Below are 114905 nucleotides of genomic sequence, written 5' to 3' on the forward strand. Positions count from 1 at the left end.
CCCCACCCCCCTCCCCTCCCCGCCCCGCGCCCCACCCCCCCTCCCACCCCCTCCCCATCCCCGCGATCTTGCACTTCTGGTCGCGGCATAAGGGGTGAAGGGTGCATCTCGGCGACCACAAGTGCAAGATCGCGGAGTTGTGGGTGGGGTGGGGAGGGTGTGGGGGTCAGGGAGGGGTGGGGTTAGAGTCGCGGAATGCCGGAGATGGTGCAGCCCCAGGTCAGGTTGATCGCGTGGACTCATTTTGAGCCGCCGCAGGACGTGCCGTGGTCGACGGACGCCGACGGCGGGCAGGCGCTCGCCGAGTTCGCCGGGCGGGCCTGCTACCAGAGCTGGAAGAAGCCGAACCCGGCCACCGCCACCAACGCCGGTTACCTCGCGCACATCCTGGAGGTCGGGCACCTTTCCGTGCTGGAGCACGGGTCGGTCAGCTTCTACTTCACCGGGGTGTCCCGCTCGTTCACCCACGAGTTGATCCGGCACCGGCACTTCTCGTACTCGCAGCTGTCCCAGCGGTACGTGCCGGAGCGGGACGCGGCGATGGTCGAGCCGCGGGTGATCGCCGAGGACCCGGAGCTGCACAAGCGGTTCGTCGAGGCCGCGGAGGCGAGCGTACGGGCCTACAACGAGCTGTTGGAGGGGCTGGAGCGGCACTTCGTCGACGAGCCCAACCCGACGCTGCGGCGCAAGCAGGCACGTCAGGCGGCCCGGGCCGTGCTGCCGAACGCCACCGAGACCCGGATCGTGGTGTCCGGCAACTACCGTGCCTGGCGGCACTTCATCGCGATGCGGGCCACCGAGCACGCCGACGTGGAGATCCGCGAGCTGGCCGTGGAGTGCCTGCGGCAGTTGCAGCGGGTCGCGCCGAACGTCTTCGCCGACTTCGTCATCTCGACCCTGCCCGACGGCACCGAGGTCGCGGCGAGCCCGCTCGCCGAGCAGTCCTGAGCGGGTTCAGGGCGCTGCCCGCCCGGGGCGCATGCCACCCTTCCCCGGCAGTCCTCCAGCCGCTGTCCGATAGGTTGTCACCATGACGCACGACCACGTTGACGCCCCGGCACGGGCGGTGTCCCGTCCCTTCGGCCGGGTGATCACCGCCATGGTGACCCCGTTCACCGCTGAGGGCACGCTCGACCTGGACGGCGCCGCGCGGCTGGCGAACCATCTCGTCGCGGAGCAGGGCAACGACGCGCTGGTGATCAACGGCACCACCGGCGAGTCGCCGACCACCACGGAGGCTGAGAAGGAACAGCTGATCCGCACCGTGGTGGAGGCCGTGGGGGACCGGGCGCGGGTGCTGGCCGGGGTGGGCACCAACGACACCCGGCACACCATCGAGCTGGCCGCCTCGGCGGAGAAGGCCGGTGCGCACGGGCTGCTGGTGGTCACCCCGTACTACAACAAGCCGCCCCAGGCGGGGCTGCTGCGACACTTCACCGCGGTGGCCGACGCCACCGGGCTGCCGGTGATGCTGTACGACATTCCGCACCGCTCCGGTGTGCCGATCGAGACCGAGACCCTGGTCCGGCTCGCCGAGCACGGCCGCATCGTCGCGGTGAAGGACGCCAAGGGCGACCTGACCGCCACCAGTTGGGTCACCAGCCGTACGGACCTGGCGTACTACAGTGGCGAGGACTCGCTCACGCTGCCTGCGTTGGCTGTCGGTGCCGTCGGCGTGGTCGGCACCTCGACGCACTTCAGCGGCGCGGACACCAAGCGGATGATCGAGGCGTACGACGCAGGGGACATGTCGACCGCGTTGACCCTGCACCGTCGACTGCTGCCGCTGTTCACCGGGATCTTCCGTACCCAGGGCACCATCCTGGTCAAGGCCGGCCTGACCGTGCAGGGCCTGCCGGCCGGCCCGGTCCGTTCGCCGTTGGTGGACGCCACCGAGGACCAGGTGGCTCAGCTGCGCGCCGACTGCGCAGCAGCGGGCCTACCACTTCCCGAATGATCAAACGACCGGACGGACGCCGGGTGACGGCGTCACAGAATGAGGTGAGCGCGTGACCGAGGCGCACAACGAGGAGGCTCAACTTCCCCCGCCGCTGCCGGAGGGCGGATTGCGGATCATCCCGCTCGGTGGGCTCGGCGCCATCGGTCGGAACATGACCGTCTTCGAGTACGACGGGAAGTTGCTGGTCGTCGACTGTGGGGTGCTCTTTCCCGATGTGGAGCAGCCCGGCGTCGACCTGATCCTGCCCGACTTCGGGCCCATCCTCGACCGGCTCGACGACATCCAGGCGATCGTGCTGACCCACGGCCACGAGGACCACATCGGCGCCGTGCCGTACCTGCTCGCGCACAAGGCCGACATTCCGCTGGTCGGCTCGCAGTTCACCCTGGCGCTTGTCGAGGCGAAGCTGGCCGAGCGGCGGATCCAGCCGTACACGTTGACGGTGCGCGAGGGCGGCCGGGAGCGGCTCGGCCCGTTCGAGTGTGAGTTCTTCGCCGTCAACCACTCGATTCCGGACGCGCTGGCGGTGGCCATCCGTACGCCGGCCGGGCTGGTGCTGCACACCGGCGACTTCAAGATGGACCAGCTTCCGCTGGACGGGCGGATCACCGACCTGGCCGGGTTCGCGCGGCTCGGCGCCGAGGGTGTCGACCTGCTGCTGTCGGACTCCACAAACGCGGAGATCCCCGGCTTCGTCACGCCGGAACGGGAGATCGGCCCGGTCCTCGACTCGATCTTCGCCAAGGCGCGGGGCCGGATCATCGTGGCCTCGTTCGCCTCCCACGTGCATCGGGTGCAGCAGGTCTTCGACTCGGCGCTCGAACACGGCCGCAAGGTCGCCCTGATCGGCCGGTCGATGGTGCGCAACATGGGCATCGCCCGTGACCTCGGCCTGCTGAACATCCCAGCCGGCCTGGTCGTCGGCCTGGACGAGGCGACGTCGATGCCGCCGGAGCAGATCGTGCTGATGTCCACCGGCTCGCAGGGGGAGCCGATGAGCGCCCTGGGCCGGATGGCCAGCGGCGACCACCGGCACATCACCATCGCCCCCGGCGACACCGTGGTGCTGGCGTCCTCGCTGGTGCCCGGCAACGAGACCTCGGTCTACCGGGTGATCAACCGCCTGGCCCGTGCCGGTGCCGTGGTGGTGCACAAGGACGTGGCCAAGGTGCACGTCTCCGGCCACGCCCCGGCCGGCGAACTGCTCTACCTGCTCAACGTCGTACGCCCGAGCAACCTGATGCCGGTGCACGGCGAGTGGCGGCACCTGCGGGCGCACGCGCGACTGGGCATCGAGTCCGGCGTCGCGCCGGACCGGGTGGTGCTCTGCGAGGACGGCGACGTGGTCGACCTGGTCGAGGGCCGCGCCAGCCTGGTCGGGCGGGTCAAGAGTCGGTACGTCTACGTCGACGGCCTCGCCGTCGGTGACGTCAGCGAGTCGCTGCTCACCGAGCGGCGCATCCTCGGTGACGGCGGGTTCATCGCCACCACCGTCGTGGTCGACTCGGTCACCGGCAAGGTGGTCGCCGGTCCCACCGTCTCCGCCAAGGGCTTCTCGGAGGACGCTGCGGCGTTCAACGCGGTGATCCCGCTGGTGACCGAGGCGCTGAACCGGGCCGCCGCGGACGGGATCACCGATCCACACCAGCTCCAGCAGATCGTCCGTCGGACCGTGGGCCGCTGGGTCAACGACGCCTACCGGCGTCGGCCGATGATCGTGCCCACCGTCGTCGAGGTCTGAACCGCTCGGACCTTTCGCCCGTACTCCGACCCGGCAGGCGTGCCCGCGCCTGCCGGGAGGAGCGTGGCGGATGGACCGCAGAAGATTGACAGCCATCGGTGTCGTGGTGGCCGCGGTGGGCGCGGCGGCGGCGGTGACCCTGCCGTCGTTCGCCGGTGACAGCGGTGCGCCGCGGGTGCCGGCCGGTCAGGCGGTGGAGGGTGCCGACCCGCAGGTGGTCGAGGCGCTGCGCCGGGATCTGGGCCTCGACGAGACCCAGGTCGCGGCCCGGCTGAAGACCGAACGCTGGGCCACCGGCGTGGTCGACCAGCTCCGGACGGAGCTGGGTGCGGACTACGGCGGCAGTTGGCTCAGCGCCGACGGCAGTCAGTTGAACGTGGCGGTCGCCGACCCGGCCGAGGCGGCGCGGGTCCGTGCCGCCGGGGCGGTGCCGAAGGTGGTCGAGCGCGGGGTCGGGCAGCTCGACGCGCTCAAGACCAGAATGGACCGCAGCGCCGCCCGCGCCCAGCAGGTCTCCGGCTGGTACGTCGACGTCGCCTCGAACAGCCTCGTGGTGCTCGCCCAGCCGGGTGCCGAGGCGGCCGGGTGGCGGTTCGTGGCTCGCGCCGGGGTGCCGCGGCAGGCGGTCCGGATGGCCACCGAGGAACAGCCGCGACTCTTCGCCGACGTACGTGGCGGTGAGCCGTTCTTCGTCGGCGCGGGGCGTTGCTCGGTCGGCTTCGCGGTGGTCGGCGGCTACGTCACCGCCGGGCACTGCGGCCGGGTCGGTGCCCGCACCTCCGGCGCGGACGGGGAGTTGCAGGGCGTCTTCCGGTCCTCCTCGTTCCCCGGCGACGACTGGGCCTTCGTGCAGGTCAACAGCAACACGCGGGTGCTGCCGGAGGTGACCGACTTCCGGGGCGGCATCGCCCGGGTCGCCGGCTCGCGGGAGGTGCCCGCCGGTTCGTCGATCTGCCGGTCCGGCTCCACCACGGGGGTCCGCTGCGGCACCGTGCAGGCACGCAACGCCACAGTGCGCTACCCGGAGGGGCTGGTCAGCGGGCTGGTCCGGACCAACGTGTGCGCCGAACCCGGCGACTCCGGCGGCTCGTGGATCTCGGGCAACCAGGCCCAGGGCGTCACCTCCGGTGGCTCGGGTGACTGCATCCGTGGCGGCACCACGTTCTACCAGCCGATCAACGAGATCCTGCAACGCAACAACCTGACCCTGCTCACCACGCAGAACTTCCGCGCCCTGAGCGGCCAGCGCTGATCTGCCGGGCCCGGCCGGCACACACGCCGGTCGGGCCCGCTCGCGGCTTGGGCCAACGGGCGGGGTCCGCTCGCTGCGGTAGGAGCAGGCACGCGCCGGCGACGACAAGGCCGGGTCCGAGCGTCGGCGGGGGTCAGGGCAGGGCGGCGACCGCCTCGGCGTACGCGACGCCGGTCCGTACCGCCGCGTCGACCAGGACTGTCACCTGGGCCGGGGCCACCCCGTACGCCAGGTCCGTGGCCACCTCACCGGCCAACACCAGCTCACCGTCACCGGGATCGTGCACGTACGCCTTGGGCAGCAGCCGGTCCCGGTTCCAGCCGTTGCAGAAGGCGTACGCCTCGGCGCGGCGGGCCGCCGGCAGCCGACGGTCGGCGACCACCCGCGCGTGCAGCACGTCGCCGCGTTCCCCGGCCCGCCGGAACTGGATCACCGCGTCGCCCCAGCGCCCGAGCACCGTGCCGGCGCTGTCGAGGGCGTAGCGGTCGCCCCGCCGATCCAACACGGTGGTGATCATCGTCACGGAGAGCGCCCCCAACTCCTCCTCGGCCATGCCCCGGCGCTCGCCCGTCGTCCCGTCGCGCACCCCGCCGTCCGACCAGGGCGCGCCCGCCGGCTCGTCGTCACCCGCCGGTTCGCCGTCCACCGACTCGCCGGCATCCACCGGTTCGCCGTCGATCGGCTCATCGTCGACCGGTTCGTCGGCGGGGAGAGGCACCGGCGGGGCCGACGGTCGTTCGGCCAGCCAGGCAGCCATCCGGCCGGACTGGTGTCCGGTGCCGTTGCGGGCGTCGAAGCTGCCGGCCAACTCGGTGGCCACCGCGAGCAGTTCCGCGCCGAGGGCCGCCACCGTGACCGTCGCGGCGGACCGCCCGTGGTAGGCCGGTCGGTGCACCGTTCGATCGGCGCGCTGCTCGGCGGCCAGGGTGCAGATCAGCGCGCCCGCCGTGGCGAACTCCATCACGGCCAGGTCGTCGTGCGGCTGGTCGAGCCGGGGCACCTGCTCGACGAGGATCTCCAGCCCACGGTCGAGGTGGCCGCCGAGCGCGCAGAACCGCAGATGGGTGGCGAGGTGGTCGAACCCGTCCGGGGCGACGCGGTGTCGACGGTACGCCCGCACGTGCGCCTGCGCCGCCCGCTGCGCCGTGCCCGCCCGCAGCCACGGCAGCAACGCAGCCGCCAACGCGGCCTCCGGCTGGGCGGTGCACCCGACCGTACCGTCGAGCAGAGGTTCGACGGCGGCGAGCGCCTCGGCCCAGTCACCCCAGCCGGCGAGCAGTTCGGCCTGGCGTACCGGCAGGCAGTCGGGGCAGCCGGCGGCCGGGTCCGGGCCGGCGGTCCGCCACCGTCGCAGCCAGTGTCGGGCGGCGGGCTCGTCGCCGACGTGATCGGCGATGCGGCAGCGCAGCTGGGCGACGAGGGCTCCGCCGTCGTCGCACGTCGGGTCGTCCAGCCCGTCCAGTACGGTCCGGGCCTGGTCGAGGCCGATGCGGGAGGTGCCGAGCAGGGCCTCGACGGCGTACCGCTGGTAGCGGCGCAGCATCTCGTCGTCCGGTCCGACGGGACGCGTGCCGTCGTCGGGGCGCTGCGGCCGGCGGGCCGTGTCGAGGCAACGCCGGACGGGCTCGAAGAGCCGCCACCGTTGGCCGCCGCGCAGGTGGGCCTCGACCAGTTCGGCCCAGGCGTCCATCGCGGTCCCGGCATCGCCGGTGGCCTCGGCGAGGGCGGCGACCCGTTCCAGTTCGGCGATACGCGCCTCGCCGTCCGGCATGTCACGCGCGTCGGCCAGCAGGTCGGCGGGGCCCCGGTCGGCCCGTCCGTCGCCCGGCGTCGACATCCGTGGTCGGCTGCGGCGGCCGGTGGCCCACCCGCTCACCGGGGTGCCGTCCCCAGGATCCGCCCCACCTCGGTGGCCAGCCCGCAGCCGGTGACGATGCCCCGGTCGAGCAGGCGGTCCAGTTGATGCGGTGTCACCCCCCGTTCCAGGTCGGTGATGACCTCGCCGCAGATCCGGGCCTGCCCGGCGTCGTCGACGTGCACGAACGCCTTCGGCCAGAACCGATCCCGGTTCCAGCCGTTGCAGAACTCGTGCAGCCTCGGTACGAGGTCCACCGGGAAGGTGTGCGTGGCGACCGTACGGACCTGGAGCAGCTCTCCGAGGTCGCCGGCGCGCAGGAACCAGATGTGCGCCTCGGCCCACCGTCCGACCAGGTTGCCGCCGGCGTCGGTGGTGACCGCGTGCCCCCGGTTGGCGAGCACCGCGGCGACCAGGTCGTGGGTCAACGGTCGTAGCGTGTCCGGATGCCCGGCCAGCGGGCCGTCCAGACCGTCGTCGTACTCCGGCGACGCCATCGGGCATCCCTTCGCCAGGCAAATATCACGGCAGGTGGCGGGGACCGCGTTGCGACACGCGGAGCCGACCAGGAAGACCGGCGTATCGCGGGACCCGCCGTTACGGTGATGCTATGGCGGGCCGTACCTCTCAAGCGAGCCGGCGACGCGGCGCGTCGCCGCGTGCTGGCGCGAACAGTCGTGCCCGTCAACCGGCGAAGAAGGCCGCCCCGGCGCGGCGTCGCACCACCTCGCGGGGCCCCGGTCCGGCCGCCTACGTCGGTCGCGCGATCGGGGCACTGTGGATGGGCCTCGCCCACGGCGTCGGCTGGGCGGTACGCACCGTCGGCCGGCAGGCCGCCTCGGCCCGTGACCTGGACCCGGAGCACCGCCGTGACGGCGCCGGGCTGCTGATGATCGGCCTCGCCCTGCTCAGCGCGGCAGCCCTCTGGTTCTCCGCCGCCGGGCCGGTCGGGGCCCGCCTGGCCGACACGGTCCGGCTCTTCCTCGGCGCCATCTCCGTGGTGGTGCCGGTGCTGCTCGGCATCGGTGCCTGGCGGCTGATGCGCCAGCCCGGTGACCCCGAGCACCGCGGCCGGGGCTGGATCGGCTGGGGTTCCATGCTGGTCGCCACCGCCGCGATGCTGCACATCGGTCAACAGCCGGGTGACCCGGGTGAGCGCGACTTCGCCGGTGGCCTGGTCGGCGCGGGTGTGGGCAGCGTGTTGGAACGGGCGGTCACCGCCTGGGTCGCGGTACCGCTGCTGATCCTGCTGCTGGTGTTCGGCCTGCTCGTGGTCACCGCCACGCCGATCAACAAGATCCCTGAGCGGCTCGGCCTGCTCGCCGGCAGCGTGATCGGCCAGACCGGACAGGACACCGACGAGCCGGCCGCCACGCCGGCCCGGCGTCGCCCCGCGAAGCGGACCCCGCCGCCGCTCGACCCGGACGACTTCGACGACCCGGGCGATGTGGATCTCCAGGAGACCATCGTCCTGCCGCGCAAGCCGCCGTCGCGGGTGCCGGCGAGCCGCAAGCCGGCCGAGCCGCCGGAGCATTCGCCGGCACCGACCCGGGCCGAGCAGCTCGCGCTTACCGGCCTGGCCGGCGACTACACCCTGCCACCGGCGAACATGCTGGGCAGCGGGGCCGCGCCGAAGACCCGCAGCAAGGCCAACGACGAGGTGATCGCCGCGCTGACCGGTGTCTTCGAACAGTTCGACGTGGACGCCGCGGTGACCGGCTTCACCCGGGGCCCGACGGTCACCCGCTACGAGGTCGAGCTCGGCCACGGCGTGAAGGTCGAGCGGATCACTCAGCTCTCCCGCAACATCGCGTACGCGGTGAAGTCGCCGGACGTCCGCATCCTCAGTCCGATTCCGGGCAAGAGTGCCGTCGGCGTGGAGATCCCGAACACCGATCCGGAGAACGTGGCCCTCGGCGACGTGCTGCGCTCCCGCGCCGCCACCAGCGACCACCATCCGATGGTGGTCGCTCTCGGCAAGGACATCGAGGGCGGCTACGTGGTGGCCAACCTGGCGAAGATGCCGCACATCCTGATCGCGGGCGCCACCGGCGCGGGCAAGTCGAGCTGCCTCAACTCGCTGCTGGTGTCCATCCTGACCCGGGCCACGCCGGACGAGGTGCGGCTGCTGCTGATCGACCCGAAGCGGGTCGAGATGACCGGCTACGAGGGCATCCCGCACCTGGTCACCCCGATCGTGACAAACGCGAAGAAGGCCGCCGACTCGCTGGAGTGGGTGGTCCGCGAGATGGACATGCGCTACGACGACCTGGCCGCCAACGGCGTCCGGCACATCGACGACTTCAACCGCAAGGTGCGCAACGGTGAGATCAAGGCGCCGCCGGGCAGCGAGCGGGAGATCCGGCCGTACCCGTACCTGCTGGTGATCGTCGACGAGTTGGCCGACCTGATGATGGTCGCCCCCCGTGACGTGGAGGACTCCGTCGTCCGGATCACGCAGTTGGCCCGGGCCGCCGGTATCCACCTGGTGCTGGCCACCCAGCGGCCGAGCGTGGACGTGGTGACGGGCCTGATCAAGGCCAACGTGCCGTCCCGGTTGGCGTTCGCCACCTCCTCGCTGGCCGACTCGCGGGTCATCCTCGACCAGCCGGGTGCGGAGAAGCTGCTGGGCCGCGGCGACGGGCTGTTCCTGCCGATGGGCGCCTCGAAGCCGATCCGCATCCAGGGTGCCTGGGTCACCGAGCGCGAGATCAACGACGTGGTGAAGTTCTGCAAGGACCAGCGCGAACCGGAGTTCCGTCCGGACGTGCTGGCTCCCGCGCAGGACAGCAAGAAGAAGATCGACGAGGACATCGGCGACGACCTGGACCTGCTGGTGCAGGCGGTCGAGTTGGTGGTCACCTCGCAGTTCGGCTCGACCTCGATGCTCCAGCGCAAGCTGCGGGTCGGCTTCGCCAAGGCGGGCCGGCTGATGGACCTGATGGAGACCCGGGGCGTGGTCGGCCCCTCGGAGGGCTCCAAGGCCCGCGACGTGCTTGTCAAGCCGGACGAGTTGGAAGAGGTCCTGGCGGGCCTGCGCGGCGACGAGGACTGACCGCCGACAGCGGCCGACCGGCGGCGAGGACCGCCGACGGTGACCGACCGGCGGCGAGGACCGCCGGCAGCGGCCGATCGGGCGGCAGCGGCCGATCCTGCCGCAGACATGCCACGGGCCCGCCGCGTGTCGCGGCGGGCCCGTCGTGCTGGTGGGTCAGAGCGCGTTGAGGATCAACATGCTGAGCAGCATGGCGACCACGTTGGCGCCGGCGGCGTACCAGCCGAGTGGCTTGTCGCCGAGCACCGCGCCGACGACACCGAGGACCAGACCGATGACTCCGAAGAGAATCGGATTGAGCAGCAACGCGAGAACCGCGCACACGAAGCCCACGATGGTGCAGATGCGGGCGGCGCTGGTCGAACGAACGGTGCTGGTGGCCATGTCTGCCTCCGGATGGTGAGTCTGCGTCTGCCGTCCGGTCTCTACCCACTGGTGCGGTTCGTCACGCCACCGGTGCCGGAGATCAGTGGTAGATCTTCAGGCCGACCACCCCGGCGACCACCAGCAGCAGGCAGAGGATCCGGGGCAGGCTTGTCGACTCGCCCAGCGCGAGCATCCCCACCAGCGCGGTACCGGTCGCGCCGATGCCGACCCAGACCGCGTACCCGGTGCCGACCGGGATCTCCCGCAGCGCGTACGCCAGGCCGCCCATGCTCAGCACCAGCGTGACCGCGAAGATCGCGGAGGGGAGGGGACGGGTGAAGCCGGCACTACGGTCCAGGGCGATCGCCCACGCCGTTTCCAGCAGTCCGGAGAGCACCAGCACGATCCAGGCCATCGGGGTCACCTTTCACGGTCGCCCGAGCCACCTGGCACGGGACGAGTCGGGTCCTTGCACGGGGCGTCTTGGCCTGACCGGGTACGCCCACGACTCGTCCGGGGGACCCTTGCGGGCCACCGGGACCGACCGTAGCACCGGGGGAAAGCCGCAGCTCGGGTGAGGCCGATCACCTCGGGTGGACCTCAACCTTGCTTGACGTTGCACGATGGGGGCATGACCCTGCTCATCTCCGATCCGGAGGTCGCTGGCGCGCTTGACGCACCGGCCACCGTGGACGCCATGCGCCGGGCTCTGCTGGCCGCGTACGACGGACGACTGGTGGCCCCGCCCCGGGCCGCCGCGCCGCTGGGCGGGGGCCGGATGGTGCTCACCGCCGGGCACCTGACCGGGCAGTGGTACGGCTACCGGTCGTACGACACCTTCGGTCACCCGGGGGCCGAGCAGGTGGTGGTGCTGCACGACGGGCAGACCGGCGCGGTGCGGGCGGTGGCGGTGGGGGAGGAGCTGGGGTCCCGGCGTACCGGCGGGTTGGGTGGGGTCGCGGTGGACGCGCTGGCCCGCGCGGACGCCGACACGCTCGGGGTGATCGGCGCCGGCGGTCAGGCGTGGACCCAGGTCTGGGCAGCCGCCGCCGTACGCCCGCTGCGTGAGGTCACCGTGTTCAGCCGTTCGGCGGCACGCCGGACCGCGTTCGCCGACCGGGTCCGCGCCGAGCTGGGTGTACCGGCCCGTGCCGTGGACACCGCCCGCGCGGCGGTGCGCGACCGCGACGTGGTGGTGCTCGCCACCACCAGCCCGACACCGGTGCTGGACGCCGCCGACCTCGCCCCCGGCACCCACGTCAACGCGGTCGGTTTCAAACAGCGCGACCGGGCGGAATTCGGCCCCGATCTCCTCGACGCCGCCGCCGTGCTGGTCACCGACTCACCGGCGCAGGCCGGGGCGTACGTGCCACCGATGCTGGCCGCCGAAGCGCCGTACGCCTCGCGGTTGCGTGATCTGGGAGCGGTGCTGGCCGGCGCCGCGCCCGGCCGCACCGACGCGGACCAGGTCTCGGTCTTCTGCTCGGTCGGCCTGGCCGGCACCGAGGTGTTCCTGCTCGACCAGGTGGTCCGGGCCCTCGCCCCGGCCGTCCCGACCTGATCCGCCCCGTCCAACCCGGTGGACGCCCCGCCCCACCTGGTGGACAGCGTGCCCAACCCGTTGGACGGCGCGCCCGCCCCGCCAGGCCGGGCGCGGCGGCCCGGTACCCTCGGATGGTGTCTGCCACCTCTTCTGACGGTCGCCGTGTCGCCCTGCTGACCCTGGGCTGTGCCCGTAACGAGGTCGACTCGGAGGAGTTGGCCGCCCGCCTGCACGCCGATGGCTGGCAGGTGACCACCGACGGCGAGGGCGCCGACGTGGTGGTGGTCAACACCTGTGGTTTCGTGGAGAAGGCCAAGCAGGATTCCATCCAGACGCTGCTGGCCGCCGCCGACACCGGCGCGAAGGTGGTCGCCGCGGGCTGCATGGCGGAGCGGTACGGCCGGGAGTTGGCCGACAGCCTGCCCGAGGCCCAGGCGGTGCTCAGCTTCGACGACTACCCGCAGATCGCCGCCCGGCTGGACGCGGTGGTCGAGGGCCGCGAGTTCACCGCGCACACCCCCCGGGACCGGCGTGAGCTGCTGCCGTTGACCCCGGTCGCCCGCCGGGACAGCGCGGTGTCGCTGCCCGGGCACGGCCGAGGGGCCGACGTCGACGAGCACACCCCCGCGCATCTGCGTCCGGTGCTGCGTCGCCGGCTCGACAGCGGGCCGGTCGCCTCGCTCAAGCTGGCCAGCGGCTGCGACCGCCGCTGCGCCTTCTGCGCCATCCCCGCCTTCCGCGGTGCCTTCGTCTCCCGTACCCCTGACGAGTTGCTCGCCGAGGCGGAGTGGCTGGCCAAGAGCGGTGTCCGTGAACTGGTGCTGGTCAGCGAGAACTCCACCTCGTACGGCAAGGACCTGGGTGATCCGCGCGCCCTGGAGAAGCTGCTGCCGCAGCTCGCCGCGATCGACGGCATCGTCCGGGTCCGGGCCAGCTACCTTCAGCCGGCCGAGACCAGACCCGGCCTGATCGAGGCGATCGCCACCACGCCGGGCGTCGCGCCCTACTTCGACCTGTCGTTCCAGCACTCCAGCGAGCCCGTGCTGCGCCGGATGCGACGTTTCGGCTCCACCGACCGGTTCCTGGAGCTGCTGGCCTCGGCACGGGAGTTGGACCCGCAGGCCGGGGCGCGGAGCAACTTCATCGTCGGGTTCCCGGGCGAGACCCGGGCCGACGTCGACGAACTGGTTCGTTTCCTGACCGAGGCCCGGCTGGACGCGATCGGCATGTTCGACTACAGCGACGAGGACGGCACCGAGGCCGCCGGGCTGTCCGGCAAGGTCTCCGCCGCCACCATCAAGCGCCGGTACGACAAGCTCAGCGCCCTCGCCGACGAGCTGTGCTCGCAGCGTGCCGAGGACCGGCTCGGCACGACCGTCGAGGTGCTCGTCGACTCGATCGACGGCGACGTCGTCGAGGGACGGGCCGCGCACCAGGCGCCGGAGGTGGACGGTTCGACCACCCTCGTCGCGCCCGCCGACGGTGGTGTCGACCTGGCCGCGCTTCGTCCGGGTGACCTGGTCCGGGCCACCGTGACCGGCACGGAGGGAGTGGACCTGCTGGCGGTGCCGGATGAGATGATCTCGGCGGCGCCCGGCGCGACACGGTGACGGCGGGCCGAGACGAGAGGGAACGACAGCATGGGGTGCCCGAGCGTGGGCCGATGACCGGCGCGACCGAGTCGACACCGGCTCCGGTGGCGGCCCGGGTGCCGGTGGTGAACGCCGCCAACGCGCTGACCGCCCTGCGGCTGCTGCTCGTACCGGTCTTCGCCGCCTCGGTGGTCGTTTCGGGCATGACCCACGCCGGTTGGCAGATCACCGCCTGCCTGATCTTCGCCGTCGCCTCGGCGACGGATCTGGTCGACGGCTGGATCGCCCGCCGGTTCGGTCTGATCACCGCGGTCGGCAAGGTGGCCGATCCGATCGCCGACAAGGCGCTCACCGGTGCGGCCCTGCTGCTGCTGTCCTGGTACGACCGGCTGCCCTGGTGGGTGACCGGGCTCATCCTCGCCCGCGAGGTCGGCATCACGGCCATGCGGTTCTGGGTGATCCGGCGCGGGGTGATCGCCGCCAGTCGTGGCGGCAAGGTCAAGACCGCCCTGCAGATCCTGGCCATCGTCTGGTACCTGTGGCCGATGCCGGACGGACTGGCCGTGATCGGTCCCTGGACCATGGGTGCGGCGGTCGCGGTGACGATCGTCACCGGATTCGACTACATCGCCCAGGCTCTGCGGCTGCGTCGCGCCCGCAGCTGAGCCGGCACCGCTTCTGGCAGCTGAAATCCCGCGTCGTGGCGAGTAGGAACCGGTCCGGTCGGGAAGGATGCCAGTCGTGGGTGTGAGAGAAGCCGAAGGATCGATGGGCCGCGCGGCGGCCGGAGTGGTGCACCGCCTCACCGAGCGGCGGGAGACCCTGGCCACCGTCGAGTCGCTGACCGGAGGACTGCTGGCCGCCACGATCGTGGAGATCGCCGGTGCGAGCGTCGTCTACCGGGGCGGTCTGGTGGTGTACGCGACCGAGCTGAAGGAGTCGCTGGCGGGCGTACCGAAGCACCTGCTGGCGGAGCGCGGCCCGGTCGACGCCGATGTGGCGGCGGCGCTCGCCGAGGGTGGGCGGCAGCGCTGCGGGGCCGACTGGGGGCTGGCCACCACAGGTGTGGCCGGCCCGGAGCCGCAGGACGGCAAGCCGGTCGGGCTGGTCTTCGTCGCGGTCGCCGGCCCCGACGGCACGGAGGTACGCGAGTTGCACCTCGACGGCGGGCGGGATCAGATCCGGGGTGCCTCGGTGACCGAGGCGTTGCGGCTGCTCACCGAGCATGCGCAGCGTTCCGGAGGCGTCACGGCGGCGGCCGGTGGCGGCGGGCGCGGCGGTTACGCAGCGGAGTAGCCGGGCGGGGTGGGATGTCGTGGCGGCCCATAGCGGGTACGGTTGCGGGAAGGCTCCGTCGATCGGAGCCGGTGCCGCCGCCCGGCCGCACGGTCAGGCGTACTCTGTCCCCCAGGGGAGGTGCGATGGTCCTGCTACGCCGGGTGATCGGTGACGCTCTACGGGCGCGCCGGCAGGGGCAGCACCGCACGCTGCGCGAAGTCTCGTCCGCGGCCAACGTCAGCCTGGGCTACCTGTCCGAGATCGAACGCGGCCAGAAGGAACCCTCAAGCGAACTGCTCGCCGCGATCTGCGATGCGCTGGGCGCCCGCCTCTCCGAGTTGCTGCGAGAGGTGAGCGACACCGTCGCGCTCGCCGAGCAGCTGCCCGGTGTGCTCGTGCCCATGCAGGACGAGTCGGCCGAGTCGACCCCGGTCACCGCGACGGTGGGCGCGGCGACCAACCGCTCCGTACGCCAGGTCAGCGCGGACGGTGTCGCGGTCTCGGTGCGTCAGGAGTCCCCACTCAAGGCGACCCTGCGCAGCACCCGGGTCCGACCCGCCGACCGCACCGACCGGGACGTGGTCTGCGCCGCCTGAGCGCGCGAAGGGCTCAGTGGCGGATGGTCGCGGTGGCAGCCGCCGCGTAGGGTTGATCGCATACGTCCCCTCGTCGCCGGTACGGATGTCGTGCTGGTGCTCGGCTGGGACGATGGACCCACCATCGCCGGTGGCCGAGCTGGGCCACCCGACATGGGGGCTGGCGCAGCGACGTTACTGAGGGGATACCGCGGAGATGGCGAACCCGTTCGTCAAGGGTTGGAAGTACCTGATGGCGCTCTTCGGCGCCCGTATCGACGAGCACGCCGATCCCAAGGTGCAGCTCCAACAGGCCATCGACGAGGCGCACCGGCAGCACCAGGCGTTGGTCCAGCAGGCCGCCGCGGTGATCGGCAACCAGCGTCAGCTGGAGATGAAGCTGTCCCGGCAGATGTCCGACGTCGAGCGGTTGCAGAGCAACGCCCGGCAGGCGCTGGTCCTCGCCGACCAGGCCCGGGCCAAGGGTGACGAGGTCGAGGCCGGGCGCTACGAGCAGTCCGCGCAGACGCTGGCCACCCAGCTGGTCTCCGCCGAGCAGGCCGCGGAGGACCTGAAGACGCTTCACGATCAGGCGCTCGCCGCCGCCGGGCAGGCCCGCCGGGCGGTGGAGAACAATTCCATGATCCTCCAGCAGAAGCTGGCCGAGCGCGCCAAGCTGCTCAGCCAGCTCGAGCAGGCCAAGATGCAGGAGAGCGTGGCCGCCTCGTTGGAGTCGATGTCGGCGCTCACCGCGCCCGGCACGACGCCCAGCCTGGACGAGGTCCGCGACCGCATCGAGCGGCGCTACGCCAACGCCATGGGCCGCGCCGAGCTGGCCAGCAATTCGGCCGAGGGCCGGATGCTGGAGATCCAGAAGGCCACCCTCGACACCGCCGGCACCGCCCGGCTGGACCAGATCCGGGCGAGCATGGCCGGTGAGCAGCTCGGTGCGGGCACCGGGCAGGGCGCGGTCGGCGCCCCGCAGCCGGCGACCGCCGACCCGGCCGTCGCCCGACTGGACGAGATCAGGGCGACCATGAATCGGGACCGGGGCACCGGGGACACCAGCGCCGCCGGTTGAGCGGGGGATCGAGGAGGCCACGGTGGCAGCAGACGAACGCACCCGGTACTTCCGGCGGTTGGGCAAGCTGCGCCGCTCCGCCCGGCGGTGGAGCGTCCTGGCCGGTGGGTTCGGTGGCGCGACGGTCATCCTGACTCCGTACGCCGGGATCGGGCTGGCCGACGCGGTCTGGGCCGCCGCTGCGGGTGCCACCACCGCGTTGGCCGCGTGGCGTTGGGTGGACCTGCGGGCGTTGGCCGCCCAGCCGGCTCCGCCCGCCCTCGATCCGGCCCAGGCCGCCGCCCGCAACCGGGCCCGCCTGGTGGCTGCAGTGGAACGACTGCCCGCCGGTGCCGGGGTGGTGGCCGAGGTGCGCCGGGTCCGTACCCGCACCGCGCTGCGCGGCACCAGCGCCGCCGGTCCGTGGGAACGGCTGGACCGGGCCGCCACCACCATGGCCGGGATGACGGGTCGGCTCACCGGCCTCGCCGAGCCGGCCGTCGCGGAGGCGAGCGTCGCCGAGCAGTCCCTGCGGGAGCTGGCCGACCGGGTGGCCAGCGTGGAGCGCACCCTGCGCCTCGCGCCGGCCGACGCCCGGCCGCCGTTGGCCGAGGCGCACCAGGCGCTCACCGGCCAACTGGAGGCCGGCGTGACGGCGTACGAGCGCCTGGTGGTGGCTGCCGCCGGCTACCTCGCCGAGGAGTACCGCCCCCAACTCGAACACCCCGCCGCCACCCGTCTCACCGAGGCCACCGACCTGCTGCACGGCTTCGCCTCCGCCCTTTCCGAACTCCGCCCCCACCCCACCCCCGGCATGCCCCGCTGATCAAGACGTTTCGGTCTCCGGAACGCCGGATCCAGATCAGAACTTCTTGATCAACCCGGGGAGAGCGCGCGGCGGGCGCGTGGCGCGTTATTCGGGGGTGGTGATGGGCAGGGGCGGGGTGTAGGGGGAGGCGCCGACGACGTTGAACGAGCGGATCCGGTAGTGGTAGGTGACGCCTCGGGCCAGGCCGGTGTTGGTGAAGCCTCGGCCGGTGACGGTGAAGGTGGCCAACTCGCGGGTGAAGGCGACGTCGAGAGCGCGTTCCACGGTGAAGCCCGCGCCCTGACTGGCGGGGGTGCTCGCCGCCCAGTTCAACATCACCGTCGCCGTGTCCGGGCCGGGTGTGCTGGTGGTCACGCTCACCGAGGTCGGTACCCCCGGCGCCGGTGGGGTGGTCACCGTTGCCACCGTCGACCAGGGCGAGGCGGCACCCAGGTAGGTGGTGCGTACCCGGTAGTAGTAGGTGGTGTCGGGGGCGACCGCCGGGTCGAGGTGGTGATCGCCGACGCCGATGGCGGTGGTGCCCGGCCCGCTGGTGAAGGTCGGGTTGGTGGCCCGTTGCACGTCGATCCCGGTGGCGAAGGAACGGTTGGCCCAGCGCAGCGCGACACGCAGCGGCGCGGCCGGTGGTATCGCCGCGGACAGCTTCGTCGGCGCGGTGAGCTGCACCGAGGCGGGGATGCTGTTCGACCAGGCCGAGCAGCCGACGGCGTTCTCGGCCCGGATCCGGTAGTGGTAGGTCACGCCGGGGGTGACTGTGGCGTCGGTGTACCGGGTCGCGGTGGCCGCCACGGTCAACTCGGTCAGCCCGCTGGTGAACGTCGGGTCGGTGGCGCGTTGCAGCAGATGGCTGGTGGCCGGTGGACGGCTGCCGTTGCCGGTCCAGGTCAGGTTGATCGCCGGTAGGGCGGTCGCCGAGCCGGGCGCGGCGGTGGCGGCCAGCCCGCTGGGTGCCCGGGGCGACACGCGTACCACGAGAGGGCGGCTCATGCCCTGGTCGCGGTGCCCGCCCGCGCCGCTGCACCAGCGGTACTCCCAGCCCAGGTTGACCAGTTGGTTGACCACCGAGGCCGGACGCCCGTCAAGCGGGCTGACCGGGGTGGATCCGACCGGCACACCGACCGGCCGGGTCGGATCGAGCAGCCGTACGCTGTCGCCGATCTTGAACGGCAGCGGCGGTGCTTCCGGGCGCAGCGCCAGGATCACGTCCTCGCCGGGGTCGACCCGGACGATCTGTTTCCAGCCCAGTTCCCCCGGATACGGGGGACGGATCGCACCGTCGCGCCCGACCCGGCCGACCACCTGCACGTCCAGCCCGTCGAAACGCACCGGGTGGCTCTGGCGGCCGGTGCCGCGTACCCGCCACAGCTGGGTGCCGTCACCCGGCGCACCGACCGGCACGGCCGGGTCGCTGACGTGCAGCACCTCGGTGGCAGGGTCGGTCGGCCCGAGCGGCAGGACAGTCTCGGCGCGTGGCCCGGCGTGCGGATGCGCCACCCCGAGCCGCCCGGTGAGCCGGCCGTGCTCGGGCTCGAAGACCTGTCGCACCGCCTTGACCGTCAGCGGCAGGGCGGCTGGTGCGGCGGCCCCGGTGGGGGTGAACTCGACCCTTGTGGCGTGCACGGGGATGCGGGTCGCACCGGCAGTGACGGTGCTGTAGCAGGGGTCGTACGCCGGGTCGGGCACGATCGGGGGGTGTTGGCTGGCCGCGTACGCGGCCGGAAGCCGCTCGCGCAACCGGTTGAGGTCGTACGGCGTGGCCGGGGTGCCCGCCACCCGGATCTGCAACAGGGTCCGGGTGTTCGGGCCGTAGCCGGCGACGGACGGCGGCGCGCCACCCTCGGTGGTGCGGTCGGGCGCGCCGGTGTGGTGGTCGTAGCGGGGGTCGAAGGCGGGAAACGGCGCGGGGCAGTCGTTGTAGAGGATCAGCGTGCTGCCCGGGGCGACGGTGGCGAAGTCCACAAGCACGTCGGCCCGCTCACCGGGGGCGAGCAGCAGCGCGTGCCCGTCGACGTTGAGCACGGCCGGATCGCGTCGGTCGTAGCGGAACCCGACCGGCCGGTTGGGGATCACCACGGGGGCGGGCAGCAGGCCGCACTCGTTGCCGATCCGGATCATCTCGGGTCCGCAGGCGTCCGGGTCGGGCACCCCACCGGGCCGACCGTCGGTGGGCCAGCCCGCCGGACGCCCCGGTGCCCGTACCGCGTCGACCATCGGCACCTCACCGGCGTCGGCGTCGACGAGTCGGCCCTCGGGCGTCCACATCGGCTCGTCCGAGCCGGCCCGGTACAGCTGGAGGTTGAGCCAGCGGTCCGTGCAGGCGTTGAGGATCCGCCACCGGTACACCCGGGGCTCGAGGTCCAGGTACGGGTAGGCGGCGCCGTTGACCAGCACGGTGTCGCCGTACGCGCCGGGCACCGCGCTGGGATGCGGCACCCCGGGCATCTCCGGCGGCTCGTCCGGCTCGGTGACCGGGTCGTGGCGCGGGTTGGGCACCGCCGCCGCGTCCGGCCCGGCAGCCGGCACCGTGCGGGACCACGGGCCGTAGTCCCAGCGGCCGGTCGGGTTGTGGCCGTCGGGTTGGTACGGGTTCTGCCGGGGTTGGTAGACGTGCGGGTGCCAGAGGCTGCCCCGGGCACCCCAGCGGTGCCGGTCCCAGGTCGGGTCCTGCGCGGCGAGCTGCGCGTCGTCCGGTACGAAGGTCTTGTCCTCGAAGACGAGGGGCAACTGCTCGTCGGGCAGTACCCCGTCGGCGACCAGTCGATCCTCCGCCTCGTCGGTGAGCAGGAAGAGCGCGATCTGTCCGGAGTAGACGGTCAATCGGGACAGTCCGATGGTGTTGTCGTGGAACCACAGCAGCCGGGCGCTCTGCTCGTTCGGGTAGTAGAGCGTGGTGGCGCCCGGCCCCGGCGGCGGCATGTCGGGCACGGGAGTCAGGCCGACGCCGGTCGGGTAGGGGGTGATCTCACCGGCGGGCGTGATCCACTGGTGCGGGTTTCCGGCGCTGATCCAACCGGTGTGCGCCCCGGCCAGGTGCAGTACCGCCCGATTCTGCGGGTACGGTGCCGGGCCGCCGAGCGGACCCTCGCCCGCGGCGGGCACGGTCGGATCCACCGGCAGGAAGAGTTCGCCGGCCGGGCCGGCCGGCAGCTGGTTGATGAACTTGATCCGTACCGGTCGGCCCCGGCGGGCCAGCACCACCGGCCCGAGGTGCCAGGCGCGCGACGGCGGGGCGACGGTGTTGTGCCCGTCGCCGTCGGTGCCCAGGTTCAGCTGTCGGTAGCCGCGCAGCCGGGTCGCCGGCAGATCCTGGTGCAGCCGTTGGGTGTACTCGGTCAGCCCGATCTCGTAGTAGTCGCAGCCGGGGTGACTGATGGTGTCCGGCACCGCGACGGGCAACTCCGCCCCGAGGGGGGTACGCCCCAACGCGCCGAGGCCGGGCAGCGGGTCGACGAACTTGCGGATGCCCGTGCCGGTCACCACCGCGCCGGTGGCATCCAGGGCCGGCAGGGGACTGTAGGCGTGGTTCGGCACCGGGCCGAAGCAGCGTGGTGCGGCCGCCGGGTCCAGGCTCGCCGGTGCGGCGGTGCCGGCCGCTTCGGGTACGGCGGTGACGTCGGTGACCGCCGCCGGGCCGGTGCGAGCACTGGGGACGGTCGGGGACGAGCCCTGCTGTTCACTGCGGGTGGCACGGTCGAGCCAGGTCGACCGGAGTCTACGGAACACGGCCATGGCTCTCCCGGTGATCGGGGCGCGGCGGCCACCACCCCGACGTGGTCGGCCACATCGCGCTGCGTTGACTATCCGTGAGCGCGCAACCGCAGCATGCGACGTGGCCTGCCGGTTAAGGAAGTACCCAATCGTGTCAATTTGCTGCTCATCCGGCGTGTTGTCGCGCGCCACCCCGGGCAGTGGCCAGGCGGTCGGGCCAGGTCAGGTCGGGGCGGGTTGGCAGCGGGGACACCAGTAGGTGACCCGCTCGCCCAGTTCCTCCTTGCGGATCGCGGTGCCGCACCGTCGGCACGGCTGGGCCCGCCGCCCGTACACGTAACTGGTCTGGCCGCGACGCAGCGACCCGGTGGTGCTCTGCGTCCACCGTCCCCGGTTGGCGGCCAGCAGGTCGTGTGCCAGGGTGACCAGGCCGGCGAGGTCGGGCACGTCGGCGACGCGGGTGCGCGGGTTGATTCCGCGCAGGAACAGCAGCTCGCACTTGTAGAGGTTGCCGACCCCGGCCAGGTTGCGCTGGTCCAGCAGCGCCTCGGCGATGTTCTCGGCCGGTCGGTCGGCCAGCCGGCGGACCGCCTCCTGCGGGTCCCAGTCCGTTCCCAGCAGGTCGGGGCCGAGGTGCCCGATGAGCCGGTCCTCCTCGGCGGTCGGCAGCAGCGCCACCTCGTGCAGGTGGAAACCGACGGCGGTCGCGGTCGCGGCGGACAGCACCACCCGGATCAGGTGGGCCGGGCGGGCGTTCCAGCGCTCTCCCGGGGCGTACACCCGCCAGGTGCCGTCCATGCGCAGGTGCGAATGCAGCGTCCAGTGCGCCGCGTCGGTCGGCTCGTCCAGTCGGATCAGCAGGTGCTTGCCTCGGCTGGCGCAGTCGGTCACCCGCCAGCCGGTGAGGTCGGTGGTGGCCAGTTGGGGCACCCGGAAGTCACTGCCGGTCAGCCGGGCCCCGGTGAGCGCGCGAGCCAGGACGCGGGCGGTGTTCCACACGGTGTCACCCTCGGGCATTCCGGCATTATCCCCCGACCGAGCGCAATTCGCGTGTATCGCTATCTGTATCCCACTTCTCGTTGATCTGCCTATCTGGGCAGGATTGGGCAAATACCTGGAGGATTGCCCATGAATTTTCTCCGCATCCCCGTCCTCTCGCTCGCCATGGCCGCCGTACTCACGGTGGCCCTGCACCCCGCATCCGCGTCCGCCGCCCGTACCGACAGGTGGCAGGCCGATCTGTCGGTCGTCGACAGAGACGACGTCAACGTGCGGCACACTCGGGCCGGTCTGCGACTGGCCGACGCCCGCCCACCCGCCGCCCCGGCACGGCGTAGCGCCGTCGCCGAGGGCATGCTGGTGACCTCCGCGCGTACCCTCGCCGCACCGGCGACCCGGGTCCGCGCCGACGTCACCGTCACCACCCGGCCCGGCGCCGCCGCGACGGTCCAGGTCCGGGGCTGGCGTGCCCACGGGTGGACCGAATGGCGCGACGCCGTCCCGGCCGCCGTCTTCGACAGCCCGGTCCGCCAGGTGCAGGCCCGGGTGGTGCTCACCGCGAGCCGGTCCGGCGAGACCGCCGAGGTACGCGCCGTCCGGCTCACCGCCGACCGGGTCGCCGTCACCGCCGCCACCCCGGGCCTCACCTACCGGGTGTACGCGACGCGGGTCGGCCTGGTCGGCAACACGACCGCGAACGGACACGTCGTCGTGGCCCGCGACCACTTCGTGGCCCTGCCGTCCCGGCGCGGTCTGTCACCGCGCAACAGCGGCGACTACACCGTCCGGGTCTGCACCACCACCGGCAGCCGATGCGAGTACGCCCCGGTCTGGGACGTCGGTCCGTGGAACACCCGCGACGACTACTGGAACCCCAGTGCGGTCCGGGAGAACTGGAAGGATCTGCCGCAGGGCCGGCCGGAGGCGCAGGCCGCCTACCAGTCCGGTTACAACGGGGGACGGGACCAGTTCGGTCGGGTGGTGCTCAACCCGGCCGGCATCGACCTGGCCGACGGCACCTTCTGGGACGGGCTGCAACTGACCACGAACGCCTGGGTCGACGTGGCGTACCTGTGGACCGGCACCGGTTCCCGGGGTGTGGTCGGGGACGGACCGCTGAACATCCGCAGCGGCCCCGGCACCTCCTACGCGACGCGCGGCCTGGCCGCCCAGTACGCCAACGTGCCGATCCAGTGCTACGTGACCGGGCAGAGCGTGACCGGCCCGTACCGCACCACCAACCGGTGGAACCGGCTGGCCAGCGGGCAGTTCGTCAGCCACGCGTACATCTCGACGGTCTGGGGCGGCACGGTGCCGCGCTGCTGAACCGGTGCGTCGAGGCGGGTCGGTGTCAGGCGGCACCGGCCCGACTCGGCCGGGCCGGGCGCCGCTACGGCTCACCCTGTGGTCAGGGCAGTTCCTCGGGCCGCGGGGCGCGCACCGCATCCTGGTAGCGGGGGTGGCAGGCACCGTAGACGGCGAAGTTGAGCCGGGCCATGGTCAGGCTCAAGTCGCCGTTCGGCCCGCCGCGCACCACGTCGGCGTCGGCGTCGGCCTGCCCGTCGTCGGTCCAGAAACAGACCGGACAGGTGCCGCCGCCGGTGCGGGAGGCGCAGCAGGGACAGGCGGCAGGCACCCAGCGTTCTTCCACTCCGACAGCCTTCCACAGTGGACGTTTCGTGCGTGTGGCAGCGGGCCGGTCAACAGCCGGCGAGTCCATCGATCCGCAGCAGCGTACCGGCAGTGACGGCGAGCACCTCAGCGGCCCGGCCGCCGTTGACCGACAAGGCCACCCGGCCGGCCGAGTCGGCGTGCGCCACCAGGGCACCGGGCGGGGCGTCGCCGAAGGTACGACCGTGCACCGCCGTACGCTCCCGGTCTTCCTCGCCCACGCGGCGGATCCGGACCCGGCCCGGCAGCGCAAGCAACAGCTCGGCCGCAGCGGCCAGTTGCACGTTGCCGAAGTGGTCCACCGTCAGCACCTCGGCGGTGAAGCCGTCCGGTCGCACCTCGACCACCGGGTCGGGCAGCCGGACCAGCGTCGACGCATCGACGGCCCGGCCTGCGTCGGCCAGCGCGCCGCCCGAGGCCAACCGGGCCGCGACCGGGGCGAAGACGTCCCGACCGTGGAAGGTCGCCGAGACCCGATCCGCCTGCCACCGCGGGTTGGTCAGCTCCACCGCTTCGGTCACCCCGCCGAGCGCGGCGGCGGCGTCGAGCAGCAGACCGTTGTCCGGCCCGACCAGCAGGCCCTCGGGCGTGGCCAGCGCGATGCCCCGGCGGGCCGTGCCCACACCCGGGTCGACCACCGCCACGTGTACCCCGAACGGCAGGTGCGGCACGGTCTGCGCGAGCACCGTCGCACCCCGCCGGATGTCTCCCGGTGGCACCAGATGGGTCACGTCGATCACCCGGACCGTCGGCGCGAGCCGGGCGATCGCCCCGTGGCAGGCCGCCACGAAACCGTCGGCCAGACCGTAGTCGGTGGTCAGCGAGACGACCTCGGCCGACCCGGTGGTGCGCGTACGACTTGTCACGGCATCGGATGGTACGTGCGGCGCCCGGCACCCGTGGGCAGCGCCCGCCATCCGGCCGCCTGCGGCGGCCGGTCGCCATCGCGCTGCCTGCGGGCCGGCGCCCGCCATAGCGGATAGGTGACAGGCGCACTGACCGGCCGGCCACTGCACGAGGACCGCCGGGTTGGGCAGACTGCCAGGGGTGACTTACCGGAAGATTCTGCCCGCCGTCGTCCTGCTCTCGGCCACCGTTGCGCTCACCGCCTGCGGTGGTGACCCGGATCGGCCGTCCACGGCCGCCCCGACGGCAACTTCGGCCGACAGTGCCGCGCCGCCGCCGACCAGCCCGGAAGCCACCGCCGCCGCCACCGCCGGACCCGAGTCCAGTGGCGCGCCGTCGGACGAGGCGAGCACCGAGAGCAGTTCGCCGAAGCTGCCGCTGAGCCCACCGCCGATCGAGTTGCCGCCCCGCCAGGCGGGCGAGCCCAGCGCCCGGGAGGTCATCGCGGCGTTCCGGGCCGCCGGGCTGAAGGTCGCCAACTCGCGGGACCGCTCGGAGGAGTGCGGGCCGGACGGGCTCGGGTTGGGCTGCTCCGAACTGGTCGTCACCGACGGCATCGCGGTGTACGTGTTCCCGGACGAGGGCAGCGCCATCGACATGGCGGAGCGGTGGGACGGCGTCTCGCACCGCAAGGGCACGGTGGTGCTGAACTACCTGAAGGCACCGACGCCGAAGGCCGAGCGGCCGCGCTACGAGAAGGTCCTCGACGACCTGCGCTGAGCGCGGGGCGACCCCGCCGCACGTGGGGTCAGGCGCGTAGGCGCAGACCGCGCGGGGTGGCCCGGAAGCCGGCGGCGGTGAGCGCGTCGTGCAGCGCAGAGGTGCGTACCGCCTCGCCGTCGGCCCGTTCCACCGAGATCGGCCCCAACGCGCCGGAACCGACGGCGTCGGCCAGGGCCTTCCCGGCACCGGCCAGCGCGTCGGCGTCGTCGGTGAAGGAGAGGATGGTCCGCCCACCCCGCTCCACGTAGAGCACCAGGTCACCGGCGACCAGCACCACCAGGGCACCGGCCTTGCGGCCGGCCCGGTGGCCGGTGGCCGGTGCCGCCGCGTCGCCGGAGTCGACCACCCGTTCCGGCCAGGGCAACGCTGCACCGTACGGGTTGGCCGGGTCGGTGGCGGCCAGCAGCACGGCCGGGCCACCACGGGCCGGCGTGGCGTCCAGCGTCTCGGCCAGGGCGCGGATCCGGTCCACCGCGCCGGGCACGGCGAACTGTGCCGCGCCGAGCCCGTCGACGAAGTAGCCACGTCGGGCGGCACCGCGTTCCTCCAGCGCGGCAAGCACCGGGTAGACCGCGGCGAAGCCACCGGACACCTGCTCGGCCACGACCGCTCCCCGGGTGAGCACGCCGTGTCGTTCCAGCAGCACGTCGGCCAGGGCGGCGGCCCGCCGCGTCGGGTCGACGTCGCGTTCCGGCAACCGGGACCACCGACCGGCCACCGTCGGTGGACCGCCCCGGCTGGGCAGCGCCACCCGCCCTGGGCGTCGGTAGCGGCCGCGTGTCGCCGCCGGTCGGGCCCGGTGCGCGCCGCCACCGCCGAGCACCGTCCGCAGCGGCGCCAGGGTGTCGTTGGTGAGGTGCCCGGCCCAGACCAGATCCCAGACGACCGTGGTCAACTCGGCGTCGTCGGTGGCACCGACCCGGTCGGACAGTGCCCGGAAGAACAACGCCTGACCGTCGCCGAGGGCGTCGAGCACCGCGTCGTGCAGGGGAGTACGCGCCAGTGCGTCGTCCGGCGGGGGCAGCAGCAGCGGCGCGACGTCGGCGTAGGCGAGGGTGACCCAACCGTCTCCGCCGGCGATCGCACCGGCACCGGCCCACACGACCTCGCCGCTGGCGCACAGTTCGTCGAGCAACGCGGGAGAGTAGTCGGCCACCCGGACCGGGAGCACCAGCCGCTCCAGCGCCGACGCCGGCATCGACACGCCCTGCAACTGCTCCACGACGGAGGCCACCGCCTCCACGCCCCGGGCCGACGAGCCGACCTGTTGCCACCGGGGCAGGAAGGTGGCGAGGGCGCGGGGCGGCACCGGCTCGATCTCCCGACGCAGCGCCGCGAGGGAGCGGCGGCGTAGCAGCCGCAGCACCTCCGCGTCGCACCACTGGGTGCCGACGCTGTCCGGGGTGAACTCGCCGGAGACCACCCGCCCGGTGGCGGCCAGCCGGCGCAGCGCCTGCTCCACCACGAAGACCCCCAGGCCGAACCGGGCCGCGCAACTGGCCGCCGGGAACGGACCGTGGGTGCGGGCGTACCGGGCGACCAGGTCGCCGAGCGGGTCGGCCACCGGTTCGAGGTACGCCTGCGCCACTCCCACCGGCAGCGCCACCCCGAGCGCGTCCCGCAGCCGACCGGCGTCCTCCACGACCACCCAGCGGTCCTGCCCGGCGATGCGTACCCGCAGCACCCGGCGGCCGGCGGCCAGATCGGTCAGCCAGTCCACCGGCACGCCACGCTCGGCCAACTCCTCGGCGCTCAGGTCGCCGAGCTGGCGCAGCAGCTCGACCACGTCCTCCGCGTCGCGGGGTCGGCGCTGCGGGGTCAGCCAGCGCAGCTGCCGCTCGGATTCGGTGAGCACCGCCGGGTCGAGCAACTCGCGCAGGTCGACCCGGCCGAGCAGCTCACCGAGCAGGGCCGAATCCAGGGCCAGGGCCGCGGCGCGGCGCTCGGCGAGTGGGGCGTCGCCCTCGTAGAGGAAGGCGCCGACGTACCCGAAGAGCAGGGAGCGGGCGAACGGCGACGGTCGGGTCGTCTCCACCTCGACCAGGCGTACCCGGCGGCCGGCGAGGTCGCGCATCACCTGCACCAGGGCGGGCACGTCGAAGACGTCCTGGAGGCATTCCCGGGCCGCCTCCAGGGTGACCGGGAAGTCGGCGTACTCGCGGGCGACGTCGAGCAGTTGCGCGGCGCGTTGCCGCTGCTGCCACAGCGGCTGCCGGCGGCGGGGGTCCCGGCGGGGCAGCAGCAGCGCGCGTGCCGCGCACTCCCGGAACCGGGCGGCGAACAGCGCCGAGGTGCCGACCGACTCCTCCACCAGCTGCGCGATCTCGTCGGGATCGAAGGCCACCACGTCGGCGCCGGGTGGGCTGTCGGCGGTGTCCGGCAGGCGTACGACGATGCCGTCGTCGGAGGGCAGGACCTGGGCGTCCAGGCCGTGGCGTTCGCCGAGTCGACGGGCGACGGCCAGCGCCCACGGTGCGTTCACCCGGGCGCCGAGGACGCTGTGCACGGCCAGCCGCCAGTCGCCCAGCTCGTCGCGGAACCGCTCGACCACCACCGTCCGGTCGTCCGGCAACGCGCGGGTCGCGGCCTGCTGTTCGCGCAGGTACGCCAGCAGGTTGCCGGCGGCCCAATCGTCCAACCCGGTGGCCCGCAGCGCCGCCGTGGCCTGCTCGTCGCCGTGACGCAGCAGGGTCCGGATCCGGGCCCCGATCGCCCGGCCCAGCTCCACCGGGCGGCCCGGCTGGTCGCCCTTCCAGAACGGCATCTTGGCCGCCTGCCCGGGCGCGGGGGAGACCAGCACCCGGTCCGGGGTGATCTCCTCGATCCGCCAGGAGGAGGAGCCGAGCAGGAAGACGTCGCCGACCCGGGACTCGTAGACCATCTCCTCGTCCAGCTCGCCGACCCGGGCGGCGCGTTGCGCGCCGGCCAGGAAGACGCCGAACAGCCCTCGGTCGGGAATGGTGCCGCCGCTGGTCACCGCGAGTCGCTGCGCGCCCGGCCGACCGGTCAGCACGTCGGTGGCGCGATCCCAGACCAGCCGGGGACGCAACTCCGCGAAGGCGGTCGACGGGTAGCGCCCGGAGAGCATGTCGAGCACGGCGTGCAGGGCCGAGTCGGGCAGCTCGGCGAAGGGTGCCGCCCGGCGCACCACCGCGGCCAGGTCCCCGACCCGCCACTGGTCCAGCGCGACCATCGCGACGATCTGCTGGGCGAGCACGTCCAACGGATTGCGGGGATGGTGCAGCTCCTCGATGGTGGCCTCGCTCATCCGCTCGGCGACCACCGCACAGGAGAGCAGGTCGCCCCGGTGCTTGGGCAGCACCACGCCGCGCGACACCGCGCCGACCTGGTGCCCGGCCCGGCCGACCCGCTGCAGACCGGCGGCGACGCTCGGCGGTGCCTCGATCTGCACCACCAGGTCGACCGAGCCCATGTCGATGCCGAGTTCGAGGCTGGAGGTGGCGACCACGGCGGGCAACTGACCCGCCTTGAGCGACTCCTCGATGTGCCGGCGTTCCTCCCGGGAGACGCTGCCGTGATGCGCCCGGGCGATCACCGGCGGGGCGCCGGTCACCGCACCGGCCTGAGCCATCATCAGCGCCGGGGTGCGGTGGGCGCCGGTCGGTGCCGTCGGCGACTCGCCCACCGGCTGCTCGGCGGCGAGTTCGTTGAGCCGGGCACAGAGCCGCTCGGCGCTGCGGCGGGAGTTGGTGAAGACGATTGTCGAACGGTGGGCCTGGATCAGGGCGTAGACGCGCTCCTCCAGAGCGGGCCAGATCGACGCGGTGCGCGGACCGCCCAGCTCGTCCCCGGGGGCTGGTGCCTCGTCGAGGCGGGTCATGTCCTCCACCGGCACCTGGACGCTGACCTCGATCGTCTTGGCGCTGATCGGGGCGACGACCTCGACCGGGCGGGCACCGCCGAGGAACCGGGCACACTCGTCGACCGGTCGGACCGTCGCGGAGAGCCCGATCCGCTGCGCCGCCGCCGGCAACAGCTCGTCGAGCCGCTCCAGGGACAGCGCCAGGTGCGCGCCGCGTTTGGTGCCGGCCACCGCGTGCACCTCGTCCACGATCACCGTCTCGACGCCGCGCAGCGAGTCGCGTGCCGCCGAGGTCAGCAGCAGGAACAGCGACTCCGGGGTGGTGATGAGGATGTCCGGTGGGGTACGGGCGAAGGCCCGGCGTTCGTCGGCCGGGGTGTCGCCGGTACGCATCCCGACGGTGATCTCCGGCGGGGGTAGCCCGAGCCGGCTGGCGGCCTGCCGGATGCCCGCCAGCGGGGTGCGGAGATTGCGTTCGACGTCGACCGCGAGCGCCTTGAGCGGGCTGACGTAGAGCACCCGGCACCGGTGTCGGGGATCGGCCGGGGCGGGCTCGCGGGCCAGCCGGTCGAGCGACCAGAGGAACGCGGCGAGGGTCTTGCCGGACCCGGTCGGTGCCACGACCAGAGCGTTGCGGCCCGCGGCGACCGCCGTCCAGGCACCCGCCTGGGCGGCCGTCGGCGCCTCGAAGGCGGCGCTGAACCACTCCCGGGTCGCCGCACCGAAACGGGGGAGCGTCGAGTCGCCCGTCGGTGCTGCGCTGGAGTCCACCAGCCCATCCTGCACCGAGGCACCGACAGACGCGGACCGGCACCGGGGGCAAACTGAGGAGATTAGGGGGTTATTAAAAGGCTCATCGCTGTTTGAGCGCTTAATCCGTTAAGTCTTACTTAACTGCTTGCTTGTGGCAGGCAACATAAAGTAACTTCACCCGCGGCGTGCTGAGCGGGGAGGAGGTCGGATGGCCGTCGAGCAGCGGGGCCCAGGATCCGGCACCGACGTTCTGATCCGCAAGGTCGACAGTCGGGTCGTCGCTCTGCGTGCCGGGCTGCGTGGCCCCGACCTCGAGTTGGCCGAACGGCTCGCCAGCTGCCTGCGGGAGCTGGTCGTCGTCACCGCACAGGCCAGCGCCGCCGACCGGGCACAGGTGCGGGTCGCCGTGCACTACTTCGTGCTGCGTCGGGAGAGTCGGGGCCGACTGCTCTCCGTCCGCTCCCTGACCGCCACCCAGCGGCTGGTGAACGAGGCGGCGCGGCGCATCGGCCGGCCGGATCTGATGGTGGAGCCCGCGCGCGACCCGGCGCGGCCCTCGCACAGCTGACCGCGCGCCACCGGCCACCACCAGCGCACCGCGTCCGACGCGCAGCACCCGCACCGCGTCCGACGCGCAGCCGGCGTCGTGCCACCGCAGCGGCGGTGGCACGGCTGGCCGAGGACCGTCATGCCATTGCGGCAAGGTGCATCAGATATGGGGCTTTTTCGCCAAAGTCGCCTGGCTTGCGGTGAAACTATCGTCTGATCCCTCTTAGGCGCCAGCACGCGAAAAGGGCGCCGCTGCCCCACCTCGACGGGAGCGCGCGTGCTCGTACTGCTGACCCTGCACCTGACGGCAGCCATCGTGGCGCCGCTACTGGTGCGTCGGTGGGGACCGCGTGCCTGCTACCCGCTGGCCCTGGCACCCGCCGCCGCGTTCGGGTGGGCGTTGGTGCGTACGCCGGACGTGGCGCACGGCGGCGCGGTGGTCGAGACGTACCCGTGGATCTCGCAGTTGGGGTTGGACCTGGCGCTGCGGATGACCACCCTGTCCTGGCTGATGACGCTGCTGGTCGGCGGTGTCGGCGCGGTGGTGCTGGTCTACAGCGCGCGCTACCTGCCGGCGGACGCCGTCGGCACGGCCCAGTACGCCGCCGTCATGGTCGGCTTCGCCGGGGCGATGCTCGGGCTCGTCCTCGCCGACGACCTGCTCCTGCTCTACGTCTGCTGGGAACTGACCACCGTCCTGTCGTACCTGCTGATCGGGCACAGCGCCGAGCGGCGTTCGGCCCGCTGGGCGGCGGGTCAGGCGTTGATCCTGACCACGCTCGGTGGCCTGGCCATGCTTGTCGGGTTCATCATGCTCGGCCACCACGCCGGCACCTACCGTTGGTCGGAGATCGCCGCGCGCCCGTTGCCCGAGGGCACGTACCTGGTGGTTGCGGTGCTGCTGATCCTGCTCGGCGCGTTGTCCAAGTCGGCGCTGCTGCCGTTCACCTCGTGGCTGCCGGTGGCGATGGCGGCGCCGACACCGGTGAGCGCGTACCTGCACGCCGCGGCGATGGTGAAGGCGGGCGTCTATCTGCTCGGCCTGTTCGCCCCGGTGCTGGCCGGGGTCGCGCCGTGGCGACCGGTGGTGCTGGTCGCCGGGCTGGCCACCATGGTGATCGGCGGCTGGGCGGCGCTGCGGCAGCACGATCTGAAGCTGCTGCTCGCCTACGGCACGGTCAGTCAACTCGGCCTGCTGGCGGTGACGATCGGCGTCGGTACCGCGGACGCCGCGCTGGCCGGCGTGGCGATGCTGGCCGCGCACGCGCTGTTCAAGGCGACGCTGTTCCTCGTGGTCGGCGTGATCGACCACGGTGCCGGCACCCGGGACCTGCGCAAACTCTCCGGGCTGGGACGCGCCGCACCGGTGCTGGCCGGCGTCGCCGTGCTCGCCGCCGCCTCCATGGCCGGCGTGCCGCCGTTGCTCGGGTTCGTGGCCAAGGAGGCGGTGTTCGCCGCGTTCACCGACCGACCGGTGGTGTTGGCGGTGCTGGTCGTCGGCACCGTGCTCACCGTCGCCTACAGCCTCCGGTTCCTCTGGGGCGCCTTCGGCAGCCGCCCGGGGATCGCGCCGACCAGGCTGGGGCGGATCCCGCCGACGATGCTGCTGCCGCCGGCCGGACTGGCCCTCGTCGGGCTCGCCGCCGGGTTGGCCGCCGGCCCGGTCGACCACCTGCTGCGGCCGTACGCCGAGAGTTTCGGGCCCGTGCACGCGCACCTGGCGATCTGGTCGGGCCTCAACCTGGCGCTCGGACTGTCGGTGCTGGTCCTGGCCGGCGGCGCGGTGGTGTTCTGGTTGCGCCGTCCGCTGGCCCCCGCGCTGGCGCGGGTACGCGCGCCGGTCACCGGTCAGCAGGGGTACGAGTGGGTCACCCACCGCTTCGACCGGGTCGCGGTGGACGTCACAAGCGTCACCCAGCGGGGTTCGCTGCCGCAGTACCTCGGTCTGATCCTGCTGGTGCTGGCCGCCGTGCCCGGTGGTGTGCTGCTGTACATCCAGCCGTGGCAGTACCCGATCGCGCTGTGGCTGACGCCGGCCCAGCCGGTGGTGCTGGTGGTGATCAGCGTGGCGGCGCTCCTCGCCGTGGGCGCCCGTCGCCGGATGACCGCGATGCTGCTGGTCGGCATGACCGGCTACGGCACCGCGATGTTCTTCGTGCTGTACGGCGCTCCCGATCTCGCGCTGACCCAGTTCCTGGTGGAGACCGTGACGATCGCGGTCTTCGTGCTGGTGCTGCGCCGCCTGCCGAAACGGTTCTCGGTGCGTCCGCTGTGGAGCAGCCGTTGGCTCCGACGGGGGATCGGGGCGATCGTGGGGCTGACCGTGGCCGGCCTCGCCGTCGCCGCCGCAACCGCCCGGCACGCGCGCAGCATCTCGGAGGACTTCCCCCAGCTCGCCGTCGAGCAGGGACACGGCCGCAACGTGGTGAACGTGACGCTCGTCGACATCCGCGCCTGGGACACCCTGGGTGAGTTGTCGGTCCTGGTGGTCGCCGCGACCGGGGTGGCCAGCCTGGTCTTCCAACGGTCCCGCACCGGCCCCCGGCCACGTCGACTGGACGTCGACCGGGGCGAGGTCCTCGCCGGTCGACCGGTCTGGCTGCGTGGCGGTGCCACCCTGCACGAGCGCAACCGTTCCCTGGTGCTGGAAGTGGTCACCCGGTTGATCTTCCACACCGCCGTGTTGTTCTCGTTCTACCTGCTGTTCTCCGGCCACAACGCGCCCGGCGGCGGCTTCTCCGGCGGGCTGGTCGCCAGCCTGGCGCTGACCATGCGGTACCTCGCCGGTGGTCGGTACGAACTGGCCGAGGCCGCGCCGGTCAACGCCGGCACCGTGCTCGGGGCCGGGTTGGCGGTGGCGGTCGGCGGCGCGTTGGCCAGCATGTTCGCCGGTGGCGAGGCGCTGGAGAGCGCCAAGATCGACTTCTGGTTGCCGCTGGTCGGCGACTTCTACCTGGTCACCTCGCTCTTCTTCGACGTCGGTGTCTACCTGGTGGTGATCGGGTTGGCGTTGGACGTGCTGCGCAGTCTCGGTGCCGAGGTCGACCGGAACATCGAATCCTCGGGCGGGCGGCCCGGGGTGCTCGCCGTCGAACGTGGGAGAGGGCGGCGCAGGTGACCGGTACCGGTGCGAACCTGGTGTCCTTCCTCGCGATCGGGATCCTCGTGGGGTGCGGCGTGACCCTGCTGCTGGAACGCAGCCTGAGCCGGGTTCTGCTCGGCGTCATCCTGATCAGCAACGGGATCAACCTGCTGATCATCTTCGGCGGACGGCCCGGCGGGGCGCCGGTGGCCGGGGTCACCGACCCGGCGGCGATGAGCGATGCGCTGCCGCAGGCCATGGTGCTCACCGCCATCGTGATCACCTTCGGCTTCACCGCCTTCCTGCTGGCCATCAGCTACCGCAGTTGGTACCTGGACGGCGACGACGAGGTGCCCGACGACATCGAGGACCAGCGGATCAAGCAACGCGCCGCGCGCAAGGAGGTCTCGACCGTCGACTTCGGTGAGGAGCCACCGGAACTCGACCCCGAACAACTCGACGCGCCCGCACCCGGGCGGCGGCGCGGGGAGGGGCCGGGATGATCCGGTACGCGTCGAAGCCCGGCCGGAGCGGACGATGAGCGCGCTCGTACCGCTGCCGGTGCTGCTGCCGTTGCTGGGCGCGGCACTGACGCTGCTGCTGGCGAATCGGCCCCTGCCGCAGCGGATGGTGAGCGTCGGCAGCCTGAGCGCCACCCTGCTGGTGTCGGTGCTGCTGCTGATGCGGGCCTACCAGCACGGGCCACTTGTCGTCCAGATCGGCGCCTGGCCCGCACCGGTCGGCATCGTGCTGGTCGCCGACCAACTGGCCGCGCTGATGCTGGTGGTCTCCTCGGCGGTGACCCTCTGCGTGCTGCTCTACTCGATCGGCCAGGGTCAGGGGGAGACCGGTGAGAGCGCGCCGCTGGCCATCTTCCACCCCACCTACCTGGTGCTGACCGCCGGCGTGACCAACGCGTTCCTCGCCGGTGACCTGTTCAACCTGTACGTCGGCTTCGAGATGCTGCTCGCCGCGAGCTTCGTCCTGATCACCCTCAACGGCACCCGGCTGCGCATCCGTACCGGCTCCACCTACGTGGTCGTCAACGTGCTGGCCTCGATGATCTTCCTGATCGCGGTGGGCCTGGTGTACGCGGCGACCGGCACCCTCAACCTGGCCCACCTCGCCGCCCGACTGGACGCCCTGCCCGACGGGGTCCGGCTGAGCCTGCAACTGATGCTGCTGCTGGCCTTCGGCATCAAGGCGGCGGTCTTCCCGCTGTCGGCCTGGCTGCCCGACAGCTACCCGACCGCCCCGGCCCCGGTCACCGCCGTCTTCGCCGGCCTGCTCACCAAGGTCGGCGTGTACGCCATCATCCGGACCCAGACGCTGCTCTTCCCCGGTGGGCAGGCCGGCACGCTGCTGCTGGTGGTGGCCGGGTTGACCATGCTGGTCGGCATCCTCGGCGCGGTGGCCCAGTCGGACATGAAGCGGCTGTTCTCGTTCACCCTGGTCAGCCACATCGGCTACATGATCTTCGGAGTCGGGCTCAGCACGGTGGCCGGCCTGGTCGGCGCGATCTTCTACGTGGTCCACCACATCACCATCCAGACCACCCTCTTCCTGGTCGCCGGCCTGGTCGAGCAACGCACCGGCAGCACCGACCTGCGCCGCCTCGGCGGGCTGGCCCGGGTGGCGCCCCTGCTCGGACTGCTCTTCTTCGTCTCGGCCATGAACCTCGCCGGCATCCCACCGTTCTCCGGGTTCCTCGGCAAACTCGGCCTGCTCCAGGCCGGCGCGGCCGTCGGCGGAGCGTTGCCCTGGACGCTCGTGGCGGTCGGCACGATCACCAGCCTGCTCACCCTCTACGTGGCCAGCCGGGCGTGGAGCATGGCGTTCTGGCGGGTGCCCTGCGTGACAGGCAACTCGAACGCACCGCTGCCCATGTTGACGGTCGGCGCCACCACGGCCCTGGTGGTCCTCGGCGTGGCCCTGACCGTGGCGGCCGGACCCCTGTTCGACGTGACCACGGGCGCGGCGGTCGACCTGCGGGAACGAACCCCGTACATCCATGCCGTCCTACCGGGCGGCCCACCGTGACCCGGCCGGAGCCGGACGCGACGCCCACCCAGGGCATGCGTTCCCGGCTGGGACGTCGACGCGACCGGGTGTTGGCGGTGGGCTGGCTGGTGGTGGCCTGGAACCTGTTCTGGGGCGATTTCAGCTGGGCGAACCTGCTGGGTGGGTTGCTGGTGGCCGCGGTGGTGGTGGTGTTCTTCCCGCTGCCACCGGTGACCTTCGACGGTCGACTGCGGCTGCGTGGGCTGCTGGTGTTCACGGTGCGGTTCGTCGGCGAACTGATCCGGGCCAGCCTGCACGTGGCCCGGATCGCGGTGCAGCCCGGCTACGTCCCGCGCTCGGCCATCGTGGCGGTCCGACTGCGGGTGCCCACCGATCTCAACCTGGCGCTCACCGCCGAGGTGCTGTCGCTCGTCCCGGGCACCCTGATCGTGGAGACGGATCGGCAGGCCGCGGTTCTCTACGTGCACGTGCTCGACGTGCACGGCCCCGCGGATCTCGTCGCCGCCCGCCGGCAGGTCCGCATCGTGGAGCGGCGGATCGTCGCCGCGGTCGGCTCGAACGCCGAGTTGCGTCAGGTGCTCTCCGTACCCGTCGACAAGGAGTTGTCGTGACCTTCCTTCTCGGTCTGATGATCGCCGGCCTGCTCTCCGTGGCCGCGCTGCTCGCCCTCGTCCGGCTCTACCGGGGGCCGTCGTTGCTCGACCGGGTGGTCGCCGCCGACATGCTGCTCGCCACGATGGTCGGCGCGGTGGGCGCCGAGGCGGCGCTCAACCGGCACGCCAGCACGCTGCCCGTACTGGTGGTGCTGGCCCTGCTCGGCTTCGTCGGCTCGGTCTCCCTGGTGCGCTTCGCCGTCCGGGAGCAGTCGTGACGCCGCCCGCCGCCGGGCCGGGCGGGACGGTGTCGGGCGGGACGGCGACGGCCGTGGACTGGGCCGCCCTCACCGTGACCGACGTGGCGGACTGGCTCGGTGCCGTCAGCCTGGTCGCCGGTGCGTTGCTGAGCCTGGCCGCCGCCGTCGGGGTGCTGCGGTTCCCCGACACGCTGAGCCGGATGCACGCCGCCACGAAGCCGCAGGTGCTGGGTGTGCTGTTGCTGCTGCTCGGGTTGGTGCTGCGGCTGCGTACCCTCTCCGACCTCGGCATGGTCGCGCTGGTGGGCGTCTTCCAGTTGGCCACCGCCCCGGTCGCCGCCCAGATGATCGGTCGGGCCGCCTACCGCACCGGACGCTTCGATCCGGGCCTGCTCGACGCCGACGAACTGGCCGACCGCTGACGGTGACGGATGGGTCTGCTGGTGACTGCGAGGTGTGGGTGACGCGCGGGCCGGCGGACCTTTCACATGCCGAGGGCGCGGGCTGCCCAGCCCCCACGACGGGGGCGGCCGGGCCGGTAGAATGACCGCATGATCGACTCTTCTGCCCAGGAGGGCAGCAGTAGCCAGCCGGGTAAGCCCCGGCATCCACATGACCCGATGACCCCGGGAGCCCTGAGCCTCCCGTGTTGATCCTCGTCGGTCTTCTCCTGATCATCGTTCTGACCGTCGCGACGGGTTACTTCGTCGCGCAGGAATTCGGCTACGTCGCCGTCGACCGGGGCAAGCTCAAGCAGCGCGCCGCCGAGGGTGACCAGGCATCCGCCCGGGCACTGGAGGTGACCGCGCGGCTGTCGTTCATGCTCTCCGGCGCTCAGCTCGGCATCACCGTCACCGCCCTGCTCGTCGGTTACGTGGCCGAGCCGTACCTGGGCGCCGGACTTGCCGAACTGCTCGGCGTGGCCGGGGTCTCCTCCGGCGTCACGCTGCCGCTGTCCGTCGTGCTGGCTCTGGTCATCGCCACTGTGGTGCAGATGGTGGTGGGCGAGCTGGCCCCGAAGAACCTGGCCATCGCCCGACCCGAGCCGGTCGCCCGGGCCCTGTCCCGGTCCACCCTGTTCTACATGGCGATCGCCGGCCCGCTGATCAAACTGTTCGACCGGGCCGCGGTGCGGCTGCTGCGTCGGGTCGGCATCGAGCCGATCGAGGAACTGCCCAGCGGCGCCACCCCGGAGGACCTGGAACAGATCATCGCCGAGTCCCGCCTGGAAGGGCACCTCGACGCCGAGATGTCCGAGCTGCTCGACCGGGGGCTCGACTTCCGTCAGCTGACCGCCGGCGAGGTCATGGTGCCCCGGGTCGACGTGCACACCGTACGCGCCGACGAGACGATCAGCCGGGTGGTCGAGCTGCTCGACACCGGCCGCTCCCGCTTCCCGGTGCGCGGTGCCGAGGGAGTGGACGACCTGATCGGCGTGGTCGGCATCTCCGACGTGCTCCGGGTGCCCCCGGCGCAGCGCGCCACCACCCCGATCAGCGAGGTCGCCGTACCACCGTTGCTGGTGCCCGAGACGCTGCCGCTGCCGACGGTCCTGGACCGGCTGCGCTCCGGGCACCGTCAGCTGGCCTGCGTGGTCGACGAGTACGGCGGCTTCGCCGGCGTGATCACGCTGGAGGACATCGCCGAGGAGCTGGTCGGCCCGATCCGCGACGAGGACGACCCGCCGGAGCGGGCCCCGGCCCGGCAGGACGACGGCTCCTGGGTGGTGCCGGCGCGCTGGCGCATCGACGAGGTCGCCGACAGCACCGGCATCTCGCTGCCCGAACATCCCGAGTACGACACCCTCTCCGGTCTGGTCATGCGCGAGCTGGGCCGGGTGCCCGAGGTCGGGGACCGATTGGAGATCGACCTGCCTGCCGACGGTGACAACGCCGAGGTCTCCCCGAGAGCCCTGGTCGAGGTGCTCGCGGTCGACCGGCACGTGGCCGACTCGGTCCGCCTGCAGTTGGCCGGCGGCCGTGAGGAGGTGACCGCGTGAGCACCGGATTCGCGCTGATCACCTCGGTGGTCCTGCTCGCCCTCAACGGGTTCTTCGTCGCCGCCGAGTTCGCCCTGGTGGCGAGCAAGCGGTACCGCCTGGAGCAGGCGGCGGTCGGCGGTGGCCGGGCGGCCAGGGCCGCCCTCGACGGCGTACGAGAGCTGTCGCTGATGCTGGCCGGCGCGCAACTGGGCATCACCCTGTGCACGCTGGGCCTCGGTGCGCTGGCCGAGCCGGCGATCGAACGCCTGGTGGGGCCGCTGCTGCACGCCGTCGGCCTGCCCTCCGGCGCCAGCCACGTGATCGCGCTGATCTTCGCGCTGAGCCTGGTCACCTTCCTGCACCTGGTGGTCGGCGAGATGGCGCCGAAGTCCTGGGCGATCACCCACCCGGAGCGCTCCGCGCTGCTGCTGGCCCTGCCGTTCCGGGCCTTCGCCCGGGTGGCCCGGCCGGTGCTGTCGGCCCTCAACGCAGTGGCCAACGCGATGCTGCGGCTGGCGAAGGTCAACCCGCAGGATCAGTTGGCGCAGGTGCACGGCCCGGACGAGCTGCGGATGCTGCTGGAGCAGTCCCGCGAGCACGGCCTGCTCGGTGCCGCCCAGCACGAGTTGCTGACCAGCATGCTGGAGCTGCAGGGGACCACGGTGGCCCAGGTGATGGAGCCGTTCGACCGGATGGTGACGGTCCGCCTCGACGACCCGGTCGAGCGGATCGAACAGGTCAGCCGGGACAGCGGCCGGTCGCGGCTGGCGGTGCTGGACGCCGCCGGTGACGTCTGCGGTCTGGTGCACGTACGGGAGGCGGTACGTGCCGCCGCCGTCCGGCCCGATGCCACCGCAGCGGATCTGATGAACGACGCGATCACCTTGCCCGACACGGCGACGGTGACCGAGGCGGTGGCCGTGATGCGGGCCCGCCAGTCCCAACTGGCCATGGTCCGCAACGGCGCCGGTCCGACCCGACCGGTCGGCTTCGTCGCCCTGGAGGATCTGCTGGAGGAGGTCATCGGTGAGTTCGACGACGAAACCGACACGATCCCGCGCGCGGTACGCCGGCTGAGGTAGGAGCGACGCGGATGCGGCTGACGGGGGTGTCACCGGGCGGTACGGGCCTGACGGTGCAGACCGCGTTGGCCAATCCGAGCACCCGCCCCGGCCTACGGCTGCCGGGGCGGGTGAACCTGATCGCCGGTTCCGTCGACGTGCCGGTCTACCACGTCCGGCTCGGCCTGGTCAGCACGGTCGAGCCGGACGACCCGGAGGCGCCCCGCCGCCTGGTGCAGTTCCACCAGGCGCAGGTGTCCGACGCGCTGGTCCTGCGGGCGGGGCGGGCCCGGTCGATCCCGTTCGAGTTCCCGTTGCCCTGGGAGACCCCGGTGACCACGCTCGGCGGCGTACCGCTGCTCAGCCTGCGGATGGGGCTGCGCACCGAGGTGGCCATCGAACCGGCGCTGGACCAGGGCGCGATGGTGCCGATCTTCGTCCACCCGCTCCCCACCCAGCAGCACATCCTCGGCGCACTGGACACCCTCGGCTTCAGTGCGCGGCAGTCCGGTCTGATCGACGGCCGGCTGCCCGGGGTGGAGCAGACGCTGCCCCTGCACCAGCGGTGGGGGTTCTGGGTCGGCCCGCTCTACGCCGGGCCGATCACCGAACTGGAGGTGATCTTCGTGACCAACTCCGCCGGCCTTGAGGTGATCCTCTGGTGCGACCGTCGGCTGGCGTTGGCGGGCATCACCCACACCAGCATCAGCCGGTTCCGGATCTGGCACGTCGACGCCGACAAGCGGGACTGGACCGCCACGGTCGACGGCTGGCTACGCGAGACGATCAACCGGCACGCCGCCGCCGCGGCGCACGCCGACTGGTCGGCGAGCATCAACGAGTCCGCCCACGTCAGCCGCCCGCCCGACCAGCCGATCCCGCCCGGCTACGGCCTCGGTGGCACGGCCGGTGGTGCCGGCACCGGCGGCGACGGCACCTGACCCTTCCGCCCGCGCGCCGAGCCGCCGAGCCGCCGAGCCGAGGTGTTAACAGGGGGCCCTTTCACTACCTCAGGCGTTAACAAGGTGCCCTTCCTTGCACCTCAGCCCTGGGCGAGCTTGACGCCGAAGCCGAGGAAGAGCGCGCCGACGGCGGTGGTCGCGCCGGCGGAGAGCCGGCGACGCTGGCGGAACTGGGCGGCCAGGAAGGTGCCCGCGAAGATCAACGCGGTCAGGTAGAGCGCGCTGGTCACCTGGGCGATCAGGCCGAGCAGCAGGAACGACAACGCCGGCCACGGGTAGGTCGGGTCGACGAACTGGATGAAGAACGAGACGAAGAACAGGATCGCCTTCGGGTTGAGCAGGCTGATCACCAGCGCCTTGCGGAACGGGCTGCGCATCTCCGCCGGCTGCGCGGCGTCGATCAGGCGCGGGGTGGTGGGATCGTTGCGGTCCCGCCAGCGCCGCCAGGCCGCGCGCAGCATGGTCAACCCGACATAGCCCAGGTACGCCGCACCCGCGTACTTGATCACGAGGAAGACCGGCGGGTACGCCTTGAGCAGCGACGCCACCCCGGCGGCGGAGAGGAACATCAGCACCCCGTCGCCGACGAACACCCCGGCCGCCGCCCGGTAACCGGTGCCCACCCCGCGTCGCGCGGCGGTGGAGAGTACGAACAGCGAGTTGGGCCCGGGCAGCAGCACGATGGCCACGGTGCCCAGCACGTACGTCCAGATGTCGGTGATCCCCAGCACGCTGGACATCATCAGGCCGAAGGCGCCTTCGCGCGAAGCCTTTCCCGCAGCCTGACCTGTGCATTCGGCCACTCTTCGACGGTCATCGAATACTGGACGGTGTCCCGCCACGAGCCGTCCGGGCGCAGGCGGTGCTTGCGCAGCACGCCCTCGCGGATGGCCCCGAGCCGCTCGATGGCGCGCTGGGAACGTTCGTTGCGGATGTCGGTGTGCCAGACCACCCGCACCGCCCCCAGGTCGCCGAAGGCCCGCTCCAACAGCAGCAGCTTGGCCTCGGTGTTGATTCGGGTACGCCACCACGGCCGACCGAGGAAGGTGTGCCCGATCGCCACCGACCGCCGTTCGGGATCGATCTCGTAGTACGAGGTGGTGCCGACCACCGCGCCGGTCACCGCGCAGCGCTGCACCCACGGCACCTGCTCACCCCGCTGCCAGGCACCCAGATAGGCGCGGACAGCGGCCGCCAGTTCGTCGACGGTTGTCGGCTGAGGCGACCCGAGGTGCTGCCACACCTGCGGGTCGGCGGTCGCGGTGAACAACTCGTCGGCGTGGGCCAGGTCCAGCGGTTCCAGCAGCACGTGCTCGCCGCGCAGCACCACCGGCTCGTGCCACGCGGTGTGGGCTGGTTGCAGCTGTGCCGCCGGCTGGGCTGGTTGTGGGTGTGCGCCGGTGAGGGTTGGCCGCAGATAGGGCGGCACCGGCACGGTGACCCCGACGTCCGGCTCGGGCAGGCCCGCCGTCAGCCGCAGCGGGATCACCCCGGCCCAGTGCGGCAGCGCGTGGTCGGCCGGCTCCTCGCTGACGCCACCGGCACGGGAACGTACCGAGACCTCGGTCAACGGCAACGCCAGCACGGCGGTCTCGGCCAGTTCCCGCCGGTTCGGTGGCCGACTGTCCGCCGCGCGCCCGGCACCGACCTTCTCCACCAGGGCGGTCAGCACATCGGCCTTCTCCGTGGCATCGGTGACCAGTCGGGCCGTGCCGTGCGCGATGACCGAGCGGTAGTTGGCGCTGTGGTGGAACTGCGAGCGGGCGTAGACCAGTCCGTCGAGCAGGGTGACCGCCACGCAGACCGGCAACCCGTCACCACGGGCGGCCAGCAACGGCCGGCTGCCGGTGGAGCCGTGCAGGTAGAGCGTGTCGCCGAGGCGTACGTGCAGGGTGGGCAGCACCCGCGGCTCACGGTCCACAGTGAACCCTAGAGCGCAGTGGTATGCCTCGTCGAGCACGGCGTGGGCGGCGGCGCGGTCGTAGCTCATCCGCTCCCGGGAGCGACTGGCGGTCGTGCGGGCGGTCGGCGTGTACATGCTCCCACCTTTGTTCTAGTACAATGCTGAATTTGTGTCAGCACGATATCAGGTGAGCGGTGCGACAGCCGCCGAGATTTCCGCAAGCATCGAGTCCGGCATCCGCGACGCCGCCCTCGCCCCCGGCGACCCGCTACCACCGGTACGCGCCCTCGCCGCCGACCTGGCCGTCAGCCCGGCCACCGTCTCCCGCGCCTACGCCGAACTGCGCCAACGCGGACTCATCGTCACCGCCGGCCGGCACGGCACCCGGGTCCGCCCCCGCCCGCCGGTGGCCGCCCGCCGGGCCGCACTACGCCCCCCACCCGCCGCCGGGCTGCGCGACCTGTCCAAAGGCGAACCCGACGCGCGGTTGCTGCCGCCGCTCGGCCCCCACCTCGCCGCGCTCGCCGACACCATCGGCCCCGCCATCAGCTACTCCGACGCCGGCACGCTGCCCGAGTTCGCCGAGGCGGCCCGCCAGCGACTCGCCGCCGACGGCGTGCCCGCCACCGAACTGACCCTCAGCGGCGGCGCGCTCGACGGCATCGAACGACTCCTCACCGCCCACCTGCGCCCCGGTGACGCCGTCGCGGTGGAGGATCCCGGCTGGGCCAATCAGCTCGACCTCATCGCCGCCCTCGGCATGCGCCCGATCGGCGTACCGCTCGACGACGACGGCCCACTGGTCGCGGGCGTCGCCGCCGCGCTCGCGGCCGGTGCCCGGGCGCTCATCGTGACCAGCCGTGCCCAGAACCCCACCGGCGCCGCCGTCTCCGCCGACCGCGCCGCCGCCCTGCGTGCCCTGCTCGCCGGCCGTGCCGACGTCCTGCTGATCGAGGACGACCACGCCGCCGAACTGGCCCGCGTACCGCTGCACCCGCTTGCCGGGGCGACCGCCCACTGGGCCTTCGTCCGCTCGGTGAGCAAACCCTTCGGCCCCGACCTGCGCCTGGCCGTGCTGGCCGGAGACGAGACGACAGTGGCCCGGGTGGCCGGCCGTACCCGGGTCGGCACCGGCTGGGTCTCCACCGTGGCGCAACGGCTGGTGCTGTCCCTCTGGCGCGACCCGGCGGTGACCGCCCTGATCGAACGGGCCGCCGACAGCTACGAACGTCGCCGCCGCGGACTCGTCGACGCCCTCGTCGAACGCGGCCTGACCGCACACGGCCGCAGCGGCCTCAACGTGTGGGTGCCGGTGACCGACGAAACCGTCGCCTCCACCGTGCTGCGCGACGCCGGCTGGCTCGCCGCCCCCGGCGCCCTCTTCCGCATCGCCAGCCCACCCGCCCTACGCCTCACCGTCAGCCCCCTCACCGAGCCGGACCTCCACCCCCTAGCCCACACCCTCACCCAAGCCGCCCACCCCACCCCACCCCCCACCTTCACCACCTAACCCCCACCCTCGCCGCGTGCCCCACCCCGCACCCCCGCGCGCCCCGGCAGCCCCGCACGCCCTCACGCGCCCACCCCCGCCCCCCGCCCCCGCGATCTTGCACTTTCCGTCGGGGCGTAACGGTCATATCAGCCTAAGAAGGCGACAGGAAGTGCAAGATCGGCGCGGCCTGGTCGACGCGGACGGTGCAGTCGAGCGATCACGACGGCACGGGCGGCACCGTCGGCCCGCGCCCTCGCCCGCGCCCGCGCGATCTTGCACTTCCTGTCGGGGTGTAACGGTCATATCTGCACCAAAGGGGGACCGGAAGTGCATGATCGACGCGGTCTTGTCGGTGTGGACGGTGCGGTCGACGTGATCGACGATGGCGTGGCGCGTGGGGGGTGGGGGGTGGGGGTGGCGGCGTGGCGTGGGGGCGACTGCGTGGGGGGTGTGGGTGGAGTAGGGGTGGGGAGTGGTGTGGAGGGTGGGACGGGTAGAAAGGTCGGCATGGTCGAGATTGCGCCTGGTGCCCAGCAGTTCATTCCGCCGCAGGCGGACACTCTCGACGAACTGCGGGCGGCGGCTGCCGGTTGTCAGGGCTGCGAGCTGTACCGCAACGCTTCACAGACCGTCTTCGGCCGGGGAGACGCCACGGCCCGGGTGGTCTTCGTCGGTGAACAGCCCGGCGACATGGAGGACCAGAAGGGCCTGCCCTTCGTCGGCCCCGCAGGTCGACTGCTGCGCCGCGCCGTCGACGACGCCAAGCTGGACCCCGGCCACATCTACCTGACCAATGCGGTGAAGCATTTCCGGTTCGAGCTGCGCGGCAAGCGGCGGATCCACCAGACCCCGGACCGGGTGCACATCACCGCCTGCCGACCCTGGTTGGTCGCCGAGTTCACCAAGCTGAACCCGCAGGTCATCGTGGTGCTCGGCGCGACCGCCGCGAAGGCGCTGCTGGGCCCGAGCTTCCGGGTCACCCGTCAGCGCGGCGAGCTGCTGCCCTGGCCGGCCGCCGCCGAGCACCCTGAGGATTTCCAGCGGGTGCCGGTGGACAGCGTCGGGGACACCGCGGACGCCCCGCCGACCCAGCTGCTGGCCACCATCCACCCGTCCGCCGTGCTCCGGGCGGACGACCAGGACAAGGCGTACGAAGGACTGGTCGCCGACCTGACCGTCGCCGCACGAGCCCTCACCTGACCGCTGCGGAATCCGGCCCTGCCGCGCCCGGACCGGCACAGCTGCTGCTCGGGAGTGTCCATGGACTGCACCTCGACGTGGCCGCCGACGGCAGGTACGCCGGTTCGTCGCGAGGCAGCGGAATGCTGACACACTTGCCGCGATGCAGCAGCTCGCGACAGCCTGGCCGGCGGGTCGGGTGCGACCGGTCCACGGCGGCGCCATCGGGATCATGAGGAAAGTCTCGGGCGTGGCCTGGAACTGTGACGGAAGCCGAGGAGAACCGTGACCACCGACGTGACCACCACGGCATCCGCACCGCCCGACATCGGGCCGATCCAGCGGCGTACCCTGCGGCTGCTGTTCAGCACCCAGATCATCGGTGGCATCGGGGTGACCATCGGCATCGCCGTCGGCGGGCTGCTCGCTGCCGAGATCGCCGGCACCGCGGTCTCCGGCCTGGTGCTGAGCGCCGCCGTGGTCGGCGGTGCGCTGCTCGCCATCCCGGTCACCCGGATCATCACCCGGCACGGCCGTCGCCCCGGTCTGGCCTTCGCGTACGGTGTCGGGGCCGTGGGCGGTGCCCTGGTGGTGCTCGCCGCGACGAGCGGGTCGATCCCGCTGCTCTTCCTCGGCATGCTCATGTTCGGTGGCGGCTCCGCGGCCAATCTCCAGGCCCGCTACGCCGCGGTCGATCTTGCCGCACCGGACCGTCGGGCTCGGCAACTGTCACTGATCGTCTGGGCCACCACGGTCGGCGCGGTGGCGGCACCGAACTTCGCCGCGCTCGCCGACCGGGCCGGCGGGGGGTTGGGACTGCCACCACTGTCCGGCCCGTTCGCCTTCAGCACTGTGGCGTTCCTGCTGGCTGCCGGCGTACTGCTGCTGTTGTTACGACCTGACCCGCTGCTCACCGCCCGCCGGCTCGCAGCGGCCCGGACCGGCACCGACCCCGCCACCGGGCCGGGCGGCACCGGGCCGGCCGGGGCGGTGGCCGCCGAGGCCGGTGCGGCGACGCCGGTCAAGCTGCCCGCCGCGCCGTCGGCCGGGCGCGGCGCGGGCCTGCGTGCCGGCTGGCTGGTGGTACGCGCCCAGCCCGCCGCCCGGCTCGGTGTCGCCGCCGTGGCGGTCGGCCACCTGGTGATGGTGGCGGTGATGGCGATGGCCCCGGTGCACCTGCGGGACCACTATCCCGTCGAGGATGTGCTTCCGGTGGTCGGACTGGTGCTCAGCCTGCACATCGCCGGCATGTACGCGTTGGCGCCGGTGGTCGGCTGGCTGGCCGACCGGCTCGGCCGGCGCGGGGTCATCCTGGGCGGGGTCGGCATGCTGCTGGCTGCCTGCGCGGTCGCCGGCACCGCCGGGCACAGCACTGTCCGGCTCGCCGTCGGGCTGGTGCTGCTCGGGCTGGGTTGGTCGGCGACCATGGTGGCCGGTTCCACCCTGCTGTCGGAGTCGGTGCCGGACGCGATCCGTCCCCACGCGCAGGGCCTGTCCGACCTGCTGATGGGGCTGGCCGGCGCGCTGGCCGGGGCGGTCAGCGGGTTTGTCATGCAGTGGGCGGGCTATCCGGTGCTGAGCCTGCTCGCCGCGGTCGCGGTGGCGCCGCTGCTGGCGCTAGCGTTGCGTCCGGTGCGGCCGGGCGCACCGGACGAGGAGGGTCGGGCAAAGTGCGGCTGACCGATTTCTGGACGCGACTGGAGGAGGCGTTCGGGCCGGGCTACGCGGCCAGTATCGCCAGCGATCAGGTGCTGTCGCAGCTCGGTGGGCGCACCATCGAGCAGGCCTTCGCCGACGGTGAGCAGACGCACGTGGTGTGGCGTGCGGTGGTCGCCGCCTACCCCGACCGGGTGCCGACCCGGCTACGCTGAGCAGTCGATTCGTTACTTCCGCGTGTCTCTTGCCGACTCGTACACCTGTTCGGCTATTGTCCACAGGCAGGTGCTCGTCCACAGGCCACGGCAGGTCGGCTGGTTTTCTGTCGGACCCAGCGCCTAGCGTGTGTCGCGTGACGCGAAGCTCAGGAAAGACGCCGGCGAAGGCAGGGGTGGCAACGATGGCGGCAGGGCCTGACCGGGAGAAGGCGCTCGACCTTGCTCTCGCTCAGATCGACAAGCAGTTCGGCAAGGGCTCGGTGATGAGGCTGGGGGAGCGGCCGGTCGTGCAGACCGCGATCATCCCCACCGGCTCCATCGCGCTCGACGTCGCGCTCGGCGTGGGCGGTCTGCCCCGCGGGCGGGTCATCGAGATCTACGGCCCGGAGAGCAGCGGTAAGACCACGGTTGCCCTGCACGCGGTGGCCAACGCCCAGCGCAACGGCGGCATCGCCGCCTTCATCGACGCCGAGCACGCGCTCGACCCGGAGTACGCCAAGGCCCTCGGCGTCGACACCGACGCCCTGCTGGTCTCCCAGCCGGACACCGGTGAGCAGGCGCTGGAGATCGCGGACATGCTGGTCCGCTCCGGCGCGCTGGACATCATCGTCATCGACTCGGTCGCCGCGCTGGTGCCGCGCGCCGAGATCGAGGGTGAGATGGGCGACAGCCACGTGGGTCTGCAGGCCCGGCTGATGAGCCAGGCGCTGCGGAAGATCACCGGTGTACTCAACAACACCGGCACCACCGCGATCTTCATCAACCAGCTCCGCGAGAAGATCGGGGTCATGTTCGGCAGTCCCGAGACGACCACGGGTGGTCGGGCGTTGAAGTTCTACGCCTCGGTCCGGCTGGACGTGCGGCGCATCGAGAGCCTGAAGGACGGCACCGACGTGGTCGGTAACCGCACCCGGGTCAAGGTCGTGAAGAACAAGGTCGCTTCCCCGTTCAAGCAGGCCGAGTTCGACATCATGTACGGCAAGGGCATCTCCCGCGAGGGTTCGCTGATCGACGTCGGTGTCGAGCAGGCGATCATCCGGAAGTCCGGTGCCTGGTACACCTACGAGGGCGACCAGCTCGGCCAGGGCAAGGAGAAGGCCCGCGAGTTCCTCCGGGAGAACCCGGACGTGGCCGCCGAGATCGAGAAGAAGATCCTGGAGAAGCTCGGCGTCGGGGTGGGCGCGGGCGATGCCGCCGGTGGCCCGGAGCTGCCGCCGGTCGACTTCTGATCTGATCAGTGGCTGGACGACGTGCCCGCACGGGGCGGGGCTGGGACGCCAGTCCGCCCCGCACGGGCGATCCCACACCGCGTCCGCGCCGGGGCCGCCGCACGTCCGGTGACGAGTCCACACCGGGCCCCGGTGCCGTCGGGCGGGCCGACGCCGACCAGGCGACTGACACCCCTCGGGACGAGGCCGAGGTGGCCCGGGAGATCTGCCTGCGGCAGCTTGCGGTCCGCCCTCGGACCCGTGCCGAGTTGGCCACGGCGATGGCCCGGCGGGGCATCTCCGAGGAGACCGCCGACGCGGTGCTCGACCGTTACGACGAGGTCGGCATCATCGACGACGCCGCGTTCGCCCGAGCCTGGGTGAGCAGCCGGCACGCCGGTCGTGGGCTGGCGCGTCGGGCGTTGGCCAACGAGCTACGGCAACGTGGAGTGGACGGTGACACAGCCAGCGCGGCGCTGGAGGAGTTGGACGAGAGCACCGAGGCGGAGACGGCCCGTGCGCTTGTCGACCGCAAGCTGCGTACCGCCCGTGGTGAGCCGGACGCGGTGTTCCGGCGGCTGGTCGGCATGCTGGCCCGCAAGGGTTACCCGCCGGGGGTGGCGATTCGGGCCGTGAAGGACGCACTCGCGGCGCAGAGCGCCGAGGCGGCCGAGTTCGCCGAGCAGATCGACGCCGACGCCCTCGCCGATACCGAGGGGTGATCGCCGACCGGCTTGGTCGAGAGGAGGTGCGAGGTGTTGCTGGCCTGCCTCAACGGTGACCGTGGTCGTGACTCCCACCCTGACGTGCCGTTGAGCCCGACCGAGTTGGCGGCCGACGCGGCCCGGTGTGCCGGGCTCGGTGTCGGTGCGGTGCACGTCCACCCGCGTACCGCCGACGGGGTTGAGTCGTTGCGTCCGGCGGACATCGCCGACGCGGTCGTGGCGATCCGTGCCGCGGTGCCGGGCCTGCCGGTGGGGGTGAGCACCGGGGCGTGGATCGAACCGGATCCGCTCGCCCGGGCGGCGGCGGTCGGTGCCTGGACGGTGCTGCCCGACTTCGCCTCGGTCAACGCGCACGAGCCGGGGGCGGAGGCGGTCGCGCGGGCGCTGCACGAGCGGGGCGTGATGGTGGAGGCCGGGCTCTGGACGGTGCCGGCGGTCGAGGCGTACCGCGGATGGCGGGTGCCGGTCGGTCGGGTGCTTGTGGAATGCATGGCGCCGTCGTCCGAGTCTGCCCTGGCCGAAGCGGCGGCTATGCTCGACGCGCTCGCGCCGTCGGGGCACGGTGGGCACCTCGATGCCGGTCTCGACACCGGGTCACCGGTGTTGTTGCACGCCGAGGGTGCCGGCGTCTGGGTGGTGTTGGCGGAGGCGGTCCGGCGAGGCCTGGACACCCGCATCGGGCTGGAGGACACGCTCCGGCTGCCCGACGGGTCGCTCGCGCGGGACAATGCCGCTCTGGTGGCCGCTGCCGTGGCGTTGGGTGCCGGCTGACCGTGCGGTAGGCGGCGGCAGCGCGGCCCAACGGGCAGTCGAACGTCGCGATTGTCCGCAGCCGCCCGACTCGTCATCAGCGCAGCGTCACTGTGCAACTTCTCTCCGTCCGGGTGGTTTGATCATGACTTCTTGACCGGACGCCGTCAGAGACCTAGCCTCGCCATAAAGGCTCACATTGCCCGACCAAGCGCAGGCTAAGCGCACAACATAGATCGCGTAACAGAACAGCATCACTTTGGCCAGCAGGAACGGCCACTGACGCCAGCTTCGGACAGGCCGGTCCGGGGCCGAGGCGACAACTGCACCTGGCCTGCCGACGGTTCGAGGGACACCGTCGGCGGGGAGAGCTATCCACGGCCTGCGCTCCGGTCGGGCGTCCAGAGCCGTAGGAACACGCCCACCGGCGGATTCCTACGGCGCGACGTTCAGGGGAGGCGCGCCATGGCGAGGCGACAGAGGTTCACCGGGTGGCCAGCATGAGCGAGCGTTGCGAACCGGCTGGCGCCGACTCCGGCGCTGCCGACGAGGGTGAGCAGAGTTCAGGGCACCCGGAACCGGCGTTTCGAGGGCGTGCCGAGTCGGGCCGTCGGGCGGCTCGGCGGAGCGGAGTGCCGGCATGAGGGCGCTGGACGTCGTACTCCTGATCGTCGTGTTGGTGTTGACCCTGGTGGTGCTCGCCGCGGCGGTCTTCGGTGCGCGGGTGCTGCGTGGGTTGCAGACGCGGCCGGCGCCGGAGGATCCGGCGTACATCGCGGAGAAGGATCGCCAGGAGCAGTCGCTGGCCGCGTTGCGGACGGCTGCCGACGAGGCGAACAGCACGATCGACGTCGCGAAGTCCGCCGCGGCTGCGGCCCGCACCGAGGCGGCGGCGGCCAAGGCGGAGGCGAAGGCGGCCCGGGCGGAGGCCCGTCGGGTCCTTGACGACGCCCGCGCCGAGGCGGACACGGTGCTCGAACGGGCGCACAAGCAGGCCGAGGCCGATGCCGAGCAGTTGCGGACCGCGGCCCGGCGCAGCGGCGAGCGGGAGGTGGCGGTGCTCGCCGCGACCACCCGGGAGCAGGCGGCCGAGGTGGAGCGGCGGGCGGCCCGGATGGACGAGCGGGAGCGGATGCACACCGAGGAGGTGGAGCGGCTGGCCGAGCGGGAACGGCAGCTGACCGCCGCCAGTGCCGCGCTCGCCGCCCGGGAGGCGGCCCTGGATGCCCGGGAGAAGGAGCTGGCCGAGGCGGAGAGCCAGCGGCGTCGGGAGTTGGAGCGGGTCGCGGGGTTGACCGCCGACAGCGCGCGGGCCGAGCTGGTGGAGGCGATCGAGGGCCAGGCCAAGCGGGAGGCCGCGCTGCTGGTACGGGAGATCGAGTCGGATGCCCGGTCCACCGCGGAGCAGCGGGCCCGGCACATCGTGGTCGACGCGATCCAGCGGGTGGCAAGTGAGCAGACCGCGGAGAGCGTGGTCAGCGTGCTGCATCTGCCGGGTGACGAGATGAAGGGTCGGATCATCGGCCGGGAAGGCCGCAACATCCGCGCCTTCGAGTCGGTGACCGGGGTCAACCTGATCATCGACGACACCCCGGAGGCGGTGCTGCTCTCCTGCTTCGACCCGGTGCGCCGCGAGGTGGGTCGGTTGACGTTGGAGAAGCTGGTGCTGGACGGGCGGATCCACCCGCACCGGATCGAGGAGGTGCACGACCTGGCCCGGCAGGAGGTGGACCAGCTGTGCCAGCGGGCCGCTGAGGACGCTCTGGTCGAGGTCGGCATCACCGAGATCCACCCGGAGCTGGTCACCCTCCTGGGCCGGTTGCGCTACCGCACGTCGTACGGGCAGAACGTGCTCAAGCATCTGGTGGAGACCGCGCACATCGCCGGCATCATGGCCGCCGAGTTGCGCCTCGACGTGCCGTTGATCAAGCGGTCGGCGTTCCTGCACGACATCGGCAAGGCGCTCACCCACGAGGTGGAGGGCAGCCACGCCATCATCGGTGCCGACGTGGCCCGCAAGTACGGCGAGAGTGAGGACGTGGTGCACGCCATCGAGGCGCACCACAACGAGGTGCCGCCGCAGACCGTCGAGGCGGTGCTGACCCAGGCGTCGGACGCCTGTTCGGGCGGCCGGCCGGGGGCGCGGCGGGAGAGCCTGGAGGCGTACGTCAAGCGGCTGGAGCGGATCGAGGAGATCGCGGCCGGCAAGCTCGGCGTGGAGAAGGTCTTCGCCATGCAGGCGGGCCGGGAGATCCGGGTGATGGTCAAGCCCGACGACGTCGACGACATCGGCGCGGCGGTGCTGGCCCGGGACGTGGCCAAGCAGATCGAGGAGGAGCTGACCTATCCCGGTCAGATCCGGGTGACCGTGGTCCGCGAGTCCCGGGTCACCGAGATCGCCCGCTGACGGAGGATCCAACCGGGACGGCGGGGATGAACCGTGCCGTCCCGGTTGGGTCCTCCACTCAGCCTCTTAAGAACGGCCGCTGACGCTCCTGCAACGCCTTGGCCGCGCTTCGACGACGGGCGCGTTGTGTCATCGCTGTAGTGCCTGCACCGGAGGGATGCGGGCGGCCCGAGCCGCCGGGACGAGGCCCGCCAGTAGACCGGCGATGGTGCTGGCCGTGCAGGCGAACAAGGCGGACCGGATCTCGACGGCTGGTGTCCAGCCGTTGACGACGGACACGATTGAGATGGTCAGCACGCCGAGCAGGGCACCGACGGCTCCACCCAGCCCGCCCAACACAGTGGTTTCCAGGACCAACTGACCGAAGATGTGGCGTCGCCGCGCTCCGACTGCCCGTCGCAGACCGATCTCTCCCGTGCGCTGTGCTACGCCACTTGTCGCAGCGTTACCGATCGAGATGGTGCCCATCAGCAGGGCAACGCCGCTGATCAACAGCGTCGTCCTGGTGGTGCTGCCCTCGATCTCCTGGCGCAGTGTGCGCGGATCCGGCGGCGCAACGGCTCTCAACTCGGCCGGCGCTTCTGGGCGGAGAGCCAGCGGTGCCTGCCTGCCGATGAGTTGCGCCGCGCCGGGCGACGTCTCCACCAGCACGTCCCTCTTTGCCGGCTGGCTGGCGCCGGATTGATCGAGGCGTTCCGCCGCCGAGTACGGCACGATGGCCGCAGCCATGGCCTCCGGTCTGCGTTCGACGTCGTGAAAGATCCCGACCACGGTATGGGCCTGATCGGCCACGAAAACCGCGACGCCGGTCCGATGGATTCCGAGTTGGCGTGCCACCGTGGTGGAGAGCATGACCACCGGTGTGGCATGGCGTTCGTGGAACTCGCCGAAGCTTCTTCCCACGGTCAGCCGGGGTGCCATTACCTGCAACGCCGACGGGTCCGCGCCGATCACGGGTACGCCCGTCGACGATTGCCGAAGGTCGATCATCCGACGCATCGGACGCTCCCCGAGACTGACCCGCCGTCCGGCGGCCACGACGCCGTTGAGCCGGGTGAGTCGACCAATGGCCGCATCCTGAAGCCACCCGTCCGTCGTCGCCTGGTCTTCCGGTTCGACCAGGACCTCGGTGGCTCGCCGCAGATCAAAGGCGGTGGAAACCTGCTGGTTGAGCGTGGAGCCGAGACCGAGGCTGGCCACGAACGCAGCCGCGCCGAGGATCGTGCCAACGACCGTTACGAGTGATCGGCCGGGGTTGCTGAGTACGGAGACAGATGCCTCCCGGAACAGATCGCGGATGTCCAGCCGGGACCGCTCGATCCCTAGGCGCCCGATCTCGTCGCGTTCCTTGCGCCGTCTCGTCCTCACGTCTCGTCCACGACACCGTCGGTGACACGAAGCCGGCGGCGGGCCTCCGATGCGACCTGCGAGTCGTGGGTCACCACGATCAGGGTCAGCCCGTCCTGATTGAGTTGCCGCAACACGGCGAGAACCGCAGCGGTGTTCGTGGTGTCGAGGTTGCCGGTCGGTTCGTCGCAGAAGAGGACTCGGGGGCGTGCCGCGACCGCGCGGGCGATCGCTACCCGTTGCTTCTCACCACCGGAAAGCTGGCGGGGGTCGGCGTGCATGCGATGGGACAGGCCCATACGCTCCAACGCCTCGGTCGCCATCGACCGCCGTTGCCGCCGCGTGTGCGGTCCGTACAGCATCCCAAGCTCGACGTTTTCCACAGCCGTGCGTCCGGGGAGCAGGTGGAATGCTTGGAAGACGAATCCGAAGAGCTGGCCACGGATGGCGCCGAGGGTGGCGGGCCCGCAGTCCGCCGTCTCCATCCCGCCGATCAGGTAGGAGCCGGCCGTGGGTACGTCGAGCAGGCCGACAAGGTTGAGCAGTGTCGACTTGCCGGACCCGGAGGGGCCGGTGATCGAGATGTAGTCGCCCTGCTCGACACGCAGGTTTGTGGCGCGCAGCGCATGAACGGGCTGGCCGTCCTGATAGGTGCGCGAGACGTCGCGGAGAACCAGCATGGATCAGCCACCCGCCGTCTGCTCGCCGACCAGCACTGCGGCACCGGCGGCGACTGGCGGCGGGATCGGTTCCCGGAGTTCGACCCAGCCGCCCGCGATGTGTCCCGTCACCACCGTGACGTCGGTTGTCGCGTCGCCCCCGTCCACGAGTGTGACGAACATCGAGCCGTCGGGGCGGGAGTAGATGGCCGACACCGGCACGGCCAGCACCTCCTCAGCGGCGGAAGTCCGGACATCCAGCCGTACCGACCGGTTCGCAGATCCGGTCATCGGCACCTCGGTGAACTGCAGCCGTATCTCTATGCCGGTCTGGCCGTCGGGGCTCGACATCGCCTGGTCGCTGACCTCACTGACGCTCGCCTTCGTACGCGTCTCACCAAGCTCGTCGATGACGTCGACCTGTTGGCCGGGCCGAATGAGTGCTGCTTGATCCACAGCCGCGGTGGCGACGATGACAGGCGCTCGGCCGTCAAGTTCGACTATCGGCGTTTTGGGGTCTGCCAAGGTCTGTCCGACCCGCACATGAACCATGCTGACACGACGGCCCGTCCGGTCGATCACGACTACGGCGGACTGCGGCATCTGCACGGCACGTGACTGCCCGGAAGGCCGATCTTCCTGCGCTGAGCCCAGCCGGTAGCCGCGGTCACGGTAGAACTTCGCCAGCTGCCGCAGAGTCGCGCCATCGAGCACCCCGGACGTCGGCGCGGAATAGCCAGTACGGCGCAGCGCCCGCTGGACCTCCACGACGTCCGGTCCCTGGGCGCCGGCGGTGAGGTCGCGGTAGAGCGGGAACCGGAGTGCCAGGGCGAACAGCGGCTCCCCGGAGCGCTCAAGCAGTACCTGCCCCTCCCGTATCCGGTCGCCCTTGCGCACGGGCACCTTCGTCACCACGCTGCTCGGGCCCATCGCGGCGGGCGGAGCGAGCACCCGCACACTCGCCCCCGGCTGGACACGCCCCCGAAGCACGACCGGCTCGACCAGCTTGCGCCGCTCCACCACCGCCGTCACCAGCGAAGGCGAAGGCGGCGCGGCGTCGGCAGCCAGTTGGTTCGGCGACCGCAGGGCCGGACCGACCAGAACCGCGCCGGCGGTGACCAGCAGGACAGCAGCCAGAAAGAGCACGACAAGGCGGACGGCGCGCCGTCGTCGAATGACGAGGGCGTCGACGGGGATCACGGGGCGCCGATCAGTTCGGCGGCCTGCTTCGCGATGCGCGTAACCTGCGGGTTCAGCTCCATGAAAGAGGACTCGTACTTGTCGACGAGTTCCCGTTGGACCTCAACCGCTGTCTGAAGTTGCAGTTTGTCGATGCCGGTCTGCTGCCGGCACTCGAACCAGGCGACCGCGAGGGCGCTTTCCACCGGACCGGCCTGATACTGGGTCGCAGGCACCGCAGGCCCCACCTCGACAGTTCCAGGTACCTGCTTGGGCTGCCAGCGATCCAGGCCTTCAGCGGCATCTACACCGACGGGAACACCGAAGAGTCCCGGGTTCGGCGTCTGGAGGAACTCCTGTTCGCTCCTCGGCCGGTGGCCCTTGTCGTCAAGGCAGGACAGCAGCTTCTGCCATGCCGAGACGCCCATCCGCTCATTGATGGTCCGCGAGAGGGGTTGGCTCAGCTTGTTTCCCAGGTCGAAGTAGCCGTAATACACATTCTTGGCGTCATCCGAAAGGGCTTTCCAGGCGTCATCAGTGCAGCTGTCGTAGGCTCTGTCATAATTCGGATCGAAGCTGACGACCGAAGGTGGTGCCGACAGCGAGTCTCGGCCAAAACCAACTCGTTTCGCTTCTTCGACTGAAGTGGGACCGAAGGTGCGGGCTGTGATGATCAGATGCCGGAACGGATTCCGGGGTTGTCCCAGCATGACGTTCAGGTTCTGTGGATAACCGGCCTTGGCCAGGCATTTGTTCCGAACCTTCAGCTGCGCGTAGTCGATCTGCCCGATCTCTTCGCCCAGGAAGAGTGAGAAAGGATGGTCCGAGCTTGCCGCCGACATATCTGCGGGCGGATCATCCGCGGAACTGGAGCATGCCGTGGCGAACGACGATATGGTGATGAGAGCGACCAGCCACCCGGCACTCGTGCGCCTGCGAACTTTCACTTGATCCCCTCGAAAAATGACCACTTCCTGTGCGTCGGCGGGCACGCCGTTTCGGCGTGCCCGCCGATGGACGATCAGGCGCAGCGCTTGTGCGAGTTGTTACGAGGACTGATGGCGGCCCGGAAGTCGCGCGGGAAGGTGGTGTACGGGGTGGCGTAGTTCGCCAGGTCGTACACGGTGACGGCGCAGGTGGTGTCCCTGTTCCAGAGGCCCTCTGCGTCGTCCTTGATCACGAAAGCGGGGTACAGATCCGGGATGTTCGACCAGTAGTCGTTTCCGTGGTTCGAGTCGTTGTACCAGAAGTGCCGTTGGTACGAGCTGGTGGAGAAATTGTCGTAGATCCACTGGAAACAGATCTCGCCCTTGTTGCAGGCGGCCTTCGAATCGCCTCTGTCGGCTTGCGCCGGTGCGGCGGCAATTGCCACTGCGGCGGCACCTGTCATGGCGGCGGCGATGATCTGGCGTACTCGCATGCACTCTCCTCGAACGTCGAGGGGCCGCGCGGAATTGTGGCAGGAGCGTATGCGTCGCACCTGAACCGTTGAGCCCCCGTTGGTTGCGCTCCGGAAATATGCGGAACGCCCCGAGCGTCGAGGTGACCGAGGCATGCACAATCCGGTGGCGCAAAATTGCCAGCACGGAGCCTCAAGCAGGCTGAAAGCAGCAGCAGTCGCTGCTGGCTGAAACTGTAAGAATCCCCGTGTGGTCCCAGTTCGGGGGAACCTGAACCCCGTTGGGACATATGAATGATGGCCGATTTCCCGTCGCTTGGCAAGGTCGGCGGCAGGCTGCTCTACTTCGATCTGGTCGTTTTTGGTGCTTATCGGCGGAGGGGCGGTGAAGTCGACTGCGACATCGAGCCATGCGAACGTCAGGTCTCGGGGAGAAGCAACCCCCTGTGGGCCGCCGGGGCACCCCCGCCATCAGGGACGCGGCCACAGACGAACAAGCGGGGCCGGCCCATCTGGGCCGGCCCCGCTTCGGGTATGTCGACTTCGGCTCAGCCCTGCGGCTCGACGACTGTGGAGCTGGCAGTGCCGGCGCGCTGCCGTGGCACCCGCACCCGACGGGTGCCGGTGCGCCGCTCCAGCCAACCGGCGAACCAGGTGAGGATGGAGTTGATGATGATGTAGATGACCGCGATCACCATGGCTGCCGGGATGATGTTGCCGTAGTTGGCGGCGAGGTCGTTGACGCCGCGCTGGAGCAACTCGGGGTAGGCCACGATGTAGCCGAGCGCGGTGTCCTTGAGCAGCACCACCAGCTGGCTGACGATGATCGGCAGCATGGCCCGGGCCGCCTGCGGGATCAGGATCAGCTGCATGACCTGGGTCTTGCGCATGCCGATCGCGTACGCCGCCTCGGACTGCCCGCCGGGCAGGGACCGGATGCCGGCCCGGAACGCCTCGGCCAGCACCGACCCGTTGTAGAGGGTCAGACCGATCACCACTGACCAGAACGCGGTCACCGGCTGCTTGATGACGTACGGCAGGCCGTAGAAGACGAAGAAGATCATCAGCAGCAGCGGTACGGCCCGGAAGAACTCCACGACCGCGCCGGCGGGGATGCTGATCCACTTGTGCTCGGAAAGCCGCCCGACGGCGAAGATGATGCCGAAGGCGAGCGAGAGCAGCATGCCGACCCCGGCCGCCTTCAGGGTGGCCCACAAGCCCGGCAGGATGAACTGCGTCCACGTCTTCGGCTCGGCGAAGGGCTTCCAGAGCCACCCTTCCCACTGGTTCGCCTGGTCGAACTTGCTGTAGATCCAGTAGACCAGCCCGACCAGGGCGACACCGAAGATCACGCTCAGGACGGTGTTGCGAACCTTGGCGCGGGGTCCCGGGTGGTCGTAGAGGACGCTGCTGGTGCTCATCAGCGCTTCACCGCCAGACGGTTGGCCAGCCAGCCGAAGAAGTAGCCGGTGGGAATGAGGATCGCGGCGAACGTGCCGGCGAAGACCAGGAAGATCGGGATGACCGCGTCACCGTTGAAGTTGATCAGGTCCTTCATGACACTGGAGGACTCCATCAGCCCGATCGTGCCGACGATTGTGGCGTTCTTGCAGAGCGCGATCAGGATGCTGCCGAACGGCGCGATCACCGAACGCGCGGCCTGCGGCAACACCACGATCCGCAGGGTCTGTGCGAAGGTCAGCCCGATCGCGCGGGCCGCCTCGGCCTGCCCGGTCGGCACCGTGTTGATGCCGGAACGGACCGCCTCGCAGACGAACGCCGCGGTGTAGGTCGACAGGCCGATGACCCCGAGCCAGTAGATGTTCAGGAAGAGATCCTGCGACAGGCTCAGCCCGAGGGTGACGAACAGACCGAAATAGCAGAAGAAGATGACCAGGGTCAGCGGGGTGTTGCGGAAGATGTTGACCCAGGCTGCACCGAAGCCGCGCAGCACGGGTACGGGGGAGACCCGCATCGCGGCCAACAGCACGCCGAGCACCAGCGCGCCGACGGCGGACGCGCCGGTCAGCTTGAGGATCCAGAGGAAGCTCGACAGGAACGCGTCGAAGTTCTTCGGATCAGAGAATACGTGCATGCTTCGGCTCCCGGGGCACGTGTCGGCGGCCGGTGACAGGCCGGAGCCGGCACCCACTCAGGATGCCGGCTCCGGTACCGGTCATGCGCCGCAGTGGGTCAGCTTGGTGGTGTCCAGCTCGGGCGCGGGGGTGCCGCTCTTGCCCAGGGTGGCGTCCCAGGCAGCCTTGTAGCTGCCGTCGGCGGCGGCGGCCTTGAGGATCTCGTTGACCTTCTCGCAGCCGGTGGTGTCGTCCTTCTTCAGGCCGATGCCGTACGGCTCGTCCGAGAAGGTGCTGCCGACGACCTTGAACTTGCCGGCGTACTGGTCCTGCGCGGCGTAGCCGGCGAGGATGATGTCGTCGGTGGTCACGGCGTCAACCTGGCCACCGTCGAGCAGCGGCAGGCACTTGGAGTACGAGTCGAACTGCTGCAGCCGGGCGTCCGGGTAGTTCTCCTGGATCCGCTTGGCCGGGGTCGAGCCGCTGACCGAGCAGACCGTCTTGCCGGCCAGCTGGTCCGGGCCGGTCAGGGTGGAGTCGGACTTGACCAGCAGGTCCTGGCCGGCGATGTAGTACGGGCCAGCGAAGTTGATCTTCTGCTTGCGCTCGTCGTTGATGGTGTAGGTGGCCACCACCAGGTCGACGGTGCCCTGCTCGATGAAGGGCTCACGGTTGGCCGACACGGTGGTCTTCCACTCGATGTTGCCCGCGTCGACGCCGAGGCCCTTCGCGATGATCTTGCCGATCTCGATGTCGAAGCCCTCGTACTGGCTACCGGTCTGCAGGCCCAGGCCCGGCTGGTCGGCCTTGACGCCGATGACCAGCTTCTTCTGGCTCTCGGCCTTGCCGACGATGCCGGTGGCGCCGGAGCCGCTGCCGGCCTCGTCGCTGTCGCCGCCGCAGGCGGCCATGGTGACCGCAAGACCGGCAGCAGCGGCGATTGCCGCCATACGCTTCATTCGCATTTGTTCTCCTTCTGGAACGGGAGCCTGCCGGGCCACGGCACACTCCGCTACGGGGGGCCTTTAGTGCGTGAGGATTTTGGAGAGGAAGTCCTTGGCGCGCTCGCTGCGCGGGTTGGCGAAGAACTCCGCCGGGGCCGCGTCCTCGACGAGCTTGCCGTCGGCCATGAAGATGACCCGGTTGGCGGCGTGCCGCGCGAAGCCCATCTCGTGGGTGACCACGACCATGGTCATGCCGTCACGGGCGAGCGAGGTCATGACGTCCAGCACCTCGCCGACCATCTCCGGGTCCAAGGCGCTGGTGGGCTCGTCGAAGAGCATCGCCTTGGGCTGCATGGCCAGCGCCCGGGCGATCGCGGCACGCTGCTGCTGACCGCCGGAGAGCTGGGCCGGGAACTTGTCGGCCTGGTTGGCGATGCCCACCCGGTCGAGCAGGGCGAGACCTCGCTCACGGGCCGCGGCCGGCTTCTCCTTGCGCACCTTGACCGGGCCCAGAGTGACGTTCTCCAGGATCGTCTTGTGCGCGAAAAGGTTGAAGGACTGGAACACCATGCCGACCTCGCTGCGCAGCTTGGCCAGTGCCTTGCCCTCCGCAGGCAGCTTCTGCCCGTCGAAGGTGATGGTGCCCGAGTTGATCGGCTCAAGTCGGTTGATCGTGCGGCACAGGGTCGACTTGCCGGAGCCGGACGGGCCGATCACCACGACCACTTCGCCACGACCCACCGACAGTGAGACGTCGTCCAGCACGTGCAGCGGCCCGAACCACTTGTTGACCGAGTCGAGCACGATGAGCGGTTCGCCCGTCGCCACGTCGTCCACCGTCCCCCTCGTTACTTTCGGGGTCGGTCGACCCCTGGATGACGGCCACTGTAGGCGGGGTGACGTGGCTGAACACAACTCAGATGGTCACGGAGCGGTAACACCGTGGCGGATCGCGTCCCGGCGTCCGAAATTGCCCGCTCCGGGTGGCGTCACGGGCCGGTGATGTAGATCATGTGAGGGTGGCCGAGCAGGTGCGATTGACCAGGTACGCCCGGGGTGGCGGATGCGCGTGCAAGATCCCGCCGGGCGAGTTGGAGGCGATGGTGGCCGGTCTCGGCCCCGCCGCCGGCTCCGCGGATCTGCTGGTCGGGCTGGAGCACGGCGACGACGCCGCCGTGGTCCGGCTCGACGAGCGGACAGGCGTGGTGAGCACCGCGGACTTCTTCACCCCGGTGGTCGACGACGCCTACGACTGGGGCCGGATCGCCGCGACCAACGCGCTGTCGGACGTGTACGCGATGGGCGGCGAGCCGCTCGTCGCACTCAACCTGCTCTGTTGGCCACGGGAGGTGCTTCCGCTGGAACTGGCGCGGGAGGTGCTGCGGGGTGGGCTGGACGTCGCCCGCGCCGCCGGCTGCCACCTGGCCGGTGGGCACAGCGTCGACGACGACGGTCCGAAGTACGGCCTGGCCGTCACCGGGCTGGTCCGCCCCGACGAGCTGATCACCCTCGACGCCGGGCGGGCCGGACTGCCCCTGTCGCTGACCAAGCCGCTCGGAGTCGGCGTCCTCAACACCCGGCACAAGAACACCGGTGAGAGCTTCCCCGAGGCGGTCGCGGCCATGACCACGCTGAACCGGGAGGCGGCCCGGGCGGCGGTCGCGGCCGGAGTGCGGTGCGGAACCGATGTGACCGGATTCGGTCTGCTCGGCCATGCCTCGAAGCTGGCCCGCGCCAGCGAGCTGACGGTGGCCATCGACATCGACCGGGTGCCCTACCTGGCCGGTGCCCGGGAGGCCGCCCGGGACGGGTACGTCAGCGGTGGCTCGCGCCGCAACCTGGAGTGGGTCACGCCGTGGACCGACCTGGCCGCGGCCGGGGAGATCGACCGGTTGTTGCTGGCCGACGCGCAGACCTCGGGCGGTCTGCTGGTGGCCGGCGAGATTCCCGGCGCACCCGTGATCGGTGAGCTCCTGCCCCGCGGCGACCACCTGGTCGTCCTGCGCTAGCCCGAGGTCCGGTCGCCACCCACCCGGTCGCCCTGCCCGAGTGTCGTCGGCGTCGGCAGCGGTCTGGTCACCCTGCGCCCGAGGTGCCGACGTCGGCGCTGGCAGCGGTCTGGTCGATCTGCGCGCGAGGTGCCGGCGTCGGCGCTGGCGCGCGGCGAGCCGTGCGGGGGAGCGGGCACGATACCCGATAAACTGTCACCTTCCCGCTACCCACAGCGATGTGCTGCGGGGAAATTTGCCCAGAATGGTCACAGACCGGTAACTTGCCCCCGCCTGGGGGCAAATGCCCCGCACCATCGTGGGTAGGGCCCGATCCCGAGGCCCGTCGGACGAGCACAGCGAGGAGGCGGCATGACCGAGCTGTGGAACTGGAGAATCGACCAGGTACGACCGGTGGAGGTCTACCCGGCACTGGCCGATGCGCTCGGTCGGGTGGTGATGCCCCTGGCCGTCGCCGACCCGGTGCGGCTGCCCACGTACGCGGTGGTCTGCGATGTCTGGCAGGCGCCAGGGGAGTTCGCCACGATCGTGGACTGCTACGGCGTGCCCGACGGCCTGCCCGAGCTGCCCAGCATCGCGGCCCTGGCCCGGCTGCTGGACCGCAACTGCCTGGTGCGCGACGACACGCTCGACGAGACCCGGCACCTGCTTGTCGCGCCGGACGGCAGCATCCGCCCGGTGCACTTCGACGTGCAGGAGACCGACGACGGCGAGGTGCTCAGCAACCGGCGGCTGTGCACCGAGGCCGACCCGCGCTGCCGAGGCTGGTCACGCTGCCACCGGTCCCGCTGGGCCCCCGACTCGGTGAACCCCGCCCTCGCCGCCGCCTGAGCACATCACGGGGCCTGAGCGTTAACAGGGGCCCCTTGCTCTACCGCAGGCGTTAACAAGGTGCCCTTCCTTACCGGCCGCGGACGACGAGGTCGTCGAGGAGGGTGCGGGTGGCGGCGGCGACGGCGGTCACCGCGGCGTCGAACGCGGCGGCGTTGTGCGCCGCCGGCGCGCGGAAACCGGAGATCTTCCGCACGTACTGCAACGCCGCGGCCTCCACGTCCGCGTCGGTGACCTCCGGGGTGTACGGCTCACGCAGGGTCTTGATGCTTCGGCACACGGCTCCTCCTCGTTCCGTTCGATCACAGGGCGCCGGATACGCTGTGCACGTCATGACTACCGCAGCGGCGGGCGGCCCGCGCACCTATCAGGTGCGCACCTACGGCTGCCAGATGAACGTCCACGACTCCGAGCGCATCTCCGGGCTGCTGGAGCAGGCCGGCTACGTCCGTGCGGGCGAGAGCGACGACTCCCCGGACGTGGTGGTGTTCAACACCTGCGCGGTCCGGGAGAACGCCGACAACCGCCTGTACGGCAACCTCGGTCATCTGCGTCCCGTCAAGGACCGGCATCCGGGGATGCAGATCGCGGTCGGTGGCTGCCTGGCCCAGAAGGACCGGGGCGACATCGTCCGCAAGGCGCCCTGGGTGGACGTCGTCTTCGGCACGCACAACATCGGTTCACTGCCGGTGCTGCTGGAGCGGGCCCGGCACAACACCGCCGCCGAGGTGGAGATCCTCGAATCCCTCGACGTCTTCCCGAGCACCCTGCCCACCCGCCGCGAGTCGACGTACGCCGGCTGGGTGTCGATCTCGGTGGGCTGCAACAACACCTGCACGTTCTGCATCGTGCCCGCTCTGCGCGGCAAGGAGAAGGACCGCCGCCCCGGCGATATCCTCAGCGAGGTACGCGCCCTGGTCGACGAAGGCGTGCTGGAGGTGACCCTGCTCGGGCAGAACGTCAACTCCTACGGCGTGGAGTTCGGCGACCGGTACGCCTTCGGCAAGCTGCTGCGGGCCTGCGGGGACATCGACGGGCTGGAGCGGGTGCGGTTCACCAGCCCGCACCCGAAGGACTTCACCGATGACGTGATCGCGGCGATGGCCGAGACGCCGAACGTCTGCCACTCGCTGCACATGCCGTTGCAGTCCGGCTCCGACGACGTGCTGCGCGCGATGCGCCGGTCGTACCGGGCCGAGCGCTACCTGGGCATCATCGACAAGGTCCGCGCGGCGATGCCCGACGCCGCCATCACCACCGACATCATCGTCGGGTTCCCCGGCGAGACCGAGGCGGACTTCGAGCGCACCCTGGACGTGGTCCGGGCGGCCCGGTTCTCCTCCGCCTTCACCTTCCAGTACTCGAAGCGCCCCGGCACGCCGGCCGCGACCATGGACGGTCAGCTGCCCAAACAGGTCGTGCAGGAGCGTTACGAGCGGTTGATCGCCTGCGTCGAGGAGATCACCTGGGCGGAGAACAAGAAGCTGGTCGGCGAGGCGGTCGAGGTCCTGGTCGCCGTCGGCGAGGGCCGCAAGGACGAGCGCACCGGGCGGCTGTCCGGGCGGGCCCGCGACGGGCGTCTCGTGCACTTCGACGCCGGGTCGTACGCCGGGGCGATCCGTCCGGGCGACATCGTGCACACCGTGGTCACCTACGCCGCACCGCATCATCTCAACGCCGACGGGGAGCCGCTGTCGCACCGGCGTACCCGCGCCGGCGACGCGGCCGAGGCGGGGCGTACTGCGCGTACCCCCGGGGTGTTGCTCGGCCTGCCCACCATCGGCGCGCCGGCCGCGGCGCCCGAGCCGACGACGGGCTGCGCCGTCTCGCACTGAGCCGGTCGTTCAACCCGCTGAGCCGGGCCGACCGGGTCTGATCGAGCCGGTCGGGGCCCGGCGAACCGGACCCCGACCGTCGTACGGTCAGACCGAGATCCGGCCGGCGCCCGCGCCGCCCGTCACGATCGACTTCACGCTGCTCGCACCGTCCAGGGTGTAGCCGTACGGGATGCCGGCCACGCTGCCGCCGGACTGCCCGCTGCCCGAGTTGACGAAGTGGTTGTTGCGGGCCACCAGGGAACCCGGCCCGGAATCGCCCTCACCCCGGTGGAACGGGTCCGGGGTGTTCTCGAAGTAGTTGCCCTCGACCAGCACGCCGGCGTTCATCGTGGACGCCACGCCGTAGCCGCGCACGTTGCTGTAGAAGTTGTTGTAGACGTGCACCGGGTTGCCGAAGCGGACCCGCGGGTTGCGCTGGTTGCTGCCGTCGAACCAGTTGTGGTGGTAGGTGACCCGCAGCTTGCCGGTGTCCTGGCTGCCGTTGCTGTCGCTGTGCCCGAGCAGCATCGCCTTGTCGTGGCTGAAGATCCGGTTCCAGGACACGGTGATGAAGTCCGACCCGCGCTTGATGTCGACCGCACCGTCGTAGCCGCTGCTGAAGGTGTTGTGGTCGACCCAGATGTTGGTGGCCGACTGCTCGATGTTGATCGCGTCGTCGCCCCAGTTCCGGAAGGTCAGGTTCCGGATGATCACGTTGCGGTCGCCGTTGATGGTGAAACCGCAGCCGACGATCGTGGCGCCGGCGTTGCCGAGGATGGTCTTGTTGGACCGTACCCGCAGCATCCCCGAGCAGTTGATGGTGCCGGAGACCCGGATCACCGCCGCGCTGCTGGAGTTCAACGCGCTGGTAAGCGCCGAGGCGCTGGTGACCGTGGTGGTGCCGGCGCTGCCGCCGCCGGTGGTGCCGCCGTTCTGGGTGGCCCAGCCGACCAGCCCGGTCTGCGGTGCCGGGTTGGGCGGGGGAGTGGTGCCGCCGCCACCCAGCCGGATCAGCTGCCAGCGCTGGTTCGCGCCGTCGAGATCCGCGTACTGCGAGACGACGCCCCCGTCAGCGGTGGACCACTGCCACACTTCCAGGGCCTTGCTGCTGTGCCGGTTGACGAACCGTACGTCGCCGTTGGCGGAGTCCGCGAGCCGCCAGTGCTGCTTGGTGTCGCTGCTCGCGGTGACCTGGGTGACCTGCACGCCGTCGTTGGAGTTCGGGACGGCGACGACCTTGCCGGAGTGCCGGTTGCGCAGCTGGTAGTAGCCGTTGCCCACGTCGACGAACTGGAACTGCTGGTTGTTGCCGTCGGTACGGGTGAACTGCCGGATCTCACCGCCGTCGGCAGTGGACCAGTTCCACAGGTCCATCGCCTTGCCGCTGTTGCGGTTGACGAACACGTACTGAGCGCTGGTGTCCACGGTGGCCGCCGAAGCAGGGCTCACCGCCACCGCGACGACCGCCGCGGGCAGTGCGACAGCCGTTGCGGCCAGCACCGCCAGTCGCCGGGTCAGGCGACGTGTGACGCTTGCAAGCACGGTCAATCTCCTCATCCTCTGGGTACGCGGAACGGGTCGGACGACGCGCGTCAGGGCGTCACGGACGGGCTGCCGGCACCGGCAAGGTCCGTGACGCGAGTGGCCGCGGCGACCATGGATGGTGGTGGAGCGCTGCGGCGTACGCCTGGATGCGTCGTCGGCGTGCGGTCGGCAGGAGTACGCCCCGACATCGGAGGCTGCCGTGCCCGGCGGCAGCGATGCCGGTGACGGACGCAGAATCTGCGCCCTGCCGTCGGATGAACTGGTCGAAAACCGGCTCCCGTGCCCACCCCGTAAGGGCAACCGCTTTCCTCAGATAATCACAGATCGACGTCGATGTAAATGTCGAACGTTAACATCGCCGTGACCAGCGGCAATAGAGACGGAAAGCCCCCGGTTCCAGCCGGAACCGGGGGCTTTCGACGGGTTCAGCTCAGCCGGCCTGCTCCGCCAGCTGGAGGAACTGACGCTTGGAGGCCAGCGCCTGCTCGGCCTCCTTGATCCGCCGGTTGTCGCCGGCGGCCTGAGCGCGGGCCAGCCGCTCCTCGGCCTCGGCGACCTGGGCCCGCATCTGGGCCAGCAGCGGGTTGTCCTCGCGGCTGGTCCGACGCCACGCCGAGTCCATCACCTCGCGGACCTTCTCGTCGACGGCGCGCAGCCGGCGCTCCAACCCGGCAGCCGCCTCACGCGGTACCCGACCGGCCTCGTGCCACTGCGCCTGGATGTCACGCAGCTTGGCCTGGGCGCCCTTGGGGTCGCCCTCGATGTCGAGCGCCTCCGCCTCGGCGAGCAGCGCCTGCTTGCGCTCCAGGTTGGCGCGCTGCTCGTTGTCCCGCGCCGAGAAGACCTCGCTGCGCCGGGTGAAGAAGGCGTCCTGCGCGGCCCGGAACTTCTCCCAGAGTCGCTGCTCGGCCTCCTTCGAGGCGCGCGGCGCGGCCTTCCACTGGTTCATCAGGTCCTTCAGCTGGTTGGCAGCCGAAGCCCACTCGGTGGAGTCGGAGACCTTCTCGGCCTCGGCGACCAGCTCTTCCTTGATCGTCTGCGCCTGCTTGCGCTGTGCGTCCAGGGAAGCGAAGTGCGCACCCCGACGACGGGTGAAGCCGTCACGGGCGGCGGCGAACCGCTTCCACAGCTCACCGTCGGTCTTCTTGTCGACCCCCCGGATGGTCTTCCACTCGTCGAGGATCTCCTTGAGCCGGTCGCCCGCGGTCTTCCAGCCGGTCGACTCGGCGGCGAGCTTCTCCGCCTCCTCCACAAGTGCGGTCTTGCGGGCCAACGCCTCGCTGCGGGCCGCCTCCTTGGCGGCCTTGGCCTCGCCGGCCTTCTCCTCGGCCACTGTGGCGAGCCGGTCCAGCCGCGCGGCCAGCGCGTCGATGTCGCCGACCACGTGCGCGTCGGCCAGCGAAGCGCGAATCCGTCGTACGGTGGCCAGTGAATGGTTGGCGTCCGCGGCACCGGAGTTGAGCCGTGCCTCAGTCAGGTTCACCTCGGTCACCAGGTCGGCGAAGCGGCGGGCGAAGTGTGCCAGCCCCTCCTCCGGTGCTCCCGCCTGCCAGGATCCGACCACCCGCTCGCCTTCGGCGGTCTTGACGTAAACGGTGCCGTCCGCGTCCACCCGTCCGAAGGCAGTCCAGTCGCTCATGTGCCCATCCTCGTTCTCCCGGTGCCCCCTGGGAGAACTCTCTCCCGGGCACCGCCACGGCGCAGCCAAGTTTCTCCGGGCATTGTCACAGGTACGCCCCGGTGCGCGTCGAGCGCCTATCGCCGACCGTGACCATACGGTGTCCTAGGCGCTCCCCGGCATCATCCGGACCGGCGAGCCGTCGCCTACCGGTGGTGCCACGCCGCCGGTACTCCGCTGACCTCGCATCGACGTGCCGCCGGCACCGCGTCGAGATGCCGCCGTCGCAGCTCAGCGGGGTCGGCGGCGACCTCGGGTGCACGCCTGCGGCCGCCCGACCGATACGGTTGCCGGGTGCCACTGGTCGCCGCCGCCGTCTGCCCGCACCCGCCGCTGCTGATTCCCGAGGTCGCGGGGGCCGCCGCCGCAGAGTTGGCCGACCTTCGTCGGGCCTGCGACACGGCGGTCACCCGACTGGTCGACTCGGGTGCCGACGAACTGCTCATCGTGGGTGACGGTCCGGACACCCGCCGCTACGACCCGCCGTTCCACGGTTCCCTCGCCGCGTACGGCCTGCCCCTCGAACCGACAGTGGGTCGGCCCAGCCCCGACAGCCGGCCCGACCTGCCGCTGAGCCTGACCATCGGCGCGTGGCTGCTGGGCCGGACCCACCCGGACCCGGCACCCGCGGTGTCGGCCATGTACGCCGTGGCGCCGCAGACCGATCCGGTCTCGTGCGCGCAGCTCGGCGCCGGCTGGGGCGGTGATCGGAACTGGGCGCTGCTGGTGCTTGGTGACGGGTCGGCCTGCCGGGGGGCGGCAGCGCCGGGCTACGCGGATCCACGCGCCGAGGCGTACGACAGCGGGGTCGCCGAGGCCCTGGCCGGCGCGGACCTCGACGCCCTGCTCGACCTGGACCCGGAGCTTTCGGCGCAGCTGCGGGTCGCCGGCCGGGCCGCCTGGCAGGTGCTGGCCGGTGCGGCCCGTGCCGCCGGTGGCGACTGGCGGGGCGAGCTGAGCTATCACGCGGCGCCCTACGGAGTGGCCTACTTCGTGGCCACCTGGGAGCGGCCGTGACCCCGGGCACCGTGCTCGCCGTGGTGGGACCCACCGCGGCGGGTAAGTCGGCGCTGAGCATCGCCCTGGCGCACGCCCTCGACGGCGAGGTGGTCAACGCGGACTCGATGCAGCTCTACCGGGGCATGGACATCGGCACCGCCAAGCTCACAGTCGCCGAACGGGACGGCGTGCCGCACCACCTGCTCGACATCTGGGAGGTCACCGAGCCGGCGAGCGTCGCCGAGTACCAGGCGCTGGCCCGGGCGGCGGTCGACGACATCCTCGCCCGAGGGCGGGTGCCGTTGCTGGTCGGCGGGTCCGGCCTGTACGTGCGGGCGGTGCTGGAGCAGTTCGAGTTCCCCGGCACCGACCCGGCGCTGCGGGCGCGGCTGGAGAACGAACTGGCCACCGTCGGCCCGGCGCCGCTGTACGCGCGGCTGCGCGAGGCCGACCCGGTGGCGGCGGCCGGCATCCTGCCCGGCAACGGTCGGCGGATCGTCCGCGCGCTGGAGGTGATCGAGCTGACCGGGGCGCCGTTCACCGCCGCGCTGCCCGAGCCGACGCCTTACTATCCCGCCGTGCAGATCGGCGTCGACCTGGACACCGCCCGGCTCGATGAGCGGATCGCCGTACGGGTGGACCGGATGTGGGCCGACGGGCTGGTCGCCGAGACCCGGCGGCTGGTCGAGCGGGGCCTGCCCGAGGGGCGTACGGCCAGCCGGGCGCTCGGCTACCAGCAGGTGCTGCGCATGCTGACCGGGGAGTTGACCGAGACCGAAGCCCGTGACGACACCGTACGGGCGACCCGCCGGTTCGTCCGCCGCCAGCGTTCCTGGTTCCGGCGCGACCCGAGGATCCACTGGCTGGACTCGGCCGAGCCGACGCTGGTCGAGGATGCCCTGCGGATCCTGCGTGACGCTGCGCGATGATGAGGGCGTGAAGTTCACCAAGGGGCACGGCACCGGCAACGACTTCGTGATCCTGCCCGACCAGGACGGCGCGTTGGACCTGACACCCGAGCTGGTGGCCGCGATCTGTGACCGACGGCGGGGCCTCGGCGGCGACGGCGTGCTGCGCGTCGTACGGGCCGCCAAGCACCCCGACGGGGCCGCGCTGGCCGGTGACGCCGAATGGTTCATGGACTACTGGAACTCCGACGGCTCATTCGCCGAGATGTGCGGCAACGGCGCACGGGTCTTCGTCCGGTTCCTGCTGGACAGCGGGCTGGCCACGCCGGTCGACGGCGTCCTGCCGGTGGCCACCCGGGCCGGCCTGGTGCGGGCCCGCCTCGACGGTGCGGACATCGCCGTCGAGATGCGCCGACCCCGGCTGTACGCGACCTCCACGGCCGCCCTGGGCGCACTGACCCTGCCCGGCACCGCCGTGGACGTCGGCAACCCGCACCTGGTCTGTCCGCTGCCGGCCGGGCTCGAGTTGACCGGTCTCGACCTGACCCGGGCACCCGGATTCGACCCGACGATCTTCCCGTCCGGGGTCAACGTCGAGTTCACCGCCGACGGCGAGCCACTCGACGGCGTCGACGGACACGTGCTGATGCGGGTCTACGAACGGGGTTCCGCCGAGACGCTGTCCTGCGGCACCGGCGCCTGCGCCGTGGCCGCCGTGGCCCTGCGCGACATCGCCCGAGAGACCGGCACCATAGCCGTCGACGTCCCCGGCGGCCGCCTCACCGTCACCCTGACCGAGAACTCCTGCTGGCTCTCCGGCCCCGCCCTCCTCACCGCCACCGGCACCCTCACCCTCCCCACCCCCTGACCACCTCCCTCCCCACCCCTCCCCACCCCTCCCCTCCCACCCCTGCCCTCCCGCGCCGCCCCCGCGCCCCTCTACGCGCCGATCTTGCACTTTTGGTCGCCATAATCGCCGTATTTGCGGTGATTCATCCCGACCAAAAGTGCAAGATCGACGCGCCGTCAGGTGCGAGGGCGTGGCGGGGGAGGGTGGGGAGGGTGAGCTGGCCCCGGGAGCAGGTGTGCTTCCGGGGCCAGCGGTGGTCTTGCGGTTGGGGTGGGACTCAGGGGGTGGCGGAGGCGTTGGCGGCGATCTCGGGGAGGTCGGCGGGGCCGGGATCGGCGGCCGGCGGGGGAGTGCTGGCGGGGTTCTGGGCGGCGGCGCGGACGGCGGCGGCGACCGCCGGGGACACCCGGGAGTCGAAGACGCTCGGCACGATGACCGTCGCGTTGAGCTTCTCCTCGCCGACCACGTCGGCGATGGCCTGGGCGGCGGCGATCGCCATCTCCTCGGTGAACTCCTCGGCGTGCGCATCGAGCATGCCGCGGAAGACCCCGGGGAAGGCGAGCACGTTGTTGATCTGGTTCGGCTGGTCGGAGCGGCCGGTGGCCACCACGGCGGCGTGCTTGCGCGCCTCCCGAGGGTCGACCTCCGGGTCCGGGTTGGCCAGCGCGAAGACGATCGAGTCCTTGGCCATCCGGGCGATGTCGTCGCCGGTGAGCAGGTTCGGCGCGCTCACGCCGATGAAGACGTCGGCACCCTCCAGCGCCCCGGGCAGGTCACCCGAGTAGCCGTCCCGGTTGGTGTTCTCGGCCAGCCACTGCCAGGCCGAGTTGAGGTCGGGCTGGCCGCGGTGCAGGGCGCCCTGGCGGTCGTACGCGATGACGTCGCCGACGCCCTGACGCAGCAGCAGCTTCATGATCGCGGTGCCCGCCGCGCCGGCGCCGGAGACGACCACCCGGACGTCCGCGAGGCGCTTGCCCACCACCCGCAGCGCGTTGGTCAGCGCGGCCAGCACGCAGATCGCGGTGCCGTGCTGGTCGTCGTGGAAGACCGGGATGTCCAGCGCCTCACGCAGCCGGGCCTCGATCTCGAAGCAGCGCGGCGCGGCGATGTCCTCCAGGTTGATCCCGCCGTACGCGGGCGCGATCGCCTTCACGATGGCGACGATCTCGTCGGTGTCCTGGGTGTCGAGGACCACCGGCCAGGCGTCCACCCCGCCGAAGCGCTTGAACAGGGCCGCCTTGCCCTCCATCACCGGCAGCGAGGCGGCCGGGCCGAGGTTGCCCAGCCCCAGCACCGCCGAGCCGTCGCTGACCACGGCCACGGTGTTGCGCTTGATGGTCAGTCGGCGGGCGTCGGCCGGGTTGTCGGCGATGGCCTGGCAGACCCGGGCCACCCCCGGGGTGTACGCGCGGGACAACTCGTCCCGGGTGCGCAGCGCGACCTTCGGGCTCACCTCGATCTTGCCGCCGAGGTGCAGCAGGAAGGTGCGGTCGGAGACCTTGCGCACGTCCACGCCGTCGAGCGCCCGCAGCGCGTCGACCACCTGGTCGGCGTGCCCGGCGTCGGCGGTGTCGCAGGTGAGGTCCACGATCACGTGGTTCGGGTCGGAATCGACCACGTCCAGTGCGGTGACGATCGCCCCGGCCTCTCCCACCGAGGTGGTGAGACGGCCGATAGAGGAGGCATCGGCTGGCACGGCGATCCGGACCGTGATCGAGAATCCGGCACTGGGCAGTCGGGTGATGGCCACGCAGGTCCTTCCGTCGGCGCTGAACGGCTCGTGGCATTTCTACCCGCCCTGCCTGGGCGTCTGGCAGCCGCCCCCACTTTGGGCCCTTTGTGTGCAGGGCATATTGCGGGTGCGATCGGTGTTGTCACATGACAGGATTGCTCAGTAACGCTCAGATCGGACCCAGGAGAGACGCTTGCGAGACCAGGAGACCCACGTTTCCAACGACGAATTCGAAACCACCACCGGGGAGTACGAACTCTCCGAGCGGCAGGCGTTGCGACGGGTCCCCGGCCTCTCCACCGAGCTGACCGACGTCACCGAGGTCGAATACCGGCAGCTTCGGCTGGAGCGGGTGGTGCTGGTCGGGGTCTGGACCGAAGGCACCCAGGCCGACGCGGACAATTCCCTCACCGAGCTGGCCGCGCTGGCGGAGACCGCCGGGTCGCAGGTGCTCGAAGGGCTCATCCAGCGCCGCACCCGGCCCGACCCGGCCACCTACATCGGTCGCGGCAAGGTCGACGACCTCAGCGCGGTGGTCCTCGCCGTCGGCGCCGACACGGTGATCTGCGACGGTGAGCTGTCCCCGTCCCAGCTGCGCAACCTGGAACAGCGCACCAAGGTCAAGGTGGTCGACCGCACCGCGCTGATCCTCGACATCTTCGCCCAGCACGCCAAGAGCAAGGAGGGCCGCGCCCAGGTCGAGCTGGCCCAGCTGGAATACCTGCTGCCCCGGCTGCGCGGTTGGGGTGAGACCCTGTCCCGGCAGACCGGTGGTTCGGGTCGTGGCGGCGGTGCCGGAGGCGGCGTGGGTGTTCGTGGCCCGGGTGAGACCAAGCTGGAGACCGACCGGCGTCGGATCCGCCACCGCATCGCCCGGCTGCGCCGGGAGATCAAGGCCATGAGCACCGTACGCGAGACCAAGAGGTCCCGCCGTACCCGCAACGCGGTTCCCGCGGTCACCATCGCCGGCTACACCAACGCCGGCAAGTCGAGCCTGCTCAACCGGCTCACCGGTGCCGGTGTGCTGGTGGAGGACGCGCTGTTCGCCACCCTGGATCCGACCACCCGCCGCGCCACCACCTCCGAGGGGCGGGTCTACACCCTCTCCGACACGGTCGGCTTCGTCCGGCACCTGCCGCACCAGATCGTCGAGGCGTTCCGCTCGACGCTGGAGGAGGTCGCCGAGGCCGATCTGGTGGTGCACGTGGTCGACGGCACCCACCCGGACCCGCAGGAGCAGGTACGCGCTGTCCGCGAGGTGCTGACCGAGGTGGGCGCCGACCGGCTGCCCGAACTGCTCGTGGTCAACAAGACCGACGCGGCCGACGAGGAGACGCTGCTCCAGCTCAAGCGGATCTGGCCGGAGGCGGTGTTCGTCTCCGCGCACAGCGGGCGCGGCATCGCGGACCTGCGCGCCACCATCGAGCAGCGGCTGCCCCGTCCGGCCGTCGACGTGCGGGTGGTGCTGCCGTACGACCGGGGTGACCTGGTGGCCCGACTGCGCCGGCAGGGCGAGGTGCTCAGCACCGCCCACCTGCCGGAGGGGACGATGCTGCACGTACGGGTCAACGAGGCGCTGGCGGCCGAACTGGCCCCGTACCGCGACTCGGCGGAGGCGGTCAGCACCGCCCGGTAACGCTGCTACGGCGTCACCCGACGGAAACTTCGGGCATGCGACACTTCTTTCATGCTCCGCACTGTTTCTTCGGTCACGGTGGCACTCGGCCTGCTCGGGGCCACCGTGACGGTCACCGGTGCCGCCGTGGCGGCAGCGCCGCCCGCCCCCGCCGCGGCAGCCGTCGCGGTGACGGGCCAGGCGGCGGCGGGGCCACGCACGGTGCTGCCGGCGGCGCTCGGGCCGGCCGTGCTCGGGCCGGCGCCGCTGACCAAGGCGGGCAAGAAGCAGTGCACCGTCACCGATCCCCGACTGCGGGAGATGTCCGGTCTGGTGGCCACCCGCAACGGGTACATCGTGATCAACGACAGCACCGACCGGGACGACCGCAAGCAGGTCTTCTACCTGGACAAGGACTGCCAGGTCGTTCGTAATGTGGGCTACACCGGTGCCGGGCCGTTCGACACCGAGGATCTGGCCCTCTCGCCGGACAAGAAGAAGCTGTGGATCGCCGACACCGGTGACAACGTCACCAGCCGGCAGCGCCGCGAGCGGGTGGCCGTCTGGAGCATGCCGGTCAACGGCAGCAAGCAGCCGGTCCTGCACCGGCTGTCGTACCCGGACGGCAAGCCCCGCGACGCCGAGGCGTTGCTGATCGGCGACGACAACCTTCCCCTGATCATCACGAAGGTCACCTCCGGCAAGGCCGAGATCTTCACCGCGGACGGCGCGTTGAAGACCGGCGACACCGAGCCGGTGCCGATGAAGAAGCTCGGCGACATCACGTTGCCGAAAACGGACACCGAGAACCCGCTGAGCACCTTCGGTCGCATCGCGATCACCGGCGCCGCCCGGTCGCCCGACGGCACCCGGGTGGTGCTGCGCACCTACGCCGACGCCTTCGAGTACGACGTCCAGAACGGCGACATCGTCGGTGCGCTGACCACCGGCACGCCCCGGGTCACCGCACTCGCCGACCCGTTCGGTGAGGCGATCTCGTACTCCACCGACGGGAAGACCTTCCTGACCGTTTCCGACGCGGGTCACCTGGACGACGACGAGCCGGTCGACATCCTCGCCTACACGCCGTCCGCCGAAGGCCCGAAGAACCTGGCCGAGGATCCGGACGCGGCAAAGAAGTCATCCGGTCAGTCCTTCATCGACGGGTTGACCCTCGACGACATCACGTACCTGATCGCCTCGGTGGGCGTACTCGGTGCGTTGCTCGTCGGTGCGGGCATCTACGGCATCCTGCGGGCGCGCAAGCGGCCGGGACCGGCCGGCAAGGGGCGTGGCCGCGACGACGGTCCGAAACCCACCGGCAAGGACGACGACGTCGCGGCCGGCGACCGCGCACGGCCCGGCGGTGTGTACGGCGGCGGCGCGGCGGCAAGTGGCGTCTACGGCGGCGGCTCGCCGAACGCCGAGCGACCCGGCCCGGCGCGGCCCGGACCGGTGTACGGAGGGCGGGCCAACGGCAACGGTGCCCGACCGGCCGGCGGTGGCGTCTACGGCGGTGGCGGCCGTCCCGGTGAGGGCGCGCCCGGCGCGGGTGGCCAGCCCGGCGGCGGCCGACCGGCGGGCGGTGGCGTCTACGGCGGTGGCGGCCGTCCCGGTGGTCGCGCCGAGCCACCCCGTGGCGGTGGTCGCGCCGAGCCGCCCCGACGTGGCGGTGGACCGGCCGATCCGGATTACCACGGTCGGCGCTCCGGTCGTTACCGGGAGGACAATTCCGAGCCGTACGGTCAGCCGCCCGGCGGCACCTACGGCTACCGGGGCGACCGGTACTGACCCTGCGGCCAGCACCGGTCGGTGTCCTGGGTCAGATCCGGCGCAGCACGGCCACCACGCGACCCATGATGGTGGCGTCGTCGCCGGGAATGGGATCGAAAGCCGGGTTCTGCGGCATCAGCCAGACGTGGCCGTCGCGCCGCCGATAGGTCTTCACCGTCGCCTCGCCGTCGAGCATGGCGGCGACGATCTCCCCGGAGTCGGCGGTCGGCTGCTGCCGGACCACCACCCAGTCGCCGTCGCAGATGGCCGCGTCGAGCATCGAGTCGCCCTTGACCTGGAGCATGAAGACCTCGCCCTCGCCGACGAGCTCGCGGGGCAGCGGGAAGACGTCCTCCATCGACTGCTCGGCGAGGATCGGCCCACCGGCGGCGATGCGGCCGAGCATCGGCACGTACGCCGGGGTGGGGCGCTGCGAGCGGCTCAGCTCGTCGTCGATGTCGCCGGGGGACCGGACGTCGACCGCCCGTGGCCGATTCGGATCACGCCGCAGGAAGCCCTTCTTCTCCAGCTCCTTGAGCTGGTAGGCGACGCTGGACGGGGAGACCAGCCCGACCGCCTCGCCGATCTCCCGCACGCTCGGCGGGTAGCCGTGCCGCTCCACCCAGGTGCGGATGAAGTCCAGAATGCGACGCTGCCGGGCGGTGAGGTCGGCGGCGGCCGGGTCCGGGAAGGTGTTTGCCACCTGGGTCACCGGGCGAACGGCGGGCTGCGCGGCTCGGGCGCGGGTGACGCTGCGGCGTCGGGTGGGCGGCGGCCCCGCCTCGCTGCTCTGCTGCGGGCTCTGTGGCCGGTTGGCCCGGTCCTGGGTCACGTCCGTCCTCCCTGGTCGGCGCTGGGTGCCTCGGCGGCTCGTGGTGCATGCGGTGGTCTGCCGGGCTGGTCGACCATGGTCACCTCCGGCTGCCCATGACCGTATAGGTGAGATCGGTCATTTTCAAACATCTGTACGAGGTTTCTCCGCGTGTCGACACGCGCAGGCGTGACAGTCGTACGCCTGTTCTGATAAATGATACGTCTTGTCGAACTGGTGTTCGATCGAATGCCTTTCTGAAGATCAGATCCGGTCGGACGGTAACCGCTGTCGCCGCGCCGCGTTGGGCTCTCGGGTCGCGGTGCGGCGGGGTTGTCGGGTGACGCGCCGGACACGCCGGTCAACTTGACCGCGGTTCGCCAGCGGCATACGGTCAACCCCTAGATGTAGTAGTCACATAGGCGTAACTCGCCTACAGGTTGGGTTCGACTACGGACCGCACTCTCGTACCATCAGGTCGGCGGCCATCCCTGGATGATGGCCCGCCGCGCTGTTGCGTGCCCGGAGGCGGCCATAGGCGTGCCCGTGGTCGATCGAGGAGGTCGGGCGATGCGGTGTCCGTACTGCCGGCATGCCGACTCCCGCGTGGTCGACTCGCGGGAGGCCGACGACGGCCAGCTGATCCGTCGTCGACGCTCCTGCCCGGAGTGCGGCAAACGGTTCACCACCGTCGAAGAGGCGGTGCTCGCGGTCGTCAAGCGCAGCGGGGTGACCGAGCCGTTCAGCCGTACGAAGATCATCGGCGGGGTGCGCAAGGCCTGCCAGGGCCGACCGGTCGACGAGGACTCGATCGCGCTGCTGGCGCAGCGGGTCGAGGAGACCATCCGGGCCAAGGGGGCCGCCGAGATCCCCAGCCACGAGGTGGGGCTGGCCATCCTGGGTCCCCTGCGGGACCTGGACGAGGTCGCCTACCTGCGGTTCGCCAGCGTGTACCGGTCGTTCGACTCGCTCGCCGACTTCGAGCGGGAGATCGAGACGCTTCGGGCCGCCGCACGTGCCCGGCAGGACGCGCAGGCCGAGACGGCCGGCGTCGCCGGCCACACACAGTGAGCTTTCTTCAGTGGTAGTGACAGTCGGATCGCGCGGTGCCGCGCGGACGAGGGGGCGGATGAGATGCCGGGGGATGGCGTGACAACAAGCAGGACACGGAGCAAGGCCGGCGCGGGTCTGAAGGTCGAGCGGGTCTGGACCACCGAGGGCGTGCACCCGTACGACGAGGTCGCCTGGGAGCGCCGCGACGTCGTGATGACCAACTGGCGGGACGGCTCGATCAACTTCGAGCAGCGTGGGGTGGAGTTCCCGGAGAACTGGAGCGTCAACGCGGCAAACATCGTGACCACCAAGTACTTCCGGGGCGCGGTGGGCACCCCGGAGCGGGAGTGGTCGCTGCGGCAGCTGATCGACCGGGTGGTCACCACCTACCGCACCGCCGGTGAGGAGTACGGCTACTTCGCCTCCCCGGCCGACGCCGAGGTCTTCGCCCATGAGCTGACCTGGATGCTGCTGCACCAGGTGTTCAGCTTCAACTCGCCGGTCTGGTTCAACGTCGGCACGCCCTCACCTCAGCAGGTCAGCGCGTGTTTCATCCTGGCCGTCGACGATTCGATGGACTCCATCCTCGACTGGTACAAGGAAGAGGGGCTGATCTTCAAGGGCGGCTCCGGCTCCGGGGTCAACCTGTCCCGGATCCGCTCCTCCCGGGAGCTGCTCTCCTCCGGCGGCACCGCCTCCGGCCCGGTCAGCTTCATGCGCGGCGCGGACGCCAGCGCGGGCACCATCAAGTCCGGCGGCGCCACCCGGCGGGCGGCCAAGATGGTCATTCTCGACGTGGACCACCCCGACATCGAGGAGTTCGTGGTCACCAAGGCGCGCGAGGAGGACAAGATCCGCGCCCTGCGCGACGCCGGGTTCGACATGGACCTGGGCGGCGCCGACATCGTCAGCGTGCAGTACCAGAACGCCAACAACTCGGTACGGGTCTCCGACGAGTTCATGACCGCGGTGGAGAACGGCGGCGGCTTCGACCTGCGGGGTCGGCTCGACGGGCAGACCATCGAGACCATCGACGCGAAGAAGCTGTTCCGCACCATCTCCCAGGCCGCCTGGGAGTGCGCCGACCCCGGCCTGCAGTACGACGACACCATCAACGACTGGCACACCTGCCCGGAGACCGGTCGGATCACCGCGTCGAACCCGTGCTCGGAGTACCTGCACCTGGACAACTCCTCGTGCAACCTGGCCTCGCTGAACCTGATGAAGTTCCTCCGCGCCGACGGCGGCTTCGAGGTGGAGAAGTTCGTCAAGTCGGTCGAGTTCGTCATCACCGCGATGGACATCTCGATCTGCTTCGCCGACTTCCCGACCGAGAAGATCGGCGAGACCACCCGGGCGTACCGGCAGCTCGGCATCGGGTACGCCAACCTCGGTGCCCTGCTGATGGCCTCCGGCCTGCCGTACGACTCGGACCAGGGCCGCTCGCTGGCCGCCGCGATCACCTCGCTGATGACCGGCACGGCGTACCGCCGCTCGGCCGAGCTGGCCGGCATCGTCGGCGCGTACGACGGCTACGCCCGCAACGCCGAGCCGCACAAGCGGGTGATGCGCAAGCACGCCGCCGCCAACGACGAGATCAAGCCCACCGGGACCGTGGCCACCGCGGTGGTCCGCGAGGCCACCAGGCAGTGGACCCAGGGCAACAAGATCGGTGACAAGTTCGGCTGGCGCAACTCGCAGGCCAGTGTGCTCGCGCCGACCGGCACCATCGGCCTGATGATGGACTGCGACACCACCGGCGTCGAGCCGGACCTGGCGCTTGTCAAGTTCAAGAAGCTGGTCGGCGGCGGCTCGATGCAGATCGTCAACCAGACCGTGCCGCGCGCCCTGCGCAGCCTCGGCTACCCCGAGGAGCAGGTCGAGGCGATCGTCGAGCACATCGCCGACCACGGCCACGTGGTGGACGCCCCCGGCCTCAAGCCGGAGCACTACCCGGTCTTCGACTGCGCCATGGGCGAGCGGTCCATCGCCCCGATGGGCCACGTACGGATGATGGCGGCGGTCCAGCCGTTCATCTCCGGTGCCATCTCCAAGACGGTGAACATGCCGGAGCAGGCCACCGTCGAGGACGTCGAGAAGATCTACTTCGAGGGCTGGAAGCTCGGCCTCAAGGCCCTGGCGATCTACCGGGACAACTGCAAGGTCGGCCAGCCGCTGTCGGTCGCCAAGCCCAACAAGGCCGCCGAGCCGGCCCCGACCACCGCCGTCGCGCCGGTGGTGGAGAAGGTCGTGGAGTACCGCCCGGTGCGCAAGCGGCTGCCGAAGAAGCGCCCCTCGGAGACCATCTCCTTCTCGGTCGGCGGCGCCGAGGGCTACCTCACCGCCTCGTCGTACCCGGACGACGGCCTCGGCGAGGTCTTCCTCAAGATGTCCAAGCAGGGCTCCACCCTGGCCGGGGTGATGGACGCCTTCTCGGTGGCCATCTCCATCGGCCTGCAGTACGGCGTCCCGCTGGAGACGTACGTCAGCAAGTTCACGAACATGCGTTTCGAGCCGGCCGGCATGACAGACGACCCGGACGTGCGGATGGCCGCCTCGGTGATGGACTACATCTTCCGTCGCCTGGCGCTTGACTTCCTGCCGTACGACCGCCGCGCCGAGCTGGGCATCTTCACCGCCAAGGAGCGGGCCGCCCAGTTGGCGGCCGAAGCCGAGGCGGAAGCGAACGGCACCGACCTCACCGCGATGGCCTCCTCGGCTCCGGTGGAGTCCAAGCCGGAGGAGCCAAAGGCCGGCCCGGTCGCCCAGCCCGCCCAGGAACTCGCCGACGTCGCCGCCGCGAAGCCGGCACCGTCGGTCGGTTCCAGCACCGAGCTGCTCGAAGCCGTGATCGGCAAGGCCGCCGACGCACCGCTCTGCTTCACCTGCGGTACGAAGATGCGCCCCGCCGGTAGCTGCTACGTCTGCGAAGGCTGCGGCTCCACCAGCGGCTGCAGCTGACCCAGCCCCCGCCCCAACACCGACCGCCCGGCCTCGCCCTGCGAGACCGGGCGGTCGCTGCACTTCCCCACCCACACCCCCCAGCCCTGCCCACCCTCCCGCGCCGTCCCACACCGTCCCGCCTTCTCCCGCGGCATCCCGCGTCCCCGCCCTTCCCGCGCGGCATCCCGCGTCCTGCCCTTTCCACGCGCCGATCTTGCACTTTCGGTCGCGACAAAAGGTGTACAAGGGTCACTTCGGCGACCAGAACTGCAAGATCGCCGGGCAGGGCTGGGCCAGGCAGGGCTGGGCGGGGCTGGACCGGGCCGGGCGGGGCGGGGCCGGGTCGGGCTGGGCGGGGCGGGGCCGGGTCGGGCAGGGCGGGGCGGGGCCGGGTCGGGCTGGGCGGGCCGGGTGAGGGCGCGGGCGGGCGCTTCGTGGTCTGGGGTCTGCGTGTGCGTGGTGGGGCGGGGGAGGTCAGGGTGGGGGGAGGGTGTTCAGGCGGGTGGTGAGGTGGGTGCGTTCGGTGGCGTTGTCCACCAGGGCCAGGGCGGTGCGGTAGGCGTCGGCGGCTTCGGTGGGGCGGCAGAGGCGGCGGAGCAGGTCGGCGCGGACCGCCGGCAGGTAGTGGTAGTCGGCCAGGCGGGGGTCCTCGGCCAGGGCGTCGACTTCGGCCAGCGCTCGCTCTGGACCGTCCACCATGGACACTGCTACGGCTCGGCTGAGGGCGACCACCGGCGACGGCCAGCGGGCCAGCAGCGCGTCGTAGAGCCGGACGATCTGTGGCCAGTCGGTCGCGGCGAAGCTGGGCGCATGGGCGTGCAGCGAGGCGATGGCTGCCTGTAGCGCGTACCGGCCGGCCCGTCCGGTGCGGAGAGCCTCGACCACGAGCCGATGACCCTCGTCGATGGCGGTCCGGTCCCAGCAGGAACGATCCTGGTCCTCCAGCCGCAGCAACCGGCCCTGCTCGTCGGTGCGGGTGGCGCGGCGGGCGTCGGTGAGCAGCAGCAGGGCGAGCAGTCCGCTCACCTCGGGCTCGTCGGGCATCAACCCGTGCAGCATCCGGGCCAGGTGCACAGCCCGGTCGACCAGGTCGGCGCGGACCAGGTCAACGCCGGTCGGCGCGGTGTGCCCGGTGCTGAACAGCAGATGTACGACGCTGAGCACCGCGTCCAACCGCTCGGGCAGTTCGGCGCTGTCCGGTACCCGGTACGGGATCCGTGCCGCCGAGATCCTCTTCTTGGCCCGGGTGACCCGTGCCGCCATGGTCGACTCGGAGACCAGGAATGCCCGGGCGATGTCGGCGGTGCTGACCCCGCAGACCAGGCGCAGCGTGAGCGCCACCTGCGCCTCCCGGGCGAGCACGGGATGGCAGCAGGTGAAGACCAGGCGGAGCCGATCGTCGGGTACGGCGACCTCGTCGGGCTCGTCCGGTTCGACCGCTTCCGGCTCCACGAGCAGCGGAAGCTTCGTGCGGAGCACCTGCCGGCGGCGCAGCACGTCGAGGGCTCTGCGGCGGGCGATGGCGGTGAGCCAGGCGCCGGGCTTGTCCGGTACGCCGTCTCTGGTCCAGGCCCCCAGCGCCGCGACGTACGCCTCCTGGACGCATTCCTCGGCGAGGTCGAGGTCACCGGCGGCGCGTGCGGTCGCGGCGAGCACGAAGGCCCACTCCCGGCGGTGCGCGTCGACCAGCGCCCGCTCCGCCGGGTCCGCCCGCTCCTCCCGTCCCGCCGGCTCCGTCGGGTCGGGCTGGGCGACCCGGGTGCCGGCGGCCCACGGTGGCTCGGCGGCGTCGGACGGAGCGGGCTGCTCGCCGTCGTTCACTCGGTCGGGGCGACGAACAGTGGCCGGACCTCCACGCCGCCGTGGATGGTGGCCGGGTTGAGCTTGGCGATCTCCAGTGCCACGTCCTGGTCGGGTGCCTCCAGCACGAAGAACCCGGCGACGACCTCCTTGGCCTCGATGAACGGGCCGTCGGTGACGAGGTCGCCGCGTACCGCCGCGGCGGTGGTGCTCGGTTGCAGCGCGAAGCCGGTGACGATCCGCCCGCCCAGCTCGGTCACCTTCGCCGGATACTGTTCGAGCAGCGCGACGTAGTCGGGCGTGAGTTCCATCGGGTCGGCCGGCGCGGGCGAGTAGATCAGCACTGCGTACTGGGGCATGAGTCCTCCTTGAATCGCTGTTCATCCTCGGCGCAACCGGCGGGGGAGGCCAGCACGAATCGGCCCGGGTGGGGAGATTTCTCCACCGAGGCGCCCACCCGCTCAACAACGCAGGGCGGCCACGGCCTCAACAACGCAGGGCGGCCACGGCACCGGTCAGTGCCTCCGGTGCCGGTGCGACTGCCTAGACTGCCGCGATGAGCGGAACGCGACGGCCGTTGGCGAAGCGGCCGCTTACCGAACCGCACCCGTCCCGACTGCCGTTGGAGCATCCGGAGCGGGAGCGGATCCTGGCCGCCCACGCTGCGGCACTGTCCGCCGGCCAGGCCGGCTACCGGGACCCGGCCAGCGGACTGTTCGTGCTCACCGCCGGATTTCTCGCCCGTCGCGGCACCTGTTGTGACCAGGGCTGCCGGCACTGCCCGTACGTGACCTGAGGCCCGGCCTCAGGCCGCGGCGACGAACACCCGGGAGGCCACCTCACGGGGCAGCCGGATGCTCTCCCCGGAGCGGTCGATCGACACGCCGTCGCGTTCCTGGGCGACGGTGACCATGGCACCGGGGTCGACGCCGGCGGCGTGCAACTGGCGGAGCACCTCGGCGTCGGTCTGTACGCTCTCGCAGATGCGTCGGACGATCACCTTGCCGGTCAGGCCCGGGAAGGCCAGGTTGCGCTCGCCCTCGATCGGCTCCGGCTCGGTCTCGCCGGGGGAGCCGAGATCCTCCAGACCGGGGATGGGGTTGCCGTACGGCGACCGGGTCGGCCGGTTGAGCAGGTCGTAGACCCGCTTCTCGACCGCGTCGCTCATCACGTGCTCCCAGCGGCAGGCCTCTTCGTGGGCCTCCTCGTAGGGCATCCCGATCACGTTGACCAGCAGCAACTCGGCGAGCCGGTGCTTGCGCATCACGGACACGGCGGTGTTGCGGCCGAGCGGCGTGAGGCTGAGGTGGCGGTCACCCTCGACGGTGAGCAGGCCGTCGCGCTCCATCCGGGCGACGGTCTGGCTGACGGTGGGGCCGCTCTGGCGCAACCGTTCGGCGATCCGGGCGCGCAGCGGCGGCACACCCTCTTCCTCGAGTTCGAGAATCGTGCGCAGGTACATTTCGGTCGTATCGACCAGGTCGTGAGACTTCATGGTGTCAGCGGCCCTCCAATGATCGATGGTACCCTGCCGCACCTGTCATGACCGCCGCCGAACCGCGGCGAGGTTCACCGAGGGTGTTGACTGAACGACATGTCCGCTACCGACGGTCTTCTGGTGGAGGCGGCGCAGCTCGCCGCCGAGCTCGACACGGCCGACCCGCCCACCCTGCTCGACGTCCGCTGGCGGCTGGCCGGCCCACCCGGTCGGATCGACTACGCGGCGGGACACCTGCCGAGCGCGGTCTTCGTCGATCTGGACACCGCGCTGTGTGGTCCGCCCGGCCCGGCCGGTCGCCATCCGCTGCCCGACCCGGCCGCACTGCAGGCCGCGCTGCGGGCCGCCGGGGTGCGCGCCGGTCACCACGTGGTGGTGTACGACGGCGGCGACGGCATGGCCGCCGCCCGCGCCTGGTGGACGCTGCGCTGGGCCGGACACCGTCCGGTACGCGTACTGCACGGTGGTTTCCCGGCCTGGTTGGCCGCCGACCTGCCGGTCAGCACCGACGAGCCGCACCCGGTGACCGGCGACGTGACAGTCACGCCGGGCGGGCTGCCGGTGCTCGACGCGGCGGCTGCCGCCCGGCTGGCCGCGGCCGACGACGGTGTCCTGCTCGATGTGCGCGCGGCATCCCGTTACCGGGGCGAGCACGAGCCCGTCGACCCGGTGGCCGGGCATGTTCCCGGCGCGGTCAACCTGCCGGCGCCCGAGTACGTCGCCGACGGCCGGTTTCCGTCCGGGGCGGCACTGCGCGACCGGTTCGCCGACGCCGGGGTGAGCGCCGAGGCGTCGGTCGGTGCGTACTGCGGCTCCGGGGTGACCGCCGCGCAGGCCGTGCTGGCGCTGCACCTGGCCGGTCGGCCGGACGCCGCGCTCTACGTCGGTTCCTGGAGCAACTGGGTCGCCGACCCGGACCGCCCGGTCGCGGTTTCCCCGCCGCCGGAGGCCTGAGGGCGCGGTAGCCGGCACCTGCCGCCCGGTCGGTCGCGTGCGACCATGGACAGATGTCCGAAGACACGGTGGTGGTGTGGGACGAGTCGCTGCTCGCCTACGACCTCGGTGACCACCCGCTCGACCCGGTACGGGTGGAGTTGACCATCGCACTGGCCCGGGAACTGGGCGTGCTGCAACGACCCGGGGTACGCCTGGTCCGGCCGTGGCCCGCCGACGACGCGCTGCTCACCCGGGTGCACGACCAGCGTTACCTGGACGCGGTCCGGATGGCCCCCCGCGAACCCTTCTTCTCCGGCTTCGGCCTGGGCACCTCGGACAACCCGGTCTTCGACCGGATGCACGAGTCCAGCGCGTTGATCGCGGGTGCGACCGTGGCCGCCGCCGAGGCGGTGTGGTGGGGGCAGGCCCGGCGCGCGGTGAACGTGGCCGGCGGCCTGCACCACGCCATGTCCGACCGGGCGGCCGGGTTCTGCATCTACAACGACCCGGCGGTGGCCATCGCCCGGCTGCTCGACCTCGGCGCGGAGCGGATCGCGTACGTCGACGTCGACGTGCACCACGGCGACGGGGTGCAGCAGATCTTCTGGGACGACCCGAGGGTGCTGACCGTCAGCCTGCACGAGACCCCCCTCGCGCTCTTCCCCGGCACCGGGTTCCCCGACGAGACCGGCGGCCCGGGTGCCGAGGGCAGCGCGGTGAACATCGCGTTGCCGCCCGCGGTCTCCGACGCCGGCTGGCAACGCGCCTTCCACGCGATCGTGCCGTCGGTGCTGCGCGCGTTCCGCCCGCAGGTGCTGTTCACCCAGTGTGGCGCGGACGCGCACCGCAGTGATCCCCTCGCCGACCTGCATCTGTCGGTCGACGGTCAACGGGCCACCTACCTGGCGTTGCGGGCTCTCGCCGACGAGTTGTGCGAGGGGCGGTGGGTGGCCACCGGTGGTGGCGGGTACGCCCTGGTCGAGGTGGTACCCCGGGCCTGGACGCACCTGCTGGCGACGGCCACCGGTGCGCCGCTGGATCCGGCGACGCTGACCCCGCCGGCGTGGCGGGCGTTGGCCGCCGCTCGCCGGCCGGGCTCCGAGGTGCCGTTGCGGATGACCGACGGCGTCGATCCGGGGTACGAGCCGTGGCAGCCCACCGGCGAGCCGAATCCGGTGGACCGGGCGATCGCGGCGACCCGCAAGGCGGTCTTCCCGCTGCTCGGTCTCGACCCCCACGATCCGCGCGACTGAGCTGGCCGGGCCCGAGGTGACCACCGCCGACAACCCCATCGACGTGCTGCTCAGCGATGGCCGGACGGTCCAGTTGCGACCGATCCGGCCGTCGGACGCGCCCGCGATCGTCGCCATGCACTCCCGCTTCTCCGAGCGCACCCGCTACCTGCGCTACTTCTCGCCGTACCCGCGCATCCCCGAACGGGACCTGCAACGGTTCGTCAACGTCGACCACGTCGACCGGGAGGCGTTCGTGGTGCTGGCCGGCGAGCGGATCGTCGCCGTCGGCCGGTACGAGCGGCTCGGCCCGGCCGCACCCGATGCCGAGGTCGCCTTCGTGGTGGAGGACGCCTACCAGGGGCGGGGCATCGGTTCGGTGTTGCTGGAGCACCTGGCCGACGCCGCCCGGCGGGCCGGCATCGTCAACTTCGTCGCCGAGGTGCTGCCGGCCAACGGCGCCATGTTGCGGGTCTTCGCCGACTTCGGCTACCAGTTGCAACGGCAGTTCGCCGACGGCGTGGTGCACCTGACCTTCCCGATCGCTCCCACCGAGGCGACCCTGGAGGTGCAGCGCGGCAGGGAGCAGCGCACCGAGGCCCGGTCCATCGCCCGGCTGCTCGCCCCGCGCGGTGTCGTCGTCTACGGGGCCAGCGCCACCGGCCAGGGCGTCGGCGCGGCGGTGCTCGGGCACCTGCGCGACGGCGGTTTCACCGGTTCCGTGGTGCCGGTGCATCCGACCGCCGTCCGGGTCGCCGGGCTGCCCGCGTACCCGTCGGCGGCCGACGCGGGGCTGCCGGTCGACCTGGCGGTGGTGGCGGTGCCACCGGAGTCCGCGCCCGAGGTGGTCGCGGACGCGGCCAAGGCCGGCGTGCACGGCCTGGTGGTCATCTCCGCAGGCTTCGCCGAGTCCGGTGTCGAGGGGGCCGCCGCGCAGCGTGCCCTGGTCCGCGCGGCCCACGCCGCGGGCATGCGGGTGATCGGCCCGAACTGCCTGGGGGTGGCGAACACCGACCCGACCGTACGCCTCAACGCCACGCTCGCCCCGCGCCTGCCGGTGCCCGGCCGGGTCGGCATCTTCAGCCAGTCGGGCGCGTTCGGGGTGGCCCTGCTGGCCGAGGCGGATCGGCGTGGCCTGGGCCTGTCCAGCTTCGTCTCGGCCGGTAACCGGGCCGACGTCTCCGGCAACGACCTGTTGCAGTACTGGCAGGACGACCCGGCCACTGACGTGATCATGTTGTATCTGGAGACCTTCGGTAACCCGCGCAAGTTCGCCCGGCTGGCTCGGCGGATCGGTCGGGACAAGCCGGTGGTGGCGTTGGCCTCCCCGGCACGTCCGCCCGGCGTGGGTGACACGGTCGGCCCGGACGAGGCGGCGGTGAGCGCGCTGTTCGCGCAGTCCGGGGTGATCCGGGTCGACACCGTGGCCGAGCTGCTCGACGTCGGGGTGCTGCTGGCCAACCAGCCGCTGCCGGCCGGTGACCGGGTCGGCATCGTCGGCAACTCCTCGGCGTTGACCGGGCTGGCGGCGACCGCCTGCGCGGCCGCCGGGTTGACCGTCGCGGCGGGATATCCCCGGGACGTCGGCCCGCAGGCCAGCGCGATCGAGTTCGCCGAGGCGCTGACCGCCGCCGCCGCGGACGAGAGCGTCGACGCGCTGGTGGCGCTCTTCGCGCCCCCGCTGCCCGGTCAGATCATCGGCACCGAGGCGGATTTCGCGGCCGCCCTGCCTGCGGCGTTGACCGCCGACAAGCCTGCGGTGGCGACCTTCCTGGTCGGTCGGGCGCCGGCGGGAGTGCCCTCGTACCCGAGTGTGGAGGAGGCGGTCCGCGCACTCGCCCGGGTCACCGCGTACGCCGACTGGCTGCGTCGACCGCCCGGGATGTTGCCTGAGCTGGCCGATGTCGACCCGATCGCGGCGCAGGCGGCGGTGCGCAGCGACGGGGTCGACGGCGATGCCCTGCTCGCCGCCTACGGCATCGAGGTGGTCGAGTCGGTGTCGGTCGGTTCGGCGGACGAGGCGGTCGAGGCGGCGACCCGGCTCGGGTTCCCGGTGGCGTTGAAGGTGGCCGCCAGCGGGCTGCGACACCGGCTCGACCTCGGTGCGGTCCGGCTCGACCTGGCCGACGACGCCGCCGTACGCCGCACGTACGCGGAACTGGCGGCGGCGTTCGGCGCGGACGTCCTGGTGCAGCCGATGGTCCCGCCCGGGGTGGCCTGCGTGGTCGAGTTGGTGGAGGATCCGGCGTTCGGTCCGGTCGTCGGGTTCGGGCTCGGTGGGGTCGCCACCGAGTTGCTCGGCGACCGGGCCTGGCGGGCCGTGCCGTTGACCGACCGCGATGCCGCCGAGTTGGTGGACGCACCGCGCGCGGCACCGCTGTTGCACGGGCACCGGGGGGCCGAACCGGTGGACCGGGCGGCCCTGGCCGACCTGCTGGTGCGGGTCGGGCGGCTGGCCGACGAACAGCCTCGGGTCCGTTCCCTGACCCTGAATCCGGTGTTGGCCCGCCCGGACGGCTTGTCGGTGCTGCACGCCAGTGTCAGGGTGGGCTCCGCTGTCGCCCGCCCCGACACCGGCCCCCGTCGTCTGTGAAGCGGGAGGCAGGGCCGCCCGCTCGTCGGCGTCGCCGAGGCCCGTGATGCGGGCCGCCGGTGTCGGATCGATCAGGCCCGGCTGGAGATCTGTTGCACCGCCCAGGCGTTGCCGTCCGGGTCCGCGAAGTGGATGAAGCCGACATTGTCCAGCGGGTCCGGTACCGGCCGAGGATTCTCGCCCATCACCTGGATCTCGCTGACCTCGACGCCGCGTTCGAGCAGTTGGGTCCGCGCCTTGTGCAGGTCCGGTACGACGAGCTGGAGCCCTTTCAGCGACCCCGGCGGCATCTGCGGCACCGCGCCCTTGCCGATCACGATCGAGCAGCCGGAGCCGGGCGGGGTCAACTGCACGAGTCGGATGTCGTCGTTGACCACGGTGTCGTGGTCGACTGTGAAGCCGAGTTGGTCGGCGTAGAACGCCTTGGCCCGGTCAAGGTCCGAGACCGGTACGACCACCACTTCAAGTGTCCAGTTCATAGCTCTGCTCCTGGTGTCGTCGCCAGCAGTTCGGCGAGTCGGATGTAGCTCTCGGTGATGCCGCGAGCCATCGGGTAGCGCAGGGCGGTGTCCCGCCCGCCGGGGGTGGCGAAGCGCAACGTGGTGGTCACCGTGGTGCGCCCGGCCAGCTCGGTGAATTCCTGGTCGACCACGGTCTCGCCGGGGTACGACTGATCGTCGAACAGTTCGGTGTAGACCAACCGGTGGGGCGGCTCGATCTGCCGGTAGTGCCCACTCTGACCCATCAGTTGCCCGGCGGGCCCTTGGGAGACGAATCGCCACTGCCCGCCGATCCGCAGGTCCACCTGGCACTCCACCAGCCGCCAGCCGCGCGCGCCGTACCAGCGGACCAGCAACTCGGGGCGGGTGAAGGCGGCGAACACCAGCCGCGCGGGGGCGTCGAACATCCGGCTGAGCACGATCTCCCGATCGCCGGGGGTGTCGACCACGAGGTGATCGTCGATCATGCCCGGTCGTCGCCTTCCGCCTCGGCCGGCTCGCTGGCCGCGGTCTCCTCGGCCGCGCGTAGCTCGTCGAGCAGGTTGTCGAGGCGTTGGTAGGACTCCGCCCAGTGATCGCGGTACGCCGCGAGCCAGGCGGTGGCCTCCTGCAGCGGGCCTGCGTTCAGTCGGCACGGGCGTCGCTGGGCCGACCGACCTCGGCTGATCAGGCCGGCCCGTTCCAGCACCCGGAGGTGTTTGGAGATCGCCGGTTGACTCATCGCGAAGGGTGCGGCGAGTTCGGTGACTGTCGCTTCGCCGGTTGCCAGGCGCGCGAGGATGGCGCGTCGGGTCGGGTCTGCCAGGGCCGCGAAGGTGGCGTCCAGGTCGGTGTGCACGCTGTATAACCTCTCGGTTTTATAACCAAGAGGTTTCTATCCGACTCGATCGGGCCGCGTCAAGCCGACACGACGAATGTCGGCCCCGGCGAACCGCCGGGGCCGACATCGCAACTCACCTGACCGAAGTCAGCAGGCGTACGCCTCCAGCCGCTGCGCCCGCTCCGGCGCCCGCAGCTTGAGCAGCGTCACCTTCTCGATCTGCCGGATCCGCTCGCGGGACAGGCCGAACTCACGACCGACCTCGTCCAGGGTGCGCTGCCGACCGTCGTCGAGCCCGAACCGCAGGCGGATCACCGCCTGCTCCCGCTGCGACAGGGTGGCCAGCACGATGCTCACCTCGTTGCGCAGCTCGCCCCGGTCGGCGTCGTCCACCATGCTGGACGGGTCGACGGCGGCGACGAAGTCACCGAGGGCGCTCTCGCCGTCCTCGCCGACGGTCTGGTCCAGGCTCACCGGCTCCCGGTCGTACGAGATCAGCTCGATCACCTGGAACTCGGGCACGTCGAGCGCGCGGGCGATCTCGGCGACGGTGGGTTCGCGGCCCAGCGACACCGACAGCTCGCGGCGGGCCCGGACCATCCGGTTGACCTGCTCGACCATGTGCACCGGGATGCGGATGGTGCGGGCCTGGTCGGCCATGGCGCGGGTGATGGCCTGGCGGATCCACCAGGTGGCGTAGGTGGAGAACTTGTAGCCCTTGGTGTAGTCGAACTTCTCGACGGCGCGGATGAGGCCGAGGTTGCCTTCCTGGATGAGGTCGAGGAAGGCCATGCCGCGACCCGTGTAGCGCTTGGCGATGCTCACCACGAGCCGGAGGTTGGCCTCCAGCAGGTGGTTCTTCGCCGCCTGGCCCTCCTGTGCGATCACCGTCAGGTCGGCGAGCAGCTCGGCGGAGACCGGCGTGCAGGTGGTCAGCTTCTCCTCGGCGAACAGCCCGGCCTCGATCCGCTTGGCGAGCTCGACCTCCTGGGCGGCGGTCAGCAGCTTCGTGCGGCCGATGCCGTTGAGGTAGGCGCGGACCAGGTCCGTGGAGACGCCGCGCTCGTCGGTGGCGTCCAGGTCGGTGAGGGTGTCGATGCCCGGCTCGGCCTCGGTGCCGACGCGCGTCTGGTGCTCCATCATCTGCAGACCCATCTCCGTCTCCCCGTTTCGTCCGTGCGGTGTTGCGTGGCCAGTTCTGCCGGTGACACACAGCTTGGCGGTCGGGGCGTAAAACGGGAGTGAGGCGATCACGAACCTGACAATCCGGAGTCCGGCCGGGTTGGTCGATTCACCCGGTTCGGGTTGCCGACTCCGGTTACCGTGCCTGCGGCCGGCCGACAGGCGGTCCGCCGGGGATGGACACGACAGTCAAGCGACGGAGGCAACTGTGGTCTTCAAGCGGCTCATGCAGGCGATGGGAGTCGGTGGCCCGGCAGTGGAGACGGTGCTGGCGAATCCGAACTGTCGACCGGGGGGCCAGCTGGAGGGCGCCGTCACGGTCACCGGCGGTGACCACGCGGTGGACATCTCGTACGTGGCGCTGGGGTTGATGACCCGCGTCGAGGTGGAGAGCGGCGACAACGAGTACGCGACCAATCAGGAGTTCCAGCGGCAGCACGTCACCGGGGCGTTCCGGCTCGAAGCCGGGCAACGTCACGACATTCCGTTCCGCTTCGACGTGCCCTGGGAAACCCCGGTGACCGAGCTGTACGGACGACACCTGGCCGGGATGACCATGGGACTGCGTACGGAGCTGGAGGTGGCTCGGGCGGTCGACTCCAGTGACCTGGACGCGGTGGCGGTGCACCCGCTGCCGGCCCAGGAACGGCTGCTGGAGGCGCTACTGCGGCTGGGCTTCCGGTTCGCCCGCGCCGACGTGGAACGGGGGCACATCTACGGCGTCCACCAGACGCTGCCGTTCTACCAGGAGATCGAGTTCTATCCGGCACCGCAGTACGCCGGCGCGATGAACCAACTGGAGGTCACCTTCATCGCCGATCCCCGACAGTTGCAGGTGGTGTTGGAGCTGGACAAGCGCGGCGGGCTGTTCACCGAGGGCCGGGACGTCTTCGGCCGGTTCACCATGGACTACGCGACCCTGGACCAGACCGACTGGGCCGCCCAGCTCGACGGTTGGCTGCGCCAGTCCCTGCAACGCCGGGGCCTGTTCGGCTGACCTGCCGGACCGCCCCACCGCGCCGGTCCGGACCGCCCCACCGCGCCGATGCGGGCCGCCCTCACCGCGCGGATGGGGGCGGCCCGGTCGTCAGAGGTCGAGCAGGATGGTGCGGGGACCCACGTTGACGCTCTCCACAAGCATGTGCGCCCGGAAACGACCGGTGTGGACCGGTGCGCCACGGTGCCGCAGCGCCTCGACCACCGCGTCGACAAGCGGTTCGGCCACCTCGGCCGGGGCCGCCGCGGTCCAGGAAGGGCGGCGGCCCTTGCGGGCGTCGCCGTACAGGGTGAACTGGCTGACCACCAGGATCGGTGCGGCGACCTCGGCGGCGGAGCGTTCGTCGTCGAGGATCCGCAGCTCGTGCACCTTGCGCGCCATCGTCCGGGCGGTCTCGACGGTGTCGGTGTGGGTCACCCCGAGCAGCACCAGCAGCCCGTCGGTGATCGCACCGACCACCTCGCCGTCGACCGTGACGCTGGCCCGGCCGACGGTCTGCACCACCGCGCGCACTACGCCTCCACCGGCTCGATGAAGCCCCGCTCCACCAGGTGCGCCACGATCGGGCCGGCGGCTTCGGCCAACTCGTCGACGGTGACGTCGTGCGCGACGGCGAGCAGCGCTAGTTGGTCCCGCAGCGGCAGCCGCCCGTCGGCCCCGCCGACCAGGGCCAGCACCAGCGGGTCGATCTCCTCGCTCCAGCGCAGCCCGTGCGGCATGTCCAGGACCTGGCGATCCACCCCCCAGCCGTCCTCGCCCATGGTGGCCTCCTGGTGCAGTCGCAGCCCTTCGGCGGCGCGGTAGCGGGCGGCCAGCACGCCGTCGGTGCCCTGCTCGCGCAGCCAGTCCTGCCGGTCGAACCAGGTGGCGATGCGATCACCCATCGGTGCCTGCACCCGCTGGCGCAGATCCTCGACCCGAAGTACCGGGTCGTCGTGGCCACTGCGGCGCAGCGAGACGATGCCGAAGCCGATCGCCTCCACCTTGTGCGCGTCGAACCAGTCCAGCCAGTCGGCCATCCGCTGCGGGTCGGCGACGTCACCGACGTCGGTGAGCCACAGGTTGACGTACGCCATCGGGTCGGCGACCTCGCGTTGGACGACCCACGCGTCCAGCCCGGTACCGGCGAACCAACCGGTCACCCGCTCGGCCCAGTCCTCGCCGGTCACGTGCACCCAGTTGGCCAGGTACTGCATGGTGCCGCCCTCGGTGAGCAGGGTCGGCGCGGCGGCGGCCAGTTCGACGCCGATCGCGTCGCCGACCCGGCCGGAGTCGCGGTACACGTGGGTGGTGATGCCCGGTCCGACCACGAAGGGCGGATTGCTCACCACCAGGTCGAAGCGGCGGCCCGCCACCGGCGCGACCATGTCGCCGCGCAGCAGTTCCCAGTCCTGACCGTTGAGGGCGGCGGTGGTGGCGGCGAAGCGCAGCGCCCGCCGCGAGACGTCGGTGGCGGTGACCTGCCGCGCGTGGGTGCTCAGGTGCAGCGCCTGCACCCCGGACCCGGTGCCCAGGTCGAGCGCGGTGTCCACCGGCCGGCGGACGGCAGCGCCGATCATGGTCTGGGTGGCCCCACCGATGCCCAGCACGTGCTCGGCGTGCAGCGGACGGCCGGGTCGGGCGCTGGCGGGTACGTCCGCCAGGACCCACCAGTCGTCGGCGTACGGCTCCAGGTCCAGGCCCATCCGCAGCCCGTCGCCGTGCCGCTCGACCAGCCCGGCCTCCAGCGCCTCGGTGATCGTCAGGGGTGCGAGCGCCGCCGCCACGGCCGCCTCCGGTTCGGTCTGCTCGCAGATGAACACCCGGATCAGGGTGGCGAGCGGATCCCGGTCGGTGGTGGCGCGCAGCGCGGCCCGGAAGTCGTTGCGGGCCACCCCGCTGGTGGCTACCGGACCGAGCCGGGTGGCGATGCCGTTGGCGGTGAAGTCGGCGTTGGTCAACGCGGTCCGCAGCGCGTCGACGCCGGCGGGGGAGAGCAGCATGTCGTGTCCGTCCACGCTGTCATCCTGCCTGGTCGCACCGGGCCCGACCGCTAGCACCCGTGACATGGGAAGTCAATCGATGCACATCTCTGTTATATCCATCGATATGCCGCTAGCATCTCCTGCAACTCAGTCCACGGGCACACCGTCCGGCCAGAAGCCCGGTCGGCTGCCCAGGTAAGGGAGGCAAGACGATGTCCTCAGGGTCCCCCGCGCGGCGCAGCCTCATCCGGGCGCTCGCCGTCGTCGCCACCGCGGCGGCCGTCTCCGCGGCCAGCACCACCGCAGCGGTCGCCGCACCCACCGGTGAGATCCGCGGTGCCGGCGCGTCGAACGCGATCAGCGGAAGCTACCTTGTCGTTCTTCGTTCCGACGCGGTCGGCACCGCCGGATCGTCGGCCGCCCGCGCCGCCGTCCCGGACCGGGCCAGCACCCTGGTCAAGCGGTACGGGGGCAGTGTCTCCGACGTGTTCAGCGCCGCGCTGACCGGCTTCTCCGCCAAGATGACCGCCGCCCAGGCCGCCCGGCTCGCCGCCAACCCGGCGGTGGAGTACGTGGAGCAGGACCAGAAGATCACGCTCGCGGCCACCCAGAGCAACCCGACCTGGGGCCTGGACCGCATCGACCAGCGCAACCTGCCGCTGAGCAGGAGCTTCACCTACCCGAACACGGCCACCAACGTGCGGGCGTACATCATCGACACCGGCATCCGGACCACGCACAACGACTTCGGCGGCCGGGCCACCTGGGGCACCAACACGGTCGACAGCAACAACACCGACTGCAACGGCCACGGCACCCACGTCGCCGGCACTGTCGGCGGCTCGACCTACGGTGTCGCCAAGGGCGTCCGTCTGATCGCGGTCAAGGTGCTCAACTGCTCCGGCAGCGGCTCCACCACCGGCGTGGTCAACGGCGTGAACTGGGTGACCGCCAACGCGGTGAAGCCGGCCGTGGCCAACATGAGCCTCGGCGGCGGGGCCAGCACGACCATCGACAACGCGGTGGCCAACTCGATCCGCGCCGGCATCAGCTACGCCGTGGCGGCCGGCAACTCCAGCGCCAACGCCTGCAACTACTCGCCGGCGCGCGTCTCGACCGCCATCACCGTCGGCTCGACGACCAACACCGACGCCCGCTCCTCGTTCTCCAACTTCGGCTCCTGCGTGCACATCTTCGCGCCGGGCACGAGCATCACGTCGGACTGGCACACCAGCAACACCGCGACCAACACGATCAGCGGCACCTCGATGGCCTCCCCGCACGTGGCCGGCGCCGCCGCCCTCGTCCTGTCGGCCAACCCATCCTGGACCCCGGCCCAGGTCAAGACCTACCTGGTCAACAACGCCACCACCGGCGTGATCAGCAGCCCGGGCAGCGGCTCCCCGAACCGCCTGCTGTTCGTGGTCAACTGACCCTGACCTGAACCCGGCCCGGCGGATCACCGATCCGCCGGGCCGCTTCACGCCGCCAGGTCGACCAGCACCGAGGTGGTCGAAGTGGTCTGGGCCGGGAAGGCCCGCGCCGGCCCGTCGACGTGCACCGTCACCTGACCGCCCACCGGGCAGGCGGCACCGCCGTCGAGGATCCGCGCGGTGATCCGGGTGCCGTCGGCCAACCGGAGCCCGATCAACGCGTCATGCCCGTGAAAGTCGTGTCGCAGGACGCTGGCGGTGACCCCGGCCGAGCCGGCGACGACGCGCACCTGCTCCGGGCGGACCAGCACGGTGACCGGGCCGTCGGTCACCGGTCCGGTCACCGGCAGCACGCCGAGCGCGGTCCGGGCGCTGCCCTGTTCGACGACCGCGGGCAGCAGCACCGCGTCGCCGACGAACCCGGCCACCCACGCGTCGACCGGCTCGCGGTAGACCGCGGTCGGCGCGCCGGCCTGGATCACCCGCCCGTCGCGGAGCACCACCACCTTGTCGGCCACCGACAGCGCCTCGCCCTGGTCGTGGGTCACCAACACGCCTGTCGCGCCGTCGGCGCGCAACGCCTCACGTACGTCGTGCCGCAGTCCGGCCCGCAGGCCCGCATCGAGGGCGCTGAACGGCTCGTCCAGCAGCACCACCGACGGTCGCGGCGCCAGCGCCCGGGCCACCGCCACCCGCTGCTGCTGCCCGCCGGAGAGCTGATGCGGCATCCGGGCGCCGTAGCCGGCGAGCCCGACCAGCGTCAGCACCTCCTCGACCCGGTCGGATCGCCGCGTGGCGCGGTCCAGGCCGTAGCCGACGTTGTCCGCCACGCTCAGATGCGGGAAGAGCGCGCCCTCCTGGGGCACCACCGCGATGTTGCGGCGGTGCGCCGGCAGGTGCCGCCCACCGCCCGCCACCCGGCTGCCGTCGATCAGGATCTCCCCGGCGTCGATCCGTTCGAAGCCGGCGAGGCAGCGCAGCAGCGTGGTCTTGCCGCAGCCGGAGGGCCCGAGCACGGCGGTCAGCTGGCCGGAAGGCACCGTGACGTCCACCCCGGCCAGCGCGGTGACCTGCCCGTACCGCTTGACCACTCCGCTGAGCACGACCTCGCTCATGCCGGCCCTCCACTGAGTTGATGATGTGTTCTGCTCATGCCCGCTCCTCCTTGTCGAGCAGGCCGCTACGGGCGACCAGCAGCCAGGTGGGCAGGGCGGAAATCGCCACCAGCAGTGCAGCGTAGGGTGCCGCGGCGGCGTAGGCACCGACGGCGGTGCTGGTCCACAGTTCGGTGGCCAGGGTGTCCATCCCGGTGGGCCGCAGCAGCAGGGTGGCGGGCAGTTCCTTCATGCCGGTGAGGAAGACCAGCGCGGCCCCGGCGCCGATGCCGGGCAGGATCAGCGGCAGGGTCACCGTCCGCAGCACGGTCCACGGGCCACGGCCGAGTGACCGGGCCACCTCCTCCAGACCGACGGGGGACTGGGCGGCCGCGCCGGCCACCGCGCCGACCGCCAACGGCAGGAACAGGGTGGCGTACGCGAGAGCGAGTAGCCACCAGGTCTGGTAGAGCGGGTACGCCACGTTGATGCCGAAGAAGATCAGCGAGAGTCCGATCACCACGCCGGGAAGGGCGTGGGCCAGATAGGCCAGCCGGTCCAGCAGGCTGGTCAGCGGGCCGGGCGCCCGTGCCGTGAGCAACCCCAGGGGCAGCGCCAGCAGCATGGTCAACGCTGCGCCGGCCAGTGAGACGGTGAGCGAGTTCCCGGCCGCGGCGAGCACCTCGGCCAGCGCGCCGGGGCGGGACACGCCGGCGGCCAGCCGCCGCCCGAGACTGACCGCCGGCACGCCGAGCGCCAGCCCGGCGACCCCGACGAGGACGGCGATGACCGGCCAGCGGGCCGGGCCGAGCGGCAGCCGGGACGCCGGCCGACGGGCACCGCCGAGCCGGGAGTACCGGGCGCCCCGACGGCGGGTGGCGGTCTCACCGGTCAGCAGCAGCACCGTCAGCGCCACCAGCACGCAGGAGAGCACCAGCGCTCCGGTCCGGTCGAAGCCCATGTCGAAGGCGACGAAGATGGCCCGGGTGAAGGTGTCGGCGCGCAGGATGGACACGGCGCCGAAGTCGGAGAGCACGTAGAGCGCGACCAGCAGGGCCCCGGCCGCGGTGGCCGGGCGGATCTGCCGCAGGGTCACCGCGGTGAAGGTCTGCCAGCCGCTGCGTCCCAGCGACCGGGACACCTCCTCCTGGGCCGGGTCGGCCCCGCGCAGCGCGGCGGCGACCGGCAGCAGCACGTACGGGTAGGAGCAGAGGGTCAGCACCAGCACGGCCGGCCAGAACCCCTCCCACCGGGGCACCGTGGATACCCAGGCGAAGGCGGCGATGTAGGTCGGCACGGCCAGCGGCAGGGCGGCCAGCACGGCGAAGACCCGACGACCGGGCAGGTCGGTGCGGGTGACCAGGAAGGCGGTGCCCACGCCGAGCAGCACACAGGCCGTGGTGACCACCGCCGCCAGGCCGATGCTGCGCAGCGCGAGCAGGCCCACCCGCTCGGTCCACAGTTCTGCGGCGATCCGGTCCCAGCCCGCCTCGGCGGTGCGTACCGCGAGGTAGGCCAGCGGGATCAGGGCGACGGCCACCGCGGCGGTCGAGGCCGCGAGCAACGCCGGCCGGGGAGCCAGCCGCCGCACCTGCCCGGGTACGCCGAACAGGGCCGACCCGGTGCGGGACGGCCCTGTGACGGTCGGCGGAGCGGTCAGGGGACCAACCCCGAGTTCTTGATCATGGAGACGGTGGCATCGAGCGTGTCCAGGTCGTTCAGGTCGATCTGCGGCACCGCCAGGTCGGCCAGGGCCGGCACGAACGCCGGGGCGGGCGCACCGTCGATCACCGGGTACTCGTAGGTCTGCTCGGCGAAGTAGGTCTGAGCCTCGGTGCCGAGCAGGAAGTCCACGAACGTCTGCACGTCCGGGTTGTCGGCCGCGCGCTTGAGCACGCCCACACCCGCCACGTTGACCAGCCCACCGGTGTCACCGCCGGGGAAGAAGTGCAGCTTGGCCTTGAGCGCGTCCGGCGTGGTGCCCTGCTCCTTGGCGACCTCGCCGAGGTAGTAGTGGTTGATCAGGCCGGCCGGGATCGCGCCGCTGAGCACGTCCTCCAGGATCTTGCCGTTGCCGTCGCGGATCTGCGGGTCGTTGGCCTTGAGCCCGCGCAGGAACTCCTCGGCCTTGGCGTCGTCGTGCTGCACCCGGATGGCGGTGACGAACGCCTGGAACGACGCGTTGGTCGGTGCGACGCCGACCTTGCCCTTCCAGGCCGGCCCGGTGAGGTCGAACACCGAGGCGGGCAGTTGGTCGGCCGGTACCAGGTCCGGGTTGTAGACCAGCACGCGGGCGCGGGCGCTGACGCCGACCCACTGGCCGTTGCCGGCGCGGTAGGTGGCCGGCACCTTCGCCGTGGTGGCCTCCGGAAGGGTGCTGAACATGCCCTGCTTGGCGACCGTGCCGAGGGCTCCGGCGTCCTGGGCGAGGAACACGTCGGCCGGGGACCTGTCGCCCTCCTCGACCAGTTGGGCCGCGAGCTGCGCGGTGTTCGCGTAGCGGGCGTTGACGGCGATGCCGGTCTGCTCGGTGAACTTGTCAAGCAGCGGCTTGATCAGCTGCTCGTTGCGTCCGCTGTAGACGGTGATCTGCTTGTCGGTGGACTTGTCGGAGCCGGTTGCCTTGTCCTCCTCGCCCGATCCGCAGGCAGCCAGGCCGACGGTGAGCAGACTGGCGGCGAGCAACGCACGCGTGAAGCGGCGGGTGGCAGGCACGGTGAACCCCTTCTCCGGTTGATCCGGCAGCCCGGTACTGGTCGGGCGACCGACGCGCCGAAGTTAGCACAGCCTAACCTCAGTTCGAAATTCGGTAGGTGCTGCACCGGTTCCGGGGACACGACAGGCAGGATGGAGGACATGACGCTCGCGTTGCCCATCGACCCGGCGGCGAACCAGCTGCTGCTGCGCAGCCCGCTCGCCCTGCTGACCGGGATGGTCTTGGATCAGCAGGTCTCGATGGAGAAGGCCTTCTCTTCTCCGTACGTGCTGACTCAGCGACTCGGCCACGACCTGGACGCCCGGGAACTCGCCGGGTACGACCCGGACGCCCTGGTGGCGCTCTTCGCCCAGCCGCCGGCCCTGCACCGGTTCCCGAAGGCGATGGCGGCCCGGGTGCAGGAGGTGTGCCGGGCGCTTGTCGCGCACTACGACGGCGATGCGGCCCGGCTCTGGGCCGATGCGGCGGACGGCCGTGAGCTGCTCGCCCGGATCGCCGCCCTGCCCGGGTTCGGTCGGCAGAAGGCGCAGATCTTCCTCGCCCTGCTCGGCAAGCGGTTCGGGGTGCAGCCGCCCGGCTGGCAGGAGGCGGCCGGCGACTACGGCGACCCGGACGCGCACCGCTCCGTCGCCGACGTCACCGACGCCGAGTCGCTGCGCCTGGTCCGGGAGTACAAGCAGCAGATGAAGGCGGCGGCGAAGGCGAAGGCCACCGGCTCCTGACCGCTGGCCGGGTTTCGCCCTCGGCCGGGGCCGGGGCCGGGTCGATCGTCAGGCGGCGCTGGGCTGGGCCAGCGAGGCGATGGCCCGCCGGACGTCGGCCAGCGAGACGGTGGCCGAGTCGTCCAGGTCGGCGAGACCGGCCTCGATCCACTGCCGCATCAGGGTGGTCACACCGATGCCCCGGGCGTCGGCCGCTGCCCGGACCCGTTCGTAGGTCTCCAGCGGCAGCCGTACCGAGCGGCTGACCATCGGGGTGTCGGTGTCGGGGACGGGAAGCTCCACGGCTCGGCTCTCGTCGATCAACTCGGCGAGCCGCTCACCGCCGCTGTGGAACTGCTTTGTCGCGTCGTGACGGTCCATCGTCACCGCCTCCTGCTCTCCGGAGATTTTCGTACCGCCTCGTCGTAGCGCTTGGCCTCGACGTCACTCAACTCGCGGGCGGACAGGACGTCCCAGTCGTTGTCGGTCCCGTCGGCCTCGGCCAGCAGCACCGCGATCCGCCGCCCGTGGGCGGTGGTGGCGTACACCACCATCACGTCGTCACCGAGGTGGCGGATGACACGTCGGCTGCTGTGCAGCGCCGCCCAGACTTCCCCGGGTGTGACGTCGTAGACCCGCAGGTTGGCCAACGCCTCGTCGGTGAAGCTGAACCGGCTGCCCACGGCGAGAGCGTACCACGTACGTAACACGAATCCCGGGCCGACGAACCTCGCCGCCCGAGCCGCGGTGGTGACAGGATGGGTGGGATCCCCGAGGAGGTACACGGTGAAGCGTCAGGCGTACCGACCGATCCTCATCACCGACGCCTCGCGAAGCCAGGACGACCAGCTGACCACCCGGCAGCGGCGGTACGTCATGATGATGTGCGTCCGGGCGGCCTGCGTGGTCGTCGGCGCGATCCTGGTCGGTGCCAAGGCGCCCCTGCTCTGGCTCTGGCTACCCCTGGTGGCGCTGGGCATGCTGATCGTCCCCTGGCTGGCGGTGCTGCTGGCCAACGATCGTCCCCCGAAGGACGAGCACCGGCTCGCCAACCGCTTCCGGCGTGGCCAGCCGACGGAGGCCCCGGCGAGGAGTCTCACCGCCGAGGAACGCCCACACAAGATCATCGACGCCGAGCCCTGACCGCCGGCGCAGCTCGCGCGGGGGCCGGAGGAATCCCGGTCAACCCCGCGCGAGGCCGTGCTGTCGGCGTGTCCGCGTCGCCCGGTCAGCCGGACGGGCGGGCACCGACCTGGGACACCGCTGCCGCGCCAAGACGGGTGGCCCGCTCCAGGGCGGTGTGCGGCGCGGCACCGGCCAGCCATCCGGTCAGCAGCCCGGCGGCGAAGGCGTCACCGGCTCCGGTCACGTCGACCACCGCCACCCGGCGGGCCGGAATGGTGACGATTGTCGGCTTCCGGTCCACCCAGGTCGCGCCGGCCGCGCCCTGCTTGACCACCACCCGCCGGGCCGAGGCGACAAGCGCCCGCGCCTGGGCCACCGGGTCGAGGCCACCGGCCAGCACGGCCGCCTCGTCGGTGTTCACCAGCAGCAGGTCGACCTCGCGCAACCAGGACAGGAAGGCTGCCGCGCCGACCGCTCGCAGCGGTGCGGCCGAGGCCGCGTCGACGCTTGTCGTCATGCCGCGCTGACGGGCGACCTTCAGCGCGTGCAGCCCGGCCGGCCGGGAGCCGGCGTCCAGCAGGGCGTAGCCGGACAGATGCAGATGGGTCGCGTCCCCGGCGGCAGCCAGCGCCGTGTCGACGTGCTCGGGCGTCAACCGGACGTTCGCCCCGCGCTCGGTGACCATGGTGCGTTCGTCGCCCACGGCCAGCACGATCACCGTTCCGGTGGCACATCCGGGTATCCGGGCCACCACGCAGTCGACTCCCGCGGTGGTCAGCTCCGCCACCCGGTCCCGTCCTGCGGTGTCGTCGCCGACCGCGGCGACAAGCGTCACCGGCACACCCTGCGCGGCGAGCCAGGAGGCCGTGTTGGCGGCCTGTCCGCCCCCGGTGAACTGGATCGCCGCCGCCGTGTCCGAGCCGGTCGCGAGCGGGCCGGTCAGCACCGCCACCACATCCGTGATCACGTCACCGACGACGATGACCCGTCCGGTGCGGCTGGCCGCGTCCGGTGTGCCGTCGGCACCGGTGTCCCGCCCGGCGGTCCGCTCGCTCACGGCTCCGCCAGCGTTCGTGGCTGCGCGGCTCGCAGGGCCGGCGCACTGCTCGCGGTCACGCCGCGGGCTCCGCGCGGTGGGCGGCGGCGACCGCGATCCGGGCGGCGAGGTCGGCGTTGCGCAGGATGATCCGGACGTTGACCGCCAGGCTTGCACCCTGCGTGGCCGAGTGGAAATGGGCCAGCAGGTACGGCGTCACGGCCTTGCCGCTGATCCCGTCGCGCTCCAGCCGGGCCAGCCCTTCGGCGAGCGTACGGTCGTGCAGTTGCGGATCCAGCTGCTCGTCGGTGGGCAGCGGGTTCGCGACGACCAGGCCGCCGTGCTGGACGCCGTGCTGCTCCCGAGCGGCCAGGATGTCGGCGATCAACTCCGGGGAGTCGGCGGACCAGTCCAGGTCGAAGCCGCTGTCGGTGATGAAGAAGCCCGGGAACCGGCGGGTGCGGTAGCCGACGACTGTCACCCCGAGGGTTTCCAGGCGTTCCAGCGTCGCGCCCACGTCGAGGATCGACTTGACCCCGGCGCACACCACGGCGATCGGCGTCGAGGCCAGCGCGACCAGGTCGGCCGACTCGTCGAAGGTCTGTGCCGCCTCCCGGTGCACCCCGCCGAGGCCACCCGTGGCGAACACCCTGATGCCCGCGGCGGCGGCGACCGCACTGGTCGCGGCCACGGTGGTGGCACCGTCCGCGCCGGTCGCCGCAGCCACGGCGAGATCGCGTACGGAGAGCTTGGTCACGCCGTCGGCGGTGGCCAACCGGGTCAACTCGGCGTCGTCGAGGCCGACCACCAGCTCACCGGCGACCATGCCGATGGTGGCCGGCACCGCGCCCGCGTCCCGGACGGCCTGTTCGATCTGGCGGGCCACCGTCAGATTGTCCGGTCGGGGCAGGCCGTGCGAGACGATTGTGCTTTCCAGGGCGACCACTGGACGGTGTTGGCGCAGCGCCTCGGCCACCTCGGTGCCGAAGCGAAGATGAAAGTTGGTCACAGTCGCCCACCGTACTGCCGGCACGCCGCGCACCTCAGGTGGACCGGGGTCACGGTGACCTGCCAGACTTGTGGGTTGGAGGTGTAGACGTGAGTGCACAGGTCCTCGAGCGTCCGGAACTGAAGGACGCCGACACTGGTCCGGAGATGTTCCACTACGTGCGGAAGGAAAAAATCGCCGAAAGCGCCGTCATGGGCACGTTCGTCGTGGCGTTGTGCGGGGAGAAGTTCCCGGTGACGAAAACCCCCAAACCGGGTTCGCCGGTCTGCCCGAAGTGCAAGGAGATCTACGACTCGTACACCGAGTGATCCCGCGTCGTCCGCGTAACCTGCGGCGGTGACCACCTCCACCGCCCTGCTCCTGGCCGACCTGGCCGGGGTCGCGGTCTTTGCCGCCTCGGGTGCTTCCGCCGCGGTGGCCAAGCGGCTCGACCTGTTCGGCGTCGTCTTCGTCGGCTTCGTCGCCGCCCTCGGTGGCGGGATCGTCCGTGATCTGGTGATCGACGAGGTTCCGCCGCTGGCCTTCGCCGACTGGCGGTACGCGGCCACCGCCGCAGTGACCGCCGGGGCGATCTTCTGGCTGCACCCGCAGTTCGCCCGGCTCCGCACCACCGTGCTGGTGCTGGACGCGGCCGGGCTCGGCCTGTTCACCGTCGCCGGCACCCTCAAGGCCCTCGACGCCCAGGTCCCGCCGGTGGGCGCCTGCCTGATCGGCATGATCACCGCGATCGGCGGCGGACTCTGTCGCGACCTGCTGACCGGAGAGATCCCGGTCGTACTGCGGCGGGAGATATACGCCGTGGCGGCGCTCGCCGGTTCGATCGTGGTGGTTCTCCTCGACGGTCTGGGATACGCCGGGCCGATTCCGCTCGTCGCGGCGGTGCTGCTGGTCTTCGGCGTACGCCTGGTGGCCTTGCGGCGACGCTGGTCGGCGCCGGTGGCGACGCTGCGGCCACCTCGCACCGGCGGCATTGCGGGCCCGCCGGACTAGCGTCTGCCGGTTGCAGTGGCGCACGGCACGGGGCGCCGGTGTGGCGTCGAGTGGGGCTCGGGGCCGCTGCTGGTTATGCTGAGTCGGCCTTCGCGGCCATCGGTGCGCGGAGGCGTTTTCATGGGGCGGCTGACGTGCCCCTCGGCCCGGTTCGTCGGCCTGCGGTCGGGCCATCGTGCGCATCGGAGAGGAGCCAACGCGTGGCAGCCCGGACGCCGACGCTCGAGACGTTCCCGCCCCTGCGCGCCTGGCAGCGCAAGGCGTTGGTGGAGTACCTGCGTCGTCGCAGCGAGGATTTCACCGCGGTCGCCACGCCTGGCGCGGGTAAGACCACCTTCGCCCTGCGGATCGCCGCCGAGCTGCTGGCCGACGGCACCGTCGAGGCGGTCACCGTGGTCGCTCCGACCGAGCATCTGAAGACCCAGTGGGCGGAGTCCGCGGCCCGGGTCGGCATCCAGCTCGACGCCGCGTTCCGTAACGCCGATCTGCACTCCTCGGCCGACTTCCACGGCGCGGTGGTCACCTACGCGCAGGTCGGGATGGCCCCTCAGGTGCACCGGCGGCGCACCATGACCCGGCGGACGCTCGTCATCCTGGACGAGATCCACCACGCGGGCGATTCCCGTACCTGGGGCGACGGGGTGAAGGCCGCCTTCGAGCCCGCGGTACGCCGGCTGATGCTGACCGGTACCCCGTTCCGCTCGGACGACAACCCGATCCCCTTCGTCAGCTACGAGCGCGGCGAGGACGGTCTGCTGCGCTCCCGAGCCGACTCGGTCTACGGCTACTCCGACGCGCTCCGCGAGGGCGTGGTGCGGCCGGTGCTGTTCCTGGCGTACTCGGGGGAGACCCGGTGGCGCACCAACGCCGGTGAGGAGTTGGCGGCGCGGCTGGGGGAGCCGATGACGCAGGACCTCGTCGCCCAGGCGTGGCGTACCGCCCTGGACCCGGCCGGTGACTGGATGCCGCAGGTGCTGCGCGCCGCGGACGCCCGGCTGAGCGTGCTGCGGGAGGCCGGCATGCCGGACGCCGGTGGGCTGGTCATCGCCACCGACCAGCAGGCCGCCCGGTCGTACGCCAAGCTCATCGAGCAGGTGACCGGGGAGAAGGCCGCGGTGGTGCTCTCCGACGACGTGGGTGCTTCGGCCCGGATCGCGACGTTCGCTGCCTCTGAGCAGCGCTGGCTGGTCGCGGTGCGAATGGTCTCCGAGGGGGTGGACATCCCCCGGCTGGCCGTCGGTGTCTACGCCACAAGCGCCAGCACCCCGCTGTACTTCGCTCAGGCCATCGGGCGGTTCGTCCGGGCCCGCCGGCCGGGGGAGACCGCGTCGGTCTTCCTGCCCAGCGTGCCGCACCTGCTCGGGCTGGCCAGCGAGATGGAGACCGAGCGGGACCACGTGCTCGGCAAGCCGAAGGACCGAGAGGGCTTCGACGAGGACCTGCTGGAGCGGGCCCAGCGGGACGAGCAGGCAAGCGGCGAGCTGGAGAAGCGCTTCGCCGCGCTGTCGGCCACCGCCGAACTGGACCAGGTGATCTTCGACGGTGCCTCGTTCGGTACGGCCGCCCAGGCGGGCACCCCGGAGGAGGAGGAGTACCTGGGGCTGCCGGGCCTGCTGACCGCGGACCAGGTCGCCGCGCTGCTGTCCAAGCGGCAGGCCGAGCAGTTGGCCGCCCAGCGCCGCCGCGCCGCCGACCGGCAGTCCGAGGCGTCGTCGGCTCCGGTGGCGGCCCCACCGGCCCCGATGAGCGCCGCCCAGCGCCGGGTGGCCCTACGCCGACAGCTCAACGCCCTGGTCGCCGCCCGCCACCACCGCACCGGTCAACCCCACGGCAAGATCCACGCAGAGCTCCGCCGCCTCTGCGGTGGCCCTCCCAGCGCCCAGGCCACCATCGAACAACTCGAAGAACGCATAGCCACCGTCCAGACCCTCTGACCAGGGTCCACCCGGCCGCGTGTCGCCCCGTTGATCAAGAGGTTTGCGTCGCGCTCACCTGGGTGTCGCGACGCAAACCTCTTGATCAACAAGTGCCGGGGTGGGCAGTAAGAGGCCGGAGGCATCCAAAGGATGCCTCCGGCCTCTTATGTCGGGTTATGGATCTCAGTTGGAGATCAGGTCGGCACCACGCCAGGAGAACTCCGGGTCCGTCGCGTACCGCACGGTGATCTTCACGAGATCCTCGGCGTACTTGTTGGCGTGGTGTCCACAGAACACCAACTCACTGCCACCCGCGAGGGTGATCCGAAGCTTGCCAGCGGCATTGCAGCGGTCGCACCGTTCATCGGCGGCCGGGGGGCTCACCGTCTCGGGCGGCGGCGTGAGGGTCGGGGTCATCGCCTTCCTCCTCTGGTCGTCACCGATGAACACTCTCTTCGGTCTTGGTCACCTATCGTGCAACACCCATGTCGGGCCTCGCCTTCCCTGTGTGCCCCCAGGGGACCGAGGTCACACCTGGCACCGACAGTGTGCCGTGCACCCAGGGTGCCACGTCAACGATCACATTCGTGCAACCGCCTGATCACCATCCGGCGTTGACGCCAGGTGATCAAAACGACACTATCGGTTGACGATTGCTGATCAGTCGAGGTAGTCGCGGAGTACCTGGGAACGGGACGGGTGGCGCAGCTTGGACATGGTCTTGGATTCGATCTGTCGGATGCGCTCGCGGGTCACACCGTAGACCTGCCCGATCTCGTCCAGCGTGCGCGGTTGCCCGTCGGTCAGACCGAACCGCAGGCGTACCACACCCGCCTCACGCTCGGACAACGTCTGGAGCACCTGCTGGAGCTGATCCTGCAGCAGCGAGAAGGAAACCGCGTCGACCGCCACCACAGCTTCGGAATCTTCGATGAAGTCACCGAGCTGGCTGTCGCCCTCGTCGCCGATGGTCTGGTCGAGCGAGATGGGCTCCCGGGCGTACTGCTGGATCTCCAGCACCTTCTCCGGTGTGATGTCCATCTCCTTGGCCAGCTCCTCCGGGGTGGGCTCGCGGCCCAGGTCCTGGAGCAGCTCGCGCTGGATCCGACCCAGCTTGTTGATCACCTCGACCATGTGCACCGGGATGCGGATGGTGCGGGCCTGGTCGGCCATGGCGCGGGTGATGGCCTGGCGGATCCACCAGGTGGCGTAGGTGGAGAACTTGTAGCCCTTGGTGTAGTCGAACTTCTCGACGGCGCGGATGAGGCCGAGGTTGCCTTCCTGGATGAGGTCGAGGAAGGCCATGCCGCGACCCGTGTAGCGCTTCGCGAGCGAGACGACCAGCCGGAGGTTGGCCTCCAGCAGGTGGTTCTTCGCCCGCTCGCCGTCCCGGGAGATCCAGAGCAGGTCACGCTGCATGTCGCGGACGAGCTTCTCCTCGCCCTCCTCGGCGGCCCGCAGGCGCTCGGCGGCGTAGAGGCCGGCCTCGATCCGCTTGGCCAGCTCCACCTCCTGCTCCGCGTTGAGCAGCGGAACCTTGCCGATCTGCTTGAGGTACGCCCGGACCGAGTCGGCCGAGGCGGTCAGCTCCGCGTCCCGGCGGGCCTGCTTGAGGGCCTCGGACTCCTCGTCGTCCCACTCGAAGTCGTTGTCGCTGGCGGAGCTCGCCGCGTCGGCCTCGGCCGCCTGGGCCAGCTCGGCCGGCTCCTCGACCACCACGTCCTCGATCTCGGCGGCGAGTTCCTCGGGGTCGACGTCGCCCTCGGCACCCTCGCCCTTGGCCTTGCCGGCCGCCTTGGTGGGCTTCGCCGCGCTCGCGGCGGCCACCGTCGCCTTGGTGGCCCGGGTGGACTTCTTGGCCGGCACGGCGGCCTTGGCGGCCACCTCGGCCGTGGTGCCGGTGGTCTTGCGCGAGGTCGCCTTGCGAGGCGCCGGCGCGGTGGCCTCCTCGGCCGCGGGCGCCTGCTTCGGGGCAGGCGGTGCCGCCTTCTTGGTGGTCTTGGCGGTGGTGGCGCGGGAAGCCGGGGTCGCGGAGCGAGCGGCGGCAACCCGACGGCGGGTGCTGGCCGAGCCGTCGACCACCACGGTCACTCCAGCCTCGGAGAGCGCCCGCAGGATCTTCTTGGCCTGGGCCGGAGTCACCTCGGCGGACTCGACGGTGCGCGCGAGCTGGGCCGACGTGAGCTGGCCGCCGGCGCTCTGCGCGTGGGCGATCAGGGTGTCGGTGAGCGAGCGAACGTCGGCGCCGGTCTGGCGGGGTTCTGTCACGAATGACCTTCCGGAGGCGAAGAGCGAGCACGGCCGGATCGTCCGGCGCAGAGTGGTGCACCGTGCCGGGCGATGTGGTTGAGGAACCCCCGTGTCCCCGGCCGACCGGTCGTTCGGTCGCCCGTGGCGCGTGGGCAGGGGTGAATTGTAACGCCGTCTGCGGCGATCATCCTGCGCCGCACGGCTGATCGGCGACCGGGGCCGCCGATTCGGTGTGCTTGTGGACTTTGTAAGGATGATACCCGCGTGCGACCCGGATACCCGGCCGTGCGGGAAGGGGACGGATGATGGATCGCTCGTCGGCACCGGAACTGTTGGACATCGCGGTCGAAGTGGCCCGGAACGCCGCCGACACCGCGTACCGGATGCGGGCCGAGGGCGTCTCGGTCACGGCGACCAAGAGCACCGTCACCGACGTGGTGACCGCCGCCGACCGGGCCGTCGAGCGCCAGATCAGCGACGCGCTGCGGCGGCTGCGACCGGACGACGCCATGTTGGGCGAGGAGTACGGCGCGGCGCAACCGGGCAGCGACGCCCCGGCCCGGGTGCGCTGGATCGTGGATCCCATCGACGGCACGGTCAACTACCTGTACGGGCTGCCGCACTCCGCCGTCTCCATCGCCGCGGAGGTCGACGGCGAGGTCGTGGCGGGAGTGGTGCGCAACATCCACACCGGCGAGGAGTGGACCGCCACGCTCGGCGGCGGCGCCTGGCGTGACGGCCGACAGTTGCGCTGCTCCGCCGAGACCGACCTCGGACAGACGCTGGTGATCACGGGTTTCGGCTACGACCCGGCCCGCCGCGCCCACCAGGCCCGGGTGGTGGCCGAGTTGATCCCGCACGTGCGGGACATCCGTCGTCTCGGCGCCGCCGCCATCGACCTCTGCCTGGTCGCGGAGGGCCGAGCCGACGCCTACTACGAAAAGGGGCTGGCGGCCTGGGACCAGGCGGCCGGCGCGCTGGTCGCCGCCGAGGCAGGTCTGCGGGTCGGTGGCCTCGGTGGGCGCGCACCGGGCCCGGACATGGTCATCGCCGCCCCGCCGGCGATCTTCGCCCCGCTGCACGATCGCCTGGTCGACCTGGACGCCGACGGCGGACCCTGACGCCGTTCGGCGGTCATCATCGAGCCGGTCGTCCCGCGTCGACCCGCCGATGCCGGCCAGCCGGTTGAGAAGCGACTCGACCGGGCGGCCGGTGAGATCCGTCCGTCCGGTCGAGCGCACTGTCCACGTCACGGGATTCGAGTGGCCGGGTGGCCTGAGTCAGTTGCCGACCGGCATCGGGCAGGAACCCGGCGGTGCGACCGGCGCGCCGAGGTCGCCGATGGACTGGTTGACCTCGGTGATGGTGGCCAGCTGCTGGAAGCCGTTGCCGAGCACGACGTCGACGACGTCGTCCGGACGTTCGGCGTTGTACTCCAGTTCGGCGTCGCCCAGGAAGTACGCCCGCAACAGGTGGGCCGACCCGACGCCCTTCGGGCCGTAGCGCAGCACCGCCACGTCGTCGATCTGCTTCTTCTCGTTTGCTTCCTTCTCCACCTGGAAGTCGCGGTTGCGGAAGTCGTCGCCGACGCTGGCGGCCAGACCGGGGCGGTCGGTGCCGTTGTACACGCGGATCTTGACGTCCTTGTGGTCGCGAAGAGTCACATCGGCGCGGGGCCAGTCCTCGGGGCAGCCTTCGGCGGCACCGGCGTTACTCTGGGTGTCCCGGACGACGGCGATCACGACGAAGACCAGGGCGACCACCGCCAGCGTGCCGACGATGACGAGTGCTCGCACTCGCGCAAAGCTCATCAGGGGCTCCTGGGCAGTGTTGGGTGGCGGCGACCGTCGACGGTCGGGCCGGCGGCCGTCTGGTACGCCGCTGAGGTTAACCGTTGTCCGACCGTCGCGTGGAAACAGTCCGACATGCCGGCGCGCCATCCGAGAACCGGGTAGTACTACCCCTATCTTCGTGTCGCCTGAGTCACATTGGGAACAAGTTCCCGTCCAGGGGCGTACATCTCAGCCACGAGGGCGGTATACATGCCTCGCCCAAAGGGGGGGTAGGGTTCCGCGCTCGCCGGGAGATTCTCTTGGCGGACTGGCCCGAGCGGTCGTCGGGTCGGGTGGCCGACACTAGCGGTGGCCGGCCAGCGGAACCGAAACAGCGTCGTCCGGCGTTACAACCGGAAGCGACAACATCGAAATGGGAGAGTGAAACCGATGGCCACCGACTACGACGCCCCGCGCCGGGACGAGGTCGACCTCGGCGAGGACAGCCTGGAAGAGCTGAAGGCCCGGCGTGTCGACTCGCAGTCGGGCGCCGTGGACGTCGACGAGGCCGAAGTGGCTGAGAGCTTCGAGTTGCCTGGTGCTGACCTGGCCGACGAGGAGCTGACGGTCAAGGTGCTGCCGATGCAGCAGGACGAGTTCCGCTGTGCCCGCTGCTTCCTTGTGCACCACCGCAGCCAGTTGGCGGTCGAGCGCAACGGCGAGTTGATCTGCCGAGAGTGCGTCTGACCGCACGTACGACACCACCGCACAGCGGCGGCTCCCCGCAGGAGCCGCCGCTGCCCGGCTCGGCGAGCGCTGCGCCGATCGACCTGCTTCACTCGTAATGGGATGGCCGCCGTGCCGGCGGTCGTCCAGCCGGGGAGGTCGGGCAGTGGACGAACGAACCATCGGCGTGCGGCGGTGGCGTCACCGGGTGGCGCGCGACGGAGCGCCGGCATGAGCGAGTGGAGCGCGGGCATCGACGACGGCGGTGCCGACGAACTGGGTACGACGGTCGCCGCCCTGACCGCCGACGACATCGAGCCCGCCACGCGGCGGCAGCTGCTGGTGCGACTGGTCCGGCAGGCCCGGGCCCGTGGCGTGGGCGGCCTGTTCAAGCCGAAGACGGCGCTGCGCTGGATGACCGACACGGTGGCCGAGATCGCCCCGCACGTGCCGATCCGTGACCTGGCCACCCTGCGCCGGCACTTCCCCGACCTGGACGACGAGGCGCTGGCCGATCGGCTGGTACGCAACGCCGCCCGGGCGACCGCGGGCATCGGCGCGGCCGGCGGGGGCGCCTCGGCCGTCCAGTGGACGGTCACGCCGACCCTGCTGTCCGCGCCGGTCCTGCTCGCCGCCGAGACGGTCGCCGTGGTGGCCATCGAGCTGAAGCTGACCGGGGAACTGCACGAGATCTACGGCGCGCCGCTGCCGGCCGGCGGTGCCCAACGCGCCGTCGCGTTGATGCAGGCCTGGGCCAACCAACGCGGGGTCAATCCGATGGTGCCCGGCGTGGGCATCGGCGCGGTGCTCGGCACGGCCGCCCGCCGCGAGTTGCGGGACACGCTGCTCAAGCGCTTCGGTCGGAATCTGACCACGCTGGGGCCCTTCCTCACCGGCGCCGCGGTGGCGAGCTACCTGAACCGGCGGGCCACCCGTGCCCTGGCCGACCAGCTCCGCACCGACCTGCGTCGACAGCGGCGCAGCCTGCCCGGCTCCCCGCCGACAGTGCCCGGCCCTCCGCCCGCGCTACCCGGCTCCTGACCGGTCCCGAGGCGGGCGGTCAGCGGGTCGCGTCGCGGGCGGCCAGCAGGGCCTCGGCCAGCTCCACCGGGTGGCGGGTGCTGACCACCCAGAACGGGGTGGGGTCGGCCGGATCGTCGAGGACCACCTGGACGGCGCCGGAGATCCAGGGCCGTTGCACGACGAAGGCCAGCGGATCGGCCCCGACGCCGAGCACCTCACGACGCCCGTCGGCGTCCAGGGCTACGACGTCGGCGACGAACCGCACCGGTAGCCGGGCGTCGTCGACCCGGAACTCGCCGTCGGTCACCGCGATCCGGATCCGGCCCAGCCAGGCCAGACCGGCGGCAGCCGCCGGCAGCAGCACCACGAACGGCAACCAGGCCCGTACGCCGGTCGCGCCCATCCACAACTCCACCGCGAGCAGGGCGGCGCTGGCCAGCCCGGCCAGCCACAGCCACCAGGGCAGGCGAAGCCGCTCGGCGTACGCCGGCACGGAGGGTGCGGTGTGGGAGGGTGACACGCTCACTCATACCAGGGTACGGCGCGCGACCGCCGGGGTACCGGGCAGGATGGCAGGGTCACCCCAGCGCAGAAGACGAAAGAGGGAACCGTGACCGACGTGGTGCCCGTGCTGGTCCGGCAGCTCGATCCCGAGCTGCCGCTGCCCGCGTACGCCCATCCCGGTGACGCCGGTGCCGACCTGGTGGCGGCCGCCGACGTCGAGCTGCCGCCCGGCGGCTGGGCGCTGGTGCCGACCGGTGTGGCGATCGCGCTGCCCGAGGGGTACGTGGGCCTGGTCCACCCCCGATCGGGGCTCGCGGCCAGACTCGGCGTGACGGTGCTCAACGCGCCCGGTACGGTCGACGCCGGCTACCGGGGTGAGATCCTGGTCAACCTGATCAACCATGATCGGGCTGTGCCAGTGAAGATCTCCCGGGGCGACCGGATCGCACAACTCGTTGTGCAACGGGTGGAACGGGCGGCCTTCCAACCGGTGGCCGAGCTGCCTGCGTCCGGACGCGGTAGCGGTGGGCACGGCTCCACCGGCGGACACGCCGGTCTGGTGCCGCCGCGGGCGACCGACGGCGCGGACGGAAAAGATGGCACGGTGAGTGTGAACAGCGGAGGATGGACCCAGTGATCTTCTCCCGGAAGCGAGCCACGGGACGGCACGCCAGCGACGAGCGGGCCGTCGAGGCCCCGGACAGCGTCGAGGCGGCTCCGGCCGAGCCCGCGCGCGGCCCGTACGACGTCAGCGAGGCACCCGCCGGGGTGCAGCGACTCGACCTGGGCAGCCTCCAGATTCCGGCGGTGCCCGACGTCGAGGTGCGGGTGCAGGCCGATCCGCAGGGCGTGATCCAGCAGGTCGTCCTGGTGCACGGGCAGAGCGCCCTGCAACTCGGCGTCTTCGCCGCCCCGCGCAGCGAGGGAATCTGGGACGAGGTGCGCGAGGAGATCCGCCAGTCGCTGTTCAACGACGGTGCCGCCGCGCAGGAGGTGACCGGCGAGTACGGCACCGAGCTGCGGGCCCGGGTCCGCACCGAGGACGGCCTGACCGACCTGCGGTTCGTCGGGATCGACGGGCCGCGCTGGATGGTCCGTGCGGTCTTCCAGGGCGAGGCGGCGACCAATCCGGCCGCGGCCGGAGCGTTGGCCCGGTGCATGGAAGGGCTGGTCGTGGATCGCGGGATGGAGGCCAAGCCGGTACGCGAGCCGCTGCCGCTGCGGCTGCCGCGTGAGGCGGGCGAGCAGGCCGCGGCGGCGGATGCGGCACCCGGCGCGAGCTGAGGCGGTGCGCACCGTCCGGGCGTACGTCGTCGGCATCGGGACGGCCTCGCGTCGGCGTACGCTGGCGTGAGCCGTCCCGGGGCGGCCGGATGCCGGCACGGGTCGGCCGGTGTGGAGAGGGTGACGCGGAGGTCATGACCACCGACGAGGGTCAGGGTTCGCTGCGGCGGATGCTGCGCCGGTTCACCGCCAGCGAGGCCGAGATCGAGGCCCAGCAGTTGCAGCAGGAGAGCGCCCGCTGCGGCGGGGTGCCGGTGACCCAGTGCATGCGAGGTCAGGTGGTCTCCGTCGCCGGCCGGTTGCGTACCGTCGTCTACACGCCCCGGACCAACCAGCCGGCGCTGGAGGCGGACCTCTACGACGGCAGTGACGTCGTCACCCTGGTCTGGCTCGGCCGGCGACACATCACCGGGATCGAGCCGGGACGACACCTGACCGCGCGGGGGCGGGTCGCGCTGCGCGACGACCGTAAGGTGATCTACAACCCGTACTACGAGTTGGAACCGTCGACGTGACGCTTGCGGCCCGGCGGATGAGAGACTGGCCGGACATCCCGGCACGACAGCACCGACTGCCTCGGAAAGGCGGGCGATGACCACCGGACAGCAACCGGCCACCCAACCGGACACCGGCCCCGGCGACGAGGAGCGGCTGCCCACCGTCGCCGAGCAGATGGCCGACCAGCTCGGCGGTTGGCGGGGGCTTGTCGAGTCCAGCATCCCGGTCGTGGTCTTCGTGGTCGTCAACATCGTCGGCGCGCTGCGCCCTGCGGTGATCGCCTCGGTCGGCGTGGCGGTGCTCATCGGTGGGCTGCGGCTGGCCCAGCGCAAGCCGGTGCGGCACGCGGTCAACGGCCTGTTCGGTATCGGCATCGGTGCCGCCATCGCCTGGCGCACCGGCGAGGCCCGGGACTTCTACCTGCCCGGCATCCTCTACGGCATCGGGTACGGGCTGGCCCTGCTGGCCTCCGCGGTGATCCGTCAGCCGCTGGTCGGCTGGCTCTGGTCGGTGCTGGTGGCCAAGGGCAGCTCCGCCTGGCGGGACGACCCGAAGCTGGTGCGGACCTTCACCGGGCTGACCGTGCTCTGGGGAGTGGTCTGGCTGGCCAAGGTCGGTGTGCAGGCCGCGCTCTACCTGGCCGAGCAGGACACGGCGCTCGGCGTGGCCCGCCTGGCGTTGGGCTACCCGCCGTACGTCATGCTGCTGTTGATCACGGTTTGGACGGTCCGTCGGGTCACCCGCAACAACGAGCCGACCCCGCTGCCCGGTAGCTGACCGGCGCAGCCGCGCCGCTCAGCGCGACTCGCGGGTCCGCTCGACACTGTCCGGGCCGAGCACCACCGCGCGGACCGCGTCCTCCACCTCGGTGGTGCAGACGAAGATCAGCTCGTCGCCGGCCTCGATCGGATCGTCCGGGCTGGGCACCAGCACCCGCTTGCCGCGCAGGATCGCCACCAACGCGGCGTCACGGGGCAGCGGCACCGCCCGCAGCGGCTGACCGACGTACGGTGCGGTGGGCGGCAACGTGATCTCGACCAGGTTCGCCTCGCCCTGCCGGAACGTCATCAGCCGTACCAGGTCGCCGACGGTCACCGCCTCCTCGACCAGGGCGGCCATCACGCGCGGCTTGCTGACCGCGACGTCGACGCCCCACTGCTCGGTGAACAGCCACTCGTTCTCGGCCCGGTTGATCCGAGCGACCACCCGAGGCACCGCGAACTCGGTCTTGGCCAGCAGCGAGACCACCAGGTTGGCCTTGTCGTCCCCGGTGGCCGCGACCACCACGTCGCAGCCGGCCAGGTCGGCCTCCTCCAGGCTGGTCAGCTCGCAGGCGTCGGCGAGCACCCAGCGTGCGTCCGGCACCCGCTCGGGCCGCAGCATCCGGGGCTGCCGCTCGATA

At 71.6% G+C, this 114905-nt stretch carries 107 protein-coding genes and 1 riboswitch (1 of these 108 running past the window's edge); of the genes, 61 read left to right on the top strand and 46 right to left on the bottom strand.

What is annotated here, in order from left to right:
- Positions 1-204 precede the first annotated feature (204 nt).
- The 4 genes from thyX to Vgi01_RS22295 all read left to right on the top strand — a co-directional run bounded on the left by thyX (position 205) and on the right by Vgi01_RS22295 (position 4953).
- Positions 205-948, top strand: coding sequence for an FAD-dependent thymidylate synthase (gene thyX / locus Vgi01_RS22280; RefSeq protein ID WP_043723373.1), 744 nt, complete (start codon positions 205-207; stop codon positions 946-948).
- 82 nt (positions 949-1030) lie between these two features.
- The gene (dapA, locus tag Vgi01_RS22285; protein WP_013732194.1) at positions 1031-1957 is read left to right on the top strand and encodes a 4-hydroxy-tetrahydrodipicolinate synthase; all 927 of its coding nucleotides are present in this window, start codon (positions 1031-1033) and stop codon (positions 1955-1957) included.
- Positions 1958-2009: 52 nt separating this feature from the next.
- On the top strand, positions 2010-3701 hold the full coding sequence (locus Vgi01_RS22290; protein ID WP_013732195.1) for a ribonuclease J: 1692 nt from the start codon (positions 2010-2012) through the stop codon (positions 3699-3701).
- Between the two features lie 70 nt (positions 3702-3771).
- Positions 3772-4953, top strand: a complete 1182-nt coding sequence (locus Vgi01_RS22295; protein ID WP_204292248.1) for a S1 family peptidase — start codon at positions 3772-3774, stop codon at positions 4951-4953.
- 133 nt (positions 4954-5086) lie between these two features.
- On the opposite strand, the gene Vgi01_RS22300 is transcribed toward Vgi01_RS22295, so the two are convergent.
- Positions 5087-6790: a type III secretion system chaperone family protein gene (locus Vgi01_RS22300; protein ID WP_239089105.1), complete on the bottom strand. Its 1704-nt coding sequence runs from the start codon at positions 6788-6790 to the stop codon at positions 5087-5089.
- A 35-nt stretch (positions 6791-6825) separates the two neighbouring features.
- Entirely contained in the window at positions 6826-7305 is a 480-nt protein-coding gene (locus Vgi01_RS22305; RefSeq protein ID WP_102659648.1) for a type III secretion system chaperone family protein, read from the bottom strand.
- Positions 7306-7418: 113 nt separating this feature from the next.
- Here Vgi01_RS22305 and Vgi01_RS22310 point away from each other — a divergent pair, with 113 nt between their 5' ends.
- The gene (locus tag Vgi01_RS22310; RefSeq protein ID WP_204292250.1) at positions 7419-9863 is read left to right on the top strand and encodes a DNA translocase FtsK; all 2445 of its coding nucleotides are present in this window, start codon (positions 7419-7421) and stop codon (positions 9861-9863) included.
- A gap of 156 nt (positions 9864-10019) precedes the next feature.
- Here the strand turns inward: Vgi01_RS22310 and Vgi01_RS22315 are convergent, their stop codons facing one another.
- Positions 10020-10247, bottom strand: a complete 228-nt coding sequence (locus Vgi01_RS22315; protein WP_102659646.1) for a hypothetical protein — start codon at positions 10245-10247, stop codon at positions 10020-10022.
- Between the two features lie 82 nt (positions 10248-10329).
- Entirely contained in the window at positions 10330-10644 is a 315-nt protein-coding gene (locus Vgi01_RS22320) for a DMT family transporter (protein ID WP_013732201.1), read from the bottom strand.
- A 57-nt stretch (positions 10645-10701) separates the two neighbouring features.
- A riboswitch (guanidine-III (ykkC-III) riboswitch) is annotated at positions 10702-10767 on the bottom strand.
- 93 nt (positions 10768-10860) lie between these two features.
- On the opposite strand from Vgi01_RS22320, the gene Vgi01_RS22325 reads away from it, so the two are divergent.
- The 7 genes from Vgi01_RS22325 (at position 10861) to pspM (ending at position 17103) form a co-directional block, all read left to right on the top strand.
- A complete protein-coding gene (locus Vgi01_RS22325) occupies positions 10861-11790 on the top strand; it encodes an ornithine cyclodeaminase family protein (RefSeq protein WP_204292251.1) in 930 nt (309 codons plus the stop codon).
- A 113-nt stretch (positions 11791-11903) separates the two neighbouring features.
- Complete coding sequence (gene rimO, locus Vgi01_RS22330) at positions 11904-13382, top strand: 30S ribosomal protein S12 methylthiotransferase RimO (RefSeq protein WP_102659644.1); 1479 nt, start codon at positions 11904-11906, stop codon at positions 13380-13382.
- Positions 13383-13435: 53 nt separating this feature from the next.
- Positions 13436-14029, top strand: a complete 594-nt coding sequence (gene pgsA / locus Vgi01_RS22335) for a CDP-diacylglycerol--glycerol-3-phosphate 3-phosphatidyltransferase (RefSeq protein WP_204292252.1) — start codon at positions 13436-13438, stop codon at positions 14027-14029.
- A gap of 103 nt (positions 14030-14132) precedes the next feature.
- Entirely contained in the window at positions 14133-14660 is a 528-nt protein-coding gene (locus Vgi01_RS22340; protein WP_102659642.1) for a CinA family protein, read from the top strand.
- Between the two features lie 125 nt (positions 14661-14785).
- Positions 14786-15238, top strand: a complete 453-nt coding sequence (locus Vgi01_RS22345; RefSeq protein ID WP_102659641.1) for a helix-turn-helix domain-containing protein — start codon at positions 14786-14788, stop codon at positions 15236-15238.
- 196 nt (positions 15239-15434) lie between these two features.
- Positions 15435-16298 (top strand): PspA/IM30 family protein, encoded by an 864-nt coding sequence (locus Vgi01_RS22350; RefSeq protein WP_013732207.1) that lies wholly within the window; start codon positions 15435-15437, stop codon positions 16296-16298.
- A 22-nt stretch (positions 16299-16320) separates the two neighbouring features.
- Positions 16321-17103, top strand: a complete 783-nt coding sequence (gene pspM / locus Vgi01_RS22355; RefSeq protein WP_204292253.1) for a phage shock envelope stress response protein PspM — start codon at positions 16321-16323, stop codon at positions 17101-17103.
- 87 nt (positions 17104-17190) lie between these two features.
- On the opposite strand, the gene Vgi01_RS22360 is transcribed toward pspM, so the two are convergent.
- The gene (locus tag Vgi01_RS22360; RefSeq protein WP_204292254.1) at positions 17191-20835 is read right to left on the bottom strand and encodes a hypothetical protein; all 3645 of its coding nucleotides are present in this window, start codon (positions 20833-20835) and stop codon (positions 17191-17193) included.
- A 201-nt stretch (positions 20836-21036) separates the two neighbouring features.
- Positions 21037-21831 carry a DNA-formamidopyrimidine glycosylase family protein gene (locus Vgi01_RS22365; protein WP_204292255.1) on the bottom strand — a complete coding sequence of 265 codons (795 nt, stop codon included), beginning with the start codon at positions 21829-21831 and terminating at the stop codon, positions 21037-21039.
- 111 nt (positions 21832-21942) lie between these two features.
- Between Vgi01_RS22365 and Vgi01_RS22370 the strand changes: the two genes are divergently transcribed.
- Positions 21943-23139: a DUF8814 domain-containing protein gene (locus Vgi01_RS22370; RefSeq protein ID WP_204292256.1), complete on the top strand. Its 1197-nt coding sequence runs from the start codon at positions 21943-21945 to the stop codon at positions 23137-23139.
- 82 nt (positions 23140-23221) lie between these two features.
- Here Vgi01_RS22370 and Vgi01_RS22375 read toward each other — a convergent pair whose 3' ends face one another.
- Together Vgi01_RS22375 and Vgi01_RS22380 are read right to left on the bottom strand one after the other, a co-directional pair.
- Positions 23222-23449, bottom strand: coding sequence for a CPCC family cysteine-rich protein (locus tag Vgi01_RS22375; protein ID WP_233196945.1), 228 nt, complete (start codon positions 23447-23449; stop codon positions 23222-23224).
- Positions 23450-23513: 64 nt separating this feature from the next.
- Positions 23514-24350: an SAM hydrolase/SAM-dependent halogenase family protein gene (locus tag Vgi01_RS22380; protein ID WP_102659635.1), complete on the bottom strand. Its 837-nt coding sequence runs from the start codon at positions 24348-24350 to the stop codon at positions 23514-23516.
- A gap of 181 nt (positions 24351-24531) precedes the next feature.
- On the opposite strand from Vgi01_RS22380, the gene Vgi01_RS22385 reads away from it, so the two are divergent.
- Positions 24532-25110 (top strand): hypothetical protein, encoded by a 579-nt coding sequence (locus tag Vgi01_RS22385; protein WP_102659634.1) that lies wholly within the window; start codon positions 24532-24534, stop codon positions 25108-25110.
- A gap of 28 nt (positions 25111-25138) precedes the next feature.
- On the opposite strand, the gene Vgi01_RS22390 is transcribed toward Vgi01_RS22385, so the two are convergent.
- Positions 25139-29722, bottom strand: a complete 4584-nt coding sequence (locus Vgi01_RS22390; RefSeq protein WP_204292257.1) for an ATP-dependent helicase — start codon at positions 29720-29722, stop codon at positions 25139-25141.
- A gap of 175 nt (positions 29723-29897) precedes the next feature.
- Here Vgi01_RS22390 and Vgi01_RS22395 point away from each other — a divergent pair, with 175 nt between their 5' ends.
- The 10 genes from Vgi01_RS22395 (at position 29898) to Vgi01_RS22440 (ending at position 40178) form a co-directional block, all read left to right on the top strand.
- Entirely contained in the window at positions 29898-30257 is a 360-nt protein-coding gene (locus Vgi01_RS22395) for a hypothetical protein (protein WP_013732216.1), read from the top strand.
- Between the two features lie 258 nt (positions 30258-30515).
- Positions 30516-33356, top strand: a complete 2841-nt coding sequence (locus tag Vgi01_RS22400) for a Na+/H+ antiporter subunit A (protein ID WP_204292258.1) — start codon at positions 30516-30518, stop codon at positions 33354-33356.
- Positions 33353-33823, top strand: coding sequence for a Na(+)/H(+) antiporter subunit C (locus tag Vgi01_RS22405; protein WP_013732218.1), 471 nt, complete (start codon positions 33353-33355; stop codon positions 33821-33823). Before Vgi01_RS22400 ends, Vgi01_RS22405 begins: the two co-directional genes overlap by 4 nt.
- Positions 33824-33857: 34 nt before the next feature.
- A complete protein-coding gene (locus Vgi01_RS22410) occupies positions 33858-35360 on the top strand; it encodes a Na+/H+ antiporter subunit D (protein ID WP_204292259.1) in 1503 nt (500 codons plus the stop codon).
- The gene (locus Vgi01_RS22415; protein ID WP_204292260.1) at positions 35357-35953 is read left to right on the top strand and encodes a Na+/H+ antiporter subunit E; all 597 of its coding nucleotides are present in this window, start codon (positions 35357-35359) and stop codon (positions 35951-35953) included. Before Vgi01_RS22410 ends, Vgi01_RS22415 begins: the two co-directional genes overlap by 4 nt.
- Before the next feature lie 17 nt (positions 35954-35970).
- Positions 35971-36213 (top strand): MrpF/PhaF family protein, encoded by a 243-nt coding sequence (locus tag Vgi01_RS22420; RefSeq protein ID WP_238358597.1) that lies wholly within the window; start codon positions 35971-35973, stop codon positions 36211-36213.
- Entirely contained in the window at positions 36210-36617 is a 408-nt protein-coding gene (gene mnhG / locus Vgi01_RS22425; protein WP_373307016.1) for a monovalent cation/H(+) antiporter subunit G, read from the top strand. Before Vgi01_RS22420 ends, mnhG begins: the two co-directional genes overlap by 4 nt.
- Positions 36618-36841: 224 nt before the next feature.
- On the top strand, positions 36842-38194 hold the full coding sequence (locus tag Vgi01_RS22430) for a hemolysin family protein (RefSeq protein WP_102659626.1): 1353 nt from the start codon (positions 36842-36844) through the stop codon (positions 38192-38194).
- Entirely contained in the window at positions 38191-39258 is a 1068-nt protein-coding gene (locus tag Vgi01_RS22435; protein WP_102659625.1) for a hemolysin family protein, read from the top strand. Before Vgi01_RS22430 ends, Vgi01_RS22435 begins: the two co-directional genes overlap by 4 nt.
- An 11-nt stretch (positions 39259-39269) precedes the next feature.
- Positions 39270-40178, top strand: coding sequence for a sporulation protein (locus Vgi01_RS22440; RefSeq protein WP_102659624.1), 909 nt, complete (start codon positions 39270-39272; stop codon positions 40176-40178).
- 101 nt (positions 40179-40279) lie between these two features.
- Here Vgi01_RS22440 and leuE read toward each other — a convergent pair whose 3' ends face one another.
- Positions 40280-40942 (bottom strand): leucine efflux protein LeuE, encoded by a 663-nt coding sequence (gene leuE / locus Vgi01_RS22445; RefSeq protein WP_102659623.1) that lies wholly within the window; start codon positions 40940-40942, stop codon positions 40280-40282.
- The gene (locus Vgi01_RS22450; protein ID WP_204292261.1) at positions 40942-42237 is read right to left on the bottom strand and encodes a bifunctional pyridoxamine 5'-phosphate oxidase family protein/GNAT family N-acetyltransferase; all 1296 of its coding nucleotides are present in this window, start codon (positions 42235-42237) and stop codon (positions 40942-40944) included. Before Vgi01_RS22450 ends, leuE begins: the two co-directional genes overlap by 1 nt.
- 34 nt (positions 42238-42271) lie before the next feature.
- On the opposite strand from Vgi01_RS22450, the gene Vgi01_RS22455 reads away from it, so the two are divergent.
- The 8 genes from Vgi01_RS22455 to rny all read left to right on the top strand — a co-directional run bounded on the left by Vgi01_RS22455 (position 42272) and on the right by rny (position 51737).
- A complete protein-coding gene (locus tag Vgi01_RS22455; protein ID WP_204292262.1) occupies positions 42272-43612 on the top strand; it encodes an aminotransferase class I/II-fold pyridoxal phosphate-dependent enzyme in 1341 nt (446 codons plus the stop codon).
- Positions 43613-44101: 489 nt separating this feature from the next.
- Positions 44102-44794: a UdgX family uracil-DNA binding protein gene (locus tag Vgi01_RS22460; RefSeq protein ID WP_204292263.1), complete on the top strand. Its 693-nt coding sequence runs from the start codon at positions 44102-44104 to the stop codon at positions 44792-44794.
- A 264-nt stretch (positions 44795-45058) separates the two neighbouring features.
- A complete protein-coding gene (locus Vgi01_RS22465) occupies positions 45059-46453 on the top strand; it encodes an MFS transporter (protein ID WP_204292264.1) in 1395 nt (464 codons plus the stop codon).
- Entirely contained in the window at positions 46444-46644 is a 201-nt protein-coding gene (locus Vgi01_RS22470; protein ID WP_102660332.1) for a DUF3046 domain-containing protein, read from the top strand. The genes Vgi01_RS22465 and Vgi01_RS22470 overlap by 10 nt, the downstream gene beginning before the upstream one ends.
- Positions 46645-46829: 185 nt before the next feature.
- Positions 46830-47876, top strand: coding sequence for a recombinase RecA (recA, locus tag Vgi01_RS22475; RefSeq protein ID WP_119573308.1), 1047 nt, complete (start codon positions 46830-46832; stop codon positions 47874-47876).
- Positions 47877-47884: 8 nt separating this feature from the next.
- Positions 47885-48577 carry a regulatory protein RecX gene (locus Vgi01_RS22480; RefSeq protein ID WP_102660334.1) on the top strand — a complete coding sequence of 231 codons (693 nt, stop codon included), beginning with the start codon at positions 47885-47887 and terminating at the stop codon, positions 48575-48577.
- Positions 48578-48610: 33 nt separating this feature from the next.
- The gene (locus Vgi01_RS22485; RefSeq protein ID WP_102660335.1) at positions 48611-49351 is read left to right on the top strand and encodes a 3-keto-5-aminohexanoate cleavage protein; all 741 of its coding nucleotides are present in this window, start codon (positions 48611-48613) and stop codon (positions 49349-49351) included.
- A gap of 619 nt (positions 49352-49970) precedes the next feature.
- On the top strand, positions 49971-51737 hold the full coding sequence (gene rny / locus Vgi01_RS22490) for a ribonuclease Y (protein ID WP_013732235.1): 1767 nt from the start codon (positions 49971-49973) through the stop codon (positions 51735-51737).
- A gap of 129 nt (positions 51738-51866) precedes the next feature.
- On the opposite strand, the gene Vgi01_RS22495 is transcribed toward rny, so the two are convergent.
- The 9 genes from Vgi01_RS22495 to Vgi01_RS22535 all read right to left on the bottom strand — a co-directional run bounded on the left by Vgi01_RS22495 (position 51867) and on the right by Vgi01_RS22535 (position 60177).
- Complete coding sequence (locus tag Vgi01_RS22495; protein ID WP_204292265.1) at positions 51867-53105, bottom strand: ABC transporter permease; 1239 nt, start codon at positions 53103-53105, stop codon at positions 51867-51869.
- Positions 53102-53764 (bottom strand): ABC transporter ATP-binding protein, encoded by a 663-nt coding sequence (locus Vgi01_RS22500; protein ID WP_204292266.1) that lies wholly within the window; start codon positions 53762-53764, stop codon positions 53102-53104. Before Vgi01_RS22500 ends, Vgi01_RS22495 begins: the two co-directional genes overlap by 4 nt.
- A 3-nt stretch (positions 53765-53767) precedes the next feature.
- Positions 53768-54943: an efflux RND transporter periplasmic adaptor subunit gene (locus Vgi01_RS30810; protein ID WP_239089106.1), complete on the bottom strand. Its 1176-nt coding sequence runs from the start codon at positions 54941-54943 to the stop codon at positions 53768-53770.
- Positions 54940-55914 (bottom strand): hypothetical protein, encoded by a 975-nt coding sequence (locus Vgi01_RS22510; RefSeq protein ID WP_204292267.1) that lies wholly within the window; start codon positions 55912-55914, stop codon positions 54940-54942. Before Vgi01_RS22510 ends, Vgi01_RS30810 begins: the two co-directional genes overlap by 4 nt.
- A 29-nt stretch (positions 55915-55943) precedes the next feature.
- On the bottom strand, positions 55944-56342 hold the full coding sequence (locus Vgi01_RS22515; protein ID WP_102660340.1) for a hypothetical protein: 399 nt from the start codon (positions 56340-56342) through the stop codon (positions 55944-55946).
- Positions 56343-56869: 527 nt separating this feature from the next.
- Complete coding sequence (locus tag Vgi01_RS22520) at positions 56870-57742, bottom strand: amino acid ABC transporter permease (protein WP_102660341.1); 873 nt, start codon at positions 57740-57742, stop codon at positions 56870-56872.
- Positions 57742-58416, bottom strand: a complete 675-nt coding sequence (locus Vgi01_RS22525; protein ID WP_102660342.1) for an amino acid ABC transporter permease — start codon at positions 58414-58416, stop codon at positions 57742-57744. Before Vgi01_RS22525 ends, Vgi01_RS22520 begins: the two co-directional genes overlap by 1 nt.
- 81 nt (positions 58417-58497) lie before the next feature.
- Complete coding sequence (locus Vgi01_RS22530) at positions 58498-59361, bottom strand: glutamate ABC transporter substrate-binding protein (protein ID WP_102660343.1); 864 nt, start codon at positions 59359-59361, stop codon at positions 58498-58500.
- Positions 59362-59421: 60 nt separating this feature from the next.
- Positions 59422-60177: an amino acid ABC transporter ATP-binding protein gene (locus Vgi01_RS22535; RefSeq protein ID WP_013732248.1), complete on the bottom strand. Its 756-nt coding sequence runs from the start codon at positions 60175-60177 to the stop codon at positions 59422-59424.
- A gap of 182 nt (positions 60178-60359) precedes the next feature.
- Here Vgi01_RS22535 and selD point away from each other — a divergent pair, with 182 nt between their 5' ends.
- Positions 60360-61349, top strand: a complete 990-nt coding sequence (gene selD / locus Vgi01_RS22540) for a selenide, water dikinase SelD (protein ID WP_204292268.1) — start codon at positions 60360-60362, stop codon at positions 61347-61349.
- A 351-nt stretch (positions 61350-61700) separates the two neighbouring features.
- The gene (locus Vgi01_RS22545) at positions 61701-62180 is read left to right on the top strand and encodes a hypothetical protein (RefSeq protein ID WP_102660345.1); all 480 of its coding nucleotides are present in this window, start codon (positions 61701-61703) and stop codon (positions 62178-62180) included.
- Between the two features lie 70 nt (positions 62181-62250).
- Here Vgi01_RS22545 and Vgi01_RS22550 read toward each other — a convergent pair whose 3' ends face one another.
- A complete protein-coding gene (locus Vgi01_RS22550; RefSeq protein ID WP_102660346.1) occupies positions 62251-62460 on the bottom strand; it encodes a DUF2277 family protein in 210 nt (69 codons plus the stop codon).
- 52 nt (positions 62461-62512) lie between these two features.
- On the opposite strand from Vgi01_RS22550, the gene miaB reads away from it, so the two are divergent.
- A complete protein-coding gene (miaB, locus tag Vgi01_RS22555) occupies positions 62513-64015 on the top strand; it encodes a tRNA (N6-isopentenyl adenosine(37)-C2)-methylthiotransferase MiaB (RefSeq protein WP_102660347.1) in 1503 nt (500 codons plus the stop codon).
- Positions 64016-64102: 87 nt separating this feature from the next.
- On the opposite strand, the gene Vgi01_RS22560 is transcribed toward miaB, so the two are convergent.
- Positions 64103-65539, bottom strand: a complete 1437-nt coding sequence (locus Vgi01_RS22560) for a pectate lyase family protein (RefSeq protein ID WP_204292269.1) — start codon at positions 65537-65539, stop codon at positions 64103-64105.
- Between the two features lie 433 nt (positions 65540-65972).
- Positions 65973-67181, bottom strand: a complete 1209-nt coding sequence (locus tag Vgi01_RS22565) for a DUF349 domain-containing protein (RefSeq protein ID WP_204292270.1) — start codon at positions 67179-67181, stop codon at positions 65973-65975.
- Between the two features lie 333 nt (positions 67182-67514).
- On the opposite strand from Vgi01_RS22565, the gene Vgi01_RS22570 reads away from it, so the two are divergent.
- Genes Vgi01_RS22570 through dapF form a run of 3 tightly spaced genes read left to right on the top strand, consistent with a single transcriptional unit; the run spans position 67515 to position 69995 of the window.
- Positions 67515-68237: a class III extradiol ring-cleavage dioxygenase family protein gene (locus Vgi01_RS22570; protein ID WP_204292271.1), complete on the top strand. Its 723-nt coding sequence runs from the start codon at positions 67515-67517 to the stop codon at positions 68235-68237.
- Entirely contained in the window at positions 68234-69148 is a 915-nt protein-coding gene (gene miaA / locus Vgi01_RS22575; RefSeq protein WP_204292272.1) for a tRNA (adenosine(37)-N6)-dimethylallyltransferase MiaA, read from the top strand. Before Vgi01_RS22570 ends, miaA begins: the two co-directional genes overlap by 4 nt.
- A gap of 7 nt (positions 69149-69155) precedes the next feature.
- Positions 69156-69995, top strand: coding sequence for a diaminopimelate epimerase (gene dapF / locus Vgi01_RS22580; protein ID WP_204292273.1), 840 nt, complete (start codon positions 69156-69158; stop codon positions 69993-69995).
- 259 nt (positions 69996-70254) lie between these two features.
- On the opposite strand, the gene Vgi01_RS22585 is transcribed toward dapF, so the two are convergent.
- Positions 70255-71727, bottom strand: coding sequence for an NAD-dependent malic enzyme (locus Vgi01_RS22585; protein WP_102660956.1), 1473 nt, complete (start codon positions 71725-71727; stop codon positions 70255-70257).
- Between the two features lie 175 nt (positions 71728-71902).
- Here Vgi01_RS22585 and hflX point away from each other — a divergent pair, with 175 nt between their 5' ends.
- Positions 71903-73345 (top strand): GTPase HflX, encoded by a 1443-nt coding sequence (hflX, locus tag Vgi01_RS22590; RefSeq protein WP_204292274.1) that lies wholly within the window; start codon positions 71903-71905, stop codon positions 73343-73345.
- Between the two features lie 51 nt (positions 73346-73396).
- A complete protein-coding gene (locus tag Vgi01_RS22595) occupies positions 73397-75115 on the top strand; it encodes a hypothetical protein (protein ID WP_239089107.1) in 1719 nt (572 codons plus the stop codon).
- A 31-nt stretch (positions 75116-75146) separates the two neighbouring features.
- Here Vgi01_RS22595 and lexA read toward each other — a convergent pair whose 3' ends face one another.
- Positions 75147-75929 carry a transcriptional repressor LexA gene (lexA, locus tag Vgi01_RS22600; RefSeq protein WP_102660959.1) on the bottom strand — a complete coding sequence of 261 codons (783 nt, stop codon included), beginning with the start codon at positions 75927-75929 and terminating at the stop codon, positions 75147-75149.
- A gap of 549 nt (positions 75930-76478) precedes the next feature.
- Here lexA and nrdR point away from each other — a divergent pair.
- From nrdR to Vgi01_RS22615, 3 genes are all read left to right on the top strand, one after another.
- The gene (gene nrdR, locus Vgi01_RS22605; protein WP_102660960.1) at positions 76479-76979 is read left to right on the top strand and encodes a transcriptional regulator NrdR; all 501 of its coding nucleotides are present in this window, start codon (positions 76479-76481) and stop codon (positions 76977-76979) included.
- A gap of 63 nt (positions 76980-77042) precedes the next feature.
- A complete protein-coding gene (locus Vgi01_RS22610; protein ID WP_204292275.1) occupies positions 77043-79922 on the top strand; it encodes a vitamin B12-dependent ribonucleotide reductase in 2880 nt (959 codons plus the stop codon).
- Positions 79923-80142: 220 nt separating this feature from the next.
- Positions 80143-80319, top strand: coding sequence for a hypothetical protein (locus tag Vgi01_RS22615; RefSeq protein WP_204292276.1), 177 nt, complete (start codon positions 80143-80145; stop codon positions 80317-80319).
- A 59-nt stretch (positions 80320-80378) separates the two neighbouring features.
- On the opposite strand, the gene Vgi01_RS22620 is transcribed toward Vgi01_RS22615, so the two are convergent.
- Positions 80379-81560, bottom strand: a complete 1182-nt coding sequence (locus Vgi01_RS22620; RefSeq protein ID WP_204292303.1) for an RNA polymerase sigma factor — start codon at positions 81558-81560, stop codon at positions 80379-80381.
- Positions 81561-81721: 161 nt separating this feature from the next.
- Positions 81722-82063, bottom strand: coding sequence for a YciI family protein (locus Vgi01_RS22625; RefSeq protein ID WP_204292277.1), 342 nt, complete (start codon positions 82061-82063; stop codon positions 81722-81724).
- Positions 82064-82260: 197 nt separating this feature from the next.
- On the opposite strand from Vgi01_RS22625, the gene Vgi01_RS22630 reads away from it, so the two are divergent.
- On the top strand, positions 82261-82500 hold the full coding sequence (locus Vgi01_RS22630) for a DUF5522 domain-containing protein (protein WP_102660978.1): 240 nt from the start codon (positions 82261-82263) through the stop codon (positions 82498-82500).
- 9 nt (positions 82501-82509) lie between these two features.
- Here Vgi01_RS22630 and Vgi01_RS22635 read toward each other — a convergent pair whose 3' ends face one another.
- Positions 82510-83199 carry an iron-dependent transcriptional repressor DtxR gene (locus tag Vgi01_RS22635; RefSeq protein WP_102660979.1) on the bottom strand — a complete coding sequence of 230 codons (690 nt, stop codon included), beginning with the start codon at positions 83197-83199 and terminating at the stop codon, positions 82510-82512.
- Positions 83200-83298: 99 nt separating this feature from the next.
- Here Vgi01_RS22635 and Vgi01_RS22640 point away from each other — a divergent pair, with 99 nt between their 5' ends.
- From Vgi01_RS22640 to Vgi01_RS22650, 3 genes are read left to right on the top strand one after another with little or no spacing between them, the layout of a single operon-like run.
- Complete coding sequence (locus Vgi01_RS22640) at positions 83299-84156, top strand: sulfurtransferase (RefSeq protein WP_204292278.1); 858 nt, start codon at positions 83299-83301, stop codon at positions 84154-84156.
- 53 nt (positions 84157-84209) lie between these two features.
- Complete coding sequence (locus Vgi01_RS22645; protein WP_102660981.1) at positions 84210-85391, top strand: acetoin utilization protein AcuC; 1182 nt, start codon at positions 84210-84212, stop codon at positions 85389-85391.
- A gap of 16 nt (positions 85392-85407) precedes the next feature.
- Positions 85408-87963, top strand: coding sequence for a bifunctional acetate--CoA ligase family protein/GNAT family N-acetyltransferase (locus Vgi01_RS22650; protein WP_204292279.1), 2556 nt, complete (start codon positions 85408-85410; stop codon positions 87961-87963).
- A 71-nt stretch (positions 87964-88034) separates the two neighbouring features.
- Here Vgi01_RS22650 and Vgi01_RS22655 read toward each other — a convergent pair whose 3' ends face one another.
- The 4 genes from Vgi01_RS22655 to sigB form a co-directional block, all read right to left on the bottom strand.
- Positions 88035-88442 carry a VOC family protein gene (locus Vgi01_RS22655; protein ID WP_102660983.1) on the bottom strand — a complete coding sequence of 136 codons (408 nt, stop codon included), beginning with the start codon at positions 88440-88442 and terminating at the stop codon, positions 88035-88037.
- A complete protein-coding gene (locus Vgi01_RS22660) occupies positions 88439-88930 on the bottom strand; it encodes an SRPBCC family protein (protein ID WP_204292280.1) in 492 nt (163 codons plus the stop codon). The genes Vgi01_RS22655 and Vgi01_RS22660 overlap by 4 nt, the downstream gene beginning before the upstream one ends.
- On the bottom strand, positions 88927-89301 hold the full coding sequence (locus Vgi01_RS22665) for an ArsR/SmtB family transcription factor (protein ID WP_204292281.1): 375 nt from the start codon (positions 89299-89301) through the stop codon (positions 88927-88929). Before Vgi01_RS22665 ends, Vgi01_RS22660 begins: the two co-directional genes overlap by 4 nt.
- 129 nt (positions 89302-89430) lie before the next feature.
- Positions 89431-90438: an RNA polymerase sigma factor SigB gene (gene sigB / locus Vgi01_RS22670; protein ID WP_204292282.1), complete on the bottom strand. Its 1008-nt coding sequence runs from the start codon at positions 90436-90438 to the stop codon at positions 89431-89433.
- Positions 90439-90673: 235 nt separating this feature from the next.
- Between sigB and Vgi01_RS22675 the strand changes: the two genes are divergently transcribed.
- Positions 90674-91462 (top strand): sporulation protein, encoded by a 789-nt coding sequence (locus Vgi01_RS22675; protein WP_204292283.1) that lies wholly within the window; start codon positions 90674-90676, stop codon positions 91460-91462.
- 90 nt (positions 91463-91552) lie between these two features.
- Here the strand turns inward: Vgi01_RS22675 and dtd are convergent, their stop codons facing one another.
- Together dtd and Vgi01_RS22685 are read right to left on the bottom strand one after the other, a co-directional pair.
- On the bottom strand, positions 91553-91975 hold the full coding sequence (gene dtd / locus Vgi01_RS22680) for a D-aminoacyl-tRNA deacylase (RefSeq protein ID WP_102657137.1): 423 nt from the start codon (positions 91973-91975) through the stop codon (positions 91553-91555).
- Positions 91975-93459, bottom strand: coding sequence for a DUF7782 domain-containing protein (locus Vgi01_RS22685; protein ID WP_204292284.1), 1485 nt, complete (start codon positions 93457-93459; stop codon positions 91975-91977). The genes dtd and Vgi01_RS22685 overlap by 1 nt, the downstream gene beginning before the upstream one ends.
- Positions 93460-93638: 179 nt before the next feature.
- On the opposite strand from Vgi01_RS22685, the gene Vgi01_RS22690 reads away from it, so the two are divergent.
- On the top strand, positions 93639-94859 hold the full coding sequence (locus tag Vgi01_RS22690; protein WP_102657138.1) for a S8 family peptidase: 1221 nt from the start codon (positions 93639-93641) through the stop codon (positions 94857-94859).
- 47 nt (positions 94860-94906) lie between these two features.
- Here Vgi01_RS22690 and Vgi01_RS22695 read toward each other — a convergent pair whose 3' ends face one another.
- The 3 genes from Vgi01_RS22695 to Vgi01_RS22705 form a co-directional block, all read right to left on the bottom strand.
- A complete protein-coding gene (locus Vgi01_RS22695) occupies positions 94907-95974 on the bottom strand; it encodes an ABC transporter ATP-binding protein (RefSeq protein WP_204292285.1) in 1068 nt (355 codons plus the stop codon).
- A gap of 34 nt (positions 95975-96008) precedes the next feature.
- Positions 96009-97544 carry an ABC transporter permease gene (locus tag Vgi01_RS22700; RefSeq protein WP_204292286.1) on the bottom strand — a complete coding sequence of 512 codons (1536 nt, stop codon included), beginning with the start codon at positions 97542-97544 and terminating at the stop codon, positions 96009-96011.
- Positions 97545-97609: 65 nt separating this feature from the next.
- Positions 97610-98668 carry an iron ABC transporter substrate-binding protein gene (locus Vgi01_RS22705; RefSeq protein WP_204292287.1) on the bottom strand — a complete coding sequence of 353 codons (1059 nt, stop codon included), beginning with the start codon at positions 98666-98668 and terminating at the stop codon, positions 97610-97612.
- A 141-nt stretch (positions 98669-98809) separates the two neighbouring features.
- Here Vgi01_RS22705 and Vgi01_RS22710 point away from each other — a divergent pair, with 141 nt between their 5' ends.
- Positions 98810-99391, top strand: coding sequence for an HhH-GPD-type base excision DNA repair protein (locus Vgi01_RS22710; protein ID WP_239089108.1), 582 nt, complete (start codon positions 98810-98812; stop codon positions 99389-99391).
- Positions 99392-99439: 48 nt separating this feature from the next.
- Here the strand turns inward: Vgi01_RS22710 and Vgi01_RS22715 are convergent, their stop codons facing one another.
- Together Vgi01_RS22715 and Vgi01_RS22720 are read right to left on the bottom strand one after the other, a co-directional pair.
- Complete coding sequence (locus Vgi01_RS22715) at positions 99440-99751, bottom strand: hypothetical protein (protein WP_043723428.1); 312 nt, start codon at positions 99749-99751, stop codon at positions 99440-99442.
- 2 nt (positions 99752-99753) lie between these two features.
- Positions 99754-100053, bottom strand: a complete 300-nt coding sequence (locus Vgi01_RS22720) for a hypothetical protein (protein WP_233196696.1) — start codon at positions 100051-100053, stop codon at positions 99754-99756.
- Positions 100054-100156: 103 nt separating this feature from the next.
- Here Vgi01_RS22720 and Vgi01_RS22725 point away from each other — a divergent pair, with 103 nt between their 5' ends.
- Positions 100157-100513, top strand: coding sequence for a DUF3099 domain-containing protein (locus Vgi01_RS22725; RefSeq protein ID WP_102657143.1), 357 nt, complete (start codon positions 100157-100159; stop codon positions 100511-100513).
- 85 nt (positions 100514-100598) lie between these two features.
- On the opposite strand, the gene Vgi01_RS22730 is transcribed toward Vgi01_RS22725, so the two are convergent.
- Both Vgi01_RS22730 and Vgi01_RS22735 read right to left on the bottom strand, forming a co-directional pair.
- Positions 100599-101477: a carbohydrate kinase family protein gene (locus Vgi01_RS22730; protein ID WP_102657224.1), complete on the bottom strand. Its 879-nt coding sequence runs from the start codon at positions 101475-101477 to the stop codon at positions 100599-100601.
- Positions 101478-101607: 130 nt separating this feature from the next.
- On the bottom strand, positions 101608-102540 hold the full coding sequence (locus Vgi01_RS22735) for a pseudouridine-5'-phosphate glycosidase (protein WP_102657144.1): 933 nt from the start codon (positions 102538-102540) through the stop codon (positions 101608-101610).
- Positions 102541-102629: 89 nt separating this feature from the next.
- Here Vgi01_RS22735 and Vgi01_RS22740 point away from each other — a divergent pair, with 89 nt between their 5' ends.
- From Vgi01_RS22740 to Vgi01_RS22750, 3 genes are all read left to right on the top strand, one after another.
- Positions 102630-102848, top strand: a complete 219-nt coding sequence (locus tag Vgi01_RS22740; protein ID WP_013732293.1) for a DUF3039 domain-containing protein — start codon at positions 102630-102632, stop codon at positions 102846-102848.
- 28 nt (positions 102849-102876) lie between these two features.
- Entirely contained in the window at positions 102877-103530 is a 654-nt protein-coding gene (locus Vgi01_RS22745; RefSeq protein ID WP_102657145.1) for a trimeric intracellular cation channel family protein, read from the top strand.
- Between the two features lie 200 nt (positions 103531-103730).
- Positions 103731-105464 (top strand): DEAD/DEAH box helicase, encoded by a 1734-nt coding sequence (locus Vgi01_RS22750; RefSeq protein ID WP_102657146.1) that lies wholly within the window; start codon positions 103731-103733, stop codon positions 105462-105464.
- A 165-nt stretch (positions 105465-105629) separates the two neighbouring features.
- Here Vgi01_RS22750 and Vgi01_RS22755 read toward each other — a convergent pair whose 3' ends face one another.
- Together Vgi01_RS22755 and Vgi01_RS22760 are read right to left on the bottom strand one after the other, a co-directional pair.
- Entirely contained in the window at positions 105630-105863 is a 234-nt protein-coding gene (locus tag Vgi01_RS22755; RefSeq protein WP_013732296.1) for a DUF7455 domain-containing protein, read from the bottom strand.
- A 243-nt stretch (positions 105864-106106) separates the two neighbouring features.
- Positions 106107-107714, bottom strand: coding sequence for an RNA polymerase sigma factor (locus tag Vgi01_RS22760; RefSeq protein ID WP_102657147.1), 1608 nt, complete (start codon positions 107712-107714; stop codon positions 106107-106109).
- 284 nt (positions 107715-107998) lie between these two features.
- On the opposite strand from Vgi01_RS22760, the gene Vgi01_RS22765 reads away from it, so the two are divergent.
- The gene (locus Vgi01_RS22765) at positions 107999-108817 is read left to right on the top strand and encodes an inositol monophosphatase family protein (RefSeq protein WP_373307017.1); all 819 of its coding nucleotides are present in this window, start codon (positions 107999-108001) and stop codon (positions 108815-108817) included.
- A 159-nt stretch (positions 108818-108976) separates the two neighbouring features.
- On the opposite strand, the gene Vgi01_RS22770 is transcribed toward Vgi01_RS22765, so the two are convergent.
- A complete protein-coding gene (locus Vgi01_RS22770; RefSeq protein WP_199180132.1) occupies positions 108977-109492 on the bottom strand; it encodes a LytR C-terminal domain-containing protein in 516 nt (171 codons plus the stop codon).
- A gap of 426 nt (positions 109493-109918) precedes the next feature.
- On the opposite strand from Vgi01_RS22770, the gene Vgi01_RS22775 reads away from it, so the two are divergent.
- Both Vgi01_RS22775 and Vgi01_RS22780 read left to right on the top strand, forming a co-directional pair.
- Positions 109919-110215, top strand: a complete 297-nt coding sequence (locus Vgi01_RS22775; protein ID WP_007075406.1) for a DUF4193 domain-containing protein — start codon at positions 109919-109921, stop codon at positions 110213-110215.
- A 210-nt stretch (positions 110216-110425) separates the two neighbouring features.
- Positions 110426-111235, top strand: coding sequence for a hypothetical protein (locus Vgi01_RS22780; protein ID WP_204292290.1), 810 nt, complete (start codon positions 110426-110428; stop codon positions 111233-111235).
- A 19-nt stretch (positions 111236-111254) separates the two neighbouring features.
- Here the strand turns inward: Vgi01_RS22780 and Vgi01_RS22785 are convergent, their stop codons facing one another.
- Positions 111255-111743 (bottom strand): DUF3093 domain-containing protein, encoded by a 489-nt coding sequence (locus Vgi01_RS22785; protein ID WP_373307018.1) that lies wholly within the window; start codon positions 111741-111743, stop codon positions 111255-111257.
- A gap of 84 nt (positions 111744-111827) precedes the next feature.
- Between Vgi01_RS22785 and dut the strand changes: the two genes are divergently transcribed.
- The 4 genes from dut (at position 111828) to Vgi01_RS22805 (ending at position 114280) form a co-directional block, all read left to right on the top strand.
- Positions 111828-112358, top strand: coding sequence for a dUTP diphosphatase (gene dut / locus Vgi01_RS22790; protein ID WP_102657151.1), 531 nt, complete (start codon positions 111828-111830; stop codon positions 112356-112358).
- On the top strand, positions 112355-113005 hold the full coding sequence (locus tag Vgi01_RS22795) for a DUF3710 domain-containing protein (RefSeq protein ID WP_204292291.1): 651 nt from the start codon (positions 112355-112357) through the stop codon (positions 113003-113005). Before dut ends, Vgi01_RS22795 begins: the two co-directional genes overlap by 4 nt.
- A gap of 134 nt (positions 113006-113139) precedes the next feature.
- Positions 113140-113520 (top strand): OB-fold nucleic acid binding domain-containing protein, encoded by a 381-nt coding sequence (locus Vgi01_RS22800; RefSeq protein WP_102657226.1) that lies wholly within the window; start codon positions 113140-113142, stop codon positions 113518-113520.
- Between the two features lie 76 nt (positions 113521-113596).
- Positions 113597-114280 (top strand): DUF3159 domain-containing protein, encoded by a 684-nt coding sequence (locus Vgi01_RS22805; RefSeq protein ID WP_102657153.1) that lies wholly within the window; start codon positions 113597-113599, stop codon positions 114278-114280.
- Positions 114281-114298: 18 nt separating this feature from the next.
- On the opposite strand, the gene Vgi01_RS22810 is transcribed toward Vgi01_RS22805, so the two are convergent.
- Positions 114299-114905 carry the 3' portion of a potassium channel family protein gene (locus Vgi01_RS22810; RefSeq protein WP_193386294.1) on the bottom strand. 83 nt of this gene lie beyond the right edge of the window, so the window shows 607 of its 690 coding nt (coding positions 84-690); the start codon falls outside the window, past its right edge — the gene reads right to left on this strand; the stop codon is at positions 114299-114301.

It is taken from the genome of Micromonospora gifhornensis (genome assembly GCF_016863515.1).
GTDB lineage: Bacteria > Actinomycetota > Actinomycetes > Mycobacteriales > Micromonosporaceae > Micromonospora > Micromonospora gifhornensis.

Coding starts and splice junctions, on each gene's coding strand:
- thyX (WP_043723373.1), top strand. CDS start 205: ATGGTGCAGCCCCAGGTCAGGTTGATCGCGTGGACTCATTTTGAGCCG.
- dapA (WP_013732194.1), top strand. CDS start 1,031: ATGACGCACGACCACGTTGACGCCCCGGCACGGGCGGTGTCCCGTCCC.
- Vgi01_RS22295 (WP_204292248.1), top strand. CDS start 3,772: ATGGACCGCAGAAGATTGACAGCCATCGGTGTCGTGGTGGCCGCGGTG.
- Vgi01_RS22300 (WP_239089105.1), bottom strand. CDS start 6,790: ATGTCGACGCCGGGCGACGGACGGGCCGACCGGGGCCCCGCCGACCTG.
- Vgi01_RS22305 (WP_102659648.1), bottom strand. CDS start 7,305: ATGGCGTCGCCGGAGTACGACGACGGTCTGGACGGCCCGCTGGCCGGG.
- Vgi01_RS22310 (WP_204292250.1), top strand. CDS start 7,419: ATGGCGGGCCGTACCTCTCAAGCGAGCCGGCGACGCGGCGCGTCGCCG.
- Vgi01_RS22315 (WP_102659646.1), bottom strand. CDS start 10,247: ATGGCCACCAGCACCGTTCGTTCGACCAGCGCCGCCCGCATCTGCACC.
- Vgi01_RS22320 (WP_013732201.1), bottom strand. CDS start 10,644: ATGGCCTGGATCGTGCTGGTGCTCTCCGGACTGCTGGAAACGGCGTGG.
- Vgi01_RS22325 (WP_204292251.1), top strand. CDS start 10,861: ATGACCCTGCTCATCTCCGATCCGGAGGTCGCTGGCGCGCTTGACGCA.
- rimO (WP_102659644.1), top strand. CDS start 11,904: ATGGTGTCTGCCACCTCTTCTGACGGTCGCCGTGTCGCCCTGCTGACC.
- pgsA (WP_204292252.1), top strand. CDS start 13,436: ATGACCGGCGCGACCGAGTCGACACCGGCTCCGGTGGCGGCCCGGGTG.
- Vgi01_RS22340 (WP_102659642.1), top strand. CDS start 14,133: ATGGGCCGCGCGGCGGCCGGAGTGGTGCACCGCCTCACCGAGCGGCGG.
- Vgi01_RS22345 (WP_102659641.1), top strand. CDS start 14,786: ATGGTCCTGCTACGCCGGGTGATCGGTGACGCTCTACGGGCGCGCCGG.
- Vgi01_RS22350 (WP_013732207.1), top strand. CDS start 15,435: ATGGCGAACCCGTTCGTCAAGGGTTGGAAGTACCTGATGGCGCTCTTC.
- Vgi01_RS22360 (WP_204292254.1), bottom strand. CDS start 20,835: ATGGCCGTGTTCCGTAGACTCCGGTCGACCTGGCTCGACCGTGCCACC.
- Vgi01_RS22365 (WP_204292255.1), bottom strand. CDS start 21,831: ATGCCCGAGGGTGACACCGTGTGGAACACCGCCCGCGTCCTGGCTCGC.
- Vgi01_RS22370 (WP_204292256.1), top strand. CDS start 21,943: ATGAATTTTCTCCGCATCCCCGTCCTCTCGCTCGCCATGGCCGCCGTA.
- Vgi01_RS22395 (WP_013732216.1), top strand. CDS start 29,898: ATGGCCGTCGAGCAGCGGGGCCCAGGATCCGGCACCGACGTTCTGATC.
- Vgi01_RS22410 (WP_204292259.1), top strand. CDS start 33,858: ATGAGCGCGCTCGTACCGCTGCCGGTGCTGCTGCCGTTGCTGGGCGCG.
- Vgi01_RS22420 (WP_238358597.1), top strand. CDS start 35,971: ATGATCGCCGGCCTGCTCTCCGTGGCCGCGCTGCTCGCCCTCGTCCGG.
- Vgi01_RS22440 (WP_102659624.1), top strand. CDS start 39,270: ATGCGGCTGACGGGGGTGTCACCGGGCGGTACGGGCCTGACGGTGCAG.
- leuE (WP_102659623.1), bottom strand. CDS start 40,942: ATGATGTCCAGCGTGCTGGGGATCACCGACATCTGGACGTACGTGCTG.
- Vgi01_RS22450 (WP_204292261.1), bottom strand. CDS start 42,237: ATGTACACGCCGACCGCCCGCACGACCGCCAGTCGCTCCCGGGAGCGG.
- Vgi01_RS22460 (WP_204292263.1), top strand. CDS start 44,102: ATGGTCGAGATTGCGCCTGGTGCCCAGCAGTTCATTCCGCCGCAGGCG.
- recA (WP_119573308.1), top strand. CDS start 46,830: ATGGCGGCAGGGCCTGACCGGGAGAAGGCGCTCGACCTTGCTCTCGCT.
- rny (WP_013732235.1), top strand. CDS start 49,971: ATGAGGGCGCTGGACGTCGTACTCCTGATCGTCGTGTTGGTGTTGACC.
- Vgi01_RS22500 (WP_204292266.1), bottom strand. CDS start 53,764: ATGCTGGTTCTCCGCGACGTCTCGCGCACCTATCAGGACGGCCAGCCC.
- Vgi01_RS22515 (WP_102660340.1), bottom strand. CDS start 56,342: ATGCGAGTACGCCAGATCATCGCCGCCGCCATGACAGGTGCCGCCGCA.
- Vgi01_RS22520 (WP_102660341.1), bottom strand. CDS start 57,742: ATGAGCACCAGCAGCGTCCTCTACGACCACCCGGGACCCCGCGCCAAG.
- Vgi01_RS22525 (WP_102660342.1), bottom strand. CDS start 58,416: ATGCACGTATTCTCTGATCCGAAGAACTTCGACGCGTTCCTGTCGAGC.
- Vgi01_RS22530 (WP_102660343.1), bottom strand. CDS start 59,361: ATGCGAATGAAGCGTATGGCGGCAATCGCCGCTGCTGCCGGTCTTGCG.
- Vgi01_RS22545 (WP_102660345.1), top strand. CDS start 61,701: ATGACCGAGCTGTGGAACTGGAGAATCGACCAGGTACGACCGGTGGAG.
- miaB (WP_102660347.1), top strand. CDS start 62,513: ATGACTACCGCAGCGGCGGGCGGCCCGCGCACCTATCAGGTGCGCACC.
- Vgi01_RS22565 (WP_204292270.1), bottom strand. CDS start 67,181: ATGAGCGACTGGACTGCCTTCGGACGGGTGGACGCGGACGGCACCGTT.
- Vgi01_RS22595 (WP_239089107.1), top strand. CDS start 73,397: ATGCTCCGCACTGTTTCTTCGGTCACGGTGGCACTCGGCCTGCTCGGG.
- nrdR (WP_102660960.1), top strand. CDS start 76,479: ATGCGGTGTCCGTACTGCCGGCATGCCGACTCCCGCGTGGTCGACTCG.
- Vgi01_RS22610 (WP_204292275.1), top strand. CDS start 77,043: ATGCCGGGGGATGGCGTGACAACAAGCAGGACACGGAGCAAGGCCGGC.
- Vgi01_RS22625 (WP_204292277.1), bottom strand. CDS start 82,063: ATGCCCCAGTACGCAGTGCTGATCTACTCGCCCGCGCCGGCCGACCCG.
- Vgi01_RS22630 (WP_102660978.1), top strand. CDS start 82,261: ATGAGCGGAACGCGACGGCCGTTGGCGAAGCGGCCGCTTACCGAACCG.
- Vgi01_RS22635 (WP_102660979.1), bottom strand. CDS start 83,199: ATGAAGTCTCACGACCTGGTCGATACGACCGAAATGTACCTGCGCACG.
- Vgi01_RS22640 (WP_204292278.1), top strand. CDS start 83,299: ATGTCCGCTACCGACGGTCTTCTGGTGGAGGCGGCGCAGCTCGCCGCC.
- Vgi01_RS22645 (WP_102660981.1), top strand. CDS start 84,210: ATGTCCGAAGACACGGTGGTGGTGTGGGACGAGTCGCTGCTCGCCTAC.
- Vgi01_RS22655 (WP_102660983.1), bottom strand. CDS start 88,442: ATGAACTGGACACTTGAAGTGGTGGTCGTACCGGTCTCGGACCTTGAC.
- Vgi01_RS22660 (WP_204292280.1), bottom strand. CDS start 88,930: ATGATCGACGATCACCTCGTGGTCGACACCCCCGGCGATCGGGAGATC.
- sigB (WP_204292282.1), bottom strand. CDS start 90,438: ATGGGTCTGCAGATGATGGAGCACCAGACGCGCGTCGGCACCGAGGCC.
- Vgi01_RS22690 (WP_102657138.1), top strand. CDS start 93,639: ATGTCCTCAGGGTCCCCCGCGCGGCGCAGCCTCATCCGGGCGCTCGCC.
- Vgi01_RS22695 (WP_204292285.1), bottom strand. CDS start 95,974: ATGAGCGAGGTCGTGCTCAGCGGAGTGGTCAAGCGGTACGGGCAGGTC.
- Vgi01_RS22710 (WP_239089108.1), top strand. CDS start 98,810: ATGACGCTCGCGTTGCCCATCGACCCGGCGGCGAACCAGCTGCTGCTG.
- Vgi01_RS22715 (WP_043723428.1), bottom strand. CDS start 99,751: ATGGACCGTCACGACGCGACAAAGCAGTTCCACAGCGGCGGTGAGCGG.
- Vgi01_RS22755 (WP_013732296.1), bottom strand. CDS start 105,863: ATGACCCCGACCCTCACGCCGCCGCCCGAGACGGTGAGCCCCCCGGCC.
- Vgi01_RS22765 (WP_373307017.1), top strand. CDS start 107,999: ATGATGGATCGCTCGTCGGCACCGGAACTGTTGGACATCGCGGTCGAA.
- Vgi01_RS22775 (WP_007075406.1), top strand. CDS start 109,919: ATGGCCACCGACTACGACGCCCCGCGCCGGGACGAGGTCGACCTCGGC.
- Vgi01_RS22780 (WP_204292290.1), top strand. CDS start 110,426: ATGAGCGAGTGGAGCGCGGGCATCGACGACGGCGGTGCCGACGAACTG.
- Vgi01_RS22800 (WP_102657226.1), top strand. CDS start 113,140: ATGACCACCGACGAGGGTCAGGGTTCGCTGCGGCGGATGCTGCGCCGG.
- Vgi01_RS22805 (WP_102657153.1), top strand. CDS start 113,597: ATGACCACCGGACAGCAACCGGCCACCCAACCGGACACCGGCCCCGGC.